Origin of the sequence: Methylobacterium brachiatum, assembly GCF_900113845.1 — a bacterium.
In the GTDB taxonomy this organism is placed as follows: domain Bacteria; phylum Pseudomonadota; class Alphaproteobacteria; order Rhizobiales; family Beijerinckiaceae; genus Methylobacterium; species Methylobacterium brachiatum.
Genome location: NZ_FOQW01000005.1, coordinates 54,415 through 164,632 on the forward strand (window position 1 = coordinate 54,415; position 110,218 = coordinate 164,632).

Annotated in this window: 115 protein-coding genes and 1 tRNA gene (2 of these 116 running past the window's edge); 54 read left to right on the forward strand and 62 right to left on the reverse strand. The window is 70.0% G+C overall.

All coding sequences use genetic code 11. From position 1 onward, the window contains the following. Positions 1-797, reverse strand: the 5' portion of a protein-coding gene (locus BMZ47_RS06415) for an aspartate-semialdehyde dehydrogenase (RefSeq protein WP_007568179.1). The gene continues 244 nt to the left of window position 1, outside the view; only the first 797 of its 1,041 coding nucleotides appear in the window; its start codon is at positions 795-797; its stop codon lies beyond the left edge, outside the window. Positions 798-1,068: 271 nt separating this feature from the next. Here BMZ47_RS06415 and BMZ47_RS06420 point away from each other — a divergent pair, with 271 nt between their 5' ends. Together BMZ47_RS06420 and BMZ47_RS06425 are read left to right on the forward strand one after the other, a co-directional pair. After that, positions 1,069-1,923, forward strand: a complete 855-nt coding sequence (locus BMZ47_RS06420) for a hypothetical protein (protein WP_244536758.1) — start codon at positions 1,069-1,071, stop codon at positions 1,921-1,923. Positions 1,924-2,059: 136 nt separating this feature from the next. Next, positions 2,060-2,482, forward strand: a complete 423-nt coding sequence (locus BMZ47_RS06425) for a hypothetical protein (protein WP_007568184.1) — start codon at positions 2,060-2,062, stop codon at positions 2,480-2,482. A gap of 237 nt (positions 2,483-2,719) precedes the next feature. Here BMZ47_RS06425 and BMZ47_RS06430 read toward each other — a convergent pair whose 3' ends face one another. The 9 genes from BMZ47_RS06430 to ruvA all read right to left on the reverse strand — a co-directional run bounded on the left by BMZ47_RS06430 (position 2,720) and on the right by ruvA (position 9,071). After that, entirely contained in the window at positions 2,720-3,688 is a 969-nt protein-coding gene (locus tag BMZ47_RS06430; protein WP_091860516.1) for a hypothetical protein, read from the reverse strand. Positions 3,689-3,764: 76 nt separating this feature from the next. Then, complete coding sequence (locus BMZ47_RS28895) at positions 3,765-4,166, reverse strand: ribosomal maturation YjgA family protein (RefSeq protein WP_205836135.1); 402 nt, start codon at positions 4,164-4,166, stop codon at positions 3,765-3,767. After that, complete coding sequence (locus BMZ47_RS06435) at positions 4,163-5,092, reverse strand: DUF817 domain-containing protein (protein ID WP_244536744.1); 930 nt, start codon at positions 5,090-5,092, stop codon at positions 4,163-4,165. The genes BMZ47_RS28895 and BMZ47_RS06435 overlap by 4 nt, the downstream gene beginning before the upstream one ends. Before the next feature lie 42 nt (positions 5,093-5,134). Beyond that, a complete protein-coding gene (locus BMZ47_RS06440) occupies positions 5,135-5,788 on the reverse strand; it encodes an alpha-ketoglutarate-dependent dioxygenase AlkB (protein ID WP_091859921.1) in 654 nt (217 codons plus the stop codon). Beyond that, positions 5,789-6,427: a 2,3-bisphosphoglycerate-dependent phosphoglycerate mutase gene (locus tag BMZ47_RS06445; RefSeq protein WP_091859924.1), complete on the reverse strand. Its 639-nt coding sequence runs from the start codon at positions 6,425-6,427 to the stop codon at positions 5,789-5,791. Between the two features lie 27 nt (positions 6,428-6,454). Beyond that, entirely contained in the window at positions 6,455-7,252 is a 798-nt protein-coding gene (dapB, locus tag BMZ47_RS06450) for a 4-hydroxy-tetrahydrodipicolinate reductase (protein WP_091859927.1), read from the reverse strand. A gap of 148 nt (positions 7,253-7,400) precedes the next feature. Then, entirely contained in the window at positions 7,401-7,898 is a 498-nt protein-coding gene (bfr, locus tag BMZ47_RS06455) for a bacterioferritin (RefSeq protein WP_007568197.1), read from the reverse strand. A 44-nt stretch (positions 7,899-7,942) separates the two neighbouring features. Beyond that, positions 7,943-8,215 carry a (2Fe-2S)-binding protein gene (locus BMZ47_RS28900; RefSeq protein WP_081497045.1) on the reverse strand — a complete coding sequence of 91 codons (273 nt, stop codon included), beginning with the start codon at positions 8,213-8,215 and terminating at the stop codon, positions 7,943-7,945. Positions 8,216-8,453: 238 nt separating this feature from the next. Then, positions 8,454-9,071: a Holliday junction branch migration protein RuvA gene (gene ruvA, locus BMZ47_RS06465; RefSeq protein ID WP_091859929.1), complete on the reverse strand. Its 618-nt coding sequence runs from the start codon at positions 9,069-9,071 to the stop codon at positions 8,454-8,456. 151 nt (positions 9,072-9,222) lie between these two features. Between ruvA and BMZ47_RS06470 the strand changes: the two genes are divergently transcribed. The 18 genes from BMZ47_RS06470 to BMZ47_RS06555 all read left to right on the forward strand — a co-directional run bounded on the left by BMZ47_RS06470 (position 9,223) and on the right by BMZ47_RS06555 (position 24,029). Then, positions 9,223-9,843: a YceI family protein gene (locus BMZ47_RS06470; protein ID WP_007568201.1), complete on the forward strand. Its 621-nt coding sequence runs from the start codon at positions 9,223-9,225 to the stop codon at positions 9,841-9,843. 163 nt (positions 9,844-10,006) lie between these two features. Next, positions 10,007-10,375 (forward strand): hypothetical protein, encoded by a 369-nt coding sequence (locus BMZ47_RS06475; protein WP_091859932.1) that lies wholly within the window; start codon positions 10,007-10,009, stop codon positions 10,373-10,375. 177 nt (positions 10,376-10,552) lie between these two features. Further along, positions 10,553-10,867 carry a 50S ribosomal protein L21 gene (gene rplU, locus BMZ47_RS06480; RefSeq protein WP_007568206.1) on the forward strand — a complete coding sequence of 105 codons (315 nt, stop codon included), beginning with the start codon at positions 10,553-10,555 and terminating at the stop codon, positions 10,865-10,867. 64 nt (positions 10,868-10,931) lie between these two features. Then, positions 10,932-11,198 carry a 50S ribosomal protein L27 gene (gene rpmA / locus BMZ47_RS06485; RefSeq protein WP_007568208.1) on the forward strand — a complete coding sequence of 89 codons (267 nt, stop codon included), beginning with the start codon at positions 10,932-10,934 and terminating at the stop codon, positions 11,196-11,198. A gap of 185 nt (positions 11,199-11,383) precedes the next feature. Beyond that, positions 11,384-11,980 carry a GNAT family N-acetyltransferase gene (locus BMZ47_RS06490; protein ID WP_091859935.1) on the forward strand — a complete coding sequence of 199 codons (597 nt, stop codon included), beginning with the start codon at positions 11,384-11,386 and terminating at the stop codon, positions 11,978-11,980. Between the two features lie 189 nt (positions 11,981-12,169). Further along, on the forward strand, positions 12,170-13,204 hold the full coding sequence (obgE, locus tag BMZ47_RS06495) for a GTPase ObgE (protein WP_091859938.1): 1,035 nt from the start codon (positions 12,170-12,172) through the stop codon (positions 13,202-13,204). Between the two features lie 63 nt (positions 13,205-13,267). Next, positions 13,268-13,567, forward strand: coding sequence for a type II toxin-antitoxin system VapB family antitoxin (locus BMZ47_RS06500; RefSeq protein WP_139220950.1), 300 nt, complete (start codon positions 13,268-13,270; stop codon positions 13,565-13,567). Further along, positions 13,564-13,980, forward strand: a complete 417-nt coding sequence (locus BMZ47_RS06505) for a type II toxin-antitoxin system VapC family toxin (protein WP_091859943.1) — start codon at positions 13,564-13,566, stop codon at positions 13,978-13,980. Before BMZ47_RS06500 ends, BMZ47_RS06505 begins: the two co-directional genes overlap by 4 nt. A 138-nt stretch (positions 13,981-14,118) precedes the next feature. Then, positions 14,119-15,234: a glutamate 5-kinase gene (proB, locus tag BMZ47_RS06510; protein ID WP_007568218.1), complete on the forward strand. Its 1,116-nt coding sequence runs from the start codon at positions 14,119-14,121 to the stop codon at positions 15,232-15,234. Between the two features lie 161 nt (positions 15,235-15,395). Beyond that, the gene (locus BMZ47_RS06515) at positions 15,396-16,694 is read left to right on the forward strand and encodes a glutamate-5-semialdehyde dehydrogenase (RefSeq protein ID WP_007568220.1); all 1,299 of its coding nucleotides are present in this window, start codon (positions 15,396-15,398) and stop codon (positions 16,692-16,694) included. A 52-nt stretch (positions 16,695-16,746) separates the two neighbouring features. Further along, positions 16,747-17,316 carry a nicotinate-nucleotide adenylyltransferase gene (locus BMZ47_RS06520; protein WP_007568222.1) on the forward strand — a complete coding sequence of 190 codons (570 nt, stop codon included), beginning with the start codon at positions 16,747-16,749 and terminating at the stop codon, positions 17,314-17,316. A gap of 166 nt (positions 17,317-17,482) precedes the next feature. Beyond that, positions 17,483-17,833, forward strand: coding sequence for a ribosome silencing factor (gene rsfS / locus BMZ47_RS06525; RefSeq protein WP_007568224.1), 351 nt, complete (start codon positions 17,483-17,485; stop codon positions 17,831-17,833). Between the two features lie 307 nt (positions 17,834-18,140). Continuing rightward, positions 18,141-18,635 carry a 23S rRNA (pseudouridine(1915)-N(3))-methyltransferase RlmH gene (gene rlmH / locus BMZ47_RS06530; protein ID WP_007568227.1) on the forward strand — a complete coding sequence of 165 codons (495 nt, stop codon included), beginning with the start codon at positions 18,141-18,143 and terminating at the stop codon, positions 18,633-18,635. A gap of 6 nt (positions 18,636-18,641) precedes the next feature. Then, positions 18,642-20,009 carry a murein hydrolase activator EnvC family protein gene (locus BMZ47_RS06535; protein WP_091859945.1) on the forward strand — a complete coding sequence of 456 codons (1,368 nt, stop codon included), beginning with the start codon at positions 18,642-18,644 and terminating at the stop codon, positions 20,007-20,009. Beyond that, on the forward strand, positions 20,009-21,343 hold the full coding sequence (locus tag BMZ47_RS06540; RefSeq protein ID WP_007568231.1) for a S41 family peptidase: 1,335 nt from the start codon (positions 20,009-20,011) through the stop codon (positions 21,341-21,343). The genes BMZ47_RS06535 and BMZ47_RS06540 overlap by 1 nt, the downstream gene beginning before the upstream one ends. Before the next feature lie 174 nt (positions 21,344-21,517). Continuing rightward, the gene (locus BMZ47_RS06545) at positions 21,518-22,753 is read left to right on the forward strand and encodes a divergent polysaccharide deacetylase family protein (protein ID WP_091859947.1); all 1,236 of its coding nucleotides are present in this window, start codon (positions 21,518-21,520) and stop codon (positions 22,751-22,753) included. Between the two features lie 63 nt (positions 22,754-22,816). Further along, positions 22,817-23,374, forward strand: coding sequence for an RNA pyrophosphohydrolase (locus tag BMZ47_RS06550; RefSeq protein ID WP_007568235.1), 558 nt, complete (start codon positions 22,817-22,819; stop codon positions 23,372-23,374). Positions 23,375-23,399: 25 nt separating this feature from the next. Continuing rightward, entirely contained in the window at positions 23,400-24,029 is a 630-nt protein-coding gene (locus tag BMZ47_RS06555) for a DUF2939 domain-containing protein (RefSeq protein ID WP_091860519.1), read from the forward strand. A 140-nt stretch (positions 24,030-24,169) separates the two neighbouring features. Here the strand turns inward: BMZ47_RS06555 and BMZ47_RS06560 are convergent, their stop codons facing one another. Further along, positions 24,170-24,568, reverse strand: a complete 399-nt coding sequence (locus BMZ47_RS06560; RefSeq protein ID WP_091859950.1) for a photosystem reaction center subunit H — start codon at positions 24,566-24,568, stop codon at positions 24,170-24,172. A 24-nt stretch (positions 24,569-24,592) separates the two neighbouring features. Next, positions 24,593-25,024 (reverse strand): response regulator, encoded by a 432-nt coding sequence (locus tag BMZ47_RS06565; RefSeq protein WP_007568241.1) that lies wholly within the window; start codon positions 25,022-25,024, stop codon positions 24,593-24,595. 207 nt (positions 25,025-25,231) lie between these two features. On the opposite strand from BMZ47_RS06565, the gene BMZ47_RS06570 reads away from it, so the two are divergent. The 4 genes from BMZ47_RS06570 (at position 25,232) to BMZ47_RS06585 (ending at position 28,857) form a co-directional block, all read left to right on the forward strand. Continuing rightward, the gene (locus BMZ47_RS06570; RefSeq protein ID WP_091860522.1) at positions 25,232-25,906 is read left to right on the forward strand and encodes a YoaK family protein; all 675 of its coding nucleotides are present in this window, start codon (positions 25,232-25,234) and stop codon (positions 25,904-25,906) included. Beyond that, positions 25,903-26,916 carry a WD40 repeat domain-containing protein gene (locus BMZ47_RS06575; RefSeq protein WP_091859952.1) on the forward strand — a complete coding sequence of 338 codons (1,014 nt, stop codon included), beginning with the start codon at positions 25,903-25,905 and terminating at the stop codon, positions 26,914-26,916. Before BMZ47_RS06570 ends, BMZ47_RS06575 begins: the two co-directional genes overlap by 4 nt. Positions 26,917-26,982: 66 nt before the next feature. Further along, the gene (locus BMZ47_RS06580; protein ID WP_091859954.1) at positions 26,983-27,507 is read left to right on the forward strand and encodes a DUF2937 family protein; all 525 of its coding nucleotides are present in this window, start codon (positions 26,983-26,985) and stop codon (positions 27,505-27,507) included. 117 nt (positions 27,508-27,624) lie between these two features. Beyond that, a complete protein-coding gene (locus BMZ47_RS06585; RefSeq protein WP_091859956.1) occupies positions 27,625-28,857 on the forward strand; it encodes a peptide ABC transporter permease in 1,233 nt (410 codons plus the stop codon). Positions 28,858-28,865: 8 nt separating this feature from the next. On the opposite strand, the gene BMZ47_RS06590 is transcribed toward BMZ47_RS06585, so the two are convergent. Both BMZ47_RS06590 and BMZ47_RS06595 read right to left on the reverse strand, forming a co-directional pair. Further along, a complete protein-coding gene (locus tag BMZ47_RS06590; RefSeq protein WP_091859958.1) occupies positions 28,866-29,870 on the reverse strand; it encodes an alpha/beta hydrolase in 1,005 nt (334 codons plus the stop codon). Between the two features lie 130 nt (positions 29,871-30,000). Then, positions 30,001-31,359, reverse strand: a complete 1,359-nt coding sequence (locus tag BMZ47_RS06595) for an RsmB/NOP family class I SAM-dependent RNA methyltransferase (RefSeq protein ID WP_244536759.1) — start codon at positions 31,357-31,359, stop codon at positions 30,001-30,003. Positions 31,360-31,516: 157 nt separating this feature from the next. Between BMZ47_RS06595 and BMZ47_RS06600 the strand changes: the two genes are divergently transcribed. Further along, positions 31,517-31,702, forward strand: a complete 186-nt coding sequence (locus tag BMZ47_RS06600; protein ID WP_007568255.1) for a hypothetical protein — start codon at positions 31,517-31,519, stop codon at positions 31,700-31,702. A 137-nt stretch (positions 31,703-31,839) separates the two neighbouring features. Here the strand turns inward: BMZ47_RS06600 and panE are convergent, their stop codons facing one another. The 5 genes from panE to BMZ47_RS06625 form a co-directional block, all read right to left on the reverse strand. Next, entirely contained in the window at positions 31,840-32,784 is a 945-nt protein-coding gene (gene panE, locus BMZ47_RS06605) for a 2-dehydropantoate 2-reductase (protein ID WP_091859960.1), read from the reverse strand. 63 nt (positions 32,785-32,847) lie between these two features. Then, positions 32,848-33,255 carry a type II toxin-antitoxin system VapC family toxin gene (locus BMZ47_RS06610; protein WP_007568259.1) on the reverse strand — a complete coding sequence of 136 codons (408 nt, stop codon included), beginning with the start codon at positions 33,253-33,255 and terminating at the stop codon, positions 32,848-32,850. Then, positions 33,252-33,494, reverse strand: coding sequence for a hypothetical protein (locus tag BMZ47_RS06615; protein WP_091859962.1), 243 nt, complete (start codon positions 33,492-33,494; stop codon positions 33,252-33,254). The genes BMZ47_RS06610 and BMZ47_RS06615 overlap by 4 nt, the downstream gene beginning before the upstream one ends. An 11-nt stretch (positions 33,495-33,505) precedes the next feature. Then, a complete protein-coding gene (gene guaB, locus BMZ47_RS06620) occupies positions 33,506-34,999 on the reverse strand; it encodes an IMP dehydrogenase (RefSeq protein ID WP_007568264.1) in 1,494 nt (497 codons plus the stop codon). A gap of 163 nt (positions 35,000-35,162) precedes the next feature. Then, positions 35,163-36,050, reverse strand: coding sequence for a DUF3313 domain-containing protein (locus BMZ47_RS06625; protein WP_091859964.1), 888 nt, complete (start codon positions 36,048-36,050; stop codon positions 35,163-35,165). Positions 36,051-36,256: 206 nt separating this feature from the next. On the opposite strand from BMZ47_RS06625, the gene BMZ47_RS06630 reads away from it, so the two are divergent. Beyond that, complete coding sequence (locus BMZ47_RS06630) at positions 36,257-37,696, forward strand: MFS transporter (RefSeq protein WP_091859966.1); 1,440 nt, start codon at positions 36,257-36,259, stop codon at positions 37,694-37,696. 5 nt (positions 37,697-37,701) lie between these two features. On the opposite strand, the gene BMZ47_RS06635 is transcribed toward BMZ47_RS06630, so the two are convergent. The 4 genes from BMZ47_RS06635 to BMZ47_RS06650 form a co-directional block, all read right to left on the reverse strand. Then, positions 37,702-38,232: a DoxX family membrane protein gene (locus BMZ47_RS06635; protein ID WP_091859968.1), complete on the reverse strand. Its 531-nt coding sequence runs from the start codon at positions 38,230-38,232 to the stop codon at positions 37,702-37,704. Positions 38,233-38,362: 130 nt separating this feature from the next. Next, positions 38,363-39,634 carry a multidrug effflux MFS transporter gene (locus BMZ47_RS06640; RefSeq protein ID WP_208601017.1) on the reverse strand — a complete coding sequence of 424 codons (1,272 nt, stop codon included), beginning with the start codon at positions 39,632-39,634 and terminating at the stop codon, positions 38,363-38,365. Between the two features lie 87 nt (positions 39,635-39,721). Beyond that, entirely contained in the window at positions 39,722-41,017 is a 1,296-nt protein-coding gene (locus BMZ47_RS06645) for an MFS transporter (protein ID WP_091859970.1), read from the reverse strand. 29 nt (positions 41,018-41,046) lie between these two features. Then, positions 41,047-41,463 (reverse strand): MarR family winged helix-turn-helix transcriptional regulator, encoded by a 417-nt coding sequence (locus BMZ47_RS06650; protein WP_091859971.1) that lies wholly within the window; start codon positions 41,461-41,463, stop codon positions 41,047-41,049. A 158-nt stretch (positions 41,464-41,621) separates the two neighbouring features. Between BMZ47_RS06650 and BMZ47_RS06655 the strand changes: the two genes are divergently transcribed. Further along, the gene (locus tag BMZ47_RS06655; protein ID WP_091859973.1) at positions 41,622-46,466 is read left to right on the forward strand and encodes an NAD-glutamate dehydrogenase; all 4,845 of its coding nucleotides are present in this window, start codon (positions 41,622-41,624) and stop codon (positions 46,464-46,466) included. A 231-nt stretch (positions 46,467-46,697) separates the two neighbouring features. Here the strand turns inward: BMZ47_RS06655 and BMZ47_RS06660 are convergent, their stop codons facing one another. From BMZ47_RS06660 to BMZ47_RS06670, 3 genes are all read right to left on the reverse strand, one after another. After that, the gene (locus BMZ47_RS06660; protein ID WP_091859975.1) at positions 46,698-47,873 is read right to left on the reverse strand and encodes an MFS transporter; all 1,176 of its coding nucleotides are present in this window, start codon (positions 47,871-47,873) and stop codon (positions 46,698-46,700) included. A 150-nt stretch (positions 47,874-48,023) separates the two neighbouring features. Beyond that, positions 48,024-49,022, reverse strand: a complete 999-nt coding sequence (locus BMZ47_RS06665; RefSeq protein ID WP_091859977.1) for a LacI family DNA-binding transcriptional regulator — start codon at positions 49,020-49,022, stop codon at positions 48,024-48,026. A 113-nt stretch (positions 49,023-49,135) separates the two neighbouring features. Further along, on the reverse strand, positions 49,136-49,642 hold the full coding sequence (locus BMZ47_RS06670) for a Ros/MucR family transcriptional regulator (protein ID WP_091859979.1): 507 nt from the start codon (positions 49,640-49,642) through the stop codon (positions 49,136-49,138). A 299-nt stretch (positions 49,643-49,941) separates the two neighbouring features. Here BMZ47_RS06670 and BMZ47_RS06675 point away from each other — a divergent pair, with 299 nt between their 5' ends. Continuing rightward, a complete protein-coding gene (locus BMZ47_RS06675) occupies positions 49,942-51,747 on the forward strand; it encodes an outer membrane beta-barrel protein (protein WP_244536746.1) in 1,806 nt (601 codons plus the stop codon). A 5-nt stretch (positions 51,748-51,752) separates the two neighbouring features. On the opposite strand, the gene BMZ47_RS06680 is transcribed toward BMZ47_RS06675, so the two are convergent. Then, entirely contained in the window at positions 51,753-52,457 is a 705-nt protein-coding gene (locus tag BMZ47_RS06680; protein ID WP_091859981.1) for an SDR family oxidoreductase, read from the reverse strand. Positions 52,458-52,515: 58 nt separating this feature from the next. Beyond that, positions 52,516-53,004, reverse strand: coding sequence for a nucleoside deaminase (locus tag BMZ47_RS06685; RefSeq protein WP_230366934.1), 489 nt, complete (start codon positions 53,002-53,004; stop codon positions 52,516-52,518). A 150-nt stretch (positions 53,005-53,154) separates the two neighbouring features. Here BMZ47_RS06685 and BMZ47_RS06690 point away from each other — a divergent pair, with 150 nt between their 5' ends. The 4 genes from BMZ47_RS06690 (at position 53,155) to rsmD (ending at position 56,167) form a co-directional block, all read left to right on the forward strand. Next, positions 53,155-53,346, forward strand: coding sequence for a CsbD family protein (locus tag BMZ47_RS06690; RefSeq protein WP_007558814.1), 192 nt, complete (start codon positions 53,155-53,157; stop codon positions 53,344-53,346). A 77-nt stretch (positions 53,347-53,423) separates the two neighbouring features. Further along, positions 53,424-53,600, forward strand: a complete 177-nt coding sequence (locus BMZ47_RS06695) for a DUF1328 domain-containing protein (protein WP_007558816.1) — start codon at positions 53,424-53,426, stop codon at positions 53,598-53,600. Positions 53,601-53,747: 147 nt separating this feature from the next. Continuing rightward, positions 53,748-55,613: a pseudouridine synthase gene (locus BMZ47_RS06700; RefSeq protein WP_208601018.1), complete on the forward strand. Its 1,866-nt coding sequence runs from the start codon at positions 53,748-53,750 to the stop codon at positions 55,611-55,613. After that, positions 55,610-56,167, forward strand: coding sequence for a 16S rRNA (guanine(966)-N(2))-methyltransferase RsmD (rsmD, locus tag BMZ47_RS06705; protein WP_091859983.1), 558 nt, complete (start codon positions 55,610-55,612; stop codon positions 56,165-56,167). The genes BMZ47_RS06700 and rsmD overlap by 4 nt, the downstream gene beginning before the upstream one ends. Before the next feature lie 7 nt (positions 56,168-56,174). Here rsmD and BMZ47_RS06710 read toward each other — a convergent pair whose 3' ends face one another. From BMZ47_RS06710 to BMZ47_RS06725, 4 genes are all read right to left on the reverse strand, one after another. Beyond that, positions 56,175-56,528, reverse strand: coding sequence for a cupin domain-containing protein (locus BMZ47_RS06710; RefSeq protein WP_091859984.1), 354 nt, complete (start codon positions 56,526-56,528; stop codon positions 56,175-56,177). 80 nt (positions 56,529-56,608) lie between these two features. Then, positions 56,609-57,058: a helix-turn-helix domain-containing protein gene (locus tag BMZ47_RS06715; RefSeq protein ID WP_091859985.1), complete on the reverse strand. Its 450-nt coding sequence runs from the start codon at positions 57,056-57,058 to the stop codon at positions 56,609-56,611. Positions 57,059-57,440: 382 nt separating this feature from the next. After that, positions 57,441-58,379 carry an alpha/beta fold hydrolase gene (locus BMZ47_RS06720; RefSeq protein ID WP_244536747.1) on the reverse strand — a complete coding sequence of 313 codons (939 nt, stop codon included), beginning with the start codon at positions 58,377-58,379 and terminating at the stop codon, positions 57,441-57,443. Next, positions 58,376-58,915: a phasin family protein gene (locus BMZ47_RS06725; RefSeq protein ID WP_091859987.1), complete on the reverse strand. Its 540-nt coding sequence runs from the start codon at positions 58,913-58,915 to the stop codon at positions 58,376-58,378. The genes BMZ47_RS06720 and BMZ47_RS06725 overlap by 4 nt, the downstream gene beginning before the upstream one ends. Positions 58,916-59,167: 252 nt before the next feature. On the opposite strand from BMZ47_RS06725, the gene BMZ47_RS06730 reads away from it, so the two are divergent. Beyond that, on the forward strand, positions 59,168-60,820 hold the full coding sequence (locus tag BMZ47_RS06730; protein ID WP_091859988.1) for an AMP-binding protein: 1,653 nt from the start codon (positions 59,168-59,170) through the stop codon (positions 60,818-60,820). Between the two features lie 4 nt (positions 60,821-60,824). Here BMZ47_RS06730 and BMZ47_RS06735 read toward each other — a convergent pair whose 3' ends face one another. The 12 genes from BMZ47_RS06735 to BMZ47_RS06790 all read right to left on the reverse strand — a co-directional run bounded on the left by BMZ47_RS06735 (position 60,825) and on the right by BMZ47_RS06790 (position 72,842). Then, complete coding sequence (locus tag BMZ47_RS06735; RefSeq protein WP_091859990.1) at positions 60,825-61,157, reverse strand: DUF6285 domain-containing protein; 333 nt, start codon at positions 61,155-61,157, stop codon at positions 60,825-60,827. A gap of 2 nt (positions 61,158-61,159) precedes the next feature. After that, positions 61,160-62,170 carry a phosphotransferase family protein gene (locus BMZ47_RS06740; RefSeq protein WP_091859992.1) on the reverse strand — a complete coding sequence of 337 codons (1,011 nt, stop codon included), beginning with the start codon at positions 62,168-62,170 and terminating at the stop codon, positions 61,160-61,162. A 3-nt stretch (positions 62,171-62,173) separates the two neighbouring features. Continuing rightward, positions 62,174-62,941 (reverse strand): SDR family NAD(P)-dependent oxidoreductase, encoded by a 768-nt coding sequence (locus BMZ47_RS06745; RefSeq protein ID WP_091859995.1) that lies wholly within the window; start codon positions 62,939-62,941, stop codon positions 62,174-62,176. A 1-nt stretch (position 62,942) separates the two neighbouring features. Then, positions 62,943-64,121, reverse strand: a complete 1,179-nt coding sequence (locus tag BMZ47_RS06750) for an acetyl-CoA C-acyltransferase family protein (protein WP_091859997.1) — start codon at positions 64,119-64,121, stop codon at positions 62,943-62,945. Between the two features lie 275 nt (positions 64,122-64,396). Continuing rightward, complete coding sequence (locus BMZ47_RS06755) at positions 64,397-65,602, reverse strand: acyl-CoA dehydrogenase family protein (protein WP_091859999.1); 1,206 nt, start codon at positions 65,600-65,602, stop codon at positions 64,397-64,399. Between the two features lie 36 nt (positions 65,603-65,638). Next, positions 65,639-67,591 (reverse strand): DNA mismatch repair endonuclease MutL, encoded by a 1,953-nt coding sequence (gene mutL / locus BMZ47_RS06760; RefSeq protein ID WP_091860002.1) that lies wholly within the window; start codon positions 67,589-67,591, stop codon positions 65,639-65,641. 78 nt (positions 67,592-67,669) lie between these two features. Further along, a complete protein-coding gene (locus BMZ47_RS06765) occupies positions 67,670-68,023 on the reverse strand; it encodes a hypothetical protein (protein ID WP_091860543.1) in 354 nt (117 codons plus the stop codon). Positions 68,024-68,113: 90 nt separating this feature from the next. Beyond that, on the reverse strand, positions 68,114-69,100 hold the full coding sequence (locus BMZ47_RS06770) for a branched-chain amino acid ABC transporter permease (protein WP_007558849.1): 987 nt from the start codon (positions 69,098-69,100) through the stop codon (positions 68,114-68,116). A 23-nt stretch (positions 69,101-69,123) separates the two neighbouring features. Next, entirely contained in the window at positions 69,124-70,011 is an 888-nt protein-coding gene (locus BMZ47_RS06775) for a branched-chain amino acid ABC transporter permease (protein WP_007558850.1), read from the reverse strand. 28 nt (positions 70,012-70,039) lie between these two features. Next, positions 70,040-71,257 carry an ABC transporter substrate-binding protein gene (locus BMZ47_RS06780; protein WP_091860005.1) on the reverse strand — a complete coding sequence of 406 codons (1,218 nt, stop codon included), beginning with the start codon at positions 71,255-71,257 and terminating at the stop codon, positions 70,040-70,042. A 90-nt stretch (positions 71,258-71,347) separates the two neighbouring features. Continuing rightward, a complete protein-coding gene (locus BMZ47_RS06785) occupies positions 71,348-72,091 on the reverse strand; it encodes an ABC transporter ATP-binding protein (protein ID WP_091860008.1) in 744 nt (247 codons plus the stop codon). Next, the gene (locus BMZ47_RS06790) at positions 72,084-72,842 is read right to left on the reverse strand and encodes an ABC transporter ATP-binding protein (RefSeq protein ID WP_007558854.1); all 759 of its coding nucleotides are present in this window, start codon (positions 72,840-72,842) and stop codon (positions 72,084-72,086) included. The genes BMZ47_RS06785 and BMZ47_RS06790 overlap by 8 nt, the downstream gene beginning before the upstream one ends. A gap of 262 nt (positions 72,843-73,104) precedes the next feature. Between BMZ47_RS06790 and BMZ47_RS06795 the strand changes: the two genes are divergently transcribed. The 4 genes from BMZ47_RS06795 (at position 73,105) to BMZ47_RS06810 (ending at position 77,477) form a co-directional block, all read left to right on the forward strand. Next, positions 73,105-73,983 carry a 2-dehydro-3-deoxygalactonokinase gene (locus tag BMZ47_RS06795; protein WP_091860011.1) on the forward strand — a complete coding sequence of 293 codons (879 nt, stop codon included), beginning with the start codon at positions 73,105-73,107 and terminating at the stop codon, positions 73,981-73,983. Continuing rightward, positions 73,980-74,615, forward strand: coding sequence for a 2-dehydro-3-deoxy-6-phosphogalactonate aldolase (locus BMZ47_RS06800; protein ID WP_091860013.1), 636 nt, complete (start codon positions 73,980-73,982; stop codon positions 74,613-74,615). Before BMZ47_RS06795 ends, BMZ47_RS06800 begins: the two co-directional genes overlap by 4 nt. Beyond that, the gene (locus BMZ47_RS06805) at positions 74,612-76,246 is read left to right on the forward strand and encodes a DUF5597 domain-containing protein (protein ID WP_091860015.1); all 1,635 of its coding nucleotides are present in this window, start codon (positions 74,612-74,614) and stop codon (positions 76,244-76,246) included. Before BMZ47_RS06800 ends, BMZ47_RS06805 begins: the two co-directional genes overlap by 4 nt. A 70-nt stretch (positions 76,247-76,316) precedes the next feature. Next, a complete protein-coding gene (locus BMZ47_RS06810) occupies positions 76,317-77,477 on the forward strand; it encodes an alanine racemase (protein WP_091860018.1) in 1,161 nt (386 codons plus the stop codon). Between the two features lie 9 nt (positions 77,478-77,486). Here the strand turns inward: BMZ47_RS06810 and BMZ47_RS06815 are convergent, their stop codons facing one another. The 5 genes from BMZ47_RS06815 to BMZ47_RS06830 form a co-directional block, all read right to left on the reverse strand. After that, entirely contained in the window at positions 77,487-77,729 is a 243-nt protein-coding gene (locus tag BMZ47_RS06815; protein ID WP_007558865.1) for a hypothetical protein, read from the reverse strand. Positions 77,730-77,911: 182 nt separating this feature from the next. Further along, a complete protein-coding gene (locus BMZ47_RS28435) occupies positions 77,912-78,082 on the reverse strand; it encodes a hypothetical protein (RefSeq protein WP_163005920.1) in 171 nt (56 codons plus the stop codon). A gap of 182 nt (positions 78,083-78,264) precedes the next feature. Beyond that, positions 78,265-79,185, reverse strand: coding sequence for a histone deacetylase family protein (locus tag BMZ47_RS06820; protein ID WP_208601019.1), 921 nt, complete (start codon positions 79,183-79,185; stop codon positions 78,265-78,267). Then, a complete protein-coding gene (locus BMZ47_RS06825) occupies positions 79,182-80,123 on the reverse strand; it encodes an NAD(P)/FAD-dependent oxidoreductase (protein ID WP_139220951.1) in 942 nt (313 codons plus the stop codon). The genes BMZ47_RS06820 and BMZ47_RS06825 overlap by 4 nt, the downstream gene beginning before the upstream one ends. Before the next feature lie 208 nt (positions 80,124-80,331). Continuing rightward, positions 80,332-80,416: transfer RNA gene (locus BMZ47_RS06830), tRNA-Leu, on the reverse strand. A gap of 137 nt (positions 80,417-80,553) precedes the next feature. On the opposite strand from BMZ47_RS06830, the gene BMZ47_RS06835 reads away from it, so the two are divergent. Together BMZ47_RS06835 and BMZ47_RS06840 are read left to right on the forward strand one after the other, a co-directional pair. Beyond that, positions 80,554-81,135 (forward strand): YqaA family protein, encoded by a 582-nt coding sequence (locus BMZ47_RS06835; RefSeq protein ID WP_007558873.1) that lies wholly within the window; start codon positions 80,554-80,556, stop codon positions 81,133-81,135. 2 nt (positions 81,136-81,137) lie between these two features. After that, positions 81,138-81,626 carry a disulfide bond formation protein B gene (locus BMZ47_RS06840; RefSeq protein WP_091860024.1) on the forward strand — a complete coding sequence of 163 codons (489 nt, stop codon included), beginning with the start codon at positions 81,138-81,140 and terminating at the stop codon, positions 81,624-81,626. A gap of 11 nt (positions 81,627-81,637) precedes the next feature. Here the strand turns inward: BMZ47_RS06840 and BMZ47_RS06845 are convergent, their stop codons facing one another. The 4 genes from BMZ47_RS06845 to cpdR form a co-directional block, all read right to left on the reverse strand. Then, a complete protein-coding gene (locus BMZ47_RS06845) occupies positions 81,638-82,093 on the reverse strand; it encodes a DUF1178 family protein (RefSeq protein ID WP_091860026.1) in 456 nt (151 codons plus the stop codon). After that, positions 82,090-82,959 (reverse strand): carbon-nitrogen hydrolase family protein, encoded by an 870-nt coding sequence (locus BMZ47_RS06850; protein WP_091860028.1) that lies wholly within the window; start codon positions 82,957-82,959, stop codon positions 82,090-82,092. Before BMZ47_RS06850 ends, BMZ47_RS06845 begins: the two co-directional genes overlap by 4 nt. Beyond that, a complete protein-coding gene (gene grxC, locus BMZ47_RS06855) occupies positions 82,952-83,221 on the reverse strand; it encodes a glutaredoxin 3 (protein ID WP_007558881.1) in 270 nt (89 codons plus the stop codon). Before grxC ends, BMZ47_RS06850 begins: the two co-directional genes overlap by 8 nt. Positions 83,222-83,326: 105 nt before the next feature. Next, positions 83,327-83,683, reverse strand: coding sequence for a cell cycle two-component system response regulator CpdR (gene cpdR, locus BMZ47_RS06860; RefSeq protein ID WP_007558883.1), 357 nt, complete (start codon positions 83,681-83,683; stop codon positions 83,327-83,329). A 209-nt stretch (positions 83,684-83,892) separates the two neighbouring features. Here cpdR and BMZ47_RS06865 point away from each other — a divergent pair, with 209 nt between their 5' ends. Continuing rightward, positions 83,893-84,795, forward strand: coding sequence for an N-formylglutamate amidohydrolase (locus tag BMZ47_RS06865; RefSeq protein ID WP_007558886.1), 903 nt, complete (start codon positions 83,893-83,895; stop codon positions 84,793-84,795). Positions 84,796-85,037: 242 nt separating this feature from the next. Here the strand turns inward: BMZ47_RS06865 and galU are convergent, their stop codons facing one another. After that, positions 85,038-85,904 (reverse strand): UTP--glucose-1-phosphate uridylyltransferase GalU, encoded by an 867-nt coding sequence (galU, locus tag BMZ47_RS06870; RefSeq protein WP_007558888.1) that lies wholly within the window; start codon positions 85,902-85,904, stop codon positions 85,038-85,040. 277 nt (positions 85,905-86,181) lie between these two features. Here galU and galE point away from each other — a divergent pair, with 277 nt between their 5' ends. The 3 genes from galE (at position 86,182) to BMZ47_RS06885 (ending at position 89,900) form a co-directional block, all read left to right on the forward strand. Continuing rightward, entirely contained in the window at positions 86,182-87,174 is a 993-nt protein-coding gene (galE, locus tag BMZ47_RS06875; protein ID WP_091860030.1) for a UDP-glucose 4-epimerase GalE, read from the forward strand. A 4-nt stretch (positions 87,175-87,178) separates the two neighbouring features. Beyond that, the gene (locus BMZ47_RS06880; RefSeq protein ID WP_091860032.1) at positions 87,179-88,384 is read left to right on the forward strand and encodes a lytic murein transglycosylase; all 1,206 of its coding nucleotides are present in this window, start codon (positions 87,179-87,181) and stop codon (positions 88,382-88,384) included. 79 nt (positions 88,385-88,463) lie between these two features. Then, a complete protein-coding gene (locus tag BMZ47_RS06885) occupies positions 88,464-89,900 on the forward strand; it encodes an SGNH/GDSL hydrolase family protein (protein ID WP_091860034.1) in 1,437 nt (478 codons plus the stop codon). Between the two features lie 54 nt (positions 89,901-89,954). Here the strand turns inward: BMZ47_RS06885 and BMZ47_RS06890 are convergent, their stop codons facing one another. The 4 genes from BMZ47_RS06890 to gltB all read right to left on the reverse strand — a co-directional run bounded on the left by BMZ47_RS06890 (position 89,955) and on the right by gltB (position 96,824). Beyond that, positions 89,955-91,388, reverse strand: a complete 1,434-nt coding sequence (locus BMZ47_RS06890) for a glutamate synthase subunit beta (protein WP_007561741.1) — start codon at positions 91,386-91,388, stop codon at positions 89,955-89,957. Between the two features lie 68 nt (positions 91,389-91,456). Then, on the reverse strand, positions 91,457-91,858 hold the full coding sequence (locus BMZ47_RS06895; RefSeq protein WP_091860036.1) for a type II toxin-antitoxin system VapC family toxin: 402 nt from the start codon (positions 91,856-91,858) through the stop codon (positions 91,457-91,459). Continuing rightward, positions 91,859-92,083 carry an AbrB/MazE/SpoVT family DNA-binding domain-containing protein gene (locus BMZ47_RS06900; RefSeq protein WP_208601020.1) on the reverse strand — a complete coding sequence of 75 codons (225 nt, stop codon included), beginning with the start codon at positions 92,081-92,083 and terminating at the stop codon, positions 91,859-91,861. A gap of 25 nt (positions 92,084-92,108) precedes the next feature. Next, positions 92,109-96,824, reverse strand: a complete 4,716-nt coding sequence (gltB, locus tag BMZ47_RS06905; RefSeq protein WP_091860040.1) for a glutamate synthase large subunit — start codon at positions 96,822-96,824, stop codon at positions 92,109-92,111. A 540-nt stretch (positions 96,825-97,364) separates the two neighbouring features. On the opposite strand from gltB, the gene BMZ47_RS06910 reads away from it, so the two are divergent. Then, positions 97,365-98,246 (forward strand): hypothetical protein, encoded by an 882-nt coding sequence (locus tag BMZ47_RS06910; RefSeq protein WP_091860042.1) that lies wholly within the window; start codon positions 97,365-97,367, stop codon positions 98,244-98,246. Between the two features lie 2 nt (positions 98,247-98,248). On the opposite strand, the gene fdhD is transcribed toward BMZ47_RS06910, so the two are convergent. Continuing rightward, the gene (gene fdhD, locus BMZ47_RS06915; RefSeq protein ID WP_091860044.1) at positions 98,249-99,091 is read right to left on the reverse strand and encodes a formate dehydrogenase accessory sulfurtransferase FdhD; all 843 of its coding nucleotides are present in this window, start codon (positions 99,089-99,091) and stop codon (positions 98,249-98,251) included. A 299-nt stretch (positions 99,092-99,390) separates the two neighbouring features. On the opposite strand from fdhD, the gene coxB reads away from it, so the two are divergent. The 10 genes from coxB to BMZ47_RS06960 all read left to right on the forward strand — a co-directional run bounded on the left by coxB (position 99,391) and on the right by BMZ47_RS06960 (position 108,768). Next, positions 99,391-100,230: a cytochrome c oxidase subunit II gene (gene coxB / locus BMZ47_RS06920; protein ID WP_091860046.1), complete on the forward strand. Its 840-nt coding sequence runs from the start codon at positions 99,391-99,393 to the stop codon at positions 100,228-100,230. 50 nt (positions 100,231-100,280) lie between these two features. Further along, a complete protein-coding gene (gene ctaD / locus BMZ47_RS06925) occupies positions 100,281-101,909 on the forward strand; it encodes a cytochrome c oxidase subunit I (protein ID WP_007561735.1) in 1,629 nt (542 codons plus the stop codon). A gap of 202 nt (positions 101,910-102,111) precedes the next feature. Then, a complete protein-coding gene (locus BMZ47_RS06930; protein WP_091860048.1) occupies positions 102,112-103,059 on the forward strand; it encodes a heme o synthase in 948 nt (315 codons plus the stop codon). Between the two features lie 5 nt (positions 103,060-103,064). Beyond that, a complete protein-coding gene (locus BMZ47_RS28440) occupies positions 103,065-103,229 on the forward strand; it encodes a cytochrome c oxidase system small membrane protein (protein ID WP_007561732.1) in 165 nt (54 codons plus the stop codon). Between the two features lie 8 nt (positions 103,230-103,237). Further along, positions 103,238-103,849, forward strand: a complete 612-nt coding sequence (locus tag BMZ47_RS06935; protein WP_091860050.1) for a cytochrome c oxidase assembly protein — start codon at positions 103,238-103,240, stop codon at positions 103,847-103,849. Positions 103,850-103,989: 140 nt separating this feature from the next. Further along, positions 103,990-104,850 (forward strand): cytochrome c oxidase subunit 3, encoded by an 861-nt coding sequence (locus tag BMZ47_RS06940; protein ID WP_007561728.1) that lies wholly within the window; start codon positions 103,990-103,992, stop codon positions 104,848-104,850. A 149-nt stretch (positions 104,851-104,999) separates the two neighbouring features. Beyond that, the gene (locus BMZ47_RS06945) at positions 105,000-105,374 is read left to right on the forward strand and encodes a DUF983 domain-containing protein (protein ID WP_007561726.1); all 375 of its coding nucleotides are present in this window, start codon (positions 105,000-105,002) and stop codon (positions 105,372-105,374) included. An 8-nt stretch (positions 105,375-105,382) separates the two neighbouring features. Beyond that, positions 105,383-106,141, forward strand: coding sequence for an SURF1 family protein (locus tag BMZ47_RS06950; protein ID WP_167369005.1), 759 nt, complete (start codon positions 105,383-105,385; stop codon positions 106,139-106,141). Positions 106,142-106,346: 205 nt separating this feature from the next. Then, positions 106,347-107,462: a dimethylsulfone monooxygenase SfnG gene (sfnG, locus tag BMZ47_RS06955; protein WP_007561724.1), complete on the forward strand. Its 1,116-nt coding sequence runs from the start codon at positions 106,347-106,349 to the stop codon at positions 107,460-107,462. Positions 107,463-107,511: 49 nt separating this feature from the next. Continuing rightward, complete coding sequence (locus BMZ47_RS06960) at positions 107,512-108,768, forward strand: SfnB family sulfur acquisition oxidoreductase (protein ID WP_091860054.1); 1,257 nt, start codon at positions 107,512-107,514, stop codon at positions 108,766-108,768. 89 nt (positions 108,769-108,857) lie between these two features. Here BMZ47_RS06960 and BMZ47_RS06965 read toward each other — a convergent pair whose 3' ends face one another. From BMZ47_RS06965 to BMZ47_RS06975, 3 genes are all read right to left on the reverse strand, one after another. Further along, on the reverse strand, positions 108,858-109,745 hold the full coding sequence (locus BMZ47_RS06965; protein ID WP_091860056.1) for a cation diffusion facilitator family transporter: 888 nt from the start codon (positions 109,743-109,745) through the stop codon (positions 108,858-108,860). Between the two features lie 97 nt (positions 109,746-109,842). Continuing rightward, on the reverse strand, positions 109,843-110,064 hold the full coding sequence (locus BMZ47_RS06970) for a hypothetical protein (RefSeq protein ID WP_091860058.1): 222 nt from the start codon (positions 110,062-110,064) through the stop codon (positions 109,843-109,845). Between the two features lie 5 nt (positions 110,065-110,069). After that, positions 110,070-110,218: the 3' portion of a hypothetical protein gene (locus tag BMZ47_RS06975; protein ID WP_091860060.1), read on the reverse strand. Its footprint extends 100 nt past the window's final position; 149 of the gene's 249 nt are visible here — the last part of the coding sequence; its start codon lies beyond the right edge, outside the window; it ends in the stop codon at positions 110,070-110,072.

Sequence of the window (110,218 nt, forward strand, 5' to 3'; positions counted from 1 at the left end):
GAGCGCAGGATCTCGGTGGCCTTCTCGGCCGAGAGCGGACGCTCGAACTCGACGTTCACCGCCTCCGCATGCCCGATGAAGACCGGCACGCGGACCGCGGTGGCGGTCAGCTTGATCTTCGGGTCGAGCATCTTCTTGGTCTCGGCGACCATCTTCCACTCTTCCTTCGTGTAGCCATCCTCCATGAACACGTCGATGTGGGGGATGACGTTGAAGGCGATGCGCTTGGTGAACTTGCCGCCTTCCTTGATGTCGCCGGCGGTGAAGACGGCGCGGGTCTGGTTGAACAGCTCGTCCATCGCCTCCTTGCCGGCGCCGGAGACCGACTGGTAGGTCGAGACCACGACGCGCTTGATCGTGGCCGCCTCGTGCAGCGGCTTGAGGGCGACGACCAGCTGCGCGGTCGAGCAGTTCGGGTTGGCGATGATGTTGCGCTTGGTGAAGCCCACCACCGCGTCGGCATTCACCTCGGGGACGATCAGCGGCACGTCCGCGTCGTAGCGGAACGCCGACGAGTTATCGATCACCACGCAGCCCTGCTGGCCGATCCGGGGCGACCACTCCTTGGAGGTCTCGCCGCCTGCCGACATCAGGCAGATGTCGGTGTCGGAGAAATCGTAGGTGTCGAGGGCTTTGACCTTGAGCGTTTTGTCGCCGAAGGAGACTTCCTGACCCTGGCTGCGGCGCGAGGCCAGCGCCACGACCTCGTCGGCGGGGAAGGCCCGCTCGGCCAGGATATCCAGCATCTCACGGCCCACGTTGCCCGTGGCGCCTACGATGGCGACCTTGTAACCCATCTCTCGTCTCCGCGCGGAAAACCCCGACCGATCCGGGTGCCGCGCTCTTGCCAGCAAACTCGGCCGAAGGATCGTTCGCGCCGAAGGGGCGCCCGGCGAACGGGCGCGGCCGCGAACCCTCACGAAGTGGGGGTGACAGCCTGTCCGAGCAAGGCGCCCAAGGCGTGGGGCTGTCAAGGCCGGGATTGGCGCCGCAAGACTCGATTCACCCTGTGGCGGGAATGCCGGGCATGACGGCCGGTTGGGGGGTGGTGATCAACTTAGCGCGGTGATGATCGCGGACGGCCAGGACGAGCGGCCGTCCGCACGGGGCATCATGCAGACCGACCGACCGAGCACAGATGAGGCGGGCGCTTCCGGCGCGCCCAAGGGTCGGCGCGCCCTCTCGCTGGTCGGCCTCGGCCTGCGCCTCGTCGTCGCCTCGGCGATGATCGCCGGTCTCTGTCTCTATGCCCGGCAAGTGCCGGTGACGCCGCAAGTGGCAATGCCCGTCACGGCGGCGTTCGTACCGGCGACGCCCGCGCCGAAAGCGCCCGCCCCGGCCGCCCCGGTGCGGTTCGGGCTCACGGAGCCCGGCCTCGACCCGGTCCGGGTCGAGGCCGGCCGGATCGATCCGGTGAGCGGTCTACGCGAGGATGCGCTGGCGCGGGGTGCCTTCGAGGCGCTCGAAGCCCCGGCCCTCCGGGTGACGCTGACCCGCGGCGACGCCGCCGGGCGGGCACCCGGCCTGTTCATCCTGCTGGCCCGGCGGGCCGCGACCGACGGGCCGGCGCTGGCCGTGATCCGCACCGGGCCGGGCGGCACGGTCGCCACCAAGTTCGGCGCGGTGGAGACACTGGAGGTCACCCTCGGCGGCCCGACACGGCGGACCTGCTTGGGCTTCGTCAGCCGCGAGACCGCCTTCCGGCTGGACGGCTGGCTCTGCGCTCCGCTGGGGCATCCCCCCGAGGCGCGAACCTTGGGCTGCATGGTCGATGCGCTGAGCCTCGACGACCCGGCGGATCCCGACGCGACCGCGGCCTTCATGGCCCCCCGGACGGATCAGGGATGTCCAGTAACGACGGTCGCGGATGCCTCCGAACCGACCGGATCGATCGGTCGTCGGCGATCGCACACGAAAAAATGAGGCCAGAATACGGCAAATCGCCGAAGCTCGGCCATTTTCGCGGAACCACAGCCCCACTCAAGCGTCGTTCTATCAAAGGCGGCGAACTGTTAAGCTTCGGTCGCCATACTGATGGCACTCACAGACAAGGTTGGCCATGCGCTCGCTTAAGATCGCTCTTCTCGGCGTCATCGCCGCCACCGGCTTCGGCGCCCTGGCGTCTGCGCCCGCCCAGGCCCAGGAGGGTTTCGGCCCGGGTCGCGTCTACAGCGTCAGCCGTCCGCTCCCGATCCGCGTCCGTCCGCGCAGCTGGCTCGACGCCGGCAACGTGCCCCTGACTTCGAACGTTCCGGGCGCCGGCGGTTCGGGCAACCCGGCCCTGAACCCCTACCTGATCGCCGCGTCGAACCAGCTGAACCCGGCCTTCGGCCCGAACGACCGCTTCGGCCGCGGGATCCTGCCCGACCCGATCACCAACGGCCCGTTCATCGGCGCGCGCTCCACGGCCGTCCGCAACGTCGACCTCTCGTTCGTCGACCGGCTGGACCCGACCTCGCCGCTGTACGGCCGCCCGTACTAAGCCGAGCCCTATTCCTGACGGTGAGAAGCGCGGGCCCTCGGGTCCGCGTTTTTCGCGTTTTTGGGGCTCAGTCACGCATTGCCGCATCCTGAGGTGCGAGCGTCGAAGGAGCCCTCCGGGTGCCCCGGTGATCCCCGGCGCGCTCCTCCGAGACCCGCTGACGCGGGCTCCTCAGGATGAGGCAGGAGGGTCGGGCGACCGCCGAATCGAGACCGTCGCGGGATGGTTCCGCGTCGATTACTTGACCTGCACGCTGTCGACGACTTCACGGAACTTAGCCAGCACGCCGGTGCGCTGATCCTCGCGCACGACGCCCAGGGCGCGCAGGTACCCGTCCGGATTGAATCGGATGGTCTGTGAGACGACCACTGGAACGTTGGTCGGCATGTCGACGGCCCGGGCGACGATCTCGTGCCAATCGACGCCGTTGGAGCGGTAGCTCTGCGCGCGCTCGATCACGAAATCCTTCATCGTCTGGTTCGAGGCCAGGGCCGCCCGGGCGAAGCCGTCGCGCTGCTCGGCGGCGGGCGGCTGCTGGACCGCCTGGGCCAGCACCAGGATCGGCTGTTCCAGATTCTGCATCTGGTCCTTCGGGCCCGCCGTGAGCAGGACCGAGTTGCCGGCCAGCACCCGGATCGGTCGGAAGCCCGCCATGTTGCCGATGCGGAACGGCAGGGCCTCGACCTGCTGGTCGAGGGTGAGCGGCGGACGCAGGGTGACGCCGGTCACCAGCTTGCGCATCGTCTCCTCGGTCTCGGCATCCGGCAGCGCCTGGGCGATGATCAGGCCGGTCACGGTCGGCGTGCCGACCACCAGGATCCATTTGCGGATCGCCGGTGCGGTGGCGTTGGGATCGGCGGGCTGCTCACCGGTGTAGAGCATGCCCTCGTTGTCGCCGACCTTCACTTCCTCGCGCTTCTCCACCGCGAAACCCTGGCTCAGGAGGTTGGCGTCGGTGAAGCCGCTGACCAGTTCCGCGAAGGCGTTCGGCGGCAGCTCGACCACCGACAGGGTGGCGCCGCCCTCCTTGCGCTCGAAGCCCGAGAAGCGCCGCGACAGCGCCATGTCGGCCGGCGGCTCGAACCCGAAGCGGGAGCCCGGTGGATAGACCGGATCGGCGGCAAACGCCGCGGATCCGAGCCCGGCCATCAGGACGGCCAGGGACAGAACCCGCCCGAGACGCAGCGTCAGGTTACGCACCAGCATCGGAAACCGGTTCTCCACGCGCGAGGACCCGAGCGGGCTCGCTTCGTGCGATGGGTCTGCCCGCGGCCATTATCTGTCAAGCCGACAATGAGGCGGACGCGCGATCGGTCCGGGGAGAGACGATCATCAACGCGGCGAGACTGATACCGCAGGCGTAGGCCGCCAGGTTCCAGGCCGAGAAGATATTGCCGAGAAGCAGCTGGCCGGCCAGCGTCCTGCGGAACGCGTCGAGCTCGGCACCGTGCAACAGGCGGCTGCCTTCGATGCCGGCCGCGATGACGCCCGCGGTGACCCAACAGCCCGGCACGCGCCAGCCGGGCGGCCGCACGGCAGCAACGAGCGCGAACAGCATCGCACCCCAGAGGATGCCGCCGCCGTAATGGTGGATCGCCAGGGGCAGATTCCACTTCGGCAGCCGCAACAGCAGCCCGAGGCCGATGAACGCCGCGGCTGCGCCGAGGGAGCGTGTCCGGCTCATGGCACGGCCACGCCCGCCGATGCCGGGGACGCGAGGGGCCGAGCGCTCAGGCGGCTGATCCCGTTCACCCGCGCGATCAGCGTGTAGGACACGATCATCAGGAGGAACCAGGACGAGAGTTTCGCGAGCGGGACGGGGGACCAATGAAGCTTCTGGTTGGGGTACAGCCACGTGCCGGTGAAGGTCCCGACATTCTCGGCGAACCAGATGAAGAGCGCCACGAGGAGCAGGCCGAGGAGGAGCGGCATCCTGCGATGGGATCGCCACACCTGGAAATGGATCGTGGCCGGCGCGAACAGGAACACCGCAACCGCCAGGAGGCCGTAGCGCAGGTCGTAACCCAGGTGATCGGTCAGGAAGTTGACGTAGATCGCCACCGCGAGGGCCGACAGAACAGTCAGGTTCGGGTGCCGGGTGAACCGGAAGTCGAACAGGCGCCAGACACGGGCCAGGTAGCTGCCGACGGCGGCGTACATGAAGCCGGTGAAGAGCGGCACACCGCCGATCCGGAAGGTGCTGATTTCGGGGTAGACCCAGCTTCCGATCGCCGTCTTGTGCACCTCCATCACCGTACCGATGACGTGGAAGACGAGGATGACCTTGGCCTCGGTCCAGGTCTCCATCTTGGTCGCGAGCAGGATCGCCTGAAGCGCCAGCGCGGCGAGGAACAGCGCGTCGTAGCGCGCGAGCGGCGCGTGGGCCGGCCAGACCAGGCGCGTGCCGATCATCAGCGCCAGCAGCAGGCCGCCGAACAGGCAGGCCCAGCCCTGCTTCACGCCGAAACGCAGGAATTCGTAGAGCGCCGCCGTGACGGGCCCGCGGCCGGCAGCGGCATCGCCCAGGCGGCGCTCGGCCGCGATGAACCGGGCGATGGGCGGCCATTGCGCCGCCGCGCTGTCACGTCGCGCGAAAGAGGCTGGCCGCATGGCTGGATCCCGTAAGGTTGCGGCCGCGAGAGCGAATCACCGTCATGGCTTTCCGGTGACGCCGGCGGTGACCCGGCGCAGGGTCAGGTTGCAGCGCCCGCCATCCGGCAGGAAGCCCGGCAGCGGATTCTCCGCGAGCAGGTCGTTCTCCGCATAGAGTCGGTCGACCCCGTGGTGGATCAGGCGCGAGGCGCCGCCGATCACCAGGGCGTCGCCGGCATGGAGGCGGATCGAGCGGGTCGGGTCCGAGCGCTGCAGGCCGCCATAGCGGAACAGGGCCGTGGCGCCGAGCGACAGGGAGACGACCGGGGCGGAGAAATCGGCCTCGTCCCGGTCCTGGTGCAGGCCCATCCGGGCGTCCGGGGCGTAGAGGTTGATCAGGCAGGCTTCGGGCGGTGCCGGAAACGCTGCCAGCGCGTCCCAGGCGGCCAGCGCACAGGGCGGGATCGCGGGCCACGGCTGGCCGGTCTCCGGATGGTTTGGCTGGTAGCGGTAGCCGCCCCGGTCAGAGACCCAGCCGAGCGGCCCGGCATTCGACATCCGCACCGAGAAGGGCTTTCCGGTGCGCGGCATGCACGGGGTGACGGGCGGCGCCGCTGCCAGGACCGCCGCGACTTCGGCGGTGAGCCGCGCGCGGGCGGCCGGATCGAGGAAGCCCGGATGGTGGATCAGGCCCGGCGCGAGTTCGGTCGCCAATCAGCGGTCCGCTTCGCCGTCGCGGGACAGGATCTGCTTGGAGGCGACCGTGGTGTCGGCGGCCAACCGGTAGACCAGCGGCACCCCGGTCTTGATCTCCAGGCCGGCGATGGTGTCGGGGCCGAGATGGTCGAGCACCATCACCAGGGCGCGCAGCGAATTGCCGTGGGCCGCGACCAGAACCCGCTGCCCGGCCATCACCCGGGGCAGGATCGTCTCGATGTAATAGGGCAGGACCCGGGCGGCGGTGTCCTTCAGGCTTTCGCCGCCGGGCGGCCGCACGTCGTAGGAGCGCCGCCAGAGGTAGACCTGCTCCGCGCCCCATTTGGCGCGGGCATCGTCCTTGTTGAGCCCCGCGAGGTCGCCGTAATCGCGCTCGTTCAGGGCCTGCGACCGCTGCACGTCGAGATCCGGGAGGCCCATTTCCTCCAGCATCAGCGCGCAGGTGCGCTGCGCCCGGACGAGTTCAGACGTGAAGGCGATATCGAACCCGTAGCCTGCCTGCTTCAGGGCTCGACCGGCTGCGCGCGCCTCGTCGACGCCGCGCTCGGTGAGGCCGGGGTCGCGCCAGCCGGTGAACAGGTTCTTGAGATTCCACTCGCTCTGGCCATGGCGAGCGAGGACGAGCAGTCGCTCCATCGGCAGATCGTATCCCTGGTTGGTGGTCTAGAGCCCGAGCACATCCGCCATGGAATAGAGCCCCGGCGGCTTCGGGTGTGCCCAGAGCGCGGCCTTGACGGCGCCGGCGGCGAACAGCCCGCGATCGGCGGCGTGGTGGCTGATGGTTAGGGTCTCGCCGGCGCCGGCGAAGATCACGCTGTGGTCCCCGACCACGGAGCCGCCCCGCAGGGTGGCGAAACCGATATCGCCGGGGCGGCGCGCGCCGGTATGCCCGTCCCGGGTCGAGACCCGCACGTCCTTCAGGTCGACGCCGCGGCCCTCCGCGGCGGCCTCGCCGAGGAGCAAAGCGGTGCCGGAGGGCGCATCCACCTTCATGCGATGGTGCATCTCGGCGATCTCGATGTCGAACTCGTCGCCTAGCGCCTTGGCGACCCGGCGCACCAGCTCGGCCATCAGGTTGATGCCGAGCGACATGTTGCCCGAGCGGACGATGCGCGCGTGGTAGGCGGCGGCCCGGAGCTTGGCGAGGTCGTCATCGGACAGGCCGGTGGTCCCGACCACATGGACGATGCGGGCCTGGGCGGCCAGCTCGGCGAATTGCACGGTGGCGGTCGGGGCGGTGAAGTCGAGCACCCCGTCCGCGGTGGCGAAGGCCTTCAGCGGGTCGTCGGTGACCGGAACGTCGAGGGGCGGCAGGCCGGCCAGCACGCCGGCATCATGCCCGAGGACCGGCGAGCCCTCGCGCTCGATCGCCGCCGCGAGGGTGCAGCCCTCGGCCTCGGCCACCGCCCGCACCAGCATCCGCCCCATGCGCCCGTCCGCGCCGACCACCACGAGCCGCATCAACGTTGTCCTGTCGTCGTTCCGTCCCGGACAAGCCTGGCCGATGTCGGGCGCGCCATCAATGGGCCGGACGCCGGCCGGGGCTGTTTCGGGCGGGGGCTCCCGCAGCCTATCTCCGATGAGAAGGGCGCGGGAGCCCGCGTTACGGTCAGTCCTTCTCGGGGGCGATCGCCTCGAGGCCGCCGATATGCTTCTGCGCGTAGAGCGGCAGGCCGATCTGCTTGATCAGCTCGAGCTGGGTCTCGAGGAAGTCGATATGGCCTTCCTCGTCCTCGGCGAGATCCTCGAACAGGCGCTCGGAGACGCGGTCGTTGATCGATTCGCAGTACTTGGCAGCTTCGAGGTACAGGCTGCGCGCGCCGTTCTCGGCGGCGAGATCGCACTCGATGATCTCCTGCACGGTCTGACCGATTCGCAGAGGCTCCAGCTCCTGCAGGTTCGGGAAGCCGTCGAGGAACAGGATCCGGTCGATGAACCGATCCGCGTGGTTCATCTCCTCGATCGATTCCTTGCGCCAGAACTTGGCGAGATCGATATAGCCCCAGTCATTGAGCATCCGGAAATGCAGCCAGTACTGGCTGACCGCAGTCAGCTCGCTCTTCAGGCCGCGATTCAGGTACTCGATGACCTTGGTGTCGCCCTTCATGCCCCCGTACTCCTTACAGCTATTCTAGCGGGGGGGCATTGGCGTCACGCCGTGATCCCGTCCTCCGCAGTTTGGAATAAAACCAAACTGCAAGCGCTAGCGCAAGCCGTGGAGCATTCATGGCTGCCCTGATCGGCCGCCGCTTCTCTCAGCGCATTGCGCATGATCTCCCGGATGGTCCGGGCGCAGCGCCCACATTTCGGGCTGCAGCCGAGGCAGGCATAGACCTGCGCCGGGGTGCGGGGACAGCCTGGGCCGGGCGACAGGCAGCTGCGAACGGCGCCATCGGACAGGACGTTGCAAGAACAGACGATCATGCGCGGTGCAGAACCCGTCTTCCTCGGGCCAGACCCGAACGCGTCGGGCCAGGCAATTCGGACCTACCAGATTAGAACGACTGAAAAGTAGAAGACTTTTCAATATCTTACTGGTCATCGGGGAGATGGCACCGCTGCCCCGGCGGGTCAAGGCGAAGCCAATCACTGCGTCGCGAGCGATTCCTCAGATCCGGTAAGAGGCCTCGAAGACCGGAGGCGTCAGGCGGGACATCCGGCCTCAGCGGGCGAGTTCGCGCAGGCCCAGCCGAATCAGCACCTTGGCCTCGGCGCCCTCCTCGGCGACCTTCAGGGCCGCCGCGATCGCGGAAGCCGCCTGCACCTGCGGGTAGCCGAGATTCACCAGCGCCGAGATCGCGTCGGCCACGGGTCTGGGGGCGGCCCCCTCCTCGACGGCGCCGGTTAGCGCGATCAGCGCCGGATCGACCGGGGCGAAGGCGGGGGCCTTGTCCTTCAGCTCGGCGGTGAGCCGGGCCGCCAGGCGCGGCCCGACGCCGGGCGCCCGGCTGATCGTGCCCTTGTCACCGGTGGCGATGGCGTTCGCGAGGGCGTCGGGTTCCAGCACCGACAGGATCGCCAGGGCGACCCGCGCGCCGACGCCCTGGACGGTCTGGAGCAGGCGGAACCACTCCCGCTCGGCATCCGAGCGGAAGCCGTAGAGCCGGATCATGTCCTCGCGGACATGGGTCTCGATCGAGAGCTCCGCCGCCTCGCCGACCTTGGGCATGCGCTGGAGCGTGCGCGCCGAGCAATGTGCGATGTAGCCGACGCCGGAGACGTCGAGGATCACGAAATCCTCGCCGAACGAATCCACCACGCCCTTGAGCTTGCCGATCATTCTGTGCCCGTCCGCTGTCGTGGCGATGCCTATAGAAGCCGGGGCGCGTCCGCCAGACGCGCTTGAGCCCCGGGGCACTTCGTGAAATCAGGAGGCCGTAACGGCCAGGCTTCGAGACGATCCTGCCGGGCCGGACGAGCGGGAAACGACCATGCGCGCGCCCATACTCGCCCTGATCGGCCTGTTGTGCCTCGGTCCCGCCCGGGCGGCGGACGACCCGGCCGCAGCGGCCCCGAGCAAGGATCCGACCCAGGTCCGGGCGGGCGCCTATGTCCTCGACCCGGATCACGGCAAGATCACGTGGTCGGTCAGCCATCTCGGCTACTCGACCTATTACGGTCAGTTCACCGGCCTGTCCGGCAAGCTCGACCTCGACCCAAAGGCGCCGGACAAGAGCCGCCTAGAGGTCACCGTTCCGCTCGGCGGCGTCGTCACCGGCAGCCCGCGCCTGAACGAGCACCTGGCCGCGCCGGACTTCTTCGACACCGCGAAGTTCCCGAGCGCGACCTTCACGGCGACCGCCGTCGAGCCGACGAGCCCGACCACCGCGCGGATCACCGGCGACCTCACCCTGCGCGGCGTGACCCGTCCGCTGGCGATCGACGCGACCTTCAACCAGGCGGGCATCCACCCGGTGGACCAGCGCTACACCGTCGGTTTCGACGGGCGCGCCGTGGTGAAGCGCTCGGATTTCGGCGTGAACGCCTACCTGCCCGCTCTGGGCGACGAGGTGTCGTTGCGCATCGAGGGCGAGTTCAAGGCGGCGCCCTGAGTCTCGGCTCCGCGAAGGCGGGCGATCGAGCCGGCGCCGAGATGGCCTTGGCGCCCGGGCCGGTATAGGCAGCGCCGGTCGCCCGCCTGCTCCGGACCGGTCGCCCGAGAGGGCCGCGCCCGTCGCGGGCGGCGCGCCGATCGTTGCCATGGAGGTCTGAGCGTTGCGCGGTGCTTGGCTGATCTGGTCTCTGGTGCTGGCGGGTCCGGCCTGCGCGCAAGCGCCTGCGCCGCCCACGCCCTCCCCGCTCGACAATTATGCCGAGGCGGCGGCGACGACGATCATCGCCGAACAGGCCTGCCCGGGCATCCAGGTCAAGGCCGGGCAGCTGACGACTCTGCGTCTCGCCACCAAGGTCGGCGCGGCGCAGGAACCCATCCTCCAGGAGAAGCTGCGGACCCGGGCCACGCAGGTCCGCCAGCAGCTCGCGGCCGACGGCCGGGAGTCGTGGTGCGCACAGGCGCTGGCCGCCTTCGGTCCTCAGGGCAGCGTCGCCAAGGGCATCCTGGCGACCGGCGCACCGATCCGCTGACCCTGTCCAGGATTGACACGGAGCCACCCCGCCCCTACTGACCCGGCATGGCGCGCGGCCTCCTCGACGAGGTCCGCGCGTTTCGCGTTGTCCGGGTCCGCCCGTGCAATGACTTCAAACAAGAAGCCGGTCCAGGGGCAGCCGCCCCGGAGGCCGTTCGAGAACACGAGAGCAACGATGTTCGCAGTCATCAAGACGGGCGGCAAGCAGTACCGCGTCGCCGCCAACGACACCATCACCATCGCCACCCTGCCGGGCGAGGCCGGTGAAACCGTGACCTTCGGTGAGGTCCTCCTGTTCGCCGACGGTGCGGGCGCCACGCAGGTCGGTGCGCCGACCCTGTCGGGCATCAGCGTCACGGGCGAGATCGTGAGCCACGGCCGCGACAAGAAGGTCATCGCCTTCAAGAAGCGCCGCCGCCAGAACTCGCGCCGCAAGCGCGGCCACCGCCAGCACCACACCGTGGTGCGCATCACCGGCATCTCCGCGTGATCGAGCGCGGGCCCCAGGCGAGGCCCGCGATCCGCGCGACCCACACGCATTCGGAGCAGATCCCATGGCACACAAGAAAGCAGGCGGCTCGTCCCGCAACGGCCGCGACTCGGAAGGCCGGCGCCTCGGCGTCAAGAAGTTCGGCTCGGAAGCCGTGATTCCGGGCAACATCATCGTGCGCCAGCGCGGCACCAAATGGCATCCCGGCAGCAATGTCGGCATGGGCAAGGACCACACGCTGTTCGCGCTGGTACCGGGCCATGTCCGCTTCGAGACGCGCCGCGGGCGCGCCTTCGTGGCCGTAACCCCGCTGGCCCAGGCCGCGGAATAACAGGCGGGCGCCCGAGCGGCGAAGCTGGCGTCCCGCCCGGTGTCCCACACCGGACCGGAGACGTCGATGCCGAGCCCCTCACGGGACGGATCGGACGGAACACCGGGGAGGATGGGGCACCATCCTCCCCTTCGTCGTCTTGAGGCGGTGCCCCGGAGCCGGGAACGCCGCCCTGCGAGGGCACGATGTTCCCCGATCTCACCCGCGACGATGTCTTCCGGATCGAGACGCGCAGGCTCTGGCTGCGCTGGCCGACGGCCAAGGACAGGGACGCCATTCTGAAGCTGGCCGGCGACCGTGCGGTGGCCGAGATGCTGGCGCGGGTGCCGCACCCGCTGCCGGCCCCGGTGGTCGACGCGTTCCTGCTGCAGGCGCGGGCCGAGAACGCGACCGGCGCGGGCCTGACGCTGGCCCTGGCGCGGCGCTCGGCGCCGGCGAGCCTGATCGGTGTCGTCGCCATCCACCCCGGCAGCGACGGCACGCCGGAGCTCGGCTACTGGCTCGGCCAACCCTATTGGGGCGCCGGCCTGATGCGCGAGGCGGTGCGGGCTCTCTGCAATGCGTTCTTCGCCTATGCGGGCGGGACCGATCTCGGCTCCTCGGCGCGGATCGTGAACCCGGCCTCCCGGCGCGTGCTGGAGGCCTGCGGGTTCGTGCATACCGGCACCGGCACGAAGCCGTTCCCAGCCCGCGGCACCGATCTGCCGGTGGACCTGTTCCATCTGGATCGGCCCCGGTGGCGGGTCTGCGCCGCTGAGGCGGTGTTGACGGAGGCGGCTTGAGCGCGCGGCCTTCGACATCCGCGATCGAGCGCAATCGCCGACGGAATGAGGGTGCGGGTCCCTGATCCGCGTCGGAGAGCGTCATCGCCGAAGGGTTTCGGACTTTCGGACAATGATGATGCCACCTAGGTACTTAGAGCATCGGCTCGGATTCCGGATCCGGGACGGTGCTCGACAAGGGATAGAGCTGTGAAATTCCTCGACGAAGCCAAGGTCTATGTCCGCTCCGGTGACGGCGGTCCCGGCTGCGTCTCGTTCCGGCGGGAAAAGTTCATCGAGTTCGGCGGCCCGAACGGCGGCGATGGCGGGCGCGGCGGCGACGTCTGGGTCGAGTGCGTCGAGGGCCTCAACACCCTGATCGACTACCGCTACCAGCAGCACTTCAAGGCCAAGAAGGGCGAGCACGGCATGGGCTCGAACTGCCACGGCGCCAACGGCTCCGACGTGGTGCTGAAGGTGCCGGCCGGCACGCAGATCTTCGCCGAGGACGGCGAGACCCTGATCGCCGACCTGACCGAGGTCGGCCAGAAGATTCGCCTGGCCAAGGGCGGCAATGGCGGCTTCGGCAACGCCTACTTCACGACCTCCACGAACCGCGCCCCGAAGCACGCCAATCCGGGCCTGGAAGGCCAGGAGATGTGGATCTGGCTGCGGCTCAAGCTGATCGCCGATGCCGGCCTCGTCGGGTTGCCCAATGCGGGCAAATCGACTTTCCTGGCGAGCGTCACCGCGGCCAAGCCGAAGATCGCCGATTACCCGTTCACGACCCTGCATCCGGGCCTGGGCGTGGTGCGCTCGGACAACCGCGAATTCGTGCTGGCCGACATTCCCGGCCTGATCGAGGGCGCCCACGAGGGCGTCGGGCTTGGCGACAAGTTCCTGGCGCATGTCGAGCGCTGCCGGGTGCTGCTGCACCTCGTCGACGGCACCAGTGAGCATGCCGGCAAGACCTACAAGCTGGTCCGCGGTGAGATCGAGGCTTACGGCAACGGCCTGGCCGACAAGCCCGAGATCGTGGCGCTCTCGAAGGCCGACGCGCTCGATGCCGAGACGCTCAAGAGCCAGGTCGCCAAGCTGAAGCGCGCCGCCGGCCGGGCGCCGCTGGTCCTGTCCTCGGCGAGCCGCAAGGGCGTGCCGGAAGCGCTCCGGGCGATCCAGACCGAGATCGACACGAGCACAGCCGCGGAGGCGGATGCCCGGCCGGCGGTGGCTTGGCAGCCGTGAGTGACGGGGCGGTTCGGCTCCGATAACCTCTCCGAGCAAGACGTTATCGCGGAGGCGACGACGATGGACGCTCTCGTTGTAGAGGGTGACGAGGCGCTGAGCCTGGCGCGTGAATTGGCCGAACGCCAGGGCACTTCGGTCGATGAGGCCGTGTTGACCGCCCTCCGCGCGTCATTGAAGTCGTCGGCTGCCGGCGAGCGGGCGGCGCCGCAACTCTCTCCGCCAGACATCGAGTCGATGACCGCCGAGCAGAAATTGCGGTACGAATCGATCCTGGAACTCGCTCGCTCCATGGCCGCGAAAAAGCCGGGTGCTACGTCACGGCACGACGATCTGTACGACGAATTCGGCTTGCCAAAATGACCAATGACCAGACAATTGCTCTGGATACGTCAGCTATCTTCGCGATTCTCGCATTTGAGCCGGAAGCCGCACTGTTCACGGCTTTGATCACGCGCCGACAGACGCTGGTTGGGGCACCGACACTCGTGGAGGCCCGATTGGTCATGGAACGGCTCTCCGACGAGCCGGAACATGATCTGCGCACCTTCCTCGATCGATCCGAAGCGACAATTGTCTCTTTCGATAAGATCATGTTCGAAGCCGCCGCCGACGCCTTTCATCATTTCGGAAAGGGCCGCGGCCACCCGGCTAAGCTGAACTTCGGCGATTGCCTGGCCTACGCGGTGGCCAAGGTCCATGCGGTGCCCCTCCTCTTCGAGGGGAACGACTTCATCCACACCGATCTGGTGCCGGCCTACAACCCGCGCGCCTGATCGGCCGAGGGGTTCAATCCCGCAGGCCTGCGGCAATGCCGGGCTCGGCGTCTTCGAAAGGCCGTCGCGCCTCCGCACGCTGTTCATTCGCGCGGACTTCGTCCAAACCGCATCGATGCCTCGTCTCTGCGAAGAATTATGATCCCGGCCCTCGAAGAATTCCGCCGCGTCGTCATCAAGGTCGGGTCGGCCCTGTTGGTCGATCGCAATGCCGGCCGGCTGCGCCATGCCTGGTTGGCGGCTCTGGCGGAGGACATCGCCGAGTTGCACGGGCGGGGCGTCGACGTGCTGGTCGTGTCGTCCGGCAGCATCGCCCTCGGGCGGACGGTGCTCGGCCTGCCGCCGGGGATCCTGCGGCTAGAGGAGAGCCAGGGCGCGGCCTCGGTCGGGCAGATCACCCTGGCCCGGCACTGGGCCGAGGCGCTCGGCCATCACGGCATCGTGGCGGGGCAGATCCTGGTCACCCCGCAGGATACCGAGGAGCGCCGCCGCTACCTCAATGCCCGGGCGACCGTGCTGAAGCTGTTGGAGATGCGCGCCGTCCCGGTGGTCAACGAGAACGACACGGTGGCGACCTCGGAGATTCGCTACGGCGACAACGACCGGCTCGCAGCCCGGGTCGCCACGATGATCGATGCCGACGTGCTGGTGCTGTTCTCGGATATCGACGGGCTCTACACGGCGCCGCCCCAATCGGACCCGGATGCGCGCCATCTGCCGGTGGTGGAGCGCATCACCCCGGAGATCGAGGCGATGGCCGGCGGCCCGGCCTCGGAACTGTCCCGGGGCGGCATGCGCACCAAGGTCGAGGCGGCCAAGATCGCGGCCTCCGGGGGTACGCACCTCGTCATCGCGGACGGGCGGGGCAAGAACCCCCTGAAGGCTGTGCGCGAGGGTGCGCGCTGCACCTGGTTCCTGTCGGGCTCGACGCCGACCGCGGCGCGCAAGACCTGGATCGCCGGCTCCCTGGAGCCGCGCGGGACGCTCACCATCGACGCCGGTGCCGCCAAGGCCCTGCTCGGCGGCGCCAGCCTGCTGCCGGTGGGCGTCCGGGCGATCGAGGGCAGCTTCTCCCGGGGCGACGCCGTGATGATCCGCGATCCCGAGGGCCGCGTGCTCGGCCGCGGCCTCGTGGCCTATGACAGCGCCGAGGCGGCCCTGATCATCGGCCATCCGAGCGCGCGCATACCGGAATTGCTCAACTATCCGGGCCGGGCCTGGATGGTGCATCGCGATGATCTCGCGATGTTTTAGACTGGACTGATTCCGATCAGTTCTTGTCTAGTTGTAGAAGGCGCGATCTCTGTCACGCCCGGTGAGTCAGCACACTTGTGGGCCCGTCGCCCGATGTGCAAAGACCCGCTCATCCCCTGTCGGGCCGGTCTTCGCGGCCCCCGAACACCGAGGACGCCAGCGTGCCCGTCCTGAACCTGAGATCCGATCTCGCCGAGGCCGAGGCCCTGCCGGAGCTGATGGCGGCGATCGGCCGGCGGGCGCGCGTCGCCGGCCGGCGCATGGCGCTCGCCTCCGCCCAGACCAAGGACCGGGCGCTGCGTCTCATCGCCGAGCGGCTGCGGGCGAATGCGGACGAGATCCTGCGCGAGAACGCCCGCGACGTCGCCGCGGCCCGCCAGGCCGGCCAGAGCGCCGCGCTGGTCGACCGGCTCGCCCTGGATGCCGGCCGCCTCGCGGCGATCGCCGAATCCGTCGAGAAGGTCGGGGCGCTGGCCGACCCGGTCGGGCGCCAGCTCGCCGCGATCGAGCGGCCGAACGGCCTGCTGATCGAGCGGATCGCCGTGCCGCTCGGCGTGATCGGCGTCATCTTCGAGAGCCGCCCGAACGTCACGGCGGATGCCGGCGCGCTCTGCCTCAAGGCCGGCAACGCCGCGATCCTGCGTGCCGGCTCGGACAGCCATCGCAGTGCCCTGGCCATCGCCAAGGCGATGAGCGAGGGCCTGGCCGAGGCGGGCCTGCCCGCCGACGCGATCCAGCTCGTGCCGACCCGGGACCGCGCCGCGGTCGGGCTGATGCTCGGCGGCCTCGACGGCTGCATCGACGTGATCGTGCCCCGGGGCGGGCGCGGCCTCGTGGAGCGCGTCCAGGCCGAGGCCCGGGTGCCGGTCTTCGCCCATCTCGACGGCGTCAACCACGTCTACGTGGCGGCGGCCGCCGATCTCGACATGGCTCTGGCCGTGCTGCTCAACAGCAAGATGCGCCGGACCAGCGTCTGCGGCGCCGCCGAGACCCTGCTGGTGGATCGTGCCTGCGCGGCGACGCATCTCGCCCCCCTCGTCCGCACCCTGCTCGATGTCGGCTGCGCGGTGCGCGGCGACGCCGAGACCCAGGCGGTGGATCCCCGGGTGACGCCGGTCTCCGAGGCGGACTGGCACACCGAGTATCTCGACGCGATCATCGCGGCGCGGGTGGTCGACGGGATCGACGCGGCGATCGAGCATATCGAGACCTACGGCTCGCACCACACCGACGCGATCATCACGGCCGACCGGGCCGAGGCCAACCGCTTCCTGGCCGAGGTCGATTCGGCGATCGTCACCCACAACGCCTCGACCCAGTTCGCCGATGGCGGCGAGTTCGGTTTCGGCGCCGAGATCGGCATCGCCACCGGGCGCATGCATGCCCGCGGCCCGGTGGGTGTCGAGCAGCTGACGACGTTCAAGTACCGCGTCCACGGCAGCGGGCAGATCCGCCCGTGATCCGACCCGAAGTCCCGGCGTGCGGCTGATCCTGCCGCCGAGCGCGCCCGGCATGCGGATCGGCCTCTACGGCGGATCCTTCAACCCAGCCCATCGCGGCCACCGCCACGTCACCGTGACGGCTCTGCGCCGGCTCGGGCTCGACCGGGTGTGGTGGCTGGTGAGCCCCGGCAACCCGCTCAAGAGCCGGATCGCCCTGCCCTCCGTGGAGGCGCGCTGCGCCCAGGCCCGGGAGATCGCCCGCCATCCGCGCATCGCGGTGACCGGCATCGAGGCGGCGCTGGGTGTGCGCTTCACGGTCCAGACCCTGCGCTACCTGACCCGCCGCTGCCCCGGCGTGCAGTTCGTCTGGATCATGGGGGCGGATTCGCTCGGCAATTTCCACCGCTGGAAGGGATTCGCCGAGATCGCCCGGCTCGTGCCGATCGCGATCATCGACAGGCCGGGATTCACCATGACGCCGCTCAGCGCCCGGGCCGCCCACAGGCTGGCCGGGGCCCGGATCCCCGAGGCGGCGGCCCATACTTTGCCGACGCGCCCACCCCCGGCCTGGGTGTTCCTCCACGGACCGCGGTCGCCCCTGTCCTCGACCCAGATCCGCAACGGGAAACGGGGACGCTGAGGGCTCGAATGCGACGCAGTTGCAATCGTCGCACGATACAGCCAATTTCATACCGGTTCGCGAACCCTGAGAGGGCGGCGCGACATCACGAGGAATCAGGACGCTGCCCGAGACCATTCGCACGGAGACCATCCGCACACATGCCCCCGTTCCGGAAGAGCCCGGAATGGCGCGCTCGGACGACCTGAAGGCGCTCGCCCTCTCGTGCCTCGACGAGATGAAGGCCGAGGAGACGATCGCGATCGACCTCGCGGGCAAGACCTCCCTCGCCGACACGATGATCATCGCCTCCGGTCGGTCGCAGCGCCATGTCGGCTCGATCGCCGACAAGTTCATCCAGGAGATGAAGAATCGCGGCTACGGCAATGCCCGGGTGGAAGGCATGCCGGCCTGCGACTGGGTGCTGATCGATGCCGGCGACGTGCTCGTCCACATCTTCCGCCCGGAAGTGCGCGGATTCTACAATCTCGAGAAGATGTGGGGCGCGGATCGCCCGGTCGGCCTGGCGGCGGATTAGCGGTCGCCCGACCTACACCGTCATTGCGAGTGCAGCGAGGCAATCCGGCAGGGGCGCGACGTCGAGAGATCGCGCGCTGCCCTGGTTTGCTTCGCTGCGCTCGCAATGACGGCGTGGCAACATCTGTCCCACCCCCTCATCCTGAGGTGCCGCGGCGCAGCGGAGGCCTTGAAGGAGACCTCCAGGAGTCGCGCGGCCGGCGGGAGGGCTCCTTCGCGGCTCGCTTCGCTCACATCTCAGGATGAGGGTCAGGGTTGGGGCAAGCCTCATCGAACCCGTCCCGAAACAGCGAGAGATCCCCTGCCCCGTGCGCCTCGTCCTGGCAGCCATCGGTCGGTTGAAGGCCGGCCCGGAGCGTGAGTTGGCGTCACGATACCGCGACCGCGCCGCGCAACTCGGCCGCGGGCTCGGCTTTCCCGCCTGCGACAGCGTCGAGATCGTCGAATCCCGAGCCCGCCGGGCGCCGGACCGCTGCGCCGAGGAGGCGTCTGCCCTGCTGACGCATCTGCCGCCCGGCGGGGTGCTGGTCGCCTATGACGAGCGGGGGCGGTCGGATATCGCCAGCGAAGCCCTCGCCGAGCGGATCGCCGGCTGGCGCGATGCCGGTCGGCCGGCGCTGATGGTCGCGATCGGAGGGCCGGACGGCCTCGATGCCTCAATTCGGACGAAGGCGGAGCTGATCCTGTCGTTCGGGGCCGCCACCCTGCCCCATGGACTCGTGCGCGTGCTCGCCCTGGAACAGATCTATCGCAGCCTGACCATCCTGGCCGGCCATCCGTATCACCGCGGCGAGCCGGGCTGAGACACCGTGCAGTGTGATGGTGCAGCCCGTGGCGTCTCGATCCAGCGATCGGCCTTCCGCGCTCTCGTTCTGATCGCCCTGGCCTGCTCGGGCGGACCGTCGCGGGCCGAGGACCCGGCTCCCAATGCCGACGCGGAAAAAATCCAGCGCGCCACCGAGGAGCGCGAGCGGCGGGCCGAAAACCTGAAGCGGGTCCAAGACGCGCTCGCCGCCAGCGCCGGCCAGCGCGCGCAGTTCGAGGCCGAGATCGCCGCCATCGGCTCGGACCGGGCCAAGCTCGACAGCGCCCTCATCGATGCGGGGCGCCAGGCCCAGGCCACCGAAGACCGGTTGAGCCGCCTGGAAGAGCGGCTCAAGGCGATGACCGAGAGCGAGGCCGCGATCCGGCGCTCGCTGCATGCCCGCCGCGGCATCGTCGCCGAGATCCTGGCGGCTTTGCAGCGGATGGGCCGGCGGCCGCCCCCGGCCGTGCTGGTGAGCCCGGAGGACGTGCTCGCGGTGATCCGCACTTCGATGCTGCTCGGCGCCGTGGTGCCGGAGCTGCGCGGCGAGGTCGACACCCTGGCCGCGGACCTCGCCGAGATGATCCGCCTGCGCGGCCTGATCGCCCAGGACAAGGAGGGGCTGGCCAACGACCTCGCCGGCTGGGCCCGCGAGCAGCAGCGGCTCCAGGCCCTCGTGACCGCCCGGCGGGCCCGGCAGGCGGAGGTTGAGAGCGGCCTGACCGCGGAGCGCCGACGCGCGGCCGAGCTCGGCGCCCAGGCGAAATCGCTGAAGGACCTGCTCGACCGCACCGAGGCCGAGGTCGCCGCGTCCAAGCGCTCGGCCGAGGAGGCCAAGGCGGCAGCCGAGCGCGAGGCCCGGGTGACGCAGGAGCGTTTCGCCGCGGCGGGCTTCCGCGACCCGGCGCGGCTGGCCCCGAAGGTGCATTTCGCCGAGGCGCGGGGCGAAGTGCCGCGGCCGGTCAGCGGACGGCTGATGCGGGGGTTCAATCAGCCCGACGGCAATGGCGGGATCACGCGCGGCGTGTCCTTCACGACCCGGCCGAAGGCGCTGGTCTCCTCGCCGGCGGATGGCTGGGTCAAATTCGCCGGGCCGTTCCGGTCCTATGGGCGTCTCTTGATCATCGACGCAGGCGATGGCTACTATCTTCTGCTGGCGGGGATGGATCAGATTAGCGTAGAGGTCGGCCAGTTCGTACTCGCGGGGGAACCCGTGGGCAGCATGGGCGAGGGTAGCGCGGGCTCGCCCGGGTCCGACGGTGAGCCGACCCTCTACGTCGAGTTCAAGAAGGATGGCGGGTCCGTCGATCCGGAGCCGTGGTGGGCGAAGAGCCCCAGTGATAAGATACTTGGCGAGAAGGTTCGCGGCTGATGCGCAAGACATCCCTGATCATGCTCGGCGCCTTCCTGGGTGCCGGCACCTCCATGGTGGCGACCCAGACCGACTTCCTGTCGGGACCGCGGGCGGTGGCCGCCTCGGCCGAGACCTATCGCCAGCTCAGCCTGTTCGGCGACGTCTTCGAGAAGGTCCGCACCGACTACGTCGAGAAGCCCGACGAGTCGAAGATGATCGAGGCCGCCGTCAACGGCATGCTGACCTCGCTCGATCCGCATTCGAGCTACATGGACGCCAAGGCGTTCCGTGACATGCAGACCACCACCCGCGGCGAGTTCGGCGGGCTGGGCATCGAGGTCACCATGGAAGACGGCCTGATCAAGGTCGTCACGCCGATCGACGACACCCCGGCCGCCAAGGCGGGCCTGCTGGCCAACGACATCATCACCCAGATCGACGACGACCAGGTGCAGGGCCTGACCCTGAACCAGGCGGTCGACAAGATGCGCGGCCCGGTGAATTCGAGCGTGAAGCTCAAGATCTCCCGCAAGGAGTCGAAGGACCCGATCGACGTCACGCTCACCCGCGACGTGATCAAGATCAAGCCGGTGCGCTCGAAGGTGGAGGGCGGCGATGTCGCCTATATCCGCCTGACCCAGTTCAACGAGCAGACCTTCGACGGCATGCGGGCGGCGATCGAGAAGCTCTCGAGCGAGATCGGCGCCGACAAGCTCAAGGGCTACGTGGTCGACCTGCGCAACAACCCGGGCGGCCTGCTCGACCAGGCCGTGATGGTCTCCGACGGCTTCCTCGACCGCGGCGAGATCGTCTCGACCCGCGGCCGCAACCCCGACGAGACCCAGCGGTTCTCGGCCAAGGCCGGCGACCTGACCAAGGGCAAGCCGGTGGTTGTGCTGGTCAACGGCGGCTCGGCCTCGGCCTCCGAGATCGTTGCCGGCGCCCTGCAGGACCACAAGCGCGCGACCATCATGGGCACCCGCTCCTTCGGCAAGGGCTCCGTGCAGTCGATCATCCCGCTCGGCGGCTCCGGCGCCCTGCGTCTCACCACGGCGCGCTATTACACGCCGTCCGGCCGCTCGATCCAGGCCAAGGGCATCGAGCCCGACGTCGAGGTGCTGCAGGACGTCCCCGACGAGCTGAAGGGCAAGGACGAGACCAAGGGCGAGGCCGGGCTGAAGGGCCACCTGAAGCAGAAGGATACCGACGAGCGCGGCGGCTCCTCCGCCTACATCCCGCCGGATCCGGCCAAGGACAAGCAGCTCCTCTCGGCGATCGACTTCCTGCACGGCATCCAGAAGGGCGCCGCCAACGGCACCCAGGCGCCGGCGAAGCCGAGCGTGCCGAACTGATCTCTTCTGCCTGAGCGAAATCCCGACACGACCCCGTCCGGCCCCTGGGCCGGGCGGGGTTTTTCGTGGCCGATCGCAGCGTTAGTGGAAGATTAACCATACCGGCCGGCAATGATCGCCGGGATTCGCGCTGCTGCTATCGGGCGTGGGACGCGCATCCGCATCGAGTGCCGCTTGACCGAACCCACCGACGATATCCTCACGCGCCCCCTCGGGGTGCCGGAGGCGCGAGCGCCGGAGCGGCCCCTGGGCCGGTTCGCGCGCCTCGTCGCGCCCCTGCGCCGGCCGAAGGTCGCGGCGGGTGCGATCGCCGGCGGGCTGCTCGCGGCCTGCGGGCTGGTCCTGGCTCTGGGCGATCCCCAGGGCGGCGAGCCGCGGGTCGAGGTCGCGATCACCCTGCGCGAGCCGCTGGCGCGCCCTGCCCCGGCGCCGGTCGCGGCCGTCCCGGAGCCCTCGGGCCCGGTGGTGGTCAATGCCGGCGGCTCGCAGCAGCGCAGCGCCGAGGAGATCGAGACTGCCTCGGGCGTGACCGTGGTGCGTCCCCCGGGCTCGGGTCCGAGCGAGGCCGTGGTGATCCGCGTGCCGCCGGCCAACGCCCCCCGGCTCGCCGCGGCGCCCGACCCGCGGATCAGCGAGCAGGGCCGCCACGGCATCATGCCGAAGCTCGGCGAGGGCCGGGTCCGCGCCCTCGACGTCTATGCCCGGGCGGAGGAGCCCGGCACCGGCCCGCGGATCGCCGTCCTGGTGACCGGCCTTGGGGTCGGGCAGGCCGCCACCGCCGGCGCGACCGTGCGCCTGCCCGCCGCCGTCAGCCTCGCCTTCCTGCCCTACGGCGCCGAGGCCGAGCGCTCGGCCGCCCGGGCCCGCGATGCCGGCCACGAGGTCTTCCTCCAGCTGCCCATGGAGCCGTTCGACTATCCCGACAGCGATCCCGGCCCCCAGACCCTGCTCACCGCCCTGAAGGGCCTGGAGAATGCCGACCGCCTCGCCTGGTCGCTCGCCCGCTTCCCCGGCTATGTCGGCGTGGCGAACTTCATGGGCGCCAAGATGATGGCCGACCCGGCCTTCGAGCCGATCCTGCGCGAGATCGGCGCCCGCGGCCTCGGCTTCCTCGACGACGGCACCGGCCCGAAGCCCGCGCCGGCCAACAAGGGCCGCACCCCGGTGGCCCGGGCGGAGCTCGTCCTCGACGCTGTGCCCCGCGCCGACGCCATCGATGCCGCGCTCGCCCAGGCCGAGGCGCGGGCCCGGGCCAGCGGCTTCGCCCTGGTCTCGGCCAGCGGCGCGGCGCTCAGCGTCGACCGGATCGCCCGCTGGGCAAAGGATCTCGACACCCGCGGCATCCGCCTCGTGCCGGCGAGCGTCGCCTTGCGCGGCGCGCCGGAGAAGCGGGTCAGCGTCGCCAATTGACCGCGCGCTTTCCGGGCCGGCGGCGTTGCCGCGCGACTTGCGCCTGACCTATGGTCGCCGGCGATGACCACAGATTCTGATCCGGGCGCCGCGTTGCCCTACCGCCCCTGCGTCGGCGTCGCGCTGATCGCGCCTTCGGGTGGCGTCTTCGTCGGGCGCCGGACCAAGGATGCCGGCCCGGAGCACGTCGCCGGCCCGTATATGTGGCAGATGCCGCAGGGTGGCATCGATCCCGGTGAGGATCCCGAGATGGCCGCCCGCCGGGAGCTCTACGAGGAGACCAACGTGCCGCCGGACGCGGTGCGGCTGCTGGGCGAAATCCCGGACTGGCTCGCCTACGACCTGCCCCCGGCCGTGATGAAGCAGGCCTGGAAGGGACGCTATCGCGGCCAGACCCAGAAATGGTTCGCCTACGGCTTCCTCGGCAGCGAGGACCTGATCGACGTGCTGAGCCCCGGCGGCGGCGCCCACAAGGCCGAGTTCGATGCCTGGCGCTGGGCGCGGTTCTCCGAGTTGCCGGACCTGATCGTGCCGTTCAAGCGCCCGGTCTACGAGCGCGTGGTCGAGGCGTTCGCCGGCCTCGCGGGCTGGGCGGCCGAGACCGGGACGAGCCGGCCGTGACGCCGCGGACGGGATCGTAACGGTGGTGCGCTGGCTCGCGATCCCGCTCGCACTCGCTCTGGCGTGGCTCGCCTTCACGGTGAGCCCGCTCTGGTCGCTCTACGATCTCGCGCAGGCCGTGCGCCGGCACGACGTGGCCTATATCGAGAGCCACGTGAACTTCCGGACGCTGCGTCTGTCCCTGGTCCGCCAGATCACCGGGGCGGTGCGGGCCGCCTCCGACACCGACCTGGATCTCGAGCCCCGCGACCGGCAGCGCCTCAACGACGTCGCCTACGGTCTCGCCCTGGCGCTGGCCGAGACCCTGGTCACGCCCGAGACGGTGATGGACCTGCTCGACAACGGCTGGCCGGACAAGCTCGACATCGAGCGCCCCGCCGACCTCAAGCCGGAGGGCCTGGCGATCGGCAGCGCCGGCCGGCTCCTGCCCTACTACACGTCGTTAGAGATGCGCGGCTTCCGGGCCGTGGTGATCCCGATCCCGCCCGAGGCCCCCCGGGCGGAGCGTACCCGGATCCGGCTGCGGCTGCGCGGCCTGAGCTGGCGGCTGGTCGATATCGAGATGGCCGACATCCTGCGCGCCCAGATCGCCGCCAAGCTCGGCCGGGCGCTGGCCCGGGCCAAGCTCGGAGCGAGCGCCGGGGAAGAGAAGTAGAGGCGCTTTCCGGCGCTTGATGGTCGCGGAGTGACGAACTCAGTCCGCGACGCCTGCCCCCCGAAACCCGAGCCGCTTCCTCATCCTGAGGTGGGGTGTCGGGACAAACGTCGATCGTCGGTGCGCGGGCTTGCCCCCGCTCAATCCGGCTTCGCTGCCGGCGCTTTGGCGGCCGGTGTCTTCTCGTCCACCGGTGCCTTGGCCTTGGGCTTGCGGGCTTCGACCAGGCTCTCGGCCTCGTCCTCGTCGGTGTCGCCGCCCTGCACGATCGTCTTGTCGGGGTTGGCCAGGAGCGACTTCGCGATGCCGAGCAGCACCTCGCACTCGCCCGGGAATTTGTAGGTCTCCAGCACGATCGCCGCGTCGCGCAGCGTGCGCAGGTCGCGCACCGTCTGGGCGTTGGCGTCCGCCTGCAGTTCCTTCTTGGCGGCGATCCCCTCCTCGATCTGGGCGCCCTTCACGTCGCACGCGGCCCGGGCCGGCAGGGCGGCGGCCGTGAGGGCGAGGGCGAGACCGGTGGCGATGAGGGGGCGCCGCATGGCGGGAATCCTTGGGGGTGGGGTTCAGGCGTGGTGGTGGTGCGCGGTGCGCAGGATGTCGTTCGTGAGCGCGACGAGCTGGCTGGGCCGGTACGGCTTCGGGACGAACACCGATTCGGAGACGGCGTCGGCGGCCGACAGGCAGGCACGGCCGCCGGACGTGTAGATTACGGGCAGGTCCGGGCAGACGCTGCGGGCGCGGCGCGCCAGCGCCAGGCCGTTCGTGTTGCGGGCGAGGTCGATATCGGTGAAGAGCATGTCGACGCTCTCCCGTGCCAGGATCGCCTCGGCCTCCCAGGCATCCGCGGCGGTGAGCACCCGATAACCCTCTTCGAGAAGCGCCTCGGCGGCCAGCTCGCAGACGGTCGGCTCGTCCTCGACCACGAGGATGGTCGCGGCGGCCGGGTCCAGGGCGGGCATGGACGGGCAGGCGAAGGCGGCGGCGAACGGCATCATGACGCAACTCCCACTCACCCGGCGGGGGCGCGGTAGCCCCGTGCCGGATCGAAGGAGCAACGGGCCCCTGCGCCCCGGCGTTCGCCGTGATTGCATCGAATTGCTCGGACTTGGTGCACGGCCCGTTAACCCCGCCCCGGCGCAGGTGAACGGAGGCTCCGAAATGGTTAACGGTGCGTTACCGGGATGCATCGGGAGGGCGGATCCGTGAACCGGTCCTGGCAGCTGGGCACCGGCCTGCTCCTCACGGGCCTCGCCGGATACGTCGATGCGCTGGGCTTCGTGCGGCTCGGCGGGCTCTACACCTCGTTCATGAGCGGCAACACCACGCAGCTCGCGGTCTTCGGCGCCGAGGCGAACCTGCACAAGATGCTGCTGCCGGCGATCCTGATCGCGGCCTTCCTGACCGGCTCGGTCCTGGGCAGCGGGCTCGCGATCCTGGTGCCGACGCGCTGGAGCACCCCGGTGGTGCTGGCCTACGAATCGCTGCTGATCCTCGGCGGCCTGGCGCTCGGCCTGGCCACGCCCGAGCTGGGGCTCGCCGCGTTCTTCGTGGCCGTCGCCATGGGGGCGCAGAACGCCGTGCTGGCGCAGGTGCAGGGGTTTCGCGCCGGCACCACCTTCGTCACCGGTGCCCTGTTCAGCCTCGGCCAGAAGATCGCCAAGGCGCTGACCCGCACGGGCGACCCGCTCGGTTGGATCGGCGACGGGCTGGTCTGGTTGTCCCTGTTGCTGGGGGCCCTGCTGGGGGCCCTGGCCTACGACGCGTTTGCCCTCTACGCCCTGATCGCGCCGGCAGCGGTTTCCGGGGTGCTCGCGCTCATCACCGCGTTCCTGGTCCTGCGCGCCGGCGCGCGGGCCCCGAAGGTCGAGTCTCCATGAGCAGTTCCGTCAGCCATCCGTCCCTCACCGACCACGTCGCCCCGCTGGAGGGGGGCGCCCACGTGGTCGCGGCGCATTTCCTGAAGGAGGCTCCGGCCCTGGCGCTCGGCGACGGCACCGTCGCCCTGATGCGGGGCGATAGCCTCGCGCGCATCGCGGCCCATCCCGACAGCGGGATCCTGGTGGCGGCCGGAAGCCCGGACCGCCTGGTTACCGGCGGCGACGACGGCCGCGTGGTCGAGATCCGGGCCGATGGCGCGACGCAGGAACTCGGTGCCGCCAAGGGGGGCGCCTGGATCGACGCGCTGGCGCTGCACCCGGACGGATCCGTCGCCTGGTCCGCGGGTCGCGCGGTCGTCGCCCGGGACGCCAAGGGCCGGGAGAAGAGCTTCACGGCCCCGTCCACGGCCCGCGGCCTGGTCTTCGCTCCGAAGGGCTACCGGCTCGGCGTCGCCCACTACAACGGCGTGAGCCTCTGGTACCCGAATCTCGAGACCCCCGCCGAGGTGGTCAGCTGGAAGGGCTCGCATATCGACGTCACCTGGTCGCCGGACGGTCGCTTCGTCGTCTCGACCATGCAGGAGAATGCCCTGCACGGCTGGCGCCTGCAGCCGGATCGCGGCCACATGCGGATGTCGGGCTATCCCGGCAAGGTCCGGTCGGTGTCGTGGTCATCGGACGGCAATTGGCTCGCCACCGGCGGTGCCGAGGCGGCGATCGTCTGGCCGTTCGATTCCAAGGAGGGCCCCACCGGCAAGGCGCCGCGGGAATGCGGCGTCCGGCCGGCCCGGGTGTCGCGGGTGGCGTTCCACCCGAAGGCGCCCGTGCTGGCGGTGGGCTACGAGGATGGGTGCATCCTGCTGGTGCGCTTCACCGACGCCTCCGAGCTGCTGGTGCGGCGGGCGGTGCAGGGCAGCGGGATCACGGCCCTCGCCTGGGACGCCCGCGGCAACCGCATGCTGTTCGGCTGCGCCGACGGCCAGGCCGGCCTGCTGACCCTGCCGGCCTGATCGTCTTGGTCTTTGGCCGCAGCCCATCGTTCGGGCTGCGCCCCGTCTCGAACCGGAGGGTCTGACGTGTTCCGCGTGTTCCGCACTTTCGGCCTCGCCCTCGGCCTGCTCGGCGGCGTCGTTGCCGCCCAGGCCCCTGAATTCGCGCAACAATACGCCCAGCGGCTCGGCGGCGCGGTCGACGAGCTGCGCCGGCAGGTAGCGGTGCTCGAATCGGACGCGCAGGCTTCCGGCACGACCCGCGAGGGCGCGGTCGACCGGCTGCGCACCAATCCCGACCAGCTCGTCGCCCGACGGGGCGAGGCCGCCCAGGCCGACATCGCCCGGCTCGCCCGGCTGAGCGCCCAGCAGCATGCCCTGACCTCGGCCACGAGCCCGCTCGGCAAGGTGGTGGCGATGCTGCGCGATCCCGACGTGCCGGTGGCGCAGGCCGCCTACCGGGACTTCAGCCCCGCTGTGCCGACCAATGCCGACGGCCTCGCCGCCGGCCTGATCGGGTTCCTGACCGCCTGGGGCGGGGCGCGCGTCCTGTCGGATCTCGGCCTGCGGCTAGTGCGCCGGCGCCCGCGCACGACGACCCGGACGGCCTGAACCGCCGCCGGCTCGGCGCGCGCGGACCCGGGAGTGTTGCTCAGGGTCTACAGCGGCTTGCGCGGAGCTTGCGTATCGAGCGTGATCCGGCCGCCTCGGTCCGGCAGAAGGCGCAAGATGCCCCGCGCGTCGAACCCCACCACGATCAATCCGGCGCTCGACGCCGCCGCCCTGCTGCGGCGCATCGGCTTCTTCGGACTGTTCGTGATCCTGCCGGTGCTGGCCCAGGTCGCCCGGCGCGCGACCGTGATCCTGGCGCCGATCGCCGTGGTGCTGCTGATCATCGCCAGCGCGATCGACCGGCGCCAGCGCCCGGTGCGCCCTGCCGTCACCCGGCTGCTCACCGCGCCGGCCTTCCTCGCCGGCATGCTGGTGGTGCTCTGGTCGGTCCTGTCCCTGACCTGGACGCCGTTCCTCGGGCCGGCGGTGGAACGCCTGGCGAATCTCGCGGCCACGATCGGGCTGGCCCTGCTCGGCTATTTCGCCCTGCCCGACCGGATGCGCTCGGCCAACCTCTATCTGCTGCCGCTGGGGGTGGTCGCGGGCTCGATCGTGGCGATCGTGCTCGGGCTGTTCGGCGCCCACCTGGCGCCCCCCGGGATCGACGATGACGGCGCCCTCGACCGCGGCCTGATCCTGCTGATCCTGCTGGTCTGGCCGGCTCTGGCCTGGCTCCGGTCCCGGCGGCGCGACCGCGAGGCGCTCGGCCTCGCCCTGCTGGTCGCCCTGGCGCTGACGGTCCAGCCCGACGTCACGCAGATCGCCGCCCTGGCGGTCGGCACGCTGGCCTTCGCGGTGACGAGCTACCGTCCGAAGCTCGGCGTGATGCTCACCGCGACGATCTCGGCCGCGCTGCTGGCCGTCGCGCCGCTGCTGCCGTTCCTGGCCCGCCCGATCGGCGCCGCCCTGCTCGGGCCGCTCTCGCCCGCGGTCCTGTCGCTCAAGAGCTGGCAGAAGGTCGTGACCACCGATCCGGTGCGGCTCATCACTGGCCACGGTTTCGAGACGGCCCTGCGCGGGCGCCTCGTCGGGCTGCTGCCGGTGAACGCGCCGACCACGGCTCTGTTCGAGTTCTGGTACGAGCTCGGCATCGTCGGCGCGCTGGCCGCCGCCTTCGCGCTCTACGCCTCGATCCGCCGGGGCGGCCGGGACATCCCGGCGCTGATCCCGGGGGCGATGGGCTGCTTCGCCGCCGCCTTCACGGTGGCCTGCCTCGGGGTCGGGCTGACGGCGATCTGGTGGCTCAGCAACATCGCCATCGCCGTCGTGGTGTTCGTGGCGGTGGAACGCGGCCAGTTCCGCACCAGCCGCCCGAAGGTGGCAAAGCTCCATCGTCTGCGCGAGGAGTGATCCTCAGGTCACCGGTTCAGGAAACCGTGCAGCCGGATCCAGGCCAGGAAGAGGCCCGGCCAGGCGGCGGCGGGGGTGCCAGGCGCGCCCAACCCGAATCCGTGGCCGCCGCGCTCGAACAGGTGCAGCTCCGCCGGCACCCGCGCCTTGCGGAGCGCCGTGAACATCAGCAACGGATGGTCGGCCACCGCCACCGGATCGTCGATCGCCTGGACCAGGAAGGTCGGGGGCGTCTCCGGGCCGACCTGGAGGTCCACCGAATAAGTCTTCATCTCGAACGGGGTGACCTCGTCGCCCACCAGGATCCGGCGCGTCGCGGTGCGGTCGAATGGCTTGCGCATGGTGATGACCGGGTAGATCAGCCCGGCCAGCACCGGTCGCACCGGCTGCGCGTCGGCCTCGTCCACCGGCGCGTAGAGGTCGTTGGCGGTGCCCACCGCGGTCTCGCCCATCAGGTGCCCGCCCGCGGAGAAGCCGAGCACGCCGACCCGGGCCGGATCGACGCCGTATTCCGCGCCCCGCGCCCGCACCAGCCGCAGGGCCCGCTGCGCGTCCTGCCGCGGCGCGTCGGGGCCCGCGCCCCAACCCTCCGCGGGCAGGCGGTAGACCAGCAGGAAGACCGTGATGCCGGCCGCGTTCAGGACGCGCCCGACCGGCACGCCTTCGTTGCCCAGCGCGATGAACTGGTAGCCGCCCCCGGCCGCCACGATGATCGCCGCGCCGTTGGGATTGGCCGGCCGCATCGCCAGCAGGCAGGGTTTCTGGACGCGGGTGACGTCGCCCGAGACGCCCTCGACGTAGCGGTAGCCATCCGAATCGGGTCCGCTGCCGCCCCCCGGCGGCTCGCCGGGCCACAGGTCGATGACCTGGAGATCGGCTCCCGGCAGCGAGCGCGGCAGGGCGCGGATCGCCTCGTGCGGCGCCGGCTCCGGCGGTTTTTCTTCGGACTTGGCGGTGCGCAGGCCGAGAATCGTGCTCAGGCCGGCGAGCACCAGGCGGCGGTCGAGATGCATGAACCGGTCCCGGGCGGCGCTCAGGACCGGGCCCGGGGCGGGGTACGGACGGGCTCGGGCATGGTGCTCTCCTGAAACATCCCTCGCCCAACGTCGCAGGGCGCGGGGGCGGTTCCGGAGCGGCGCGCTCTCAGCTGCGCCGGGTGATCACGGAGACGTAGAACCCGTCGGTCCCGGTGCGCAGCGGCGTCATCTGCAGGCCGTGCGCGGTCTGCCGGACGGCCGAGGCGAGGCCCGGCGGTCCCGCCGCCAGCACCGTCTCGGCCGGCACGGCGTCGAAGCGCCCGCGCCAGCGCGACAGCAGGCCGGCCACGGCGGCATCGTTCTCCGCGGGCAGGAGCGAGCAGGTGACGTAGACGATCCGGCCGCCGGGCCGGACCAGCTTGGCCGCCCGGTCGAGCACCTGGCTCTGCTCGGCGACGCGCAGAGCCAGGCTGCCGGGGCGCAGCCGCCACTTGGCATCCGGGTTGCGCCGCCAGGTCCCCGAGCCGGTGCAGGGCGCGTCGACCAGCACCCGGTCGATCGTGCCGTCGAGATCCTCGAGCACATCGGCCCGAGCCTTGCCGCTGCGCGGGGTGCGCACCTCGGCCGCGGCACCGGACCGGCGCAGGCGGTCGTGGATCGGCGCGAGCCGGCGCGGATCGCCGTCGGTGGCGATCAGGCGCGCGCTGTTGCGGGTCTGGGAGGCCAGCGCCAGGGTCTTGCCGCCGCCGCCGGCGCAGAGGTCGACGATCGTCTCTCCGGCCTGCGGATCCGCAAGCAAGGCTGCGAGCTGCGAGCCCTCGTCCTGGATCTCGTACCAGCCGTCGAGGAACTCGGCCTCGACATGAAGCGCCGGGCCGCGGCCGTCGGCGCCGATCGGGATCCGCACGCCCATCGGGGCATGCGGGGTCGGGGCGGCCCCGTGAGCCTCCAGCGCCGGCATCAGGTCGTCGCGGCCGCCGCGCAGGGCGTTGACGCGGATGTCGAGGGGCGCGCGCCGGGCCAGCGCCTTCAATTCGGGGATGAGGTCGTCGCCGAGCGCGGCCGTCAGCTGGGGCAGGACGAAGGCCGGGGCGTCGCCCGCGACCTCGGGCGGGGCCTCTTCCAGGGTGCCGGATTCGAGGCGGGCGCGCTCGTCGTCGCTCAACGGCGCCGGGGCGAAGCGCTCGCCGGAGAACAGGGCCGCCACGGACGCCGCGGCGAGGCCCTGCTGCAGCCGCAGGGAGCCGATCAGCACGGCGCGGGGCGCGTCCGAACCCATGATCCAGGCGGCGGAGGCCCGACGGCGCAGGGCGTCGTAGACCAGGCTGGCGATCCCGGCCCGGTCGCCGGACCCGGCGAAGCGGTGCGCCAGGCCCCAATCCTTCAGCGCGTCGGCGGCCGGGCGGCGGCGCTCCGCGATATCGGTCAGGACTTCGATGGCGGCGGAGCAACGGGCGGCGGGGGTCAGGGTCCGGATCCTTTTGACTGCGTCGAGGCCGACGCGAAACGGCCACGCTTGGCCCACGATGCCGCCACGGTACGGCCGAGCTTCCAGCACGATCCCGGTTCAGACCGGATCGTGGGCGGTCCCGCGGCGCGGGGCTCGCCCGTGTCGTATGGCATCCTCCCGCTGCGGGCCAGTGCGTTCCGCCCCGGGGGCATGGCCGGGAGTGCCTCAGCTCATGTCTTCTGTCGTTCGCGTCACGCTTTCCGGCATCCTTGCCGGCCTCGTCGCCGCCAGCCTCGCCGCCTGTGCGAGCGCCCCGGCCGCCGCCCCCGACCTCACCCCGCCGCCGCGCCGGCCGGTGGATGCCAAGACGCAGCTCGAATACGGCAACCCGCCCCCGCCGCCGCCCGGCCGCTACTGAGATCGGACGTCGACCTCAGGCTGATCCGCCCGGTGCGCTCAGCCTGAGGCACCGGAGCGCAGCGGAGGCCTCGAAGGAGGCCTCCAGCCAGCCGTGCGATCCCCGGAGGGCTCCTTCGAGGCGGCTCCGCCGCCCCCTCAGGCCGCTTCCCGCGCCCGCCGGGCCTCGTAGGCCTTGAGCCCGGCATAGACCTGCTCGAGCATCGGGAAGGCCGCCTCCGGCGCGAGCCGCCGCCCGCGGTCGATCAGGTCGCCGATGACGTGGTCGGCCTCGATCCGGCCGCCATTCTCGATGTCACGCAGCATCGAGGCGGTGAAGGTCGAGCCCGCGGCCGTGAGCTGCGCCCGCGCCCGCTCGGCGACCACGCCGCGCGGCGCGAAGCCGCTCGCCGCCGCGACCGCCGTGCATTCGGTGTGCAAGGCGGCGACGAAGGCCGCGCCGCCGGGCGCCGCCACGATGTCGCCGACGGCGGCGCGCATCAGGGTGGTCGCCCCCGCCAGCGTGGCGAGGAACACCCACTTCTCCCACATCTCCTGAAGGATCACGTCGCTGAGGCGGGCCTGGAACTTCAGGCCGCGCATCAGGTCGTCGATCGCCTCGATCCGAGCCGAGCGCGATCCGTCCCGCTCGCCGTAGGTGATGCTGCACAGCTCGCTCATGTGCCGGATCGCCCCGTCCGGCGCGAGGGTCGCCGCGATGGCGCAGGAGCCGCCGAGCACCCGCGCCGGACCGAACTTGGCATCGAGGGCGTCGAGATGGGACATCCCGTTGAGCAAGGGCAGGATCGCGGTCTGCGGCCCCACCGCGGGCGCCAGGTCGGCGATGGCGCTGTCGAGGTCGTAGGCCTTGCACGACAGCAGCACGAGGTCGAATGCCCCGGCCTGTGCCAAGGTATCGGCCGTGACGGTGGGCGGGGCGGCCAGATGCAGGTCGCCGAGCGGCGAGCGCAGCACCAGCCCGTTCGCCGCCAGCTTCTCGGCCCGGGCCGGCCGGACCAGGAAGGTCACGTCGGCCCCCGATTCCGCGAGCCGCGCCCCGTAATAGCCGCCGGTCGCCCCGGCTCCGACGATCAGCGTGCGCATCTCAAATCTCCGAGCGGAAATGTTTATCGGCGTTCGGTTTCGTGATGGAGCGCGGGCGTCAGATCAAGCTCCGAGAAGGCGGACAGCTCCGTTCCACGGCGCGGCCTGTAGTTGCCGTACCAGTCTGGCGTCCGCCGTCACGAGCGCGGCATCCCATCGGCCCGCGGCAGCGACATAGAGCGCATCGTAGTGGGTGCATCCGATGACACTGGCGATCTGCAACGCAGCGTCCGCGATCTCATGGATGGGGCGAAGCTGAATCAGCTTCTCCAACGCCGAGATCGCCGCGCGCGCATGATCGAGCGTGATCGCGTTGGCTCGGTGAGCGCCCAGGAGCGTGTTCCCGACCTCGACCAGAACATGCTCGGGCGCGATTCGGACCTCGTCCTCCATCAGCACCGCCTCCGCCAGATCGCTCTGCGGCTCCGGCAGGAACCACTTCACGGCGACGCAGGCATCGATGACGATCATCGTCCGTCTCGGTCGGCCCTGATCGTCGGTGTACTGTCGGGCAGCGGCTGGCGAAGAGCTTTCGCCCTGATCGTGCGGACCAAAGCGACGGCGTCGGAGGCCTGAAGGTCGTTCGTCTCCTTCAGGCCGTCCTCCTGCCGATGACGCAGGCCCGCGTCCGCGCGGCCGCCGAGATCGTCGCGCGGCAGATCGAAAACGGGCCTGTGCCGTGCGAGCGATATCCAGCTCGGTTCGGTCATGAGACCTCCTGTCAGGTCCGCGACGGGTAGTTCGGGCTCTCGCGGGTGATGGTCACGTCGTGGACGTGGCTCTCGCGCAGGCCGGCATTGGTGATGCGGATGAACTGCGCGCGCTCCTGGAAGTCCGGGATGGTCGCGCCGCCGACATAGCCCATGGCGGCGCGCAGGCCGCCGGCGAGCTGGTGCAGGACGTTGCCCACCGGGCCCTTGTAGGGAACCTGGCCCTCGATGCCCTCGGGCACGAGCTTGTGGGTGTCGTTGACCTCGGCCTGGAAGTAGCGGTCGGCCGAGCCGCGGGCCATGGCGCCCACCGAGCCCATGCCCCGGTACGACTTGTACGAGCGGCCCTGGTACAGGAACACCTCGCCGGGGGCCTCGTCGGTGCCCGCCAGCAGCGAGCCGAGCATTGCCACCGAGGCGCCGGCCGCGATCGCCTTGGCGAGGTCGCCGGAATACTTGATGCCGCCATCGGCGATGACCGGGATGTCGGCCTCGCCGGCCGCCTCCACGGCCTCCATCAGGGCGGTGAGCTGGGGCACGCCGACGCCGGCCACGATGCGCGTGGTGCAGATCGAGCCCGGGCCGATGCCGACCTTGATGGCGTCCGCGCCGGCATCGATCAGGGCCTTGGCGCCCTCGCGAGTCGCGACGTTGCCGGCGATCACCTGGACGGCGTTGGAGAGCTGCTTCACCCGGGCGACGGCGTCGAGCACCTTGATCGAGTGGCCGTGGGCGGTGTCGACCACGATCACGTCGCAGCCGGCATCGATCAGGCGCTCGGCCCGCTCGAAGCCGCTGTCACCCGTTGTGGTGGCGGCGGCGACCCGCAGGCGTCCCTGCTCGTCCTTGACCGCGAACGGGTAGGTGACGCGCTTCTCGATGTCCTTGACGGTGATCAGGCCGATGCAGCGGTAATGGTCGTCGACCACCAGCAGCTTCTCGATCCGGAACTGGTGCAGCAGGCGCTTGGCCTCGTCCTGGGTCACGCCCTCGCGGACAGTGATCAGCCGGTCCCGGGTCATCAGCTCGGCCACTGGCTGGGCGGAGTTGGTGGCGAAGCGCACGTCGCGGTTGGTGAGGATGCCGACCAGCTTGCCCCGGGAGCCGTTGGGGCCGCGCTCGACCACCGGAATGCCGGAGATCCGGTTGAGCTTCATCACCTCGAAGGCGTCGGCCAGCGTCTCGTCCGGGTGGATGGTGATCGGGTTCATCACCATGCCGGACTCGTATTTCTTCACGAGCCGGACCTGCTCGGCCTGCTCCGGCGGCTCTAGGTTGCGGTGGATCACGCCCATGCCGCCGTTGGCCGCCATGGCGATGGCCATCGGCGCCTCGGTGACCGTGTCCATCGCGGAAGCGAGGATCGGCAGGTTCAGGGGGATCGTGCGGGTGAGCCGCGAAGCGACGTTCACCTCGGTCGGCATCACCGAGGAGGCGGCGGGCCGCAGGAGCACGTCGTCGAAGGTCAGGCCCTCGATGATCGTTGCGGAATCTACTCGGGCCATGTGCCAACTTTCCTCGGACGGCCGCGCTGTGAGGGGGTGCGCAGCGGGATCGGGTTGGCAAGTGCCAGTATCATGGGGTCCGCGGCCGCGCCAATGCGCCGTCGCCGCGCCGCGGGGGGAAATCGCGCATGGCTCCCCCGCTTTTTCGTGACGGCGGCGCGGCTCAGCGCGGCGCCGGGGTCGGGCCCTTGTCGGTATATTCCGGCGGCAGGCCGACATAGTCGCCCAGGATGCCGTCGATGCCCGGCGCCCGGCCGAAGGCCTCGCAATCCGGGTCCAGGGGCGCCTCGCCCAGCGTGGTCACGCGGATGCGGTCCCAGGTCGGCAGGGTGTTCGGGGCATTGAACGGATCGTCGCCGGTGGCGAGCATGAAGCCGAAATCCTGACCGAACTCGCCCGCGAGGTCGTAGGCGTCGCTGGCGCGGGAGAAGCGCGGCTGGCTGGTGAACGAGTTCGCGGCCCCGCCCCAGACCATCGCGGCGCGCTGCTCGCGGCGACGGTCCAGCGCCTCGGCCTCGACCGTCAGGCTGCCGAGGCCGATCGGGATCCGCGGGATCGGGATGCGGCCGACGCCCTCGGCGACGCTCAGCCCAAGCTGCGAGGCGACGGTGACGCCGGCCGAGCCCGCGATGGTGGCGCCGGCGCCGAGGAGGTCGGTGGGCTCCACCCGGGTGACCTGCGCCCGCACGGTCAGGTCGGCGTCGCGGCCGGTCACGATGTCGTAGCGCAGCGACAGGTCGTAACAGAGCGCCCGGTCGGCGGCGTTGGCGATCAGGCGGCGCTCGACTTGCGTCAGCGGCGCCGCGCCCTCGACATCGGCGTGGAACGCCGTCGGGATGATCCGCACGGTGCGGGCCTTGGCCAAAGCCGGACGGTCCACGTAGAGCCGCGAGGCCGAGGCCACCGCGCTGCTCGCCTTCAGCCGGTCGTAGCGCGTGAGCGAACCGCGATCGTTCAGCAGCACGGTGCCGCAGGCCGCGACCGTCGACAGGAGCGCGACGGCGACGGCGATCCGCGACAGGGAACGGCGCTTACTCGGACTGGGCTGCATCGATTGTCTCGTGGCCGGCACCGCGCCGGTATCGACGGCCGGAAGACCGCTCGTCGCAAACGTAGCCATTGGACCACCCGCACAAAAGGTGGTGTTCGGTCACGATGCAACCCCTGTTGCGTTGCGGATACAGGCGCGAAACACGACCGTGCGAGATCGCGGCCCCGCCGTGCAACCGTCCCGGCGCGCTACGCGTCTGCTGTCCGATGCCCGCCCCGACCCAAAAACCGTTCTGGATCGTCCCCCTGACGGTGGCGACCGCCCTGTTCATGGAGAACACCGATTCCACGGTGATCGCCACGGCGCTGCCCAGCATCGCGACGAGCCTCGGCGAGGATCCGATCGCCCTGAAGCTGGCGCTGACCTCCTATCTCGTCAGCCTCGCAATCTTCATCCCGGTGAGCGGCTGGATGGCCGACCGCTACGGCTCGCGCACGGTGTTCCGCGCCGCGCTGGTCGTGTTCATGCTCGGGTCGCTGGCCTGCGCGGCCGCCAACGGCCTAGCGTGGTTCGTGGCCGCGCGGTTCCTCCAGGGCATGGGCGGCGCCATGATGGTGCCGGTGGGCCGCCTCGTGGTGCTGCGCAGCGTGCCGAAATCGCAGCTCGTGACCGCGCTCGCCTACCTGACCTTCCCGGCGCTGGTCGGCCCCGTGATGGGGCCGCCGCTCGGCGGGCTGATCACGACCTGGTTCGACTGGCGCTGGATCTTCTTCATCAACCTGCCGATCGGCTGCGCCGGGATTGTGCTGGCCAGCCTCTATTTCGAGGATATCCGCGAGCCGGAGCGGCCGCCGCTCGACATCGCCGGCTTCTTCCTGCTCGGCACCGGCCTCGCCGCCCTGATGCTGGGGCTCGCCTCGATGGGGCGCCACCTCCTGCCCGCCTCGGTGTCTTGGGGATGCCTGGCGGCGGGCGCGGTGCTGCTGCCGCTCTACTTCGTCCATGCGCGGCGGGTCGCCCACCCGATCGTGCGGCTCGACCTGATGAACCGCCCGACCTTCCAGGTCGCGATCCTCGGCGGCAGCCTGTTCCGGGTCGGGACCGGGGCGATCCCGTTCCTCCTGCCCCTGATGCTGCAGGTCGGGTTCGGGCTCGACGCCCTGCATTCCGGGCTGATCACCTTCGCGGCGGCGGCCGGGGCGATGTTCGTGAAGGCCCTGGCGCCCAAGATCCTGCGCCGCCTCGGCTTTCGCACCGTGATGGTCTCGAATGCCGTGCTGGCCTCGGCCTTCCTGGCGGTGAACGGGCTCTATACGGCCGACACGCCGCACTGGATCATGATCGCGCTGCTGTTCATCGGTGGATGCTCGCGCTCGGTGCAGTTCACCTGCGTCAACGCCATCGCATATGCGGACCTCGAATCCCGGGAGATGAGCGCGGCCACGAGCTTCGCCAGCGTCTGCCAGCAGCTGTCGCTGAGCCTCGGGGTCACCCTGGGCGCGCTGGCGCTGGAGGGTACCGCCGGCCTCCATGGCCGGACCCGGATCGAGGCCGGCGATTTCGGGCCGGCCTTCTTCGCGGTCGCCGTGCTGTCGGCCCTCTCCGTGCTGGCCTTCCGCAAGCTGACGCCCGATGCCGGCGCCGAGATTTCCGGCCGGCGGATGGTCTCGGCGACCCCGCCGGCGCTGAAGCCCCGGGCGAGCTGAGACAATCAGACTGCGGCGCGGGCCGGGGCGCGTCCGCCGGCCTTCTTGGCGCCGGCACCGCGGGCGGCCGAGCTCTTGCCGGCGGCCTTGGCCGGCGCGCGCTGCGGGGCCGGACGTTCGGCCGCCTGCCCGGCACGCCAGCCCTGCCAGCTCCAGGCGCCCGGGCCCGTGAGCGCATAGATCAGGAAGCCGCCCGCCAGGCCGAGATCGGCCAGCATCAGCGTCCGCTCGGCTACCGCCGCCGGCCCGACGAATTGCCAGAACGCGTGCAGCATCACGGCCGTCACCGCCGCGAAGGCGGCGAGCGCCAGCCCGGTCAAGCGCGGCAGCACGCCGAGGATCAGGGCGAGCGGGCCGAAGACCTGCACCACCACGGCCGCGGTGGCGACGCCGTTCGGGAACGGCATGCCGCTGCCAGCGAGCGTCAGCGCGAAGCCCGAGACGTTGAGCGCCCGGGCGATCCCGGTCGGCAGCAGCGCGGCGGCCAGGAGCAGGCGCGCGGCGAGAAGGGTTCCGTCCTGGGCGCGGGCGATCATGGTCGAATCCGGTCGGCTGTGAGGGCTGACCGGAGGGTGGCGGATTCTCTTGAAGGCTGGGTTAAGTCCGCTGTTTTCAAGGGCGCATCGTCTTTGTCCGAAAGCCGGCCTCCACCTTTCGGGACGATGCTCAGCCCGCGACCCCGCCCCGGAACAGCCGGCCGCGCTCGGTCCAGAGCACCACCAGGACGGCCAGGCCCCCGAGGGCGGCGTAGCCGATCCCGACCGGCAGCACGGTCCCGTCGAAGGCCTGGCCGATTACGTAGCCGGAGAACGCCCCCAGGATCGTCGTATAGAAGCCGACGAACGACGAGGCCGTGCCCGCGATGGCCCCGAGCGGCTCCAGCGCCAGGGCGTTGAAGTTCGGCAGGGCGAAGCTCATCAGGAACTGGTTCGCCGCCAGGATCGTCAGGAACGCCGCCAGGGGCGGGTGGCCGTGATAGGCGAGGCCGACGCCGACCTGGGCGATCGCCACCAGCGTGAAGGCGATGATGCCGGCATGCGAGAGCGCCCGCATCCCGAGCAGCCGCACGATCCGGGCGTTGATCAGCGTCGCCGCCCCCATGGCGCCGGCCACCAGTCCGAAGGCCAGGGGGAAGAGCGGCCCGAGATGGTAGAGCCCGGTGTCGAACACCTGCTGGGCCGAGCCGACATAGCCCATGATGCAGCCGGTGAGCAGGCCGAGCGCCGTGGCGTAGCCGATGGAGACCCGGGTCGTGACGGTGGTGCGCACCGCGTCCCAGGTCGCCCCGAGCGAGAGCGGCCGGCGATATTCCGGATGCAGCGTCTCCGGCATCCGCAGCGAGAACCAGACGGTCAGCCAGAAGGCCAGCGCCAGCATCGAGACGAACACGTAGACCCAGGAGCCCAGCGCCAGCATCAGGCCGCCGATCGCCGGGGCGATCATCGGAACGATCAGGAAGACCATCATGGTCAGCGACATCACGCTCGCCATCTCGCGCCCGGCGAAGCGGTCGCGCACGATGGCCACGGAGAGCACGCGCCCGCCGGCCGCGCCGATGCCCTGGATCACCCGGGCCGCCAGCAGCCAGCCGAAGCTCGGCGCCACCATCGCGAGCCCGCAGCCGACCACGTAGATCGCCAGGCTGGTGAGCAGGACCTTCCGGCGCCCGAACGTGTCCGAGATCGGCCCGTAGGCGAGCTGGGCGACGCCGAACCCGGCCATGAACACGTAGACGAGGAGCTGCAGCCGGTTCGGATCGGGCACGGAGAACCGGGCCTCGATCGCCGGGAAGGCCGGAAGCAGGTTGTCGATGGAGATGGCGGTGACCGCCATCATCAGCGCGATGATGGCGACGAACTCGGTGAAGCCCGGCCCCGAGCGCTTCTGCGGGGCGCGCGCCTCGTGGACCGGCGGGTTGGGCCGGATCGCGACTGTCACAATGGGCACTCGTGCTGCGAAGGGATCGCCCGAGCGAGGCGCCCCCTTCGCGGCACGCTTATGGCCGTGGCGCCTGCGCGATGCAGCTCAGGCCGGCACCGGGTGCAAGGCCGGCGCCCGGGGATTGCGCCCGACGAAGCCCGCCATCAGGGCGGCGACCAGGCAGAGCAGCCCGGCCGACACGAAGGCGCCGAGATAGCTCCCGGTATCGGTCCGGACCATGCCGGCGAGCCAGGCGGCCGAGGCGGCGCCGATCTGGTGGGACGCGGCGATCCAGCCGAACATGAGCGCGGCGTTCTCCTCGCCGAAGGACTTTCCGGCGAGCTGCACGGTGGGCGGCACGGTGGCGATCCAGTCGAGCCCGTAGAACACCGCGAACAGCGACAGCCCGTAGAAGCTCAGATCGAACGAGTAGGGCAGGAAGATCAGCGACAGGCCGCGCAGGCCGTAATACCAGGCGAGCAGCTTGCGCGAATCGAACCGGTCGGTGAGCCAGCCCGAGGCCGTGGTGCCGATCAGGTCGCAGATGCCCATGACCGCGAGCAGGCCCGCCGCCGTCACCTCGGCGATGCCGTGATCGATGCAGGCTGGGATCAGGTGGGTGCCGATCAGCCCGTTGGTCGAGGCGCCGCAGATGAAGAAGGTGCCGGACAGGAGCCAGAAATCCTTGGATCTCAGGCCGGTCCGCAGGCCGCGCAGGGCCCGGATGGCGGGGTTCTCGGTGAAGGTGGGCGCCGGGGTCACCGTCGTCTCGCCGTAGCGGGGCAGGCCGAGATCCGCCGGACGGTCGCGCAGCAACAGGGCCGCCACTGGGATCAGGGCCAGGGTCACCCCCGCGACCAGCAGCGACACCGAGCGCCAGCCCTGCCCGACCGCGAGCGAGGCCAGAGCCGGCAGGAAGATCAGCTGCCCGGTCGCGCTGCTCGCGGTGAGCAGCCCGACCACGAGGCCGCGGCGCTTGCCGAACCAGCGGCCCGCTACGGTGGCGCCGAGGACGTTGGCGACCATGCCGGAGCCCGAGCCGACCACGATGCCCCAGAGCAGCACCATCTGCCACGGCGCCGTCATCAGGCTGGTGGCGGCCGTGCCGACCGCCAGGATGAACAGGGCACCGCAGACCGAGCGCCGGAGCCCGAAGCGCTCGATGATCGCCACCGCGAACGGCCCGATCATGCCGTACAGGAAGATGTTGAGCGCGATGCCCACGCTGATCGTGGCGGCGGTCCAGCCGAATTCCCGCTCCCAGGGGACGATCAGGATGCTCGGCGTCGCCCGCACCCCCGCCCCGATCAGCAGCACCAAGAAGGTCACCGCAACCACGATCCAGGCGTAATGCAAGCGCGGCACGGGCGGCGCCGGCAGTGTCTCGACGGGTGCGGCCATGTCTAAGCTCCGGGGTGCGAGACGATCGGTCAGGAGGCGGCGATGAGGGCTTCCGCCAGGGCGGCGACGGCCTTGGGATCGACCTGCGCGTTGATCCGGGCCTGAGCAGCCCGCCAGTACGGCGTCGCCGCCGCGACGGCCTCGCGGCCGAGATCCGTCAGGACGACGATGCGCTCGCGCGCATCCTGGCCCGGCTCGATCCTCACGAGGCCGCGCCGCTCCAGCGGGACGAGGTTGCGGGCCATGGTGGTCCGCTCCAGAACCGCCTCGACGGCCAGCCGGGTCAGCGGCGTCGGTCCGAGCCGCTCCAGGCGGCGCAGGATCGAGAATTGCGTCACCCGCAGCCCGGCCGGACGCAGGGCCGCGTCGTAGGACGCCGTGAGGGCGCGGGTCGCCTGGCGAAGCGCGACGCAGGTGCAGGGCTCGGTCGGAGAATCCGTGGTCACGATGCGTGTATATGCACGTATTTCGATGCGGACAAGCCGGGCCTGACGGTTCGTCCGGTTCGACACGCGAGAACCGGGAATTGCGGCCGCCTGTCATCGACACGGCGGATCACCCTGCTATCGCTGCGCCGGCAGGCTCCCGGTTCGTGAGAGGCGCGATGACATTGGAAACCGCCACGGCGTTGTCATCCTCGGAACAGAAGTCGGCCCGGACAGGGCTCATCGAGGCCGCGGCCGAGACCGTCGCCGAGCAGGGCGGGCCCGGCGGCTTCGTCCGCGACCTGTTCGGGCGCGTGACCCCCGAAGATCTGGCCCCCTACCCGGCCGATGCGGTCGCCGATCTCGCGGTCCGGGCGCGCGCCCTCCTGTCCGAGCCGCGCAGGCCCGGCGATCCGGCCCGGGTGCATCTGAGCGACGTCGCGCTGGTGCGCGACGGTCGGCCCCGGGAGATGACGATCGTCGAGATCGTCAACGACAACCGCCCGTTCCTGCTGGATTCGACCCTGGCCGAGCTCACCGAGCAGGGCCTGACGCCGGATCTCGTCGCCCACCCGATTCTCGGGGTCGAGCGCGACGCGTCCGGCGCGCTGGTGCGCGTGGTCGGCGAGACCACCGCCGACGCCCATGGCAGCCTGGCGCGCGAGAGCTTCATCCATCTCCATCTCGGCCGCCTCGACGGCGAGGCCCGCGAGCGCCTGGTGGACGCCCTCGCCCAGGTCTACCGGGACGTGGCCCTGGCGAGCGACGACCACGATGCCATGCTGGCCCGGATCGCCGAGCTGTCCGACAGCCTCGGCCGCGCCCCCTCCCCGCTGCCGGAGGCCGAGATCGCCGAGGCGCGCGCCTTCCTGGACTGGCTGCGGGACGGGCAGTTCCTGGTGCTGGGGATGCGCCAGCACGGCATCGCCGGCGACGCGCATCCGCTGATCGAGGGGTCGAGCCTCGGTGTGCTGCGCGATCCGGGGACCACGCCCCTGCGCCGGGGCCGGACGCCGGTGGATTACACGCCGGAAATCCTCGCCTTCCTGGAGGAGCCGCAGGCGCTGATCATCACCAAGGCGAGCGCGAAGTCCCGCGTCCACCGGGTGTCGTATCTCGACTATATCGGCGTGAAGCTGTTCTCGGCCACCGGCAAGCTCTCGGGCGAGGTGCGGATCGTCGGCCTGTTCACGGCCGCCGCCTATACCAGCCCGGCGCGCGAGGTGCCGGTCCTGCGCCGCAAGGTCGAGGCGGTGGCCGAGCGGGCCGGCCTCGACCCGACCAGCCATGCCGGGCGCAGCCTGCTGGCGGTGCTGGAGACCTACCCGCGGGACGAGCTGTTCCAGATCGATATCGAGCGCCTGTACCGGTTCACCCTTGCGATCGCCAACCTCGCCGACCGGCCGCGGATCCGCGTGTTGTCGCGCCCGGACCGGTTCGGCCGTTTCGTGTCGCTGCTGGTCTTCGTGCCGAAGGACCGGTTCGATTCGACCGTGAGCGCCCGGATCGCCGCCTATCTGGCCGAGGCCTATGGCGGTCGGCCGAGCGCGGCCTATTCGGAGCTGCCCGAAGGTCCCCTGGCCCGGACCCACTACATCATCGGCCTGCCCGACGAGGGTGCGCCGGAGCAGGACCCCGCCGCCCTGGAGGCCGGCATCGCCGCGCTGGTCCGCACCTGGGGCGACGCCCTGGGCGCGGCCCTGGCGGAGGCCCATGACGGCGGCCAGGCCCGCCAGCTGGCGGCGCGCTACGCCGAGGCGTTCTCGGCGGCCTACCGGGACAATTTCCCGCCGGACGCGGCGGTCGCCGACATCGCCATCCTCGAGGCGCTGAGCGACGCACGGCCGCGCGCTGTGCATCTCGGGCGCCGGGCGGGTGATTCCGACGCGCAGGTCCGCCTGAAGGTCTTCTCCCGCGGCACCGCGATCGCCCTGTCGGACCGGGTGCCGGTGCTGGAGAATCTGGGGTTCCGCGTCATCGACGAGCGGACCTACCGGGTCCGGCCGGCGGGGCTCGACGAGTCCGCCCGGATCTGGCTGCACGACATGCGGCTCGAGCGCGCCAGCGGCGCCGCGATCGATCTCGCCACGCTGGAGCAGCCTCTCGAGGAGGCGATGCTGGCATTGGCCGACGGCGCGGCGGAATCCGACGGCTACAACCGCCTCGTGCTGGAAGCCGCCCTTCCCTGGCGGGATGCGGCCCTGCTCCGGGCGCTCGGGCGCTATCTGCGCCAGCTGCGGATCCGCTACGGCCAGGATTACATGGCCGGCACGCTGAGCCGCCATCCCGGGATCGCCCGGGCGATCGTCAACCTGTTCCGGACCCGCTTCGACCCGCAGACCGAGGGCGACCGGGCCGCGCAGGAAGCGGAGACCCGCTCCCTGATCGAGGAGGCCTTGGGCGACGTTACCAGCCTGGACGACGACCGGATCCTGCGCCGGTTCGTCAACCTGGTCGAGGCGGCGGTGCGGACCAACTTCTTCCAGAAGGCCGCGGATGGCGGCCCCCGGGAGACGATCAGCTTCAAGTTCGCCTGTGCCAAGGTGACAGCGATGCCGCTGCCGCGGCCGTTCTTCGAGATCTTCGTCTATTCGCCCCGGGTCGAGGGCGTGCATCTGCGCTTCGGTTACGTCGCCCGCGGCGGCCTGCGCTGGTCCGACCGGCCGGAGGATTTCCGCACCGAGATCCTGGGCCTGGTGAAGGCGCAGCAGGTCAAGAACGCGGTCATCGTGCCGGTGGGCGCCAAGGGCGGCTTCTTCCCCAAGCGCCTGCCGCCCGCCTCCGACCGGGCGGCCTGGATGCAGGAGGGCACCGAGAGTTACCGGATCTTCATCCGCACGCTGCTCGAGCTCACCGACAACATCGTCGACCAGGCGATCGTCCCGCCGCACGACACGGTGCGGCATGATCCTGACGACGCCTACCTGGTTGTGGCGGCCGACAAGGGCACCGCCACCTTCTCGGACATCGCCAACGCCCTCTCCCTGGAGAAGGGCCACTGGCTCGGCGACGCCTTCGCGTCCGGCGGCAGCCAGGGCTACGACCACAAGGGCATGGGCATCACCGCCCGGGGCGCCTGGGAGGCGGTGCGGCGCCACTTCCGCGAGATCGACATCGACGTCCAGACGGACCCGATCACCGTGGTGGGCGTCGGCGACATGTCGGGCGACGTGTTCGGCAACGGCATGCTGCTCTCGCAGAGCCTCCGGCTGATCGCGGCCTTCGACCATCGCGACATCTTCCTCGACCCCAATCCCGACGCGGCGAAGAGCTTCGCCGAGCGCCGGCGCCTGTTCGATCTGGGCCGCTCCTCCTGGGCGGATTACGACCGGTCCCTGATCTCCGAGGGCGGCGGGGTGTTCTCGCGCAGCCTAAAGACCATTCCGCTCTCGGACCAGGCCCGGGCGGCCCTCGGCTTCGACCGTGACGAGGCGACGCCGACCGAGCTGATGCAGGCGATCCTGAAGGCGCCGGCCGACCTCCTCTGGTTCGGCGGTATCGGTACCTATATCCGCGCCACCACCGAGACCGACGAGGATGCGGGCGACCGCGCCAACGACGCCGTGCGGATCACCGGCCCGGAATTGCGGGTGAAGGCGATCGGCGAGGGCGCCAATCTCGGCCTGACCCAGCGCGGACGCATCGAGGCGGCGCGGGCCGGCATCCGGCTCAACACCGACGCAATCGACAATTCCGCCGGCGTGAACACCTCCGACGTCGAGGTGAATATCAAGATCGCCCTGATGGTCCCCGAGCGCGACGGGCGGCTCGATTACGATGCGCGCAACCGGCTGCTGGCCGCCATGACCGACGAGGTCGGCCGGCTGGTCCTGCGCAACAACGAGCTGCAGACCCTCGCGCTGTCGCTCGCCCAGCGCGGAGGCCTCGGCGAGACCGGCTTCGCCATGCGCACCATGCAGGCGCTGGAGGCCGAGGGGCGGCTCGACCGGGCGGTGGAGTACCTGCCGGATGATGCCGCGATCACCGAGCGGATGCGCCGCGGCGAAGGGCTGACCCGGCCGGAATACGCGGTGCTGCTCGCCTACGCGAAGCTGTCGCTCCACGACGCGATCCTCGCGAGCACCGTGCCGAACGACCCCTATTTCGACCGCGAATTGCAGCGCTACTTCCCGAAAGCCCTGCGCGAGCAGTTCCCGGACGCCGTGAAGGGCCACCGGCTGCGCCGCGAGATCATCTCGACGGCTCTGGCCAACATCATCGTCAACCGGGGCGGCCCGTCCCTGGTCACGCGGCTCGTCGACGGGACCGGGGCGGATGCCGCGACCATCGCCAAGGCCTACGCCATCACTCGGGACGCCTTCGGCCTGATGGAGCTCAACCTCGCCATCGACGGGCTTGGCGGCGGCCTCTCCGGGCAGGATCAGTTGGGCCTCTACGCCGAGGTGCAGGGCCTGCTGACCAACCGGATCGTCTGGTTCATCCGCAACCTCGACCTGACCGGCGGCCTCGCCCCGCTGGTGGCGCGCTACCGCGACGGCGTCGCGGCCGTCGAGGCGGCTTTGCCGAAGGTGCTCGATGCCGAGGCGCTCACCGCCATCGGCGACCGGGCGACGGAGCTCGAAGGTCACGGCATGGCCCGGGAACAGGCCCGGCGCCTCGCCTCGCTCAACGCCCTAATCTCCGCGCCGGATATCGTGCGCGTCGCCGAGGCCAGCGGCCGCCCGGTCGAGGAGGTGGCGGCGACCCATTTCGCCCTGGAACACGCGTTCCGGCTGGACGAGCTCGCGGCCGCGGCCCGGACCGTGCCGGTGGCCGACACGTTCGACCGGGTCGCGTTGGAGCGGGCGGTCGCCGGCATCGCCGCCGCCCACCGCAAGCTCACCGCCGAGGTGGTGGCCGATCTCGGGGCCGGCCCGGAGGCGGTCGAGGCTTGGACCAAGGCCCGCGGCGCGCCGCTGGTCCGCATCCGCGACGCGGTGGACGCGATCAGCGCCTCGGGCCTGACGGTCTCGAAGGCGACCGTGGCGGCGAGCCTGCTCGGCGACTTGGTGCGGGCGGATTAGGCGAATGGGCGCCAGCCGAAGCGGCCGGCTTTACCCCCATTCCGAATGAGGCACGGGTCCCCTCTCCCGCACGGGAGAGGGAGCCGGGCGCATCCCACCGATAACGATGTGGAACCCTCACAGCGGGGCGGGCCGGGTGCCGCACCCTGCAAGCCACGATGCGTCAGAGCCCGGATCTGATACCGCGATCCCGGTGCCCCGAAGCGGGCGCGCGATTCGCGGAATCATTCGCTACGCCCCCGGCGCAGAGGCCGAGAACAGCCGGCTGCCGGTCCGACTGACGGCGGTGACCGTCAGGCCGAGGCCGAGGATCGAGACGGCGGCGGCGATCAGCGGCAGCTGGCCGTAACCGGCTCCCAGCGTCAGGGCCGTGCCGCCGAGCCAGGCGCCGGTGGCGTTGCCGAGGTTGAACGCGCCCTGGTTCAGTGTCGAGGCGAGGTTCGGGGCGTCGCTCGCGGCCTCGACCACCCAGATCTGCAGCGGTGAGACCAGCGCGAAGGCGAGGCCCGCCCAGAGGACCAGCACGGCGACGGTCGGGATCGCGTGATGGGCGACACCCGCCAGGACCAGCAGCACCGCCACGATGCCGATGAACCCGCCGATGATCGTCGCCATCAGGCCCCGGTCGGCGAAGTGGCCGCCCGCGAGGTTGCCCACGGTCAGGCCGATTCCCGCCGCGAACAGCACGCCGGTCACGCCCTGCGGCGAGAACCCGGTCACGCCGGTGAGGAACGGCGTGATGTAGGTGAACACCGTGAAGAAGCTGACCGACGACACGGTGGAGATCAGCATCGGCCGGAGCACGGGCCAGCGCCCGAGCGCCCGGAACTCCTTCACGAGGCCGCCGCGTGTGCCGGGCAGGCCGGAGGGCACGAAGGTCTGGATCGCCAGGCCGGCGGCGACCCCGATCGCGACCACGGCCCAGAAGGTCGAGCGCCATCCGGCGACCTGGCCCAGGGCGGTGCCGAGTGGGACGCCGAGCACGTTGGCGAGGGTCAGGCCGGCGAACATCAAGGAGACCGCCTGGGTCCGTTTCTCGCGCGGCACCAGATCCCGCGCCACCACGGCGCCGATGCCGAAGAACGCCCCGTGCGCGAAGGCGGTGACGACGCGGGCCACCATGAGCAGGCCGTAGGTCGGCGCCAGGGCGCAGCCGATATTGCCGATGAGGAATACCGCCATCAGGGCGAGCAGCGCCGTCTTGCGGGGCAGCCGCGCGGTGGCGATCGCCACGATCGGCGCGCCCACGACCACGCCCATGGCGTAGCCGGACACGAGATAACCCGCCTGCGGGATGGTCACGCCGAAGCTTTGGGCGACCTCGGGCAGAAGGCCCATGATGACGAATTCGGTGGTGCCGATTCCGAACGAGGCGACGGCGAGGGCGAGGATCGGCAAGGGGGGCACGGCGACCTCCTACAGACGGGAGACAGGCGTCGCATTGTGCGACGCAGCATGCCGTAAGGATGGGCCGCATCGCGCTTTTGCATAGCGATGCAGACGCGACACACGGTTGCGCCGCGTGCAAGGAGGCCCTCGCGGAGCTGTTCGGATTGCTCAGGCCCGGGTGCTGCCCCGCTCGGTCAAGCGCGGCGGGATCAGGACCCGCTCGCCCGCGGCCGCATCCGTCCCGGACATCCGGTCAAGCATCGCCAGGGTGGCCTCGACCAAGGCCGGGACGTCCTGGTCAAAGCTGGTCAGGTCATAGCCGCCCCATCCCGCCGCTGGGATGTCGTCGTAGCCGATCACCCGGACATCCTCGGGCACGCGCCGACCCGCGCGCCGCAGGGCGTCGATCGTGCCGAGCGCGCAGAGATCGTTGGCGCAGAAGATGCCGTCGACCGGACCTTCGGCGCAGAGCTGCGTCGCCGCCTCGGCGCCGCCCTCGTAGGTATAGGCCGATCCGGCAACGCGCGGCTCGGGCCGGCCGGCTTCGCGCAGGGCCTCGCGGAAGCCGGTCAGCCGCTCGGTGCTGGCGGGGCTGATGGCGGGACCGGCCACGAAGGCGGGATGGCGCACGTCGCGGGCGTGCAGGAGGCGGGCGGCCTGCCGCCCCCCGAGGGCGTTGTCGGAGCCGACCGAGCCGACCCGCGCGGCCGTCACCGGAGTGTTGAACGAGACGACCGGGATCCGTGAGGCCGAGAGCGTCTCGGCGGCGTCCTGGGAGAGGACCGCCAGGGCGCTGACGATCGCGTCGACCCGGTACTGGGCGAGGCGGGCCGCGACGGCGTCGAGGGTGTAATCGCTGTCGACCGGAACCAGCACGATCTGGTTGCCGGCTTCCCGCAGGCATGCCGCGAGGCTCTGGACGACCCGCGCGTAGAACGCATTCTCCAGGCCGCCGACCACCAGGGCCACGAGGCCGGACCGGTCGGTCAGCATGATTTTGGGGATCAGGCTCGGCTGGAATCCGAGGGTCTCCGCCGCGGCCAGAACCTTCTCGCGCGTCCGGGCCGAAACGCTCGCCCCCGGCGTGAAGGTGCGGGACACCGCCGATTGCGAGACCCCGGCGAGGCGGGCGACCTCGATCGACGTCGGGTAGCGCTTCGAGACCATGATCGGCGTGTATCGCTGCGGCAGATGACGCTCTTAGGTTGAGCGCTCCGTCCGCCGTGTCACGCTTCCGGGCGGGTCCTGTCAAACGGATCCGCCGCGACCGGCGCGGGCTTCTACTCCACTGGCGCCTTCTTGCGGCCCCGCGTCTTCGGCGCGGGGGCGGCGGCGGGGGCTTCCTCCACGGGGGTCGCTGCCGCACCGCGGGACTTGCGACGCTGCTGGCCGAGGCCGAGGGCGCGGGCCAGCTCGGAGCGCTGCGCCGAATAGCTCGCCGCCGTCATCGGGTAGTCCCGCGGCAGGCCCCATTTCTCGCGGTAGGCCTCGGGGCTCAGACCGCGCAACGTCAGGTGACGCCGCAGGGTCTTGTAGGGCTTGCCGTCTTCGAAACTGACGATGTGGTCGTGCGTGATAGACTTCCGGATTTGCGCCGGGCTCATCTTTTCCACGACGGTCGAAGACCCCGTCCCCGAAGCCGAAAGGCTGTTCAGGGCTGCGTGAATGCCGCCGATCAGGCCCGGAAGTTCCGAGGGCGGCACCGAATTGTTCGACACATAGGCCGCGATGATATCGACCGCCAGCTCAATGTGTTCGGCCTGCTCAGCTTCAGCGCTATCGCTCACGTTGAACCTCTGACGTAGCAACTATCCGGTTCGCTCAATCCCGTAAGGATCGTATCGAATTCTGCCAGACGCTACCGGATTTGTGAGAAAAGCTCAATCGCTACTTTTGCACGCAAACGAAATTTAAGAGCGATTGGCCGTCGGCTGGACGTGCCGCGCTGGTTCGGCGTTGACGGCGCATTAACCATGCGGGCGCTAGCTTACGTTAACCATACCGACGACCTCGGAGGCGCCGGCGTGATCTGTAGATCCGGCCTCATGGGCCGCGATGCGTAGGTGGAGGCCAAGATCAGGTGCGGATGGCGGGCGCCGATCGGCGGGGACGGCAGGAGATCAGGCTCGCCCTCGCGGCCCTGACGCTCGCGCTCGCCGCATCGCCCGCCCTCGGCCAGCGCTTCGACGCGACCAGCCCGGTCACTGGCCAGCCGGATAATCCCGGGATCGGCCAGGATACCGGGGCGAACGGTCTTCCGGCCCTCCGCCGGCGCGTCCCCGACGGCTTGTCCCGGGATGACGGCCGGGGTTCCTCCGGCGGAGAGGCGACGGGCGGCGAGCAGACCGGGGGCGACAGCCTGCGGTCCCCGCTCTCGCCGGCGATCCCCACGCAGAGCCAGCCGGGCCTCTCGCAGCTCGGGACCCGCATAACCAGCAGCGGCCAGCGCACCGGCGGAACGACCACGGCGCCGAGCAACCGCACGCCGTCGAGCCTGCTGCGCTCCCGGGCCGCCCCGCCCCGGCGCATCGGTTCCCCGACGCGCAGGGTCACCCAGGAGGTCACGCAGGTGCCGGCGCCGGCGCTGCGCCTGACCCCGGTGATCCAGCAGGCCGTGGTCGGCGTGCCGGTGCAGCCGGTCCTGGCGTCGCGCCCCGTCCTGCCGCTCTTCGCGATCACCCCGGCCCTGGGTCTGCTGACGCCGGGATTCATCCTCGGGACGGATCTTGCTCGACCGATCCCGACCGATCCGGCCTACGCGCCGATCGGCTACCGGATCGGCACCTTCACGGTGCTGCCGACCTTCGCGCAGAGCATCGGCTACGATTCGAACCCGGACCAGACCAACCGGCAGGCGGCCCGGGGATCGGTGGCCCTGCGCACCGAGGCCGCGGTGGATTTCCGCAGCGACTGGTCCTCCAGCTCGCTCCAGGGCGCGCTGCGCGGCTCATACCTGGAGACGCCGCAGAACGAGGCCGCCAGCCGGCCGGCCGCGGACGGCACCGTCCGGCTGCGCATCGACGTCAACCGCGACCTGCACGTCGACGCGGAGGGCCGCTTCCTCGTCGACACGCAGCGCACGTCGAGCCCCAACCTTCAGGCCGCCGCGGCGACGAGCCGGCCGCTCCTCGCCGTCTACGGCGCGTCGCTCGGCGCCACGGAGACGTTCAACCGGCTCTCCGTGACCCTGCGCGGCTCGGTCGACCGCTCGCAATTCGACAACGCTCAGCTCGCGGGCGGCCAGACCATCAACCAGGCCGATCGCAACCTGAACCAGTACAGCCTGCAGCTGCGCACCGCCTACGAGGTCAGTCCGGACCTGAGCCCCTTCGTGGACCTGCTGGGCGATACCCGAATCTACGACCTGCGCCGGGACACCAACGGCATCCGCCGCGATTCCGACGGCATCGCCCTCATGGTCGGGGCGAGCTTCGGCCTCGCCCGCTCGATCACCGGCGAGATCTCGGCCGGCATCCAGCACCGCTCCTACGTCGATCCCTCCTTGCGGGACATCGACGCGCCGCTGGTCAACGCCGCGCTGGTCTGGTCGCTGAGCCCGCTCACCACCGTCCGGTTCACCGCGGCGACGGGCGTGACCGAGACCACGATCCTCGGCTCGAGCGGCATCCTCACCGAGGTCGCCACCGTCGAGCTCCAGCACGATCTGCTGCGCAACCTGTCGATCGTGTTCGGCGGCTCGTTCCTGAAGAACGATTACCAGGGCAGCACCATCCGGGAGAACGGCTTCTCCGCCACCGCGCGGCTCGATTACCGCTTCACCCGGTGGCTGACCTTGCGGGGGACCTACATCTACCAGCAGATCGACAGCACGTCGGTGGGCTCGAGCTTCCGCGACAACACCTTCCTGGTCGGCCTGCGGGTCAATCCCTGACCGGGTCAGAAGCGCTCGATCCAGGGGCGCAACTCCAGCTCCGAGGTCCAGGCGCTGCGGTCCTGGCGCAGCAGGTCGCGGTAGGCGCGGGCGATCGCGTCCGGGTCGAGATGGCTGTCCGGGGCGTCCGGCGGCTCGCCGCCCCGGGCCGGATTCCGGATGGCGCCGTCGATCACCACGTGGGCGACGTGGATGCCCTGCGGCTGCAATTCGCGGGCAAGGCTCTGGCCGAGGCCCCGCAGCGCGAATTTCCCCATGGCGAAGGGCGCCGAGCCGGCAAAGCCCTTCACGCTCGCCGAGGCGCCGGTGAGCAGGATCGCCCCGTGCCGGTGCGGCAGCATCCGGCGCGCGGCGGCCTGCGCCACCAGGAAGCCGCCATAGGCCGAGACCATCAGGGATTGGGCTACCGCCGCCGGATCGAGATCGACCAACGGCCCGCGCAGCCGGCCGCTCGCGTTGTAGACGACCACGTCGGGCGCGCCGCCGAGCGCCGGCTCCAGGCGCGCGAACAGGGCCTCGACGTCGCTCGGGTCGCTCGCATCGCAGGCATGGATGGCCGCGCCGGTCTCGGCCGCGAGGGCCGACAGCTTCTCGACGTTGCGGGCCGCGAGCCCGACCTTCAGCCCGTCCGCCGCCAGGAGCCGGGCGAGCGAGGCGCTGAGGCCGGAGCCCGCCCCAACGATCAGGGCGCGCGAATAGGTCGGTGTCATGGGCGGACGCTCCGTTCGATCCTCTGAGGATGCCGCGACGGCCCGCGTCTTCAAGCCCTCAGGCGCGGCGTTCCGCGAAGAAGGCGCGCAGGAGTTCGGCCGCCTCGGTCTCGCGGAAGCCGCCATAGACCTCCGGCGCGTGGTGGCAGGTCGGCTGGTTGAACACCCGCGGCCCGTGCTCAACCCCGCCGCCCTTGGGGTCGGCCGCGCCGTAATAGAGCCGCCGGATCCGGGCGAAGGAGATCGCGCCGGCGCACATCGGGCAGGGCTCCAGGGTGACGTAGAGATCGCAGCCGGTCAGGCGCTCGTCGCCGAGGGCCGCGCAGGCGGCGCGGATCGCCAGGATCTCCGCATGCGCGGTCGGGTCGTGGAGCGCCCGCGGCCGGTTATGGGCGACCGCGAGCACCCGACCGTCGCGGACCACGACGGCGCCGACCGGCACCTCGCCGGCCGCGGCCGCCGCCCGCGCGGCGGCAAAAGCCCGGTCGAACGCCCCTTCGGCGCCCGCGGATTCGTGCTCCGCTCGGTGGATCGGTTCGGCCGCCACTGTGTTTATCACCCCATCGCCGGGACAGGCACCGACCGGCGCCGGACACTGATCCAGGTCAATGTTAATGCCTGGAACATTCCTCTCAGCACCGATGTTGCCATATCGATTGCGGCGCCGCCGCGAGATGATTGGACGGAAGGAAACGCCATGAGCAGCACCACCGACAAGATCAAGGGCGCGGCCAACGAGGCCCTCGGCAAGGCCAAGCAGGGTCTGGGTGACGTGACCAACAACGACAAGCTGAAGACCGAGGGCGCCGCCCAGGAGCTCAAGGGCAAGGCCCAGGGCACCGTCGGGGATGCCAAGAGCGCCGTGAAGTCGGCGACCGACAAGATCTGAATTCGCTGACCCGACGGGATCGGAATCCGCCGCCGGCGGGTTTCGATCCTGAACCGGCTGAACTTCGTGAGGATGCCATGATCGGTTGGGCTATCACGTTTCTCGTCGTCGCTCTCGTGGCGGCGCTCCTGGGTTTCGGCGGCATCGCCGGCACGGCCGTCGAGGCGGCCAAGATCGTGTTCTTCGTGGCGATCGCCCTGTTCCTGATCTCCGCCGTGTTCGGCGTGATGCGCGGGCGGTCTCCGAGACTCTGAAGGACGCGCTTCTGAAGCGCCGCGCCGAAAGGCGCGTGAACCGGGGCGGTCCATCTGGGCCGCCCTTTCGCGTTCGGGCGGGGCATATTCCTTTGCCGCCGCTTAACCCGTCTCGCCTGTCCGGGCCGGCTCTGGTAAGGCCGGCGCATGAGTGACTTGCCGAAAGATGACGGTCCGGGGGCTTCCGCCCAGCCGGACGCCGAGACCACGCGAACCGAACGCTGGACGCCCGCGACCGATGCGGGCAGCGAATCCGCGACGCCGCCGAAGGGCCACCCGTCCGCGAGCGAGCCGAAACCGCCCCGGCCCTCCGTGCCGGCCGAGCCCATGCCTGAGCCTGCGGAGGCCGACGGCGAAGCGGCCACACCGCCCGGCGAGCGCATCGCCAAGGCCATGGCCCGGGCCGGCATCGCGTCGCGGCGCGACGCCGAGGCGATGATCCTGGCCGGGCGCGTCAGCGTTAACGGCGAGACGCTGACCTCGCCCGCACGCAACGTCACCGACGACGACACGATCCTCATCGACGGCGAGCGCATGCCGGCGCGCGAGCGCAGCCGCCTGTGGATCTTTCACAAGCCGCGCGGCCTCGTCACCACCGCGCGCGATCCGGAAGGCCGCCAGACGGTCTTCGAGGTCCTGCCGGAGGATTTGCCCCGGGTGGTGGCGGTCGGCCGGCTCGACATCAACACCGAGGGCCTGCTGCTGCTGACCAACGATGGCGGTCTCGCGAAAGTGATCGCCCATCCCGACACGGGCTGGCTGCGCCGCTACCGCGTCCGCGCCCATGGCGACACCGATCAGGCGCAGCTCGACAAGCTCGCCAAGGGCGTGACCATCGACGGGATGGAGTACGGCCCGGTCGAGGCGACGCTGGACCGCGTCCAGGGCGACAATCTCTGGCTGACGCTCGGGCTGCGCGAGGGCAAGAACCGCGAGGTCAAGCGGATCCTCGAACATCTGGGCCTGTCGGTGAACCGGCTGATCCGGCTCTCCTTCGGTCCGTTCCAGCTGGGCGATCTGGAAGTCGGCCTCGTCGAGGAAGTGCGCATGCGCGTCCTCAAGGACCAGCTCGGCAAGGCGCTCGCGGAGCAGGCCGGAGTGGATTTCGAGAGCCCGGTCCGCGAGCCGATCGGCGCCTTCGGCAGCCCGAAGAAGGCCGAGCGCGCCCCGGCGCCCGCCGGCACCCGCAACGCCGCGCGCCCCGCGCCGGCACCCCGGGTCTCGACCGGCGGGGTCGGCTCCGGCCCGCGCAAATCCGCCTGGCGGGCCGAGGAGGAGACAGGTAAGCCGCGGGCCGCCCGTGTCCCGCGCCGGGGCGCCGATCCCCGCGCGTCGCAGGCGGCCGCAGCCGAGCGCGGCCATGAGCGGGTCGGGTCGTTCCAGAAGGGCGACCGCCGGGTCGTCGTCGAGCGCCTCGCTCCGAGCCCGGTCGAGCCGGTCCAAGAGGAGAAGCCGCGTCGGCGTTACGCCGATCGCGGCGCCCCCGAGGGCGGACAGCGCAGCGCGGCGGGCCGTCCGGAACGTGGCGGTTGGGATAGAGGCGGACCGTCGCCGCGGAGCGATCGCGGTCCGGGCGGGCGGCCGAGCTACGGGGACCGTTCGGGACCGCGCGACTCGGCGCGGAGCGCGTCCGGTCCGCGCGACGACGCACGGCGCGACGATCGCCGCGACGCGAAGCCGGCCGGACGCCGGGATCGCCCGTTCGCCGGGGCATCGGCCGAGGGCGCCCCGCGCGGTGGCGGAGGCTTCCGGAGCGAGCGGTCCGGCCCCGGGGGCAAGCCCGCTTTCGGCGGCGCGAAGCCCGGCGGTGGATCGCGCCCGGGCGGCAAGCCCGGCGGTTTCGCCGGCAAGAGCGGCGGCGGCTTCGGCGGCAAGGCGCCCGGCGGCTTTGCCGGAAAGGGCCCGGGCGCCAAGCCCGGCGGACGTCCGGGCGGCTTCAAGGGCGGTGGCAAGCCCGGCGGCGCGAGACCGGGTGGCGCTGGCGGCGGGCGTCCGCCGCGCGGAGGCCGATGAGGATCGTCGGCGGTGCGTGGCGCGGCCGCAAGCTGGCGACGCCGCGCACCGATGCGATCCGCCCGACCTCGGACCGGTTGCGTGAATCCCTGTTCAACGTCCTGACCCATGCCTACGACGACGTGGTCGTGGGCGCGCGGGTGCTCGACCTGTTCGCGGGCACCGGCGCGCTGGGTTTCGAGGCGCTGTCCCGCGGCGCTTCCTACGCGCTCCTGGTCGATGAGGGCGCCGAGGCGCGCGCCGTGATTCGCTCGAACATCGAGGCCTTCGGCGCGGAAGGCGTGACCCGGCTGTTCCGGCGCGACGCGACCCGCCTCGGGCCGGTCGGCACCACGGCGCCGTTCTCGCTCGTCTTCTGCGATCCACCGTACAATCGCGGATTGGCGCCCCAGGCGCTGGCGAGCGCCGCCGCCGGGGCTTGGCTCGCGCCGGGTGCCCTCGCCGTCGTGGAAGAGGCCGAGGGCGTCCAGCTCACATGGCCCGAGGGTTTCACCGTGCTGGAGCGTCGGGTCTACGGCGACACAGCGGTTGCCATGGCGCGCTTCTCCGCCTGACAGCGCGTCAGGGTTGAGGCTCCGCCTCGACCTCAGGGCCGAAATGGATCGCCAGCCAGATCGTCGGCGAATCGGTGTGCTCGACCCGGTGCCGACGATGGGGCTCGATCAGCACGCTATCGCCCGCCGACAGCGTGCGCGGCACGGACTCATCGGCGAAGCGCAACTCGGCAGACCCTGCCAGCACCGCCACCCATTCGGCATGGGGCTGATCGTAATGGAAACCCGGGGGGCTCGCCTGCCCGGTCGAGACGATGCGCTCGACCCGCAAGCCGGGTGCCGCGTGCAGGATGGTGACGACCTCCTCGGAGGCTCCAAGATCGAGATCGGCGTAGAGGTTCGTCAGGTGCAGAGCCGCCATCGCCGTCGCCTCTCGAATCAGGATCGCGAGACGACGTGTGGCGGGGAGTGGTGCCGGTCAACCGGCGGCGGCCGCCGAGTTCAGGCTGACGGCGCGGCGCCGTTGGTCGAAGCCTTCTGCGCCGCGCCGTCCGCGGTGGCGGTGGCATGGCCGATCCGGGCCGCGGACTTCACCAGCGCGATGACATCGCGGCGCATCTGGTCGTCGCCGATCTGATTGTAGGCCCGCAGCAGTTCCACGGCCCCGGCGACCCGGAGCAGGGCCGGGCCGTTCTCGCTCGACGCTTCCGGCTCGGGCTCGAAGAAACTCGACACCGGAACGCCGAGGCGCTCGGCGATCGCCTGGAGGCGCCCGGCCCCGACGCGGTTCTTGCCGGTCTCGTATTTCTGAACCTGCTGGAAGCTGACGCCCAATGCACTGGCCAGGGCGGACTGGCTCAGCCCGTTGGCCGCCCGGAGGAACGCGATCCGGCTGCCGACCCCGTGATCGATGGCCGTGGTCTGCTTCGGCTTGGGGGTGGGGTTGGACATGATGAAAAGTCCGAACTTCTTCAGGTTGCGGCAATCGTGGTCGTCAGACCTTGGCCGCCGTTCACAACCCAAAGGTGCAACATCACGCGGCTAAGGTCCAAACGTGACGCATGTTAGTGCCATAGTGCAGCCGAGTGCGCAACGAATGGTCACGCTTGTGCCACCATGCAGAGCGAACATAGCCACCTCGGTTTCGCAATCGTGCCAAGGCGATCGACACACAGATCGGCGACCGACCAATTTTGAGGAAAACGACTAGGCCGGTCGGGACTTTCCGGGAGTGATCGACTGCGCGCGATTGCCTGCGGCCCAAGTGATTCGCTTTTGTCTAAACTGGCGCACGCCCCATCGACCGGACTTCGATCTGTGCCAGGCCCTCCGCTCAGGCGGCGGGACCGAGCCAATCGGTGACGATGCGAAGTTGATCCGCGTCGAGCAGAGCCGGTGCGTGCCCGCAATCCGGGATCTCGACGCGCTCGGTGGGCGGCCCGCGGCGGGTCATCTCGTCCGCCGTGGAGGCGAGGAGCAGTTCCGAATGCTCGCCCCGCAGCAGCAGGACCGGGCAGGTGATCGCGTCCCATTCGCGCCACATGCTGACGCTGTAGACCCGCCCTGGCCGGAAGGCGTCGCCGATGCCGGGATCGTAATGGGGCCGCCAGCCGCCGTTGGGCTCCGGGAAGAAGCTGTGCCTGGCGATGTGGCGCCACTGTTCGTCCGTGAGCGGGCCGAAATCCGACAGCACGGTCCGCAGGCGCGATTCGCCAGACGCTAGGTTGTGGTGGAGGCGTGGCGCGTCGCGCAGCCGCGTGCCGATATGGCGGATCGGCGCCCAGGGCAGGAACGGCCCGATATCGTTGATGACCATCCGGCGGATCGGGGTGTTGGCCGCGGCCGCCAGCACCATGCCGGTGAGGCCGCCGAGCGACGTGCCGACCCAGTCGATCTTCCCGCTGATCCGCAGATGCCCGATCAGCGCGGCCATGTCGGCGGCGTATTGCGGCAGGCCGTAGAGTTCCGGATCCTTGAGCCAGCCGCTCAAGCCTCGCCCGGGCAGGTCCGGGCACACGACCCGGTAGCCCATCTTCGCCAGCTTGTAGCCGAGCGGGTCGAAATCCCGGCCCTGCCGGCTGAGACCGTGGACGCAGACGACCACGTGCGGGCTGTCCGGGTCGCCCCATTCGACATAGGCGATGCGGTGGAAGTCGTGGGGCGCGTAGGCCGCGAAATGGCCGGTCCGGAACGGCACGTCGGCGCGGCTGAGGTCGTCGAGCCGCGGCATGGATTCGGGTGCCGCCACGCGCTCGGCAGCCAGCGCGGTCACGGGGTTTCCGTGCGCGACGCGGCCTCGCGGGCGAGGCGGCTGGTGGTCTGGTGCAGGTCGACCATCTGGTCGGTCAGGCGACGCGACTGCTCCTGCATGAACGTGACGTGCAGCGCCGCCATCTCGCGGGCATCGGCCGCCTTGGCCAGCCGCTCGGCGAAGTCGAGGGAGGCGCGGACATTGCTGTCCGAGGCGACCAGCATGCGGTGCCCGATCTCCCGCATGGCGGCCATCGTGTGCCCGGCATTGTCCTCGAAGGCGTTGTAGAGCCGCGCGCCGGCGGCGTCCCATTGCTCGCGCATCCTCCGGGCGCCCGCGACGTTGCTGTCGGAGAGCTGGTGCGCCGTCTCCCGGCTCGAGCCCATGACCGAGCGCCAACCTTCGAAGCTCTGCGCCATCGAGGTCTCGAAGGCGTTGAGCGCCATCTCGCCGGCCTCCGCGAAGTGCTCGTAGGCCTCGCGGACCCGGGCGAGGCTGCCTTCGGCGAGATCGCGCCCGGCCTGCGGCGAGACCATCGGCAGGTTGTCGTCCTTCACAAGCCTCTCCCGCGTTTCGACCGTGCCGCCGCCGCGACGGGCAGCACCCCGGCATCCGCCAGGGCGGCGGCCTCGTCAACCGCCGCGGCCTGACAGAACAACCGATCGGCCCGACAGGTTTCCGCATCCGTGCAAGGGGATGATGACAGGCCCCGCCTGTAACCAACGCGGCGATTGACAGTCCGGCGGGGCGCGACGTCATCTCTTGGTCACGCGCACGCCACGCCAGACGCCCGATCAGAAGGCCGAGAGATGACGGAGACAGATCCGCCCCGCGCGGGCGCCCAGGAATCCGCCCGTCATCCGTTCGAGACCGGCCTCGACCGGACCCCCGCGAATGACGTCCCGCTAACCCCCGCCAGCCTGCTCGCCCGGGCGGCCGCCTCGGTCGGGGCCCGAATTGCGGTCATCGACGGAGCGCGGCGCCTGACCTACGCCGACCTGTATCGCCGCTGCCGCCGCCTCGCCTCGGGGCTGGCTACGCGGGGGATCGGGCGGCTCGACACGGTGGCGATCCTCGCGCCGAACGTGGCGGAGATGATCGAGGCGCATTTCGCCGTGCCGATGCTCGGCGCCGTGCTGAACCCGCTGAACACCCGCCTCGATCCGGCGACGATCGCGTTCTCCCTGGACCATGGCGGCGCCCGGGTGCTGATCGTCGAGGCCGAGTACGGGGCTCTCGCCGCCCGGGCGCTCGCCGACCGAGCCGGGCCGATCCTGGTGGTGGAGATCGGCGCCAGCGGCATCGCCGGCGCAATTCCCTACGAGACCGTGCTCGCCGAGGGCGACCCGGACTATGCCTGGCCCGGCCCGGCGGACGAGTGGCAGTCGCTCTGCCTGCTCTACACCTCGGGCACCACCGGCGACCCGAAGGGTGCGGTCTACAGCCATCGCGGCGCCTATCTCCAGGCGCTCGGCAACGCCGTCACCTTCGGGCTCACGGGCGAGAGCGTGTATCTCTGGACCCTGCCGATGTTTCATTGCAGCGGCTGGTCCTATCCCTGGGCGAGCGTCGCCGCCTGTGCGACGCAGATCTGCCTGCGCAAGGTCGAGCCGGCGGCAATTTTTTCGCTGATCGCCGAGCATGGGGTGACGCATCTCTGCGGCGCGCCGATCGTGCTTTCGATCATCGCCCACGCCCCAGCCTCGGATCGCGTGCCGTTTCCGCAACGGGTGCGCTGCGCGGTCGGTGGCGCGGCTCCGTCCTCGACGATCATCCGCACGATGGAGGAGCTCGGCTTCCAGGTGACGCATCTCTACGGCGCCACCGAGAGCTACGGCCCGGCGACCGTCTGCCTGGAACAGCCCGACTGGGCCGACCTTCCGGACGACGACCGCTACGCCCGGATGGCCCGCCAGGGCGTCCCCCTCGCCACCCTCGAAGCCGCCATCGTGGTCGACCCAGACACCGACCGTCCGGTGCCGCAGGACGGGCTGACCGTCGGGGAAATCTGCCTGCGCGGCAACACGGTCATGAAGGGCTATCTCGGCAACCCCGACGCCACCGCGAAGGCGCTCGCCGGCGGCTGGTACCGCACCGGCGACCTCGCCGTCTGGCACCCCGACGGCGCCGTCGAGATCAAGGACCGGGCCAAGGACATCATCATCTCGGGCGGGGAGAACATCTCCAGCCTGGAGGTCGAGGAGGTGCTGATGCGCCACCCCGCGGTGATGCTGGCGGCCGTGGTGGCGCGCCCTGACGCGACCTGGGGCGAGAGCCCCTGCGCGTTCCTCGAGATGAAGCCCGGCGCGGCGTCCCCCAGCGATCAGGAGCTGATCGCGTTCTGCCGGGAGCGGATGGCGCGGTTCAAGGTGCCCAGGACGGTGGTGTTCGGTCCCCTGCCGAAGACCTCGACCGGCAAGATCCAGAAATTCGTCCTGCGCGAGCAGGCCCGGGCGCTTTGAGACGTCAGGCGCCCGCTCTCGACGGCTTCCAGATGTCGGCGGCGGCGTCCGCGGCGGCGCTGAGGGCGGCGTGCAGCTCCGGGTCGGCATCGCGCGCGCCGGCCCGGATCGCCCGGACCAGATCGTCCAGCGCGTCATCGCTTGCGCTGCCCAGGACCCGCGCGCCGGCGTCCTTCAGCCGATCCGCCTGAGCGAGCTCGCGGGCGGCGATGCCGATCGCGTTGGCGACCATCAGGGCGACGTAGCGCGGCCGGCCGGCGAGGCCCGGGACGACCTCCTCGGTGAGCGCCCGGCGGGCCGCGTCGAGGAGCGCGGCGCCGGAGGGTTCGTCCTGCATGCTCAGCTCCAGCTTTCCGGGGCGGTCGCCCGCAGGATCGTGCGTTCCAGCTCCGGCACCATCCGGCCGGTGAGGGCCAGCTCCAGGGAGAATTCCCGGCCCGACACGTGGCGGGCGCCCTGTTCCAGGGCGATCACCGCCCAGCGCAGATGCGCCAGCACCTCCCAATAGGCGACGCTCTCGGGGTCGATCGCGCGCCCGCTCTCCTGCGTGTAGCCCCGGTAGAACGCCGCCCGGGAGCCGATGCCGCCGGCCTCGAGATCCGGCCGCCCGAAGCGCCAGCAGGCGGCGCAGAACCAGCCGAGATCCTGCGCGGGATCGCCCCAGCCGGCAAACTCCCAATCGAGGATCGCGGTGAGCCCGGATCCGTCGACCATGTAGTTGCCGGTGCGGAAATCCCGATGCACCAGGGACGGCGACGGACAATCCGGCGCCCGGACCTCGCCCCAGCGCAGTCCCCACTCGATCGCCGGGCGCTTGGCGCCGATCCCGTCGAGGCTGGCGCGCAGGCGCGCAATCTCGGCGCGCGCCGGCTGCGCCTCGGGCGCCCCCAGGAAGGCGAGCGCAGCGGGCGGCTCCCGCGGGTCGAGGGCACCGTGGATCCGGGCGAGTTCCCGGCCGAGCGTCTCGGCCAGAACCTCCCGGTCGCCGCCGAGGGAGAGATCCTTGACGATGCGCGGCCCGAGACCCACACCCTCGACCAGGCCCATCAGCGCGAAGGGCGCGCCGACCACGGCGGGATCGTCGCAGAACCCGACCGGTTCCGGCACGCGCACGCCGGCCCGCCAGACCGCCTCCAGGATGCGGAACTCCTCCGCCCGCGAACGGCTCGACGCGATGGTCGCGGCGGCGTCCATCCGGAGCACGAAGGCCCGTTCCGTATCGCCGATCCGGCACTGAACCAGCCGGTTCTCTTGAATCGAGCCGCCCCCCAGCGGCCGAATTTCCTCGATGGCGAGATCCGGACAGCCGAGATGCTCGGCGATCCAGTCACGCAGCCGCGCCTGTTCCATCGGCTAAAGACCCGACACGAGGTGGCCGCCGTCGACCGCGACGACGCTGCCGGTCATGTACGACCCGGCATCCGACGCCAGTAGCAGGAGCGGCCCGTCGAGCTCGGACGCCTCGCCCAGACGGCGCTGCGGCACGCGCTTGATCAGGGCCTTGCCGGGCTCCGATTCGAAGAAGGCATCGTTCAACTCGGTGGCGATGTAGCCGGGCGCGAGCGCATTCACCCGGATCCCGTGGCGCGCCCATTCGAGCGCCAGGCTCTTGGTGAGCTGCACGACGCCGGCCTTCGACGCGGCGTAGGGCGCCAAGCCGCCGGTGACCCGCAGGCCCAGGATCGACGCGATGTTGACGATGCTGCCGCCGGCCCCGTGCCGGACCATGCGCCGCCCGGTCGCCTGCGCCACCAGCCAGACACCCTTCAGATTCGTGTCGAGCACGAAATCCCATGCGGCCTCGTCGAGGTCGAGGGCCGGTTTCGTTGCGGTGACGCCGGCATTGTTGATGAGCACCGACACGGGCCCGAACCGCGCCTCGGCGGCGTCGAGGGCCTGCTCGACGCTCGCGGCCTCGGTCACGTCCAGGACGATGGCGTGCGCCTCGCCGCCCTCCCCTTCGACCCGGGCGACGGTCTCGGCCAGCGCGTCGGCGCGGCGGGCGCCGAGCGACAGCCGGGCACCGGCTTTGGCTAGCGTGACGGCGAAGTGGCGGCCGAGGCCGCTCGACGCGCCGGTGACCAGAACGTGCCGGCTGGTGAGATCGAACAGGCCCGCCATCTCAGTGCAGCCGCTCGATCGCCATGGCGATGCCTTGGCCGCCGCCGATGCACATCGTCACGAGCCCGTAGCGGCCGTTCACCCGGGCCAGCTCGTAGAGCGCCTTCACGGTGACGATAGCTCCCGTAGCACCCAGCGGATGGCCGAGCGCGATGGCACCGCCATTCACGTTGACCTTGTCGGGGTCGAGGTCGAGGGCGCGGGAGACCGCGCAGGCCTGGGCCGCGAAGGCCTCGTTCGATTCGATCACGTCGAAATCGGCGGCGCGCAGGCCGGTGCGTTCCAGCAGGCGTTGCACCGCCGGCACCGGACCCATGCCCATCTCGGAGGGATCGACGCCGGCATGGGCGTAGCCGACGATCCGCGCGAGCGGCCTCGACCCATCCCGCTCGGCCGCGGCCGCGCTCGCGAGCACCACGATCGCGGCGCCGTCGTTGAGGCCGGACGCGTTGCCGGCGGTGACGCTGCCGGTCTTGGAGAAGGCCGGGCGGAGCTTGGCGAGATCCTCGGCGCTAGTGGCCTTCGGGTGCTCGTCGGTGTCGAACGCCACGGTCTCGCGCTTGCGCTGGACCTCGACCGGCAGAATCTGATCGCGGAACCGGCCCACGCGGATCGCGCGCGCGGCCCTGGCCTGGCTCTCGGCGGCGAAATCGTCCTGCATGGTGCGGGAGATACCGTAGCGCTCGGCGACGTTCTCGGCGGTGACGCCCATATGGCCGTGGCCGAACGGATCGTTGAGCACGCCGACCATGTAGTCGACCAGGGCGGCGTCACCCATGCGCTGTCCGAAGCGGCCGGTCTTCAGCAGGTGCGGCGAGCGGCTCATGCTTTCCGCACCGCCGGCGACCGCAACCTCCGCATCGCCCAGCATGATCGCCTGGGCGGCCGAAACGATCGCCTGCAGGCCGCTGCCGCACAGGCGGTTGACCGTCAGCGCCGGCACTTCCTTCGGCACCCCGCCCTCAATGGCCGCGACCCGGGCGATATAGGCGTCCCGCGGCTCCGTCGGGATGACGTTGCCCAGAACCACATGGCCGACCGCCTCGGGCGCGGTCCTGGCGCGCTTGAGCGCCTCCGCCACGCATCGGGCCGCCAGCTCGGCCGGCGGGATCGCGGCGAGCGAGCCCCCGAAGGTGCCGATCGCGGTGCGCACCGCACCGGTGATCACGACATCGATCATCTTTTTCGGACCTTTCCTCACCTTGGACGGTCACCGATCCATGCTTTCGCAGAGCCGGCTTTCGTTCTTCATTACGGGCGGCGTACAGAATCGATGATCCCACCCACGCCCTCATCCTGAGGTGCCCGGCGATCGAAGATCGCTGAGCCTCGAAGGAGACTTCCAGCCAGCCGCCCGATTCCGGGAGGCCTCCTTCGAGGCGTCCGCTGCGTGGACGCACCTCAGGATGAGGGGGTTGGGTTGGATGTTCGCTTTTTAAGGCGGAACAACACCCATCACCCCTCGACCCCCCAAGTCCAAAACGAATCGCCCTCGGCCTCGAGATTGCGGTTGAGCACCATCTTGTGGACCTCGTCGGCCCCGTCCACCAGCCGCGCCTGGCGGGCGTAGCGGTAGATCCATTCCAGCGGCGTGTCGGTAGAGTAGCCGCGGGCGCCGTTGATCTGAATGGCGATGTCGGCCGCCGCGTGCACCAGGTTGGCGACGTGAACCTTCGCCATCGAGACCTCCTTGCGGGCAAAGCTCCCCTGGTCGAGCGCCCAGGCCGCCTTCATCACCAGCAGCCGGCCGATCTCGATCCGCATGGCCAAGTCGCCCAGCATGAGCTGGATGCTTTCCCGGTCGGCGAGGCGGATCCCGAAGCCGTGCCGCTCGGCCGCGTAGGCCCGGGCGATCTCGACGCAGCGCTTCGACAGGCCGAGCCAGCGCATGCAATGGGTCAGCCGGGCCGGGCCGAGGCGGATCTGGGTCAGCTTCAGGCCGTCGCCCTCGTTCATCAGGACGTTCTCGGCGGGGATCTCCAGCCCGTCGAACAGCAATTCGCAATGGCCGCCATGCTCCTCCGGACCCATGATCGGGATCCGGCGCAGGATTTCCCAGCCGGGCTGGTCCTTTTGGAACAGGAAGGCGGTCAGGCCCTTGCGGACATCGTCGGAGGTGCGCGCCATCAGGATGAAGTGGGCGGCCTCCTCGGCCCCGGTGATGTACCATTTGCGGCCGGTGACCACGTAGGTGTCGCCCCGCCGCTCGGCCCGGGTCTGGATCATGCCGGGATCCGAGCCGCCGCCGGGATGCGGCTCGGTCATGGCGAAGGCCGAGCGGACCTCGCCGCGCACGATCGGCGCCAGCCACCGCTCCTTCTGGGCCGGGGTGGCGACCTTCTCCAGCACCATCATGTTGCCGTCGTCGGGGGCGGCGGAGTTGAACACCACCGGCCCGAAGATCGAGCGGTTCATCGCCTCGTAGCAGACCGCCATGCCGACCTTGTCGAGACCGGCCCCTCCGGTCTCGGGCTTGAGCTGCAGGCACCACAGCCCCTCCGCCTTGGCCAGCGCGCGCAGCCGGGCCAGCTCGGCCAGGCCGATATTCCCGTGCGCGTCGTAGGCCGACCGGTCCGCCTCCACCGGCAGGATCTGCGCATCCACGAAGGCCGCGATCCGCGCGCGGTAATCCTCGACGCGGCTAGAGATGGTGAAATCCATGGTCGCGGGCTCCGATGGGTGCCTGGGCGCAGAAAATTACCGGCGGCCGAACAGCCGCTCGATGTCGGAGAGCTTCAACTCGATCGAGGTCGGACGGCCGTGGTTGCACTGGCCGGAATTGGGCGTCGCCTCCATCTCGCGGAGCAGCGCGTTCATCTCCTCCGGACGCAGGCGCCGCCCGGCGCGGACCGAGCCGTGGCAGCTCATGCGCGAGAGCACCGCGTCGAGGCGCCGTCCGAGGGGGCCGCCCTCGGTGGCGGGGGCGCCGCCCTCCTCGTCGCCGCTCGCCTCCAGCGCGTCGAGGATGTCGGTGACGAGATCGCGGATCGAGGCGCCGATCAGGGCGGCCGGCACCTCGCGCACCAGCACGGCGCCGGTCCCGAACGCCTCGATCGACAGCCCGAGCCGGTCGAGATCCGGGGCGGCGGCGACCAGACGCTCGGCGGCGTCGGGGCTCATCTCGACCACGTCCGGGATCAGCAGGCCTTGGCGGGCTATGCCGCCGCGCGCCCGCTCCGCCTTCATGCGCTCGTAGACGAGGCGCTCATGGGCGGCGTGCTGGTCGACGATGACGAGGCCGTCCCGGGTCTGGGCCAGGATATAGGTCTCGTGGATCTGCGCGCGCGCCGCGCCGAGCGGATGGTCGACAGCCTCCGCCGCCTCGGGCGCCAGGCGGACATCCGCCTGGGGCGGCGCCGCGAGATCCGCCGGCCCTTCGAACGGGGCCTGCGCCGCCTCGCCGAAGCCCTCCGGCTCCCCGAAGACCGGGGCGGCCTCGGCCGGCTCGGGCGCCGGGCGCCAGCTCTCGGTCCGGCGGTAGCCCGACGGCGCCGCCACGGAGGGGGTGCCGGCCGGGAAGAAGCTCGGCCGCGCGGAGCGGAACAGGCTCGGCGCGGCCGCGCCGGTATGGGTGGCCAGCGCCGGGCCGGCGGGGCGCAGGGCGTCGAGGGTCCGGCTGGCCCCCGTGGTGGCCGAGCGGGCGCCGCCCCGGCGCAGGGCGTCGTGGATCGCGCTGACCACCAGCGCCCGCACCAGGCCGGGCTCGCGGAAGCGCACCTCGGTCTTGGCCGGGTGGACGTTGACGTCGACGAGGTCGGGATCGCACGCGATGGCGAGCCCGAGCACCGGATGGCGGTCGGAGGCGAGGGTGTCGGCATAGGCGCCGCGCACCGCGCCGAGCAGCAGCCGGTCGCGCACCGGCCGGCCGTTGACCACGAGGTGGATGTAGCCGGCGGCGCCGCGGTGATAGGTCGGCAGGCCAACATGGCCGGTCACGGAGAAACCCTCCCGGGCGAGGGAGACTGGGAGCGCGTTGGCGGCGAAATCGGGGCCGAGCACCGCGGTCAGCCGGCGCAGCTCGCCCTCAGGGCCGGTCTCCGCCGGCAGCAACAGCGGCTGGCCCGCATCGGCCCGCAGGGTGAAGCGGATCCCGGGCTGGGCCACCGCGAGCCGCCGCAGGGTCTCGGCGATAGCCGAATTCTCGGCCCGGTCGGATTTGAGGAATTTCAGCCGGGCCGGCGTCGCCGCGAACAGCTCGGTCACCTCGATCCGGGTGCCGCGCTGGGCCGGGGCCGGCCGGACCGCGCCCTTCAGCCCGGCCTCGACGGTCAGGCTCGCCCCGGCCTCGGCCCCCTCGGGGCGAGTGGTGATGGCGAGCCGCGACACGGCGCCGATCGAGGGCAAAGCCTCGCCGCGGAATCCGAGCGTTTCGATGGCCGAGAGGTCGCCGCCCGGGAGCTTCGAGGTGGCGTGGCGCTCGACGCACAGCGCCAGATCCTCCGGGCTCATACCGCGGCCGTCGTCGACGACCCGGATCAACCGGCGGCCGCCATTCTCCACCACCACGTCGATCGTGCGGGCCCCGGCATCGATCGCGTTCTCGACCAGCTCCTTCACGGCCGAGGCCGGGCGCTCCACCACTTCGCCCGCGGCGATGCGGTCGACGAGGATCGGGTCCAGGCGGCGGATGACGGGTTGAGGGGCGGACATTGGGGCGCACGATAGCCGGCGGACGGCGGCGCTCCTAGCGTACCGGATGACAGGGACCGTGTCGCGAAGCCGCGGCGCTCAGGCCCGGCGGCTCGAACCGCCCAGCGAGATGCGGCTGCCGGCGGGCCGGGCGCCGTGGCTCGGCGCCTTGTAGGGCCGGCGGGACGCGTCGTAGAGGGCGGTGCCGACGAGGCCGGCGGTGCGGCGCAGCGTGGCGCCGTCGCAGGTCGCCGCGACGCGCACGCCGATTTCGTGGGTGTGGCTGCGGCCGTATAACCAGACCGCAAGACGCGCCCGTGTCGCCTCCGGGATGCCGTCCAGGATGTATGTCGCCGCGTCGGCGTCGGCCTTGATCAATTGGCCGACGGTCTCGACCGGGATCGGGCAATCCGCCGCGGGATCGTCGATGCTCAGCGGCTGGGTCTTCGTCATCTTCAAACCTGTCAGCCTGGGAACTGCAGGTTGAGCCGCCGTGGTTAACGATCCGTCAACGCGCCGGCGCCGGCTGCCTGCGGCCGCCCGTCACAGCGGCTTGCGGATGATCCGGGCGATCAGCCCGACGATGCCTTCCCGGAACAGCAGCACGCAGAGCACGAAGACGCAGCCCTGGATGATCGTCACCCACGCGCCGAACTGCGCCAGGTACGTCTCCATGGTGACGATCACCAGCGCGCCGACGATCGGCCCGAACACCGTGCCCATGCCGCCGACCAGCGTCATCAGCACCACCTCGCCCGACATCGACCAGTGGACGTCGGTGAGCGAGGCGAGCTGGAACACGATCGCCTTGGTCGAGCCGGCGAGCCCGGCCAGGGTCGCCGAGAGGACGAAGACCGCGAGCTTGTACTGGTTGGCCCGGTATCCGAGCGAGATCGCCCGGGGCTCGTTGTCCCGAATCGCCTTCAGCACCTGCCCGAACGGCGAGTGGATGATCCGGTAGATCAGCAGCATCCCGGCCATGAAGACCACGCAGACGACGGCGTACATCGCCCGGTCGTCCGCCAGGCTGAACACCCCGAACAGGTTGCCGCGCGGCACCGCCTGGATGCCGTCCTCGCCGCCCGTGAATTTGGCCTGCAGCGAGAAGAAGAACGCCATCTGGGCGAGCGCCAGGGTGATCATCGAGAAGTAGATGCCCTGGCGCCGGATCGCCAGGGAGCCGAAGACGAGCCCGAGCAAGGCCGCCGTCGCGGTGCCCGACAGGATCGCCAGTTCCGGGGTGAAGCCGAGGCTCTTGGCCGTGTAGGCGCAGAGATAGCTCGCCATGCCGAAATAGGCGGCGTGGCCGAACGAGAGCAGGCCGCCGTAGCCGAGCAGCAGGTTGAAGGCGAGCGCGAACAGCGCGAAGCACAGCACCTTCATCAGGTAGACGGGATAGAGCACCAGCGGCGCCGCGATCAGCAGCACCGCGATGCCGACGAAGATCATCCGGTGCAGCGCCTTGTCGTCGCGGCGCGTCGGCAGCGCGGCGGCGATCGGTGCAGCGTCGATGGCGGCGGTGTCGGCCATGGGGATCGAGCCTCAGATCTCTATCAGGCCGTGCGCCCGAACAGGCCGGCGGGTTTGACGAGCAGCACCAGCACCATGATCACGAAGATCACGGTCGCCGACGCCTCCGGGTAGAACACCTTGGTCAGGCCCTCGACCAGGCCGAGCGCGAAGCCGGTGATCACCGAGCCGATGATCGAGCCCATGCCGCCGATCACCACCACGGCGAAGACCACGATAATGATGTCGGCACCCATGTTGGGGTTCACCGAGTAGATCGGCGCCGCGAGCACGCCCGCGAAGCCCGCGAGCGCCACGCCGAACCCGTAGGTCAGGGTCAGGAACAGCGGCACGTTGACCCCGAAGGCCTGGACCAGCGTCGGATTCTCGGTGGCGGCCCGCAGATAGGCGCCGAGCTTGGTCTTCTCGATGACCAGCCAGGTGGCGATGCAGACGGTGAGCGAGGCCACCACCACCCAGGCCCGGTAGTTCGGCAGGAACATGAACGGCAGGCGCTGCCCGCCCGACAGCTCGGCCGGGATCGCGTAGGGCAGGCCCGAGACGCCGTACTGGTTGCGGAACAGGCCCTGGATGATCAGCGCCAGGCCGAAGGTCAGGAGCAGGCCGTAGAGGTGGTCGAGCTTGTAGAGCCGGGCGATCAGCACCCGCTCCAGCAGGATGCCGAAGGCGCCCACCACCAGCGGCGCGAGGCCCAGCGCCCACCAGTAGCCGAGCCCGACATAGGTCAGCAGCATCCAGGCCACGAACGCGCCCATCATGTAGAGCGCGCCGTGGGCGAAGTTGATGATGTTCAGGAGCCCGAAGATGATCGCGAGCCCGAGCGACAGGATCGCGTAGAACGAGCCGTTGATCAGGCCGAGCAGCAGCTGCCCGAACAGGGCCTGGGTCGGCACGCCGAAGATCATGGTCATGGCCGTCCTCCGTGCCGGACCCGCACCGTCAGCCCTTCACCAGCGGGCAATTGCCCTCGTTGAGCGGCCGGAAGACCTGATCGCCCGGGATCGTCTCGAGCTTGTTGTACAGGTCCCACTCGCCCTTCGACTCGGACGGCTTCTTGACCTCGAACAGGTACATATCGTGGATCTTGCGCCCGTCCGCGCGGATCGTGCCCTTGCCGAACAGGGGATCGTCGGTCGGCATCGCCTTCATCTTGGCCACGACGGCGGCGCCGTCGGTGGCCGTTTTCAGCTCGGCCATCGCCTTGAGGTAGTGGAGCACGTCCGAGTAGACGCCCGCGTGGTTGGCGGTGGGCTTCGAATTGCCCTTCATCTGCTTGGCGAAGCGGTCCGAGAAGGCCCGGGTCTGGTCGTTCAGGTCCCAGTAGAACGGCTCGGTCAGGACGAGGCCCTGCGCGACCTTGGTGCCGAGCGAGTGGACATCCGAGGAGAACACCAGGAGGCCGGCAAGCGCCTGGCCGCCCTCGGTGATGCCGAACTCGCCGGCCTGCTTGATCGCGTTGATCGTGTCGGTGCCGGCGTTGGCGAGCCCGATCACCTTGGCGCCGGAGCCCTGGGCCTGGAGCAGGAACGACGAGAAGTCCGAGGTCGGGAACGGCGTCTTGACCGAGCCGATGACCTTGCCGCCGTTCTTGGTGATCACGGCGCTGGTGTCGCGCTGCAGGGTCTGGCCGAACACGTAGTCGGCGGTGAGGAAGAACCAGGTGTTGCCGCCGCGCTTGACCATGGCGCCGCCGGTACCGTTGGCGAGCGCCACCGTGTCGTAGACCCAGTGGATCGTGTTCGGCGTGCATTGCGGGCCGGTGAGGTCGGCGGTGCCGGCGCCGGTATCGATGAAGACCTTGTTCTTCTCCTTGGTCACCTGGCTGATCGCCAGGGCGACCGACGAGGTGACGCCGTCGGTGATCATGTCGACGTTGTCGCGATCGTACCATTGCCGGGCGATGGCCGCGCCGACATCGGGCTTGTTCTGGTGGTCGGCCGAGACGATCTCGACCTTCAGCCCGTGCTCGGCCGGCTTGAAATCCTCGACGGCCAGCCGGGCGGCGACCACCGACCCCTCGCCGCTGATGTCGGAATAGGCCCCCGAGCGATCGCCCAGGATGCCGATCTTCACATTCGTCTGCGCGCTCGCGCCGCCCATCATCAGGGCACCGGCGAGGGCGGCGAGGGAGACGGACCCGATGAGACGTCCGAACATGGTCTTCCTATCCTCCAGCGGCGCAGCGGATCCCGCCTGCCGAGCGTTCGACGCCGTTCTCCGGCGCTTATTGGGTATTGGTCGTCCGCCTCAGACGCCGAGATAGGCGTGAAGCTTGTCGATATTGGCGTCAAGATCGGCATTGGGGATCATGTCGACCACCCTGCCCTGCTCGATGACGAAGTGCCGGTCGGCCAACGTCTGGGCGAAGCGGAAATTCTGCTCGACCAGAACGATGGTGTAGCCCTGAGACTTCAATTGCTGGATCGTCCGGCCGATCTGCTGGACGATCACCGGCGCGAGACCTTCGGTGGGCTCGTCCAGCAGGATCAGCTTCGCGCCGGTCCGCAGGATGCGGCCGATGGCGAGCATCTGCTGCTCGCCGCCCGAGAGCTTGGTGCCCTGGCTGCCCGCACGCTCCTTCAGGTTCGGGAACAGGGTGTGGATCTCGGCCACCGACATCCCGCCCGGTTTCACCCGAGGCGGCAGCATCAGGTTCTCGTGGACCGTCAGGCTCGCGAAGATGCCGCGCTCCTCCGGGACGTAGCCGAGGCCGAGGCGGGCGATGTTGCGCGAGGCCATCCGGATGGTCTCGACGCCGTCATAGACGATTGAGCCGGCCCGCCGGCCGAGGATGCCGATGATCGCCCGCAGCGTCGTGGTCTTGCCGGCGCCGTTGCGGCCGAGCAGCGTGATCACTTCGCCGGCCCGGACATCGATGTCGATGCCGTGGAGCACGTGGCTCTCGCCGTACCAGCCCTCCAGCCCGCGCACGGTCAGGAGGGCATCCGTCGCCGCGGCCGGCAGGGGCGTCTTCACGGCGGCCTCACGCATGTCCCGCCCCGATATACGCTTCGACCACGCGCGGATCCTTCGAGACGGTGGCGTAATCGCCCTCGGCCAGGACCTGGCCGCGGGCCAGGACGGTGATGCGGTCCGACAGCGACGCGACCACCGAGAGATTGTGCTCGACCATCAGGATGGTCCGGTCCTTCGAGACCCGGCGGATCAGCTGGGCCGTCCGCTCCACGTCCTCGTGGCCCATCCCGGCCATCGGCTCGTCGAGCAGCAGCATCTCGGGATCGAGGGCCAGGGTCGTGGCGATCTCCAGCGCGCGCTTGCGGCCGTAGGACAGCTCGACGGCCAGCGAATCCGCGAACTCGGACAGGCCCACCGCCTCGACCAGGGCCAGCGCCTCGCCGTCGAGCGCCCGCAGCACCCGCTCGGGCCGCCAGAAATCGAAGGAATCGCCCCGCCGCCGTCGCTGCAGCGCGATCCGCACGTTCTCGGTTACCGTCAGGTGCGGGAACACCGCCGAGATCTGGAAGGAGCGCACGAGCCCGAGCCGCGCCACGTCGGCGGCCCGCATCCCGGTGATGTCCTTGTCCTTGTACCGGATGGTGCCGGCGGTGGGGATGAGGAACTTCGTCAGCAGGTTGAAACAGGTGGTCTTGCCGGCGCCGTTCGGGCCGATCAACGCGTGGATCGTCCCGCGCTCGACTTCCAGCTTGACGCCGTTGACGGCCCGGAATCCCTTGAATTCCATCGTCAAGCCATCGGTCGCCAGGATCACGTCCCGTGCCAAGCGCGTCCCTCCCGCGTATGATTTATTGCCTGCCATATCGCCGATCCGGCCCTGAACAGTCCATCGCAAACGCTCGGCGCGGCGGGACAATCCCCGGCTCATGATATGCTGATGCTTGCCGCGCCTGATCTGGTAGCCGGCATCGGGGATTGCGGAGCCGGCGTGGCCAAGGTTTCCCCTCCGGTTCGGCGGGTCGGTCCGTGCTTGACCAGCCTCGCGAGCGCCATATAACTCAGACAAATTCGGGAGAGGGAGGAGGCGCATGGTCGGCCAAGTGGCCTACATCGCCGTGGACTGGGGAACCACCAATCGGCGTGCCTATGCGATGACCGCGGGAGGCGCCGTGGTGGACAGCCTCCAGGACGACCGCGGCGTCCTCGCGCTGACACAGGACGACTATCCCGACGCCATCGCGGCGCTGCGCGACCGCTTCGGCGTGCACTCCGTCGTCGCGGCGGGGATGGTCGGCTCGACCCGGGGCTGGCGCGAGGCCCCCTATATCGATGCGCCCGCCACCCTCCAGGATCTTGCCGCCGCCTGCCTCGAAGTCGCGCCCGATGTGCGGATCATCCCCGGAATCGCCCTGCGGAGCGGCCCCCGCCCGGACGTGATGCGCGGCGAGGAGGTCCAGGTGCTCGGCGCGATCAGCACCGGTGCCGCGCCGTCCACGGCCCTGTTCTGCCAGCCGGGCACGCACAACAAGTGGATCGAGACGGTCGACGGCGCAATCACGGATTTCACCACCGTCATGACCGGGGAACTCTTCGCCCTGGTCCGGTCGCACGGCATCCTGGCCGGCATGCTGGACGGCCCGGTCGCGGATTCCGACGCCTTCCGGGACGGGCTTCGGCGCGGTCGCGAATCGCGCAACCTCGCCGCCGCCCTGTTCGAGCTCCGGGCCGGCGTGCTGCTCGCCCGGCTGGCGCCCTGGGATGCGGCGGCCTATGCGAGCGGCATCATGATCGGCGCGGATGTCGGGACGCGCAGCGATCTCGGCCGGCGCCCGGTCTACCTGCTCGCCGGCGGGGCCTTGGCCACGCTCTACGGTGTAGCGATCACCGAAGCCGGCGGCCGCGCCGTCGCGGTGCCGGACGGATCCACGACCGCCGGCATCCACGCCATCTGGAGCTCCCGGTCATGACGATCCTCAACCGCTTCGAGGCCGCCTTCGCGGCCTGCCCGCTGGTGGCGATCCTGCGCGGGCTCACGCCGGACGAGGCGCCGGCCGTCGGCGATGCGCTGGTCGAGGCCGGCTTCACCCTGATCGAGGTGCCGCTGAACTCGCCGGAGCCGCTCAAGAGCATCGCGTCGCTCGCCGAGCGTTTCGCCGGTCGCGCGCTGGTCGGTGCCGGCACGGTGCTGACGCCGGCGCAGGTTGCGGAGGTCGCGGCGGCGGGCGGCACCCTCATCGTCTCGCCGAACACGGACGCCGCGGTGATCCGCGCGACCGTCGCCGCCGGGCTCGTCTCGCTGCCGGGCTACCAGACCCCGAGCGAAGCCTTCGCGGCGCTCGCGGCCGGCGCGACCGCCCTGAAGCTCTTCCCGGCGGACATTGCCACCCCGGCGGCGCTCAAGGCGCACCGGGCCGTGTTCCCGTCCAGCGCCCGCGTGCTCGCCGTGGGCGGGGTCACGCCCGACAGCGTCTCGGTCTGGCGGCAGGCGGGCGCAGCGGGCTTCGGGCTGGGCTCGAATCTTTACCGCCCCGGAAAGCCGGCAGTCGATGTCGGTCGGGACGCGGCAGCCTTCATCGCAGCGATCGGGGGATCTGCATGAACGCGCACGGCCTGTTCGCATCGGGGTCGGCCGCTTGGCCGGGGACGCGGAGGCGAAGTCTCTTCGGCCTGCTCCTGGCGGCCGCTGCGGTCGTGGCCTCCCCCGGCCTGCAGGCTCAGACCAGTCGCCTCGTCCCAAACGATGCGGGCAAGCCGGCCCTGGAAGTGGACGGCAAGCCGTTCCTGACCCTCGGGATCCAGCTCAACAATTCCAGCGGCTTTCCGGCGGACCTGAAGGCGCTGGGCCCGGCGATCGCGCGGCTTCATGCCAACGTGGTCATGGTTCCGGTGAGCTGGCAGGTGATCGAGCCCGAAGAGGGCAAGTTCGACTGGTCGGTGGTGGACGGGTTGCTGGCGGAGGCGCGGGCGCAGAAGCTCCGGCTCACCCTGCTCTGGTTCGGCACCTGGAAGAATGCCACCATGAGCTACACCCCGGCCTGGGTGAAGCGCGATGTCCGGCGATTCCCCAGGGTCATCTCTGCAACCGGCGCGCCCATCGAAGTGCTGACCCCGATCGCCACCGCCAGCCGCGACGCCGACGCGCGGGCCTTCTCCGCCCTGATGGGACATCTGGCCGAGGTCGACGGCGCCCAGCGCACGGTGATCATGGTGCAGGTGGAGAACGAGGCCGGCACGCTGGGCGCCGACCGCGACCATTCCCCCGCGGCGGAAGCCCTGTTCCGCGGCCCCGTGCCGGCCGACATGCCGGGCGCCAAGCCTGGTACTTGGACTGAGCGTTACGGCGTCGACGCGCCGGAGGCCTTCATGGCCTATCACACCGCCAAATATATCGGCGCCGTCGCGGAGGCCGGGAAGCGGGTCTATGCCCTTCCCCTCTACGCCAATGTCTGGCCGCGGGAGCAGCCGGGGCTTCTGCGGCCGGGGGAAAGCTCGCCCTCGGGCGGTGCGGTCTCCTGGCTGCTGCCGCAATGGCGCGCGCTGGCGCCCGCCATCGATGTCGTCGGGGTCGATAACTACGACACCAACATCGCCCCCTATATCGCGATCGCGCGCGCCTACGACATTCCGGGCAATCCGCTATTCGTGCCGGAGACCGGGGCGACGATGGCCCATGCCCGCCATGCGTTCTGGACGCTGGCCCAGCCGCACGCGCTGGGCATCGCCCGGTTCGGCCTCAGCGCGGAATCCGGGTTGAAGGACGGCCGGCCGGCGGAGGAGCCGATCGCCGTCGATTACCGCCTGCTGAGCGGTATCGCCCCCTTCCTGCTGCCGCTGCGTGACGCCGGCCAGCTCCGTGTGGCGATCGAGGAGGACGGCCTCGCCAACGTGCCGGGAACGTTCGACGAGGTCGATTTCGTGGCCCGCTTCGGCGAGGTGAAGGAGGTCTATGGCGGCAAGCGCGGCCAGGGGAACCCCGATCTCTCGGGCCGGGTGATCGTGGCCCGCGCGGCGCCCGACCGGTATCTCGTCACCGGCGCCTCAGCCAACCTGCTCTTCGCGCCCAAGCTCGGGCAGCCGGGCTCCGTCGAACTCGTCACGGTGGAAGAGGGTCATTTCGAAGACGGTCGCTGGGTGCGCGAGCGCCTGCTCAACGGTGACGAGACCGCCTTCGGCCTCGTCCTGCCGCCTGAGGGACGGTCCATGATGGTCACCCTGTTCGCGAACAGATGAGTCTGCGCCGTGACGGCGCACCGATCCCTCATTAGAACCGCGCCCGGGTGGAGAACGCGGGAGCGGGCGGATGACGGACGGGCGCATCGGGCAGGCGGATGGCTTCGAGGCGCTGGAGACGCCCTGCCTGCTCCTGGATTCGGACAGGCTGAAGGCCAACGTCGCCGGGATGCGGGCGAATCTCGACCGGCTGGGCGTGTCGCTGCGACCGCATCTGAAGACCGCCAAATCCCTCGACGTCGCCCGCATCGCCATGGCGAGCCCGTCCGGTCCGGCGACCGTCTCGACGCTGCGGGAAGCGGAGTACTTCGCCGAAGGCGGCGTCCGTGACCTGATCTATGCCGTGGGGATCGCGCCGCAGAAGCTCGATCGGGTGGGCGCGATCCGGCGGCGCTGGGATACCGATCTCGCGATCGTTCTGGATTCGGTCGAGCAGGCCGAGGCCGTGGCGAACTGGAGCCGTCGCGCCGGTGATACGCTGCCGGTCCTGATCGAGGTCGATGCCGACGGGCATCGCTCCGGCGTCGATCCCCGCGACGCCGATCGGCTTGTGGCGATCGGGCGGGTGCTCGCCGCGGGCGCAACGCTCCGGGGCGTGCTCTTGCATGCGGGCGACAGCTACGGGCTCAGCGACCCGGCGGCGCTGAAGGCGGCGGCCGAGGCCGAGCGTCAGGCCGCGTTGGCAGCCGCCGCGATCCTGCGCGAGGCGGGCCTGCCCTGCCCGGTGGTCAGCGTCGGCTCGACCCCGACGGCGCGCTACGCGGACAATCTCGACGGCATCACCGAAGTTCGCGCCGGCGTGTTCATGATCGGCGACCTGTTCCAGGCCGGGATCGGCTCCTGCACGATCGACGACATCGCGCTCAGCGTCCTGACGACGGTGATCGGTCACCAGCGGGATAAGGGCTGGATCATCACCGATGCGGGCTGGATGGCGCTCTCGCGCGACCGCGGCACGGCGCGCCAAGCGGTCGACCAGGGCTACGGCGTTGCGTGCGACGGGGCGGGCCAGCCCTATCCGGACCTGATCGTCCGGGACGCCAACCAGGAGCACGGGATCCTGGCCCTGCGGCCCGGCTCGACCGCAACGCTGCCGGATCTTCCGGTCGGTGCGCGTCTCCGGATCCTGCCCAACCATGCCTGCGCCACCGGCGCCCAGCACGATCGCTACCTTGTCATCACCGGTCAAACGCTGACGGGCGCCGTCTGGCCGCGCATCAACGGCTGGTGAGGCAACCCGTCAGCGCCGGTTCGAGACGGTGCGGACCGAGCGGTCGGACTGGTCCATCACCAGGCCGCAGCCTGGGCTGAGATTCGGACGCTGCTTGCGCAGGCAGGCCGCGATCGCCGTGGCATTCGGGATCTGCGATGCGCAGAGGCGCATGACGTCCGGCGTGCAGGCGGCACGGTCCGCCCGGGATTCGGCCAGCGCCGGCGCCGCGCCGGCGATAAGGGCGAGCAGAGCGAACGAAGCGGACTTCATCGAAACGGATCCTCTATCCAGAGCGTAGATGGCCCGAACGGCCAAGCCTCGAAGTGGGGCGTGAACGCCGGACCCCGCGGAAATATCCCCCGGCCGGCGGACCAATCTGTCGCATGAAAGGTGCCCGGCCGATGTGCGCGCGCGCTCCGATGGGACTGGCGACGGGGAGGCAGCCAGCGCGATCAAGGCCTCGCGCCGGGCGTGATGGCTCCGGTCGCTGCAGGCTCGCTGACAGAAGCGGCATGGGTCGGCGGCTTGCGCCGATCGAGCTTGTCCGCCGAGACGAGAGCGGCCGTGATCAGTGCCACCACCGCAATCGTCGCCTTCAACACCTCCCAGATTCGCGCAAGCATGACTGAATCCCAACGGCTTCACAGGATCGTCAGCACATCTGCCTGGGGCGAAGCTGTTCAGGCCGCTCGGCGCGCGCGATTTGATCGATCCGTGACTTCCGGATCCTCGCCGCCGACCCTTCCCAAAACCTTTCGCGGTGCCGCGTCCGAAACGATGTCCGGACACCTGATGCATCCGCGCCTCACCCGGGCGAGGACGCCGCTGCGGCCTCCGCCGCCAGCGCCTCGAAGACCAGGGCATGCCGAAGCGCGAGCGCCTCGACATCGTGGGTGTATCCGCCGCCGATCACGGCCACGAGCGGGATGAGCCGGGCGCGCGCCTGCGCCACCACGAACCGGTCGCGGGCAAGCAGACCGGCATCGCTCAGGCACAGCCGCCCGAGGCGGTCGTCGCGATGCGGATCGACCCCGGCATTGTAGAAGATCAGATCGGGGACCAGGGCGTCGAGGAGCGGCGGCAGGCGGGCGCGCAGCACCTCCAAGTAACCGGCATCGTCGAGCCGGTCCGGCAGGCCGATATCGAGATCTCCGGCGATCTTCTGGGCCGGGTAGTTGTTCTCGCAATGGATCGAGAGCGTGAACAGGTCCGGCCACAGCGCCAGGCAATCCGCCGTGCCGTCACCCTGATGGACATCGCAATCGACCACCAGAACCCGCCGCACCGCGCCCTCGGCCTGAAGGGTTCGCGCGGCGACAGCCACGTCGTTGAGCACGCAGAAGCCGGCGCCCTGCAGACGCCGTGCGTGATGGCTGCCGCCGGCCGCGCTGCCCGCCAGCCCCTCGGCCAGCGCCAACCGGGCCGCCAGGAGCGTCCCGCCCACCGAGGCGCGCGACCGTCGGACCAGGGACGCATCCACGGGCAGGCCGATCGCCCGCTCGATGTCCCGGGGCACTGCGACGCCGAGGACCGCGGCGACGTAGGCCGGATCGTGCGCGTTGACCAGGATCTCCGCGGTCGCCAGTTCCGGCGTGACGAAGCCCAGCGGCGCCAGCCCTTTGGCCACCAGCGTTTCGGCCAGCAGGCCGTATTTCCGCATCGGAAAGCGATGCCCGGCCGGCAGGCTCGATTCGTAGGCCGGATGGAAGGCGATAGGCGGGATCACGCGGGCCTGCCGAGATCGGACAGAATCGCGTTGGCGAGCGCCAAACCACTATCATGCGCCGCCTCGATCCGCGGCCCGAGACACCAATCGCCGGCCGCGCCGAGCCGCAAGTCGGGGTCGTACAGGCAGGGCTTCCCGAGGGCGGTCTCGACTTGGGCGAAGCGCCAACGGTGCGCCTGGGCGTAGCCGACACGGAGCGGCGATCCGAGACACGCATCCGCGGCCTTCGACAAGACCGATACGATCGCCTCTCTGGGCGCCTCAAGATGGGTGCGTGACCAATCCGGCTTGGCATGCACGGTCAGGCGGCCGCCGTCCGGCCGGCCGGGCTTCGAGGAATCCGAGGCGATGAGCCCGATCGGGCCGTCATTCGGCTCGATCAGCACGTCCGCAGGCGCCCGCTCGACCGCCACCATTAAAGACCAGCACGGTGCGTAAGTCGCCCGCTCGACCCCGGCCAGGGCAAACCCCGATGCCGCGAGCAGCGCAGCGATCTGAGGCGCCGGGAAGGTGATCGCGACCGCGGCGAACGGACCGTGTTCGCCGCCTACACCGTCCGCCAGCCGCCAGCACGCCCCATCGCGGATGATCCGCGTGATCGCCGTACCGGAGGCGACGGAGAGGTCGGACAAAAGGTCTCGGACCGGCGCGGTCATGTCGGGTATGCCGACCCGCCGTCCTGCCCTGGCCCAGGGGCCGACGATACCCCGCCGCTCCCAATCCGCGAGGCGCGCCACGAAGACGTCGCCGTGCGCCCGCATGAATTGCGCACCATGGTCGAACTGCAACCCATCCGCGCGCCGGGTCGCCATCCGGCCACCGACGCCACGCCCCTTGTCGAAAACGCGCACATCCAGGCCAGCCTCGGCGATGCGCGACGCCGCGGCTGCGCCGGCCATACCGGCTCCCAGGATCGCGACGCATCGGCGCTGATTCACGAGATCGCCTCATGTCGATAGCCGACCCCGTGGTCGCGCCTTCAGCCGAAATAGGGGACGATGGGCAGCGCAGCAGCGTGCGCAGGCCGCGACGCAAAATCTCCTGAGACGACGGGGATCCACCAGAACTGCAGCACGACGAACGATGCGGTGCTGTTGGGGCGTGATCGCGCTCAGTTTCTGGAATGAGCTCTGATCGCTGCAACGATGGTGCGGGTAGAGGGAATCGAACCCCCACGCCTTGCGGCTGGCGATTTTGAGTCGCCCGCGTCTACCAATTCCGCCATACCCGCGCGCGTCGCGCTCTTCGCATAGGTGTGGCGCCTGCGCCAAGGGTGCGCGCGCGGTTTTTTGCCGAGGCCGAGCAATCTGGTCATTCCGCGGCGCCTATGCTCAAAGGGCAGCCGTTCCCTGGCAATCTGGAAGTTGTATGCTCCGCCGGCTCTACGCGTGGATCCTCGCGCTCAGCGGCAGGCCCTCCGCGCCCTACGTGCTCGGGGCCGTGGCCTTCGCCGAGAGTTCGTTCTTCCCGGTTCCGCCGGACGCGATGCTGGTGCCGATGGCGGTGAGCCGTCCCGACCGGGTCTGGCTCTACGCGACGATCGCCACGGTCGCCTCGGTGCTCGGGGGCCTCGTCGGCTACGCGATCGGGGCGCTCCTGTTCGACTCGGTCGGCGAGTGGCTGATCCGCCTCTACGGTCTGCAGAACTCGGCCGCGACCTTCCAGGATTCCTACGCGCGCTACGGCCATTGGGTGATCCTGTTGAAAGGGCTCACGCCGATCCCCTACAAGCTCGTCACGATCACGTCGGGCTTTGCCCATTACAGCCTGTTCTGGTTCACGGTGCTGTCCGTCATCACCCGCGGGGCCAGGTTCTTCATCCTCGCCGGCCTGCTCGGCCGCTACGGTGTCCAGATCCGCGGCGTGCTCGACCGGCATCTCAACGCGGTCGCGGCGATCTCGGTGGCCGTGGTCGTCCTCGGCTTCCTGTTGTTCAAGGTGATCCTGTAGCCATGAACGTCGCGTCGGCCCTTCGCCTCAAGAGAGCGGGCCTCTGGCTCGCCCTCGCCTCCGCGCTGATCCTGGGCGCCGTCCTAGTGCTCCAGTACGGGTATGGATACGCGCCCTGTAAGCTCTGCCTGACCGAGCGCCTGCCCTATTACGCCGCGATCCCGCTCGGGCTTGCGGCGTTGTTCGCGCCGGAGCGGCTGGCCCGCCTGGCGCTCGGGCTTGCCGCGCTCGGGCTCCTCTACGGGGCCGGGATCGGGGTCTACCATGCCGGCGCGGAATGGGGCTTCTGGCCGGGGCCCAGCGATTGCGGCGGCGGCACGGGGGCCAATCCCGGTCAGGTCGGCGATTTCCTGAACCAGCTTCAGAGCACGAAGGTGGTCGATTGCTCGGTGGCGGCGATGCGGGTTCTGGGACTCTCGCTCGCCGGATGGAACGCCGTCGTTGCATTCATGCTCGCCTCGCTGGCCGGCACCGCCGCCGCGCGTCCCTGAGCGCAGCCCGCTCAGTTGCGGTCGTCGGGCATGATCGGGATCGGCGCCACGTCGATCCCTTCCTCGATGAGGGCCCGCGCCTCGGCCGGGCTCGCCTCCCCGTAGATCGGGCGGCCTTCCGCCTCGCCGTAATGGATCTTGCGCGCCTCCTCCGGGAAGCGCGTTCCGACATGCTCGGAATTGGCCACGATCTGCTCACGCAACGCGCGCAACATCGCGCGGACCTGACGCTCGGGCTCCGCGATCATCGGCATCGCCGCCTCGGGCTGGGCCACGACCGGTGCCGGAACCTGCCCGCGATCGGTGCGGGCCACGCTCGGGGCCATGAGCGCCTTCGTCACCTTCGCGCTGTCGCAGATCGGGCAGGTCACCAGCCCGCGCTCAGCCTGCGCATCGTAGGATTCGGAGGACGGAAACCAGCTGTCGAAGTTGTGGTCGGCGTCGCAGACCAGACTGTACCGGATCATTCTCTTGCTGACTGTGCGGCCCGAACCTCGGGCCCGATGCGCTCGACCGTGAACGCGCGTCCGTGTTGAAGCGCCGGGATTCGCGCCCGCGCATCCGCGACCTGAGCGAGATCGATCTCGGCCAGGATCACCCCCGGCTCCGCCCCGCCGGCATCGGCCAGCACGCGACCCCAGGGATCGACGATCAGCGAATGGCCGAAGGTCTCGCGGCCATCCTCGTGCACGCCGCCCTGCGCGGCCGAGATCACGAAGGCGCCGGTCTCGATCGCCCGCGCCCGCTGGAGGATGTGCCAGTGCGCCTCGCCGGTCTGGCGGGTGAAGCAGGCCGGCGCGGTGAGGATCTCGGCCCCCGCCTCAGCCAGCGCCCAGTAAAGGGCCGGGAAGCGGATATCATAGCAGATCGTCAGGCCGAGCATCGCCCAGGGCGTGGCCGCCACGACCGCGCAGGCGCCGCCCGTATAGGTGGCGGATTCGCGCCAGCGCTCGCCGCTCGGCAGGTCGACGTCGAACAGGTGGAGCTTGTCGTAGGAGGCCAGGATCTCGCCGTCGGCGCCGATCAGGTAGGCGCGGTTGGCGATCTTGTCGCCGGACCGCACGGCGATCGAGCCGATATGCACCACCGTGCCGGTCTCCCGGGCGGCCTGCCGCAGGCCGGCGAGGGTCGCGTCCTGATCTTCGGTGGTGACGCGCTCGAACAGGCGTTCGCGGCTGCGCTCGACCAGGGAGGTCATCTCGGGTGTCTGGATATAGGCCGCGCCGCGGCTGGCCGCCTCGCGCACGCCGGCCACGGCCGCGTCGCGGTTGGCGCCCGGATCGCGGCCCGAGCGCATCTGCACGCAAGCGGCAAGGAAGCGCCTCTCAGGCATCGGCCTTGTCCGTCAGGAGCGGATCGAGCTTGCCGGCGCGGTCGAGGGCGTAGAGGTCGTCGCAGCCGCCGACATGGGTCGTGCCGACGAAGATCTGCGGGACGCTGGTGCGCCCGCCGGCACGCTCGACCATCGTGGCCCGCGCACCCTGGGCGCGCTCCACGTCGATTTCCTGGAAGGCGACGCCCTTCTCCTTCAGCAGGCTCTTGGCCGCCGAGCAATAGGGGCACCAGGCCGTGGTGTAGATCGTGACCGGCTGCATGGCGTTCGTCGTCTCGCGCGGAACCTCCCACCATATAGGAGCGCGCCCGTCGAATTACCTATGCCCCTGTGGTCACAGCCGGACCGGTCGGAACGCGCCCGCCGCTCAGGCGGCCATCAGCTTCTCGACCTCATTGACGAGATCGCGCAGGTGGAACGGCTTGGAGAGGACCTTCGCGTCCTTCGGAGCCTTCGAATCCGGATTGAGCGCGACGGCGGCGAAGCCGGTGATGAACATCACCTTGATGTCCGGGTCGAGTTCGGTGGCGCGCCGCGCCAGCTCGATGCCGTCCATCTCGGGCATCACGATATCGGTGAGCAGCAGCTCGAACGGCTCCTCGCGCAGCCGGTTATAGGCCGAGAGGCCGTTGTCGAAGGACAGGACGTCGTAGCCCGCGTTCTGCAGCGCCTTGGCCAGGAACCGGCGCATGTCGTTGTCGTCTTCCGCCAGCAGGATTTTCATCGGCCGTTTCCGAGCCCTCGAGTCGAAATGTTGATCCCATAAAGGGAGGCGATGGTAAACAAGGTGTTAGGATCTGAGTTCGCAGCCGGCGCCGCGCGTCTCATGGATGGCGGTGTGGGCCGGCTGCACCAGAGTGGACAGCCGACCGTTCGCATACCACAGTGCGCGTCCGCCGCGTTTTCTCAACCGCCGGGGCCTGCACACATCCAATGATCGCGCCCGAAACGGTACAGCCCGACGCCTTCGGTTTTGCCCCGGCCTTCGAGGTCGACGAACCGGCGGCGCACACCCTGCCCTTCGTCTTCAATACCGGCCATTCCGGCGCCGTCTACCCCTCGGATTTCATCGCGGCTTCGCGTCTGGACGCGCTGAGCCTGCGCCGGTCCGAGGATGCGTATGTCGATCGCCTGTTCGCCTCGGTGGTCGAGCTCGGGGCGCCCCTGTTGCGGGCGAATTTTCCGCGGGCGTTCCTGGACGTGAATCGCGAGCCGTTCGAGCTCGACCCGCGCATGTTCGACGGTCGGCTGCCGCCCTTCGCCAACACGCGCTCGATGCGGGTGGCGGGCGGGCTCGGCACCGTTCCGCGGGTGGTCGCGGATGGTCAGGAGATCTACGCGCGTCGCCTCCCGGTCGGCGAGGCCACCGCGCGGATCGAGGCCCTGTACAAGCCCTACCATCGGGTGCTGCGCAGCCTGATCCAGCGTACGGCGCGCACCCACGGTCACTGCGTCCTGATCGACTGTCATTCGATGCCGTCCTCGAGTCTCGGCCGCGATGCCGAGGTCAAGGCGGACATGGTCCTGGGCGACCGGTACGGGACGGCCTGCGCCCCTGGCCTGATCGAGGCCTTCGAGGCCGCGTTCCGGAGCCAGGGATTCCGGGTGGTGCGCAACAAGCCCTATGCAGGCGGCTTCATCACCGAGCATTACGGTGAGCCGAATCTCGGACGGCATGCCCTGCAGATCGAGGTCAACCGGGCGCTCTACATGGACGAGGCGAGCCTCGCGATGACGCCGGATTTCCCGAGCTTGGCGAAGGCGTTGCGGATCGTCGTCGCCACCGTGGCGGCCGATCTCGGCGATCTGACACCCAGCAGGATGGCGGCCGAGTAGGGCCGCCGGCTCACCGGTATAAGGCTCACAGCGGCCAACGCCGAGGCCGGAAAAGAAAAAAGGCCACTCCCGAAGGAGCGGCCCGAAGTCTAGGGAGGAAACGCCCAAGAAGGGCTACGGGACCGCGACGCCATCGCGATCTCGCAATGCACAAATTACAGTGCGGCGCACAAGAAGCAAGGATTAAATCGCTCCGGCCTCCGCACAGGCTGCATGCCTCCGCCGCGCTTCGCGCAAAGCGCTCAGCCCTGCTCCAGCAGCTTGGCGATCTCAGCCTTCAGCGGTCCCGCCAAGTCCGGCCGCTCCAGCGCGTAGGCCAGGTTGGCGGTGAGGAAGCCGATCTTGGAGCCGGTATCGTAGGTCCGGCCCTCGTAGTGCATGCCGAAGAAATCCTGCGTTTCCATCAGGTCGATCATCGCGTCGGTGAGCTGGATCTCGCCGCCGGCACCCTTCTTCCCGTGCTCCAGGATCCCGAAGATCTCAGGCTGAAGGATGTAGCGGCCGGAGATGATGAAGTTCGACGGCGCGGTGCCCTGCTTGGGCTTCTCGACCATGCCGGTGATCTCGAAGGACTGGCCGTAGGTCTCGCCGACGCTGACGATGCCGTATTGGTGCGTCTCCTCCGGGGCCACCTCCTCGACCGCGATGATGTTGCCGCCGTGGCGCTCGTAGGTGGAGAGCATCTGCTGCATGCAACCGCGGCTCAGCATATCCGGCAGCAGCACCGCGAACGGCTCGTCGCCGACGATCTCGCGGGCGCACCAGACCGCGTGGCCGAGGCCGAGGGGGGCCTGCTGGCGGGTGAAGCTGGTCTGGCCCGCCTTCGGGAGATCGCGCTTCAGCTCCTCGTAGGCGGCGGTCTTTCCGCGCTCCTGAAGGGTGTGCTCCAGCTCGAACGCAATATCGAAATGATCCTCGATCACCGCCTTGCCGCGACCCGTGACGAAGATGAAGTGCTCGATGCCCGCCTCGCGCGCCTCGTCGACGACATGCTGGACGACCGGCCGGTCCACGACCGTGAGCATTTCCTTCGGGACCGCCTTGGTGGCGGGCAGGAAGCGGGTGCCCAGGCCCGCCACGGGCAGGACAGCCTTGCGGATCGGTTTCATCAAGCGGCAACTCCGGAAACTGAACGGAACGGCATGGGCAATGGTTCGGGCAGTGAGATAGCCTGGCGCGATGCTTCGCAAGGCCTCTACGTCGATAGTATGAGCCAAAGCACCGTAAATATACCGTCTGCGACCACCTAATGGGGCCGTTATCGAAGAGGAATCCCACGCGGCCCTTGAACGTGCGATGACGACGCGCCGTTACGTCTTCCCCGTCGCGGCCCGATCGGGCAAGGCTCGTCGGCGGCAGACGTGAGACGGCATCGGAGCGGACGACATGGCGGTTCTGGTGACGGGCGGGGCGGGGTATATCGGCAGCCACATGGTTCTGGCGCTGCTGGACGCGGGCCACGAGGAGATCGTGGTCCTCGACGACCTGTCCACCGGCTTCGACTGGGCCGTGCCCGAGGGCGTCAAGCTCGTGGTCGGCGACGTCGCCGACCAGGCGCTGGTCACCCAGACCATCCTGCAGCACCGGATCGACGCGCTCGCCCATTTCGCCGCCCGGATCGTCGTGCCGGCCTCGGTCGCCGACCCGCTCGGCTACTACCTGGCCAACACCGTCAAGACCCGCGCCCTGATCGAGGCCGCCACCCGCGCGGGCGTGCGCCACGTGATCTTCTCCTCGACGGCCGCCGTCTACGGCGAGCCCGAAGTGGTGCCGGTGCCCGAGGACCTGCCGCTCAACCCGATCAACCCCTACGGCCGCTCCAAGCTGATGAGCGAGTGGATGATCGCCGACGCGGCGGCGGCCCACGGCTTCACGTACGTGGTGCTGCGCTACTTCAACGTCGCCGGCGCCGATCCGGCCGGGCGCTCGGGGCAGTCGACCCCGGACGCCACGCACCTGATCAAGGTGGCGACCCAGGCCGCGCTCGGGCGGCGGGCGCGGCTCGACGTCTACGGCACGGACTACCCGACGCCGGACGGCTCGTGCCTGCGCGACTACATCCAGGTCTCGGACCTGGCGGAGGCGCACCGGGTGGCGCTGGACCACCTGCGCGGGGGCGGCGAGAGCCTGACGCTGAACTGCGGCTACGGCCGGGGTTACTCGGTTCTGGAGGTGATCGAGGTGGTCAAGCGGATCTCGGGGCGGGACTTCGAGGTGCGGCTGTGCCCGCGCCGACCCGGCGATCCGGCCCGGATCGTGGCCGAGGCCGGGCGGATCCGGTCGCGGCTCGGCTGGCAGCCCCGCCACGACGACCTCGACGCCATCGTCGCCCAGGCGCTCGCCTGGGAGGACAAACTCAGTACGCGCAATCGGATCTGAGCCGATGCCCTCCCGCCGCGCGCTGCTCGCAGCCGCCCTATGCCTCGCCCCGGGCCTCGCCTCGGCCGCGAAGCCGGCGGCGTCCGACGGCGCATTCCAGGCATTCATCGCGTCCCTGCGTCCCGATGCGGAAGCCCGCGGCGTGTCTCCCGAAACTTTCGCGGCGGCGTTCCGGGGCATCTCGGCGCCCGATCCTGGAATCCTGGCCCGGACGAAGCAGCAGGGCGAGTTCGGCCGACCGGTCTGGGACTATCTGGTGGGCGCCGTCTCGGCCGGCCGGATCACCCGCGGGCGCGCCCGCGCGGCTGCCCTCACGCAGACGATCACGGCCATCGAGCGGCGCTACGGGGTTCCGGGCTCGGTGGTGCTAGCCTTCTGGGGCATCGAATCGGATTTCGGCGCGAGCGTTGGGAGCGTCTCGACAGTCCGGGCGCTCGCGACCCTGGCGGAGGCGAAGCATCGCGGCACGCTGTTTCGCGACGAGCTCCTCGCCGCCCTCATCATACTTCAGCGGGGCGACATCACGCCTGACCGGATGCGCGGAAGTTGGGCCGGCGCCATGGGGCAGGTCCAGTTCCTGCCCTCGACCTATCTCGCGCACGCTGTCGATTTCGATGGCGACGGCCGCCGGGATATCTGGACGAGCGACGCGGATTCGCTGGCATCCATCGCGGCCTACCTCAAGGATCTCGGTTGGGATCCGGCCGTGTCCTGGGGCTACGAAGTGCGCCTGCCCGAAGGGTTCGACCTCGCCGACTACACCGGAGACCTCGGCAAATTCGCGGCTCGCGGGGTCCGGCGCGCGGACGGCAAGCCCCTGTCGGAGCAGGGCAAGGCGAGCCTGTTCCTGCCCGGTGGTCTCGGCGCGCCGGCCTTCCTGATCACCGGTAATTTCGAGGTGATCCGCGGCTACAACACCTCGGATTCCTACGCGCTGGCGGTCGGGCACCTCGCCGATCGCCTCGACGGCGGTCCGGGCCTTGCGGCGCCCTGGCCGACGGGCCCGCGGCTCGACGGTGCGGGGCTGCGCGCGCTTCAGTCCGGCTTGGCAGCGGCCGGCGTCTACGATGGCCCGAACGATGGCCGCGCCGGGCCGAAACTGCGCGAGGCGGTGCGCCGTTACCAGATCGGCGCTGGCCTTCAGGCGGATGGCTATGCCACGCCGGCCCTCCTCGACCATGTCCGGGACCGACACGGCCCCGGTCGATAGCGCCCGGTTTAGACGTGCGCGACGGTCTCCCGTATAGTGCCGTGGACCGATCGGCATCCGGTCGCGTTTGGAATGCGGGATGCGCATGAAAGTCGCTGTCTGGCGTCGCACGACCCGTCCGGCCCTCCTCGGGCTGGGCCTCCTGCTGTGCGAAGCGGGTCTTGCGCTGGTGGGCGGCACGCCTGCCCAGGCGCAGTGGGGCGACAGCTACCAGCAGCCGGGAAACGGGACCTATTACGAGGCGCCGCCGCGGCGTCGCCCGCGCGACGCGTATTACCGCGACGACGGATCCTACGCGCGCCAGCCCCGCTACGCTCCGCCCCAGGAGGCGCCGCGCCAGTTCTACTGGCCGTGGGAGGATCGGCCGCAGCAGGTCGCTCCCGCGCCGGAGCGCACCTACCGGGCCCCGCGCCCGCGCAGCAATTACGGCACCGCCGACGCCCAACGCCCCCCGCCCGTGATCAAGCGCCGGGAGCGGCCCGCCCGGGCCCCGACGCCGCCGAAGCCGGCCGTCGCCAAGACCGCGCCGAACGTGCAGATCGCGGTGTTCGGCGATTCGCTGGCGGACCATCTCGCCCGCGGCCTCGACGACGTCTTCGAGGACAATGCCGACATCGCCATCGTCGATCGCGCGAAGGGCGATAGCGGGCTCGTCCGCAAGGACGTGGTCGACTGGGCGAAGAGTGCCGAGGATTACCTCCGCGGCAACCCGAAGGTCCGCTACGGGCTCGTGATGCTGGGCGCCAACGACCGGCAGCCGATCCGCGAGGGTGAGGAGACGGCCGAGCCGCTGACCGATCGCTGGAAGGCCCTGTACCGCGCGCGGGTGGACGCCCTCGTGAAGGTGTTCGCCGATCACAAGATCCCGCTCGTCTGGGTCGGCCTCCCGCCGGTGCAGAGCGAGTCGCTGAGCCGGGACCTCGCCAGCATCAACGACATCGTCCGGGACAGCGTCACGAAGGCCGGCGCGACCTATGTCGACATCTGGCCGGGCTTCGTCGACGACCGGGACCGCTACGCCGCGTCCGGCCCCGATCCGGAGGGTCAGATCGCCAAGCTTCGGACCGCCGACGGCGTGCATTTCACCAAGGCGGGCGACCGGAAGCTCGCCCATTTTGCCGATGTCGAGCTGAAGCGGCTGATGGGCACCGCTGCCCCGGCGCTGACCGAGCCGCCGCCCACCGCGACCATCACCCCCGGGATTCCGGCCTCGACCTCCGGTCCGAGCCTCGACGGCTCCGGTCAGCCCACCGACACGGCGACGATCGATCGCCAGATCACCGCGATGCTGCCGAGCCTGCCGGAGCCGCCCGGGGTCCCGGCCCTGCCGGTCAAGCCCGTGGCCGGCCCGGTCGTGCCGCTCGGCCGGAACGAAGTCTCCCCCGGCGGGGCGTTGCTCACCGGCCGGCCGCGCGACGGCGACAATCTCGGCACCGTCGAGCGGACGCTCGTGCGGGGTGCTGCGCCCCCGCCCCAGCCCGGCCGCGCCGACGATTTCCGATGGCCGCCCGGTTGACGAAGCAGAATCGGCGCGGGTCTCGCGACCCGCGCCGGCGAAGCGCGGCGCCGCCTAACGCGGCAGGACGCTCGCACCCATCAAGGTCTCGTCGATGGCGCGGGCCGCCTGACGACCCTCACGGATCGCCCAGACCACCAGCGACTGACCCCGGCGCATATCGCCGGCGCTCCAGATCTTAGCGTCCGAAGTGCGGTAATCCTCCTCGTTGGCCTCGACATTGCCGCGCTTGCTCACGCTGATGCCGGATTGCTCGAGGAGCCCCTTCTGCACCGAGCCGGCGAAGCCAATCGCCATGAACACAAGGTCGGCCGGGAGGATGAACTCGGTGCCGGGGATCGGCTGACGCTTGGCATCGACGCGCGCGCAGACCACGCCGGTCAGCCGGCCCTTCTTGTTGCCGTCGAGCCGCAGGGTCGCCGCCTGGAACTCGCGCTCCGCGCCCTCGGCTTGGCTGGACGAGGTCCGCATCTTGGTCGGCCAGTACGGCCATACCGTCAGCTTGTCCTCGCGCTCGGGCGGGCGGGGGCGGATGTCGAGCTGGGTCACCGACAGGGCGCCCTGGCGGAAGGCGGTGCCGACGCAGTCCGACGCCGTGTCGCCGCCGCCGATCACCACGACGTTCTTGCCTGAGGCCAGGATCGGCGCCTCGCCGTTGCCGCGCATCGGCTCGGCCGCCACGCGCCGGTTCGACTGGACGAGATACGGCATCGCGTAGTGGACGCCCTCCAGTTCCTGACCGGGGAGCTGCGGGTTGCGCGGATCCTCCGCGCCGCCGCAGAACATCACCGCGTCGAACTCGGCCTTCAGCTCGTCCACCGGCTTGGTCACGCCGATATTCTGGTTGTAGTGGAAGACGACGCCCTCGGCCTCCATCTGCCGCACGCGGCGGTCAATGTGGCGCTTCTCCATCTTGAAGTCGGGGATGCCGTAGCGGAGCAGGCCGCCGGCCTTCGGCTCGCGCTCGAACACGTGGACGTCGTGGCCGACCCGGGCAAGCTGCTGGGCCGCGGCCAGGCCGGCGGGCCCAGAACCGACGATGGCCACACGCTTGCCGGTGCGGACCGCGGCCCGCTCGGGCTTGATCCAGCCCATGTTCCAGGCGCGGTCGGCGATCGCCTGCTCGATCGTCTTGATGGCGACCGGCTGGTTCTCCAGGTTGAGCGTGCACGCCTCCTCGCAGGGCGCGGGGCAGACGCGGCCGGTGAATTCGGGGAAGTTGTTGGTGGAGTGGAGGTTGCGCGACGCCTCCTCCCAATCTGACTGGAACACGAGGTCGTTCCAGTCCGGGATCTGGTTGTGGACCGGGCAGCCGGTCGGGCCGTGGCAGAACGGGATGCCGCAATCCATGCAGCGCGCCGCCTGTTTGGTCAGGTCGTGCTCGTCCAGCGGCAGCGTGAACTCGCGGAAGTGCCGAACGCGGTCGGCCGCGAGCTGGTACTTCTGCTCCTGCCGGTCGAACTCGAGGAAACCCGTGATCTTGCCCATCGGTCAGTCCAATCGCGCCGCTATGTCTTCCATCGGGTCGCCTCGCTCCGCAGTGGAGGGGGGATCGATTACGGGCGAACCCAGTTCTCGATCGCCAAACCGCTGATCCGCGCGAATTCCCGCGTGTTGTCCGTCACCAGTACGCTCCCATCGGCGAGAGCCTGAGTTGCGATGAGCAGGTCGTTGGCCCCGATCGGTGTCCCGGCCCGCTCAAGCCCGAGACGTAGGTTCGCGGAGATCGCGTCGTACGGGACTCGCCAGGGTTCGATCGAGACGGCGCCAAGCACCGCTTCGATCTGTCGTGTCAGCCGATCCGACCCTTTTCGCAGAGCGCCATACCGCAGTTCCGCTGCGACGACGACGCTTGTGTAGATTTCCGTCTCCCCGACCCGTCGGACCTGTTCCGCCACCGGGCCACGCGGCGACCGGACCATCGCCGAGAGGATGTTGGTGTCGAGCAGGTAGCGCATTCACAGGTGAACGTCGTCGGGCAGCGCGTCCGCGATCTCCGGCCAAGCCTCGTCGAGGTCGTCCAAGCTGTCGAGGACGCGCAGCAGCGAGGGACGTCCGACCGGCTCGACCACCAGCCTCGCCCCGTCCCGGCGCAGCAGCACGTCGTCGCCGCCCAGCATGAAGCCGGGCGGAATGTCGAGCCGCTGCCCGTCCGGGGTCCGGACCAGGCGGATGCGTGCCACCGGTTCGCCCATCGTGCCCCCGCCTCTACTCCGCCGCCACCGGCATCCGCGCCATCTCCATCTCGCGCAGCGCGCGGCGGTATTCCACCGGCATCACCTTGACGAACTTGGTGCGGAAGCTCGCCCAGTCGTCGAGGATCTGCTTGGCCCGCGGGCTGCCCGTATATTTGAGATGGTTGGTGATCAGCTGGCTCAGGCGCTCCTCGTCATGGCCGGACATGTCGGCCAGGATGTCGACGCGCCCCTTGGTCTCCAGATCGCCGTCCTGGTGGAAGCGGCGCATCAGGTCGTCCTCCTCCTCGACCGGCTCGAGATCGACCATCGAGAGGTTGCAGCGGGCCGAGAACGAGCCGTCCTCGTCCAGCACGTAGGCGATGCCGCCCGACATGCCGGCGGCGAAGTTGCGCCCGGTCTCGCCGATCGACACCACGACGCCGCCGGTCATGTACTCGCAGCCATGGTCGCCCATGCCTTCGACCACGGTGATCGCGCCGGAATTGCGCACCGCGAAGCGCTCGCCCGCGGCGCCCCGGATGTAGCACTCGCCGGCGATCGCCCCATAGAGCACGGTGTTGCCGACCATGATGGTCCGATCCGCGGGCGATTTCAGCGCGTCGCTCGGCCGGATGATCAGCTTGCCGCCCGACAGGCCCTTGCCGACATAGTCGTTGCCGTGGCCGGTCAGCTCGATGGTGACGCCGGCCGCGACCCAGGCGCCGAAGCTCTGACCGGCCGTGCCCGACAGCTTCACCACGATGGTGTCGTCGGGCAGCCCCTCGTGGCCGTGGGCCTTGGCGACCATGCCGGACAGCATCGCGCCCGCGGCCCGGTCCGAGTTCCGGATCGTGTCGGTGACCACCACCGGCTCGCCGGTCTCGATGGCGTGCTTGGCCTTCTCGATCAGGCGCCGGTCGAGGACCGTGTCGATCGGGTGGTGCTGCCGCTCCACGTGCCGGATGGCGATGCCTTCGGCCACCTTCGGACGGTGGAACAGCTTGGTGAAGTCGAGCCCGCGCGCCTTCCAGTGGGCGATGGCCTCGACCTTGTCGAGCACGTCCGACCGGCCGACCGCTTCCTCGAGCTTGGTGAAGCCCAGCGAGGCCAGGATCTCGCGCACCTCCTCCGCCACGAAGAAGAAGTAGTTCACCACATGCTCGGGCGTGCCCTTGAAGCGCTTGCGCAGGACCGGGTCCTGCGTGGCCACGCCCACCGGGCAGGTGTTGAGGTGGCACTTGCGCATCATGATGCAGCCGGCCGCGATCAGCGGCGCGGTCGAGAAGCCCATCTGGTCGGCGCCGAGCAGGGCGGCGATGACGACGTCGCGCCCGGTGCGAATGCCGCCATCGGCCTGGAGGGCGACGCGGCCGCGCAGGCCGTTGAGCACAAGCGTCTGCTGGGTCTCGGCGAGGCCGGTCTCCCAGGGGCCGCCCGCATGCTTCAGCGAGGTCAGCGGCGCGGCGCCGGTGCCGCCGTCATAGCCCGAGATCGTGATGTGGTCGGCGCGCGCCTTGGCGACGCCCGCCGCGACGGTGCCGACGCCGACCTCGGAGACGAGCTTGACCGACACGTCGGCCGACGGGTTCACGTTCTTCAAGTCGAAGATCAGCTGGGCCAGATCCTCGATCGAGTAGATGTCGTGGTGCGGCGGCGGCGAGATCAGGCCGACGCCCGGCGTGGCGTAGCGGACCTTGGCGATCTTGGCGTCGACCTTGTGGCCGGGCAGCTGACCGCCCTCGCCGGGCTTGGCACCCTGCGCGACCTTGATCTGCATCATGTCGGAATTCACGAGGTATTCGGTCGTGACTCCGAAGCGGCCCGAGGCGATCTGCTTGATCGCGGACCGGCGCGAGCGCCCGTCCGGCAGCGGCTTGAACCGCTCGACCTCCTCGCCGCCTTCGCCGGAATTCGACCGTCCGCCGAAGGAATTCAGCGCGATCGCCAGCGTCTCGTGCGCTTCCTTCGAGATCGACCCGTAGGACATCGCCCCCGTGGCAAAGCGCTTGACGATCTCGGCAGCCGGCTCGACCGAATCGAGCGGCACCGGCGCGCGGCCGAGCTCGGCCGCCGACTTGAGCCGGAACAGCCCGCGCAGGGTCTTGAGCTGGTTCTCCTGCCGGTTCACCAGCGCGGCATATTCGCGGTAGCGCTCGGGCACGTTGAGGCGCACCGAGTGCTGGAGCGTCGCGATCGTGTCGGGCGTCCAGGTATGGGCCTCGCCGCGCAGCCGGTAGGCGTATTCGCCGCCGACATCGAGGGCGTTCCGGTAGATCGGCGCGTCGCCGAAGGCGTCGCGGTGACGGCGTACCGTCTCCTCCGCGACCTCGGCCATGCCGACGCCCTCGATGGTCGTGGCCGTGCCGAAGAAGTCGCGGCTGACGAAGGTCGAGTTCAGGCCGACCGCGTCGAAGATCTGCGCGCCGCAATAGGACTGGTAGGTCGAGATGCCCATCTTGGACATGACCTTGAGCAGGCCCTTATCGATCGCCTTGATGTAGCGGTAGATGATCTCGTCGTCCGTGAGGTCCGGCGGGAACTCGTTCTTCATCGCCAGGAGCGTCTCGAAGGCGAGGTAGGGGTTCACCGCCTCGGCCCCGTAGCCGGCCAGGCAGGCGAAATGGTGCACCTCGCGCGGCTCGCCCGATTCGACCACGAGCCCGACCGAGGTGCGAAGCCCCTTGCGGATCAGGTAGTTGTGCACGGACGCCGTGGCGAGCAGCGCCGGGATCGGGATCCGGTCCGGCCCGACCGCCCGGTCGGTGAGCACGATGATGTTGTAGCCGCCGCGCACCGCCGCCTCGGCCCGGTCGCAGAGCCGGTCGAGCGCGCCGTCCATGGCCTGCGCGCCCATCTCGGCCGGGTAGGTCATGTCCAGGGTCTTGGTGTCGAACCGGTCCTCGAAATGGCCGATCGAGCGGATCTTCTCCAGGTCGCCGTTGGTCAAGATCGGCTGGCGGACCTCCAGGCGCTTGCGCCGGGACGCGCCCTCCATGTCGAGCAGGTTCGGCCGCGGCCCGATGAACGAGACGAGGCTCATCACCGCCTCTTCCCGGATCGGGTCGATCGGCGGGTTGGTGACCTGCGCGAAGTTCTGCTTGAAGTAGGTGTAGAGCAGCTTCGACTTCTCGGAGAGCGCCGAGAGCGGCGTATCCGTGCCCATCGAGCCGACCGCCTCCTGGCCGGTGACGGCCATGGGCTGCATCAGCAGCTTCAGATCTTCCTGGGTGTAGCCGAAGGCCTGCTGGCGATCGAGCAGGCTCACGTCGGAGCGGGTCTCCCGCGCCACGACGGGCTTGAGATCCTCTAGCACGATCTGGGTGTTCTTGACCCAGTCGGCATAGGGATGCGCGGCGGCGAGCTCGCCCTTGATCTCCTCGTCGGAGACGATCCGGCCCTTCTGCAGGTCGATCAGCAGCATCCGGCCCGGCTGCAGGCGCCAGGACTGGACGATCTTCTCGTCCGGGATCGGCAGCGTGCCCATCTCGGAGGCGAGCACGACCAGCCCGTCATCGGTGACGATGTAGCGGGCCGGGCGCAGGCCGTTCCGGTCGAGGGTGGCGCCGATCTGGCGGCCATCCGTGAAGGCCACGGCTGCCGGGCCGTCCCACGGCTCCATCAGGGCAGCGTGGTACTCGTAGAAGGCGCGCCGCTCCTCGCTCATGAGCGGATTGCCGGCCCAGGCCTCCGGGATCAGCATCATCATGGCGTGGGCGAGCGGGTAGCCGCCCTGCACGAGGAACTCGAGGGCGTTGTCGAAGCAGGCGGTGTCGGACTGGCCCTCGTAGGAGATCGGCCAGAGCTTCGAGATGTCGTTGCCGAACAGGTCCGAATCGACGCTCGCCTGGCGCGCCGCCATCCAGTTGACGTTGCCGCGCAGCGTGTTGATCTCGCCGTTATGGGCGACCATCCGGTAGGGATGCGACAGCCGCCAGGTCGGGAAGGTGTTGGTGGCGAAGCGCTGGTGGACCAGGGCGATCGCCGAGACGAACCGCTCGTCCTTCAGGTCGAGGAAGTAGTCACCGATCTGCGTGACCAGCACCATGCCCTTGTAGACGATGGTCCGGGTCGAGACCGAGACCGGATAGAATTCCTTCACCCGCGGATCGTCGAGGGCGTAGACCTTGTTCGAGATCACCTTGCGGGCGACGAAGACGCGCCGCTCGAACGTGTCCTGGTCGGTGACCGAGGCCGGACGGCCGATGAACACCTGCCGGTGATGCGGCTCTGTGGCCTTCACGGCCACGCCGAGATCCTCCGGATCGACCGGCACGTCGCGCCAGCCGAGCAGCGGCAGGCCCTCATCCGCCAGGGCCGCCTCGATGATGCCCTGGATGATCGCCCGGGGCTCCTCGGCCTTGGGCATGAACAGCTGGCCGATGGCGTATTGCCCGGCCGGCGGCAGCTCGAAGCCGAGCCGCGAGCACTCGTCGGCGAAGAAGCCGTGCGGAATCTGGGTGAGGATACCGCAGCCGTCGCCCATCTTCGGATCCGCGCCCACCGCGCCGCGATGGTCGAGATTCTCGAGGATCTTCAGGCCCTGCTGGACGATGGCATGGGTCCGGCGGTCGTGCATGTCGGCGATGAAGCCGACGCCGCAGGCGTCGCGCTCATTGGCCGGATCGTAGGCGCCCTGGGCTTTGGGCAGAGCGGGATCGCGCACCGTAAGCGGCATCGCGCCGCCGCGCGGGGCGACAGCCTGGAACTCGGAAGCGGCAAACTCTTCGGCGGGTCCGCGCTGGGCCATGCTTCGTCTCGTCCTTCCCTCGATCCCCCACCGTCGGCGCGTCCGCGAGCATGTTCCATGCCCGCGAGCCACAACCGGCCGGCGCCCCGACCCGATGCCGCAGGCGATCCGGTCGGTCCCCACAGGGACGTGTCCGTCGACCTCCGTTCATCGAGAACCCGGACCGCTCCAGGAGCGGCGCGCTGGCGCGCTCGACACCATCTGCCGGATTTCTCGCTGGCGCGCGAGACGGAGACGGCTCGCATGCGCGGCCAATGGGACAGTCGTACTGTCCTAAGTCGCGAAATTGGCAGATTGAAACCGTTTCAGCAAGGGACCGCGCGAGCGCGTAGGCGCGGCATCGGCGACTTGGCTTAAACGCCTGTTCACCAGTGTCTTCCGCAATCTCGCCCGAATCACGCGGTCTACGACCCATGCCGAGCACAAGCGGCATGCGGGGCAACGACCTCGCCGGCATGGTCGAGGTCTGGGCACACCGGCCCGGACCATGCCGGAACCGGTTACTCTGCCGGGTCTCCAAGACGGGAACGCACCAGAGTGATGAGCGAGAACAGACTGGCCAGCCGCGCCCGGCGCGCAACGTCGCGTGCCCTCTGTGCAGCCTTGGTGTCCGGCAGCGCGATCCTGGCTCTCTGCCACGGCGCCAGCGCGCAATTCGCTTTCGAAGACGAGATCCTCCCGCCCCGTGTGATCGCGTGGCGCTTGGCCGATCGCGGGTTCAGCGGTGTGAGCCGCCCGCGCTTCGATGGGCGCGTCTACGTCGTCGACGCCGTCAGCCCCACGGGCGTTCCGATGCGGCTGTTCGTCGATCCCGCCGCGGGCGCGATCGTCGGGCGGCAGCGGCTCGGCGCACCGGAGAGCTATGCCCGTCTCGAGCGGCCCGCCCCCGGCTTCGGCTGGACCGAGGAGGACGCCGCGCCGCGCCGTGTCCTGCGGCCGGCCACGCCCGAGGATGTCCCGCCCCCGGCCGCCCGGCCGCTGCGCCGCGCCAATCCCGAGGCCCTGCGCCCGGATGCCAATCCCGATGGGCTCAATCCCGACGGCCGTGCGCGCCCGGATGCGCCGCGCAAGGTCGCCCGGGCGGCGCAGCCCGGTCGCCAGCCGGAGGCAAAGCCCGCGCTGCGCACGACGCCCGAGGCGCCGGCACCCAAGATCGCACCCGCCGAGGCGGCCAAGGCCGATCCGGCGGATGCCGCGAAGCCGGATACCAAGTCCGCCGCGATCGAGAAGGCACCGGAGGCGAATCCGGCCCCCGCGAATGCCGCGCCGGCCAAGCCGGCCTCGGGCGCCGTGGCCGAGGCGCCCAAGCCTGCGGCGCAGGATTGGAAGGATCCGCCGCCGGACAAGAAGCCGGTGCGAATCATCGGCGGCGCCACCATCGTCCCCGGCCCGTCCGAGAAAGAGCCCTCCGCGGCTCAGTAGCGCTACGCGCCCGGGATCAGCCGTTCGGCCCCGGTGAAGACGGTCAGCGTGTCGGAGCGGGCGATCGCGCAGAGGGTGATCCCGTGCATCGTCGCGCGCTCCAGGGCGAGAGAGGTCGGGGCCGAGATCGCGACGATCACGGCGGCGCCGAGCCGCGCGGCCTTCTCGACCATCTCGAACGAGCACCGGCTGGTGATCACCAGGAAGCCATCAGCGGTGTCGGTGCCGGCCCGCATCAGCGCGCCGATCAGCTTGTCCAGGGCATTGTGCCGGCCGACATCCTCCCGCACCGCGACCAGCGTACCGTCGAGCCGGGCCCAGGCCGCGGCGTGAACCGCGCGGGTCTCGGCACCCAGGACTTGGGCGGCATCGAGCCCCCCGAGTGCCCGGGCGATTGCCGGGAGCGCGACGCGAACATCCGGCGCCTCCCGCATCTCGGCCCTGGGCAGCTCGGCCAGATCCTCGATCCCGCAGACACCGCAGCCGGTCCGGCCGCTGATCGCGCGTTTGCGCGCCAGATGCTCCCGCAAGCGGCCGGGGGCGAGCTCGACATGCAGGCGCAGCCCATCCGGCGCGGCTTCGACCCGCGTTTCGCGGATCTCATCTCCGGATTCGACGATCCCCTCCGTCAGGCTGAAGCCGTAGGCGAAATCTTCCAGGTCGGCCGGCGTCGCCATCATCACGGCATGCGGCACGCTGCCGTAGATGAGGTTGACCGGCGCCTCGACGGCCAAAGACCGCACCCCCGCCTCGGGATTACCGGCCGTGTAGGCGACGACCTGCATCGGTGCCCGGACCGTGCAAGGCGGAAGCCCCAGCGCGCGCGCCTCAGGTTTCATCAACATCCAATGCTCCGACGCGGTCCCATAGCATTGCTGACATCGCGTTTCCGAGGCGTCCGAACAGAATCGAAGGCAGCGAAAGGTCCGGCCAACATCGCTCCGGCGGCTCGGGAAAGCGCTGGAATCGGCGCGCTGCGACGCTTGTGCGGTTGCACCCCGACCGCCCTTGTGATCTGAAGCCGCGATCGGATACACGCCGGGTAACACAACCGGCAGTCCGTCACGTCGGCACCATCCCGCGCTCAATCAAGACGGGAAAGGCCGCCGGGAAACCAAATCGTACGGGGAGCAACGAGAGGCAGATGCGGACGGTGCGGACGATCACCCGATCACCCTGGAGCCTCGCCGCCCTCGGCGCTTTGCTCACCCCGACATCCGGTGCGCTCGCGGCCGGCTTCGGACAGCCGGTGCCGTGGGAGATGAGCCGGCAGATCCCGGTCACCGAGAACGCGCGCGATATCCTCAGCTTCGAGATCGGCCTGCACTGGCTCTCGCTGGCCATCTCGGTCTTCGTGCTGGCCCTGATCCTGTGGTGCGTCTTCCGCTTCAACGAGAAGACCAACCCGACCCCGTCGCGCACCACCCACAACACCGCGATCGAGATCGCCTGGACGATCGTGCCGGTGCTGATCCTGGTCGCTGTGGCGATCCCGTCCTTCCGGCTGCTGCGCACGCAGCTGGCCGATCCGAAGGCCGACATGATCGTGAAGGTCATCGGTCACGCCTGGTACTGGTCCTACGAGTACCCGCAGACCGAGGCCGGCGGCGGCTTCACGTTCGATGCCAACATCGACGAGGACAAGCAGCCCCGCCTGCTCCAGACCGACAACGAGATGGTCGTGCCGCTGGGCAAGATCGTGAAGATCCAGGTCACCGCCGCGGACGTGCTGCATTCCTGGGCGATGCCGGCCTTCGGCTTCAAGATCGACGCCGTGCCGGGCCGCCTGAACCAGATGTGGTTCCGGGCCGACAAGGAAGGCACGTTCCACGGGCAGTGCTCCGAGCTCTGCGGCCAGCGTCATGCCTACATGCCGATCGTCGTGCGTGTGGTCAGCGAGCAGGCCTATGCCGACTGGCTGAAGGAGGCGAAGACCAAGTACGCCCGCATCGACAACGGCACGAGCTTCGCCGAGGCTCGCTAAGCTCCGGTTGACCGAACAGAACCCGTCAGATCCACAAGGCACCCGAATCCATGGCTACAGCCGCAGCCCATGCCGAGGCCCACGAGGTCCACGACCATAAGCCGTCGTTCTTCGCCCGCTGGTTCCTGTCGACGAACCACAAGGACATCGGCACCCTCTATCTGCTCTTCGCCTTCTGCGCCGGCATGATCGGCGCGTTCCTCTCCTTCGGTATCCGGATGGAGATGGAGGAGCCGGGGCTGCAGTACTTCTCGAATCCCGCGACCTACAACGTGTTCGTCACGGGCCACGGCCTCATCATGGTGTTCTTCATGGTGATGCCGGCACTGATCGGTGGCTTCGGCAACTGGTTCGTGCCCCTCATGATCGGCGCGCCGGACATGGCGTTCCCGCGCATGAACAACATCTCGTTCTGGCTCACGGTGGCGGGCTTCTGCTCCCTGCTGTGCTCGCTGTTCGTCGAGGGCGCCCCGGGCGCATCCGGCGCCGGCACCGGCTGGACGGTCTATCCGCCCCTCTCCACCGCCGGCCATCCCGGCCCGGCCGTCGATTTCGCGATCTTCGCCCTGCACCTGTCCGGCGCGGGCTCGATCCTCGGGGCGATCAACTTCATCACCACGATCCTGAACATGCGCGCCCCGGGCATGACGCTGCACAAGATGCCGCTCTTCGCCTGGGCCGAGCTGGTCACCGCCTTCCTGCTGCTGCTGTCGCTGCCGGTGCTCGCGGGCGCCATCACGATGCTGCTCACCGACCGCAACTTCGGTACGACCTTCTTCGACCCGGCCGGCGGCGGTGACCCGATCCTGTACCAGCACCTGTTCTGGTTCTTCGGCCACCCCGAAGTCTACATCATGATCCTGCCGGCCTTCGGCATCGTCTCGCACATCATCGCCACGTTCTCGCGCAAGCCGGTCTTCGGCTACCTCGCGATGGCCTACGCGATGGTCGCGATCGGCGTCGTCGGCTTCGTGGTCTGGGCCCACCACATGTACACGGTCGGCCTGTCGCTGCAGACGCAGTCCTACTTCGTGTTCGCCACCATGGTGATCGCGGTGCCCACGGGCGTGAAGATCTTCTCGTGGATCGCCACGATGTGGGGCGGCTCGATCCGCTTCACCGCGGCGATGCACTGGGCGGTGGGCTTCATCTTCCTGTTCACCGTCGGCGGCGTGACCGGCGTCGTGCTCGCCAACTCGGCGGTGGATAAGTACCTGCACGACACCTACTACGTCGTGGCGCACTTCCACTACGTGCTGTCGCTCGGCGCGGTGTTCATCATCTTCGCCGGCGTCTACTACTGGTTCCCGAAGATGACCGGCCACATCATCCCGGAATGGGCCGGCAAGCTGCACTTCTGGCTGGCCTTCATCGGCGCGAACGTCCTGTTCTTCCCGATGCACTTCCTCGGGCTGGCCGGTATGCCGCGTCGCTACGCCGACTATCCGGATGCCTTCGCGGCCTGGCACAAGGTCTCCACCTACGGCGGCCATATCTTCGGCCTCAGCATGTTCGTCTTCATCATCGGCGTCGTGCTGGCCTTCCGGTCGAAGGAGCGGGCTGCGGACAATCCGTGGGGCGAAGGCGCGACCACCCTCGAGTGGACGCTCCCCTCCCCGCCGCCCTTCCACCAGTTCGAGACCCTGCCGCGCATCGTCGACGAGCCGGGCGCGCACTGATCCATCCTCGCGAGGGCCGCATCCGCGGCCCTCGCCCTTCCCCGGAGGCCGCGACGGCGACCTCCCGGCAAGGGCGACCGAGACGGGCGATCCGCACGGGCCGCGTGTTCCACGCGCGCCGACCCTTGGAACTAGTCGATTTCGAAACGCGACCCGGCCGTGACGCGCGTGGCCGGGCGCCGATACAGCAGCGGCAGACGCGATGACGAGCCTGACCAACACGATCGGACCGGACGCACCGGCCCCGGCCTTCACGGCCGTCGGCGGCGACGTGCCGGACTATTTCGCCCTGCTCAAGCCGCGGGTGATGGTCCTCGTCATCTTCACCGCCCTGGTCGGCATGGTCGTCTCGCAAGGCCATGTGCAGCCGGCGATCGGCGTGATCTCGCTGCTGGCCATCGCGGTCGGCGCCGGGGCCTCCGGCTGCCTCAACATGTGGTGGGACGCCGATATCGACGCCGTAATGACCCGGACGGCGCAGCGCCCGATCCCGGCCGGCCGGATCTCCTCCGAGGAGGCACTCGGCTTCGGCTTGTTCCTGTCGGTGGCGTCCGTGCTCGTGCTGGGCCTGGCCGCGAACTGGCTGGCGGCTGGGCTGCTCGCTTTCACGATCGTCTTCTATGCCGTGATCTACTCGATGTGGCTGAAGCGGGCGACCGCGCAGAACATCGTGATCGGCGGTGCCGCCGGCGCGCTCCCGCCGGTGATCGGTCAGGCCGTGGTCTCGGGCTCGGTCGGGATCGAATCCCTGGTCCTGTTCGCGATCATCTTCATCTGGACGCCGCCCCACTTCTGGGCGCTCGCGCTGATCAAGGCCGAGGAATATGCCCGCGCCGGCATCCCGATGATGCCCAACGTCGCCGGCCCGGCCTCCACCCGCCGTCAGATCGTCTGGTACACCGTGTTCCTCGCCCCGCTCGGCCTCGTGCCGGTGGCCCTGGGCTTCGGCGGCCTGCTCTACGCGGTGATCGGCGTCCTCGGCGGCCTCGGCATGCTCGCCTTCAGCATCCGCGTCCTGAAGAACCGCGAAGGCGAGGCCGAGAAGCGGGCCGCCATGGGCATGTTCGGCTTCTCGATCCTCTACCTGTTCGCGCTGTTCTCGGCGCTGCTGGCCGAGCAGAGCTTCGGCCTGTTCCGGCCGCTGGTCTGACCGCGATGCCGGATCCCGAGGTCCCGCAGCGTCAGCTCACCCCCGCGGAAGAGGCGCGGCGCCGCAAGCGTTCGGTGGCGATCGCTCTGGCGCTGGGCGCCTGGGTCCTGCTGTTCTTCGTGCTGACGATCGTCAAGCTCGGCCCGCAGATCCTCAGCCGACCGCTCTGAGGCGCACGATGACCGCATCCCGCCCCACATCCAGCCGCGGTGCCCGACGCACGGCGATCGCCTGCGCCGGCCTGGCCCTCGGCATGATCGGTCTCGCCTTCGCGTCGGTGCCGCTCTACGACGCGTTCTGCAAGGCGACCGGCTATGACGGCACGCCGCGCCAGGGTCCGGCCCTGGCGAGTTCCGCGGCCCGCGCGGACGACAGCATGGTCGTCCATTTCGACACCAACGTCGCCCCCGGCCTGCCCTGGAAGTTCATTCCCGAGGCGAACAACGTCGAGGCGAAGCTGGGAGAGACTAAGACGGTCTTCTTCCGGGTCCAGAACACCAGCAGCAAGCCCTCGACCGGCGTGGCGACCTTCAACGTCCAGCCCGGCCTGATGGGCAGCTATTTCGTCAAGATCGCCTGCTTCTGCTTCAACGAGCAGACCCTCCAGCCGGGCGAGACGTTGGACGTGCCGGTGGTGTTCTACGTCGATCCGGCCGTCCGGGAGGACTCGAACACCGCGCATCTCTCCGAGATGACGCTGTCCTATACCTATTTCGCCTCGAAGAACGGCCAGCCGGTGACGGCGGCGGTCGCGACCACAGGGGCTTCGGGCACGAAGCGCGATTTCTGATCGCGCATGCGTGACAACAGAGGTCGGCACCGACTAAGTGTGCGGACAAGCTTGGGCGTCCTGTATGCGGCGCCCGGCCAAGAGCGATAGGCCGGATGCCGGGAACGGCGCGGGGCGTCAGGGTGAGGAGCGACGGGACGATGGCCGAGGCGCACGCCAAGAATCACGATTTCCATATTCTGAACCCGAGTCCGTGGCCGTTGATGGGCGCCTTCTCGGGCTTCCTGATGGCGTTCGGCGCCGTGTTCTGGATGAAGAGCCTCCAGATCGGCACGCTGACCCCGGGCCCCTACATTTTCGGCCTCGGCACGATCGGCGTGCTCTACACCATGTTCGCGTGGTGGAAGGACGTGGCGCACGAGGCCAATTCCGGCGATCACACGCGCGTCGTCCAGCTCCATCACCGCTACGGCATGATGATGTTCATCGCCTCCGAGGTGATGTTCTTCGTCGCGTGGTTCTGGGCTTACTTCGAGGCGGCCCTCTACACCGCCGACCCGATCCAGGTCTCCCGGGTCGAGTTCACCGGCGGCGTCTGGCCGCCGAAGGGCATCGAGGCGTTCGATCCCTGGCACCTGCCGCTGCTCAACACGCTGATCCTGCTGACCTCCGGCACCACCGTCACCTGGGCGCACCACGCCCTGCTGCACGGCGACCGCAAGGGCCTGAAATACGGCCTCTGGCTGACGATCATCCTCGGCGTGCTGTTCACCGCCTGCCAGGCCTACGAGTACAGCCACGCGGAGTTCGGCTTCTCCGGCAGCATCTACTCGTCGACCTTCTTCATGGCGACGGGCTTTCACGGCGCCCACGTCATCATCGGCACGATCTTCCTGGCCGTCTGCCTGTTCCGCGCCTATGCAGGCCAGTTCACGCCGCGCCAGCACCTCGGCTTCGAATTCGCGGCCTGGTACTGGCACTTCGTCGATGTGGTGTGGCTGTTCCTGTTCGCCGCGATCTACGTCTGGGGCTCGGGCGTCTTCCACGGCGCCGCGCACTGAAGCATCCATCCCGCCGCCGCATGGCGGGCCTGTGAAAGGGCGGCTCAGGCCGCCCTTTTTCGTGTTCAACGCAGCGCGATCCCCATATCGGTGGGGACGGCCGGGCGGCGGCGCGAACGCGGCTTCCCGGGCCGGTCTGGAGTGTTGACGTGGACCAAAGAACCTACCCGCAGCCGCCGCCCGTCCCCACGGGTCTGCGCGGTCGGTGTCCGCGCTGCGGCGAGGGCCATCTGTTCCAGGGTTACCTGACCCTGCGCCCGTCCTGCGAGGCCTGCGGCCTCGACTATGCCGGCTTCGATTCGGCCGACGGACCGGCCTTCTTCGTCATGTCCATCGTCGGCCTCCTCGTGGTCGGCCTGGCCCTCTGGATGGAGATCACTTACGAGCCGCCGATCTGGGTCCACGCGCTGGTCGCCGGCACCCTGTCGATCGGCCTGAGCCTGATCCTGGTCCGTCCGCTCAAGGGCATGCTGATCGCGCTCCAATACAGCAACAAGGCCGAGCAGGGGCGCTTCGAGCAGTGAGCCGAGCTATGCCGCGCGCAGCCGCCTGGCGCGATCTCGTCGCGCCCGGCATCGCCTCCCTGATCGCCCTGGCGATCCTGCTCGGCCTCGGGATCTGGCAGATCGAGCGGAAGACCTGGAAGGAGGAGCTGATCGCGCGGATCGTCCGCCAGATCAGGGCCGAGCCAGTGGCGCCGCCGGCGCCCGACGCCTGGGATCCGGCGCGGGACGAGTTCCGCCACGTGCGCGTGTCCGGCCGCTTCGCCAACGATCGCGAGGCCCTGGTCCACGGTCTGGCGGCCGGCGAGACGCCAGGCCGGGCGCTGCAAGGCTACTACGTGATCACGCCGCTCCTGCGGGCGGACGGCGGCACGGTCCTGATCAACCGCGGCTTCGTCCCGACCGAGCTGAAGGCCCAGGCCGATCGCAGGGACGGCCTGATCGAGGGCCCGACCACCGTGACCGGGATCCTCCGGGCCAGCGAACCGCGGGCGATGTTCGTGCCGGAGGCGGATCCCGCCCGGGGCGAGTGGTTCAACCGCGACGTCGCCGGCATCGCCGCCGCGCGCGGCATCACGGACGCGGCGCCTTACCTCATCGAGGCGGACGCGGTGCCGGGCCAGACGACGTGGCCCCGCGGCGGCCAGCTGAAGGTCGATCTGCCCAACAACCACCTGCAATACGCGTTCACGTGGTTCGCGCTGGCCGCCTGCCTGATCGGCGTCTTCGGGGTGTTCGCCTACCGCCGCCTGCACGATTCGGACGCTTCCGGCACAGTCAAAGAATAAAGGCGCATCGGGCGCAGGCTCTGGCAGAAGAATGCCATCCGGATCGCCACGAAAACGGCATCGCCTTCCTTTGACCTGTGGCCTCTAAGCCAGAATACTTTGCGTGTTCCTGAGCGGTCGCGCAATCTGCATCCTGTATTCAGTTTGCCGCGACCCATCGCAGACGCTGCGGAGCAACGCCTCCGCGCGAACGAGGTAGCGCGCCATGACCGTCGGTTTCGTCCAAGACACGCCGCCTGATCCGATCCGCTTCGCCTATTGGGTGCCCAACGTCTCCGGGGGGTTGGTGATCAGCAAGATCCCGCAACGCACGAGCTGGGACGCCGACTACAACCGTCGCCTGGCGCAGATCGCCGAGGAATCGGGCTTCGACTACGCCCTGACCCAGATCCGCTTCACCGCGGGCTACGGGGCCGAGTACCAGCACGAATCGGTGGCGTTCAGCCACGCGCTGCTGGCCGCGACGTCCCGGCTCAAGGTGATCGCGGCGCTCCTGCCCGGCCCCTGGCACCCGACGCTGGCGGCCAAGCAGATCGCCACGATCTCCCAGCTCACCAACGGCCGGATCGCGGTCAACATCGTGTCGGGCTGGTTCTCGGGCGAGTTCCGGGCGATCGGCGAGCCCTGGCTCGATCACGACGAGCGCTACCGCCGCTCCGAGGAATTCATCCGCAGCCTGCGGGGGATCTGGACGCAGGACAACTTCACCTTCCGCGGCGATTTCTACCGCTACACGGACTATACCCTGAAGCCGAAGCCGGCCGATCCGCTGCCGGAGATCTTCCAGGGCGGCTCGTCCCGGGCGGCGCGCGACATGGCGGCCCGCGTCTCCGACTGGTATTTCACCAACGGCAACACGCCGGAGAATATCCGCGCCCAGGTCGACGACATCCGCGCCAAGGCCGCCGAAACCGGCAACCGCCCGCGCATCGGCGTGAACGCCTTCGTGATCGCCCGCGACACCGAGGAGGAGGCGCAGGCCGTTCTCCAGGAGATCATCGAGAACGCCGACCCGGATGCCGTGAAGGCGTTCGGCCACGAGGTGAAGAACGCCGGCAAGGCCTCCCCCGAGGGCGAGGGCAATTGGGCGAAATCGAGCTTCAACGACCTCGTCCAGTACAACGACGGCTTCAAGACCAACCTGATCGGCACGCCGGACCAGATCGCCGAGCGGATTCTGGCGCTCAAGGATGCCGGGGCCGACCTCGCCCTGCTGGCCTTCCTGCATTTTCAGGAGGAGGTCGCGTATTTCGGCACCCATGTGATCCCGCGGGTCCGAGCGCTCGAGGCCGCGCGCGAGAGCCGCGCCGAGGCGGCCTGATCGCCGCGCCTGATCTCATCAGACGAAACCGTCCCATTCGGAGTGAGCCATGAACATCGCGGTCGATGCGCGCACGCTCGAAACCCGGACACGCCAGGGCGTCCCAGGCCCGGCGCGCCCGCCCTCCCCCGCCCACGTGATCCGTGACGATGCCGAGGCCCTGGCGGTGGCCCACGGCTTGGCCGCCGAGTTCCGCCTCGGCGCGTCCGAACGCGACCGGAACCACGCGCGGCCGCTGGCAGAACTCGACGCCTTCTCACAGAGCGGCCTGTGGTCGATCAACGTGCCCAGGGCCTATGGCGGCCCGGAGGTCTCCTACAAGACGCTGGCGCAGGTCATCGCGATCATCTCGGCGGCCGATCCGGCCATCGGGCAGATCGCGCAGAACCATCTGGGAATCGTGGCGGCGATCCGTACGGTCTCGGACGAGCCGCAGAAGCAGCTGCTGTTCGGGGAGGTCCTGCGCGGCACCCGGTTCGGCAACGCCTTCTCCGAGCGCGGGACCAAGCGGGCGGCCGATTTCGAGACCCGGTTCACCGATCACGGCGACCACGTGATCGTGCGCGGCCAGAAATTCTACGCCACCGGGGCGCTGCTGGCCCATCTCGTGCCGATCGTCGCCCTCGATGCCGAGGGGCGGGCCTGGTACGCCATCGCCGAGCGGGACGCGCCCGGGCTCAGCGTGATCGACGATTGGTCGAGCTTCGGCCAGCGCGGCACGGCAAGCGGTACTGTGCTGATCGAGGATGTCCGGGTGGAGAAGACTCACCTGGTCCCGGCCTGGAGGGGCTACGAGGCGCCGAGCGCGGACGGGGCGATCTTCCAGATCATCCAGGCCGCGGTGGATGCCGGCATCGGCCGCGAGGCCCTGAACGACACGATCCGCTTCGTGCGCGAGAAGGCGCGGCCCTGGATCGACAGCGGGCAGGAACGCGCCTCTGACGACCCCTATACGATCCAGGCGGTGGGCGACCTCACCATCCGCCAGCATGCGGCCGAAGCCCTGCTCGACAAGGCCGGGCTCGCCCTCGACGCGGCGGTGGCCCGGCCGGATGCGGAGAGCGTCGCCGCCGCGCAGCTCGCGGTCGCAGAGGCGAAGGTGCTGACCACGGATATCGCCCTGGCCGCCTCCAACAAGCTGTTCGAACTCTCCGGCACCCGCTCGACGCTGGCCGCCGAGAATCTCGACCGGCACTGGCGCAACGCCCGGACCCATACCCTGCACGATCCGGTCCGCTGGAAGGTCGCCATCGTCGGCAACCACGCGCTGAACGGCGTCGCGCCGCCGTTCCACGCCTGGAGCTGAGCCGTGAACTGAAAACCCGTGTCGGCGTCCCGGCGGCAGGCTCCGGGACGCCGACACGCTTGATGTACCGGATACGGAACCCGTGCGAGTCAGAGGACCGGCAGGCCCCGGGCCTTGGCCTCCTCGCCGGGCTCGACATGGATGGTGACGACCGCCCCGGGAATCGTGGTTTCCAGCGCATTCTCCAGCCGGTCGCAGATGGCGTGCGAAGCCTCGACGGTCATGGTCCCGGGGACCACGAGATGGAAATCGATGAAGGTCGCCTGCCCGGCGGAGCGAGTCCGGACATCGTGGGCTTCCAGGGCGCCCTCCCCGTGGCGGGAGATCAGCGAGCGGATCTCGCAGACCATGTCGGCCGGCGCCGCCCGATCCATCAGCCCGTCGACCGATTCGCGGACCATGCGGAAGCCGGACCAGAGGATGTTGAGTGCCACCAGACCGGCCACCGCAGGGTCGAGGATCGGATAGCCGGTCAGCCACACCGCGGCGACGCCGACGAGGACGCCGCACGAGGTCACGACATCGGCCACGATGTGGCGCGCATCCGCGATCAGCGCCGGTGAGCGCCAGGCCCGGCCCCAGCGCATCAGCGCCCAAGCCCAGGCGGCGTTGATCCCGCCGGCCCCGAGATTGATGGCGAGGCCCAGGGCCGGCGCGTCGAGGGGCTTCGGCGCCAGCAGGCCGAAATAGGCCTCCCGCAGGATCAGGATCGCGGCCACGATGATGAGCGCGCCTTCGATCACCGCGGAGAAGAATTCCGCCTTGTGGTGCCCGTAGGGATGCTCGGCGTCGGCCGGGCGCGCGGCCACCCGCAGGGCCACGAAGGCGCCGACCGCCGCGACCACGTTGATGATGCTCTCGAGCGCGTCCGAGTAGAGCGCCAGGCTGCTGGTGAGCCAAGCCGCGTAGAACTTCAGCACGGTCACGATGAGGCCGATACCGGCGCTGAGGAGGGCTGCTTTCTGGGTCCGGTCCATGGGATGCGCCGATCACGGGTCGACGTGCCCATACGGGATGCAGCTTGCCTCAGGCCACGGCAAAGCTTCGACGCTGGCGAAAGAGTCTTAGCTTCGGCTATGCCTCGGTCGGCTGTGCGGCCGGGCTCCGGGCGGCCTCGCGCTGGCGGCTGCGTTCGGCCTTGGCCCGCGCATCCGCCGCCTTCCGCAGAATCCGGCGCCGCTGCCAGCCGAAGCGCGCCGACGCCGCGATCGCCTCCAGGCGTGCCGCTTCGCGGTCCCAATAGCCGACGAGCTGGCCATCCAGGGTCACGCGACCGATTCGGCTCGTCTTCAGCATCGTGCTCAGTCCCGCGGTGAAGCCGGCTCGGCGGTCTCCGAGACGATCAGCGCTTCCGCGTCGCCGCGGAAGCTTCCCGCCCCGGTATTCGGCACCGGCACGGCCGGGCTGCCGAAGGGCTCGCTCGGATAGGCTTCCTCGAATTTGGCGCGGG

Excerpts from the sequence above, each read along its gene's own strand:
- galU (WP_007558888.1), bottom strand. The coding sequence starts at position 85,904 with ATGAAACCGATCCGCAAGGCTGTCCTGCCCGTGGCGGGCCTGGGCACC.
- BMZ47_RS06470 (WP_007568201.1), top strand. The coding sequence starts at position 9,223 with ATGCGCGCGCCCATACTCGCCCTGATCGGCCTGTTGTGCCTCGGTCCC.
- BMZ47_RS06715 (WP_091859985.1), bottom strand. The coding sequence starts at position 57,058 with ATGTCCAACCCCACCCCCAAGCCGAAGCAGACCACGGCCATCGATCAC.
- BMZ47_RS06895 (WP_091860036.1), bottom strand. The coding sequence starts at position 91,858 with ATGCGCTACCTGCTCGACACCAACATCCTCTCGGCGATGGTCCGGTCG.
- BMZ47_RS06970 (WP_091860058.1), bottom strand. The coding sequence starts at position 110,064 with ATGCTGAAGACGAGCCGAATCGGTCGCGTGACCCTGGATGGCCAGCTC.
- BMZ47_RS06805 (WP_091860015.1), top strand. The coding sequence starts at position 74,612 with ATGAACGCGCACGGCCTGTTCGCATCGGGGTCGGCCGCTTGGCCGGGG.
- gltB (WP_091860040.1), bottom strand. The coding sequence starts at position 96,824 with ATGGCCCAGCGCGGACCCGCCGAAGAGTTTGCCGCTTCCGAGTTCCAG.
- BMZ47_RS06740 (WP_091859992.1), bottom strand. The coding sequence starts at position 62,170 with ATGGAACAGGCGCGGCTGCGTGACTGGATCGCCGAGCATCTCGGCTGT.
- proB (WP_007568218.1), top strand. The coding sequence starts at position 14,119 with ATGATCCCGGCCCTCGAAGAATTCCGCCGCGTCGTCATCAAGGTCGGG.
- BMZ47_RS06565 (WP_007568241.1), bottom strand. The coding sequence starts at position 25,024 with ATGATGCCGTTCGCCGCCGCCTTCGCCTGCCCGTCCATGCCCGCCCTG.
- bfr (WP_007568197.1), bottom strand. The coding sequence starts at position 7,898 with ATGAAGGGCGACACCAAGGTCATCGAGTACCTGAATCGCGGCCTGAAG.
- BMZ47_RS06735 (WP_091859990.1), bottom strand. The coding sequence starts at position 61,157 with ATGCAGGACGAACCCTCCGGCGCCGCGCTCCTCGACGCGGCCCGCCGG.
- BMZ47_RS28895 (WP_205836135.1), bottom strand. The coding sequence starts at position 4,166 with ATGAGCCGGACACGCTCCCTCGGCGCAGCCGCGGCGTTCATCGGCCTC.
- BMZ47_RS06625 (WP_091859964.1), bottom strand. The coding sequence starts at position 36,050 with ATGCAGCCCAGTCCGAGTAAGCGCCGTTCCCTGTCGCGGATCGCCGTC.
- dapB (WP_091859927.1), bottom strand. The coding sequence starts at position 7,252 with ATGCGGCTCGTGGTGGTCGGCGCGGACGGGCGCATGGGGCGGATGCTG.
- cpdR (WP_007558883.1), bottom strand. The coding sequence starts at position 83,683 with ATGAAAATCCTGCTGGCGGAAGACGACAACGACATGCGCCGGTTCCTG.
- BMZ47_RS06845 (WP_091860026.1), bottom strand. The coding sequence starts at position 82,093 with ATGATCCGGTACAGTCTGGTCTGCGACGCCGACCACAACTTCGACAGC.
- BMZ47_RS06815 (WP_007558865.1), bottom strand. The coding sequence starts at position 77,729 with ATGAAGTCCGCTTCGTTCGCTCTGCTCGCCCTTATCGCCGGCGCGGCG.
- BMZ47_RS06590 (WP_091859958.1), bottom strand. The coding sequence starts at position 29,870 with ATGCATCTCGACCGCCGCCTGGTGCTCGCCGGCCTGAGCACGATTCTC.
- ruvA (WP_091859929.1), bottom strand. The coding sequence starts at position 9,071 with ATGATCGGCAAGCTCAAGGGCGTGGTGGATTCGTTCGGCGAGGATTTC.
- BMZ47_RS06585 (WP_091859956.1), top strand. The coding sequence starts at position 27,625 with ATGCCCCGCGCGTCGAACCCCACCACGATCAATCCGGCGCTCGACGCC.
- BMZ47_RS06680 (WP_091859981.1), bottom strand. The coding sequence starts at position 52,457 with ATGACACCGACCTATTCGCGCGCCCTGATCGTTGGGGCGGGCTCCGGC.
- guaB (WP_007568264.1), bottom strand. The coding sequence starts at position 34,999 with ATGGCCCGAGTAGATTCCGCAACGATCATCGAGGGCCTGACCTTCGAC.
- BMZ47_RS06795 (WP_091860011.1), top strand. The coding sequence starts at position 73,105 with ATGGTCGGCCAAGTGGCCTACATCGCCGTGGACTGGGGAACCACCAAT.
- sfnG (WP_007561724.1), top strand. The coding sequence starts at position 106,347 with ATGACCGTCGGTTTCGTCCAAGACACGCCGCCTGATCCGATCCGCTTC.
- grxC (WP_007558881.1), bottom strand. The coding sequence starts at position 83,221 with ATGCAGCCGGTCACGATCTACACCACGGCCTGGTGCCCCTATTGCTCG.
- BMZ47_RS06890 (WP_007561741.1), bottom strand. The coding sequence starts at position 91,388 with ATGGGCAAGATCACGGGTTTCCTCGAGTTCGACCGGCAGGAGCAGAAG.
- BMZ47_RS06560 (WP_091859950.1), bottom strand. The coding sequence starts at position 24,568 with ATGCGGCGCCCCCTCATCGCCACCGGTCTCGCCCTCGCCCTCACGGCC.
- mutL (WP_091860002.1), bottom strand. The coding sequence starts at position 67,591 with ATGTCCGCCCCTCAACCCGTCATCCGCCGCCTGGACCCGATCCTCGTC.
- BMZ47_RS06695 (WP_007558816.1), top strand. The coding sequence starts at position 53,424 with ATGATCGGTTGGGCTATCACGTTTCTCGTCGTCGCTCTCGTGGCGGCG.
- BMZ47_RS06785 (WP_091860008.1), bottom strand. The coding sequence starts at position 72,091 with ATGCGTGAGGCCGCCGTGAAGACGCCCCTGCCGGCCGCGGCGACGGAT.
- galE (WP_091860030.1), top strand. The coding sequence starts at position 86,182 with ATGGCGGTTCTGGTGACGGGCGGGGCGGGGTATATCGGCAGCCACATG.
- BMZ47_RS06630 (WP_091859966.1), top strand. The coding sequence starts at position 36,257 with ATGCCCGCCCCGACCCAAAAACCGTTCTGGATCGTCCCCCTGACGGTG.
- BMZ47_RS06950 (WP_167369005.1), top strand. The coding sequence starts at position 105,383 with ATGCCGCGCGCAGCCGCCTGGCGCGATCTCGTCGCGCCCGGCATCGCC.
- BMZ47_RS06750 (WP_091859997.1), bottom strand. The coding sequence starts at position 64,121 with ATGATCGATGTCGTGATCACCGGTGCGGTGCGCACCGCGATCGGCACC.
- BMZ47_RS28440 (WP_007561732.1), top strand. The coding sequence starts at position 103,065 with ATGCCGGATCCCGAGGTCCCGCAGCGTCAGCTCACCCCCGCGGAAGAG.
- BMZ47_RS06745 (WP_091859995.1), bottom strand. The coding sequence starts at position 62,941 with ATGGCGGGCCTGTTCGATCTCACCAGCCGGCACGTTCTGGTCACCGGC.
- BMZ47_RS06635 (WP_091859968.1), bottom strand. The coding sequence starts at position 38,232 with ATGATCGCCCGCGCCCAGGACGGAACCCTTCTCGCCGCGCGCCTGCTC.
- coxB (WP_091860046.1), top strand. The coding sequence starts at position 99,391 with ATGCGGACGGTGCGGACGATCACCCGATCACCCTGGAGCCTCGCCGCC.
- BMZ47_RS06885 (WP_091860034.1), top strand. The coding sequence starts at position 88,464 with ATGCGCATGAAAGTCGCTGTCTGGCGTCGCACGACCCGTCCGGCCCTC.
- BMZ47_RS06810 (WP_091860018.1), top strand. The coding sequence starts at position 76,317 with ATGACGGACGGGCGCATCGGGCAGGCGGATGGCTTCGAGGCGCTGGAG.
- BMZ47_RS06770 (WP_007558849.1), bottom strand. The coding sequence starts at position 69,100 with ATGGCCGACACCGCCGCCATCGACGCTGCACCGATCGCCGCCGCGCTG.
- BMZ47_RS06675 (WP_244536746.1), top strand. The coding sequence starts at position 49,942 with ATGGCGGGCGCCGATCGGCGGGGACGGCAGGAGATCAGGCTCGCCCTC.
- BMZ47_RS06965 (WP_091860056.1), bottom strand. The coding sequence starts at position 109,745 with ATGGACCGGACCCAGAAAGCAGCCCTCCTCAGCGCCGGTATCGGCCTC.
- BMZ47_RS06575 (WP_091859952.1), top strand. The coding sequence starts at position 25,903 with ATGAGCAGTTCCGTCAGCCATCCGTCCCTCACCGACCACGTCGCCCCG.
- BMZ47_RS28435 (WP_163005920.1), bottom strand. The coding sequence starts at position 78,082 with ATGCTTGCGCGAATCTGGGAGGTGTTGAAGGCGACGATTGCGGTGGTG.
- BMZ47_RS06940 (WP_007561728.1), top strand. The coding sequence starts at position 103,990 with ATGGCCGAGGCGCACGCCAAGAATCACGATTTCCATATTCTGAACCCG.
- BMZ47_RS06710 (WP_091859984.1), bottom strand. The coding sequence starts at position 56,528 with ATGGCGGCTCTGCACCTGACGAACCTCTACGCCGATCTCGATCTTGGA.
- BMZ47_RS06435 (WP_244536744.1), bottom strand. The coding sequence starts at position 5,092 with ATGCGGCCAGCCTCTTTCGCGCGACGTGACAGCGCGGCGGCGCAATGG.
- BMZ47_RS06960 (WP_091860054.1), top strand. The coding sequence starts at position 107,512 with ATGAACATCGCGGTCGATGCGCGCACGCTCGAAACCCGGACACGCCAG.
- BMZ47_RS06490 (WP_091859935.1), top strand. The coding sequence starts at position 11,384 with ATGTTCCCCGATCTCACCCGCGACGATGTCTTCCGGATCGAGACGCGC.
- BMZ47_RS06540 (WP_007568231.1), top strand. The coding sequence starts at position 20,009 with ATGCGCAAGACATCCCTGATCATGCTCGGCGCCTTCCTGGGTGCCGGC.
- rsmD (WP_091859983.1), top strand. The coding sequence starts at position 55,610 with ATGAGGATCGTCGGCGGTGCGTGGCGCGGCCGCAAGCTGGCGACGCCG.
- BMZ47_RS06765 (WP_091860543.1), bottom strand. The coding sequence starts at position 68,023 with ATGACGAAGACCCAGCCGCTGAGCATCGACGATCCCGCGGCGGATTGC.
- BMZ47_RS06420 (WP_244536758.1), top strand. The coding sequence starts at position 1,069 with ATGATCGCGGACGGCCAGGACGAGCGGCCGTCCGCACGGGGCATCATG.
- fdhD (WP_091860044.1), bottom strand. The coding sequence starts at position 99,091 with ATGTTGATGAAACCTGAGGCGCGCGCGCTGGGGCTTCCGCCTTGCACG.
- BMZ47_RS06550 (WP_007568235.1), top strand. The coding sequence starts at position 22,817 with ATGACCACAGATTCTGATCCGGGCGCCGCGTTGCCCTACCGCCCCTGC.
- BMZ47_RS06655 (WP_091859973.1), top strand. The coding sequence starts at position 41,622 with ATGACATTGGAAACCGCCACGGCGTTGTCATCCTCGGAACAGAAGTCG.
- BMZ47_RS06910 (WP_091860042.1), top strand. The coding sequence starts at position 97,365 with ATGAGCGAGAACAGACTGGCCAGCCGCGCCCGGCGCGCAACGTCGCGT.
- BMZ47_RS06505 (WP_091859943.1), top strand. The coding sequence starts at position 13,564 with ATGACCAATGACCAGACAATTGCTCTGGATACGTCAGCTATCTTCGCG.
- BMZ47_RS28900 (WP_081497045.1), bottom strand. The coding sequence starts at position 8,215 with ATGATCGTCTGTTCTTGCAACGTCCTGTCCGATGGCGCCGTTCGCAGC.
- BMZ47_RS06755 (WP_091859999.1), bottom strand. The coding sequence starts at position 65,602 with ATGGATTTCACCATCTCTAGCCGCGTCGAGGATTACCGCGCGCGGATC.
- BMZ47_RS06520 (WP_007568222.1), top strand. The coding sequence starts at position 16,747 with ATGCGGATCGGCCTCTACGGCGGATCCTTCAACCCAGCCCATCGCGGC.
- BMZ47_RS06665 (WP_091859977.1), bottom strand. The coding sequence starts at position 49,022 with ATGGTCTCGAAGCGCTACCCGACGTCGATCGAGGTCGCCCGCCTCGCC.
- BMZ47_RS06835 (WP_007558873.1), top strand. The coding sequence starts at position 80,554 with ATGCTCCGCCGGCTCTACGCGTGGATCCTCGCGCTCAGCGGCAGGCCC.
- BMZ47_RS06800 (WP_091860013.1), top strand. The coding sequence starts at position 73,980 with ATGACGATCCTCAACCGCTTCGAGGCCGCCTTCGCGGCCTGCCCGCTG.
- BMZ47_RS06425 (WP_007568184.1), top strand. The coding sequence starts at position 2,060 with ATGCGCTCGCTTAAGATCGCTCTTCTCGGCGTCATCGCCGCCACCGGC.
- BMZ47_RS06645 (WP_091859970.1), bottom strand. The coding sequence starts at position 41,017 with ATGGCCGCACCCGTCGAGACACTGCCGGCGCCGCCCGTGCCGCGCTTG.
- ctaD (WP_007561735.1), top strand. The coding sequence starts at position 100,281 with ATGGCTACAGCCGCAGCCCATGCCGAGGCCCACGAGGTCCACGACCAT.
- BMZ47_RS06840 (WP_091860024.1), top strand. The coding sequence starts at position 81,138 with ATGAACGTCGCGTCGGCCCTTCGCCTCAAGAGAGCGGGCCTCTGGCTC.
- BMZ47_RS06775 (WP_007558850.1), bottom strand. The coding sequence starts at position 70,011 with ATGACCATGATCTTCGGCGTGCCGACCCAGGCCCTGTTCGGGCAGCTG.
- BMZ47_RS06780 (WP_091860005.1), bottom strand. The coding sequence starts at position 71,257 with ATGTTCGGACGTCTCATCGGGTCCGTCTCCCTCGCCGCCCTCGCCGGT.
- BMZ47_RS06600 (WP_007568255.1), top strand. The coding sequence starts at position 31,517 with ATGTCTTCTGTCGTTCGCGTCACGCTTTCCGGCATCCTTGCCGGCCTC.
- BMZ47_RS06430 (WP_091860516.1), bottom strand. The coding sequence starts at position 3,688 with ATGCTGGTGCGTAACCTGACGCTGCGTCTCGGGCGGGTTCTGTCCCTG.
- BMZ47_RS06690 (WP_007558814.1), top strand. The coding sequence starts at position 53,155 with ATGAGCAGCACCACCGACAAGATCAAGGGCGCGGCCAACGAGGCCCTC.
- BMZ47_RS06865 (WP_007558886.1), top strand. The coding sequence starts at position 83,893 with ATGATCGCGCCCGAAACGGTACAGCCCGACGCCTTCGGTTTTGCCCCG.
- BMZ47_RS06500 (WP_139220950.1), top strand. The coding sequence starts at position 13,268 with ATGGACGCTCTCGTTGTAGAGGGTGACGAGGCGCTGAGCCTGGCGCGT.
- BMZ47_RS06935 (WP_091860050.1), top strand. The coding sequence starts at position 103,238 with ATGACCGCATCCCGCCCCACATCCAGCCGCGGTGCCCGACGCACGGCG.
- BMZ47_RS06615 (WP_091859962.1), bottom strand. The coding sequence starts at position 33,494 with ATGACCGAACCGAGCTGGATATCGCTCGCACGGCACAGGCCCGTTTTC.
- rpmA (WP_007568208.1), top strand. The coding sequence starts at position 10,932 with ATGGCACACAAGAAAGCAGGCGGCTCGTCCCGCAACGGCCGCGACTCG.
- panE (WP_091859960.1), bottom strand. The coding sequence starts at position 32,784 with ATGCGCACGCTGATCGTCGGAGCCGGGGCGACCGGCGGCTATTACGGG.
- BMZ47_RS06850 (WP_091860028.1), bottom strand. The coding sequence starts at position 82,959 with ATGCCTGAGAGGCGCTTCCTTGCCGCTTGCGTGCAGATGCGCTCGGGC.
- BMZ47_RS06700 (WP_208601018.1), top strand. The coding sequence starts at position 53,748 with ATGAGTGACTTGCCGAAAGATGACGGTCCGGGGGCTTCCGCCCAGCCG.
- BMZ47_RS06880 (WP_091860032.1), top strand. The coding sequence starts at position 87,179 with ATGCCCTCCCGCCGCGCGCTGCTCGCAGCCGCCCTATGCCTCGCCCCG.
- BMZ47_RS06610 (WP_007568259.1), bottom strand. The coding sequence starts at position 33,255 with ATGATCGTCATCGATGCCTGCGTCGCCGTGAAGTGGTTCCTGCCGGAG.
- BMZ47_RS06930 (WP_091860048.1), top strand. The coding sequence starts at position 102,112 with ATGACGAGCCTGACCAACACGATCGGACCGGACGCACCGGCCCCGGCC.
- BMZ47_RS06730 (WP_091859988.1), top strand. The coding sequence starts at position 59,168 with ATGACGGAGACAGATCCGCCCCGCGCGGGCGCCCAGGAATCCGCCCGT.
- rplU (WP_007568206.1), top strand. The coding sequence starts at position 10,553 with ATGTTCGCAGTCATCAAGACGGGCGGCAAGCAGTACCGCGTCGCCGCC.
- BMZ47_RS06445 (WP_091859924.1), bottom strand. The coding sequence starts at position 6,427 with ATGGAGCGACTGCTCGTCCTCGCTCGCCATGGCCAGAGCGAGTGGAAT.
- rsfS (WP_007568224.1), top strand. The coding sequence starts at position 17,483 with ATGGCGCGCTCGGACGACCTGAAGGCGCTCGCCCTCTCGTGCCTCGAC.